This window comes from Caulobacter endophyticus (genome assembly GCF_029543245.1).
GTDB lineage: Bacteria > Pseudomonadota > Alphaproteobacteria > Caulobacterales > Caulobacteraceae > Caulobacter > Caulobacter endophyticus_A.
In genome coordinates, this window is sequence record NZ_JARQWV010000022.1 from 1 (window position 1) to 101890 (window position 101890).

The window sequence follows — 101890 nt, forward strand, 5'->3', positions numbered from 1 at the left end:
CTCCCCCCGGCCCCGCCCCCGCCCCCCCCCCCTCCCGGGGGGGGGGGCCCCCGCGCCCCGGCGGCGCGCCCCCGAGACTGGGCGCCGTGCCGGCCGTCGCCCCCTCCGTCACGCTGCGTATCCGCAGCGCGCCACCTCCCCCGTTTCTCGGGGGAGGAGTTGGCTCTCCGATCACCCAAGGGCCTCTACGGATTTGAAACCCAGGCTGCCCAGGCGTAAACCGGCCGCATGAACGCGCACGTCTCCCCCGAATCCGCCGCGCCGGCCGCCTCCGCCGACGAAACCTGGACCGTCGCCGGCCGCACCTTCCGCTCGCGCCTGATCGTGGGCACGGGCAAGTACAAGGACTATGCGACCAACGCCGCCGCCGCCCGCGCGGCCGGGGCCGAGATCGTCACCGTGGCCGTGCGCCGCGTGAACCTGACCGATCCGAGCCAGCCGCTGCTGGTCGACTACATCAAGCCGACCGAATTCACCTACCTGCCCAACACGGCGGGCTGCTTCACCGGCGAGGACGCCGTGCGCACCCTGCGCCTGGCCCGCGAGGCCGGCGGCTGGGACCTGGTCAAGCTGGAGGTCCTGTCGGACCCCAAGACCCTGTTCCCGGACATGGAAGAGACCCTGCGCTCGCTGAAGCTGCTGGTCGCCGACGGCTTCCAGGTGATGGTCTACTGCTCGGACGATCCGGTCTACGCCAGGAAGCTGGAAGAGGCCGGCGCGGTGGCGGTCATGCCGCTGGGCGCGCCGATCGGCTCGGGCCTGGGCATCCAGAACCGCGTCAACCTGCGGATCATCGTCGAGAACGCCAAGGTCCCGGTGCTGGTCGACGCCGGCGTCGGCACGGCCTCGGACGCGGCCATCGGCATGGAGCTGGGCTGCGACGCCATCCTGATGAACACCGCCATCGCCGAGGCCAAGGACCCGATCCGCATGGCCAAGGCCATGAAGCATGCGGTGATCGCCGGCCGCGAGGCGTACCTGGCCGGGCGGATGCAGAAGCGGCTCTATGCCGATCCGAGCTCGCCGCTGGCGGGGCTGATCTAGCGATCAAATACCCTCTCCCTGTGGGAGAGGTGTCGCCGCAGGCGACGGAGAGGGGAGTGGCTGGGAAATCGGCCGGTTCAACACCAGCTGAAAACGGCCCCTCTCCGTCCGCTTTGCGGACACCTCCCCCAGAGGGGGAGGATCTTCCGTGCTAGGCCTTGAAGTCGACCAGCACGCCCTTCTTTTCCTCGGCCTGCTGGGTGACCTCGTCCTTGATCATCTGCTTGATCTTGGCTTCCAGCTTTTCACGTTCCTTGGGGTCCATCGCAGCGACCTCTTCCTCGGTGACGCCGAGCTTGCCGAGGATGGCCGCCCGCATCTTCTCGGCGGGCGACTTGGCGGCGTAGTCGTAGAGTTCCTGACGGGCCGAGCCGTCGCTGACGCCCGAGAATGCCGGGGCGAAGGTCGAGGTGGCCCCGTCGACGCGGCTGGCCGCGTTCGCCGACATGGTCGCCCAGGGATTGGAACCGGAGATAAGCATGTGAACTCCCGCCGCTGATCTGGCGGGAGGTGCAAAGCAAACGCCGTGCAAGCAGGGCTGGCACGGCGGTTTCCAAAGATATCAACATGTTGCGACTTCGTGTCGCGGGGCGGCCCGGCGGAGCGCGGCAAAGCTTGCCGCGCCGTTTCAACCGCCGGGCGATCCTTGCCGCCCGGTCGGCCGGGGCGTCAGCCCTTCTTCTTGGCCGCGATGCGGGCTTCCTCGATGGCCAGTTTCAGGGCCTGCATGTCGGCGCCGGGGATCATCTTGTCGCCGACGACGAAGGCTGGGGTGCCTTCGATGTGCAGCGCCTGGGCCAGGCCCTGGACGTCCTGCAGCTGCTGGGTGACGGCGGCGCTGGCGCCGTCGGCGCGGGCCTTCTCGACGTCGACGCCCGCGGCCTTGGCTATGCGGGCGATGGCGGCTTCGTCGAGGCTCTTCTCGGCCATCATGCCCTTGTAGACGGGTAGGGTCTTGCCCTGGGCCTGGGCGCCGATGGCCATGCGTGCGGCCAGTTCGGACTCGCGGCCGAAGATCACGAACTCCTTGAAGACGAAGCGGATGTCGGGGTTCTTCTCGATGATCTCGACCACCTGCGGCGCGGCGATCTTGCAGTAGCCGCACTTGTAGTCGAAGAACTCGGTGACGGTGATCGTGCCGTTGGGGTTGGCCACGAAGTCGCGCGGATCGCGCTCGATGGCCTGGCGATGCTTGGCGATCGCGCCCTGCGACTTGGAGGCGGCCTGGGCCAGCTGCTTTTCCTGCAGCTTGGCGCTGACCTCGATCAGAATCTCGGGGTTCTCCAGCAGATAGGCGCGGACCTTCTTGCCGAATTCCTCGTCGCTCTTGGGCTGGCTGCAGGCGGCCATGCCGGTCGTCAGGACGAGGGCGGCGGCGGCCAGGGCGAGGGGACGGCGAAGGGGCATTCGGATCTCGGTCTCAGGGGGAATCGGCGATCAGGGATTGGACGCCGTCAGGCCTTCCTTGGCCAGGGCCTTGAGGTCCTGGTCGCTGGGGCGGGAGGCCAGGACGATATCGGTGGCGCGGCGCCAGTCGGGCGTGTCCTTCTTCAGCAGCTCGCGGGCGCGCATGGCGAACACGCGGGCTTCCTGAACGGCGCCCAGGTTGAAGTACTGCTCAGCCGTGGCCAGACGGGCCTCGCCGTCCTTGCCCTGCTTGTCGTAGGCCTGGGCCAGGAGGCGCCAGGCGACGGCGTTGTCGCCCTCGTTGACCAGGGCGCGCTTCAGCTCGCCGATGCCTTCCTCGATCTTCTTGGGGTCGTCGAGGCCGATCAGGGTCTGGCCGAGGTTGATGCGCAGCAGGGCCGCGTCGGGCTTGAGCGCCACCGAGCGGCGCTGGGGCTCCTCGGCTTGAGCCACGCGGTTGAACTCGAACAGGATCTGGCCCTTGAGCTCCCAGAGATAGGGATTCTTGTCGTTCTCGGCGATCAGGTCATCGAGGATCTTCAGGGCCCGGTCGGGCTCCTTCATCTGGTAGTAGGCGATAGAGCGCGCATAGCGGGCCGGGAAGCTGCGGTCGGTCTCGCGGTACTTGATCAGGGCCGTCTGGGGATTGATGAACCCCTCCAGCTTGGCCTTCATGATCTCGTGCTCGGCCAGTTCGTCGGGGCTGTCGACGGCGTCGTAGTGCGGCAGGCGCTCGACCTTGGCCCGCAGGGCCTCGATGCGGTCGGACGACAGCGGGTGGCTGCGGAAATACGCAAAGCGCCGCGACTGGTCGAAGACCTCCTGGTAGCGGAAGTTGTCGAAGAACTCGACGAGGCCGCGGCCCGACTGGCCGGTGGCCTCCAGGAAGTTGGCGCCGGCCTGGTCGGCGCGGGACTCCTGCTCGCGGCTGTAGCCCAGCGCGCCCAGAGTGCCAAAGTAGCTGGCGTTGCCCATCAGCACCGCGCCGGCGTCGGGCGCGCCGGCGAGCGCCGCCAGGACGCCCAGGCCCATCGTCAGGATCATCGGCTTGAGGCCGGCCTTCATCATCTCGTCGGAGCGCAGCGGGTGGGCGCCTGCGAGGTGGCCGGTTTCGTGGGCGATGACGCCCTTGAGCTGGTTGGGGGTCTCGGTCTGCAGGATCAGGCCGGTGTTGAGGCCCATCATCAGGCCTTGGGTCGCGAAGGCGTTCAGTTCCTTGTCGCCGACCAGCAGGATGCGGACCGTCTTGGGGTCCAGGCCAGCCGCCGCGTAGATCGGGTCGGAATCGCGGTGCAGGATCTCTTCGATCTCGGTGTCGCGGATCAGCGACAGGCCTTGCGCCTGGGCCGCGATCGGGGCCGCCACGGAGGCCAGCAGCGCCAGGGCGGAAAGGCCGGCGCCGAACGTCTTGCCGACGGTCCTCTTGCGGGACGTCATCGATGGTCTCCTGGTCGCGCCCCCACGCCGTACGGCAGTCTAGCGCGCTTGAATCCGCACTGGCGAGGCTTGTCTTCGGAGGGATATAGGCGCGAACCGCGGCGACGCCATGGCGCCGCCGCGGTCCTTGCCGGCTGGATCAGCCGCGACGCCACCAGCCGCGCTTGGGCGTGGGGGGCGGGGCGCCGATCTCGTTCGGGTCGGGCTCGGCCGGAACCGGCGCGGGCTCGGCTTCGGCGACCGTCTCGACGACGGCCTCGACCACCGGCTCGGGAGCCGGTTCCGGAGCGATCTCGACGTCGGCCGCAACGATCGGCGCGGTCTCGGCGACCACCTCGGCCAGGGCCTGGGCCGGTTCGGCGGCGGCTTCGATGGCTTCGGCCGTCTCGGCCTGGGCGGCCTCGACCTCGGTCTCGGCGGCGGCCTTGCGGCCACGGCTGCGCGAGCGGCGCGGCTTCTTGGCCGGGGCGGCCTCTTCCTGCGTCGGCAGCTCGACCCAGACGTCGGCGGGCGGGCCTTCGATCACCGGCGGCTCGAGCACCAGCGGGGCGACGTCTTCGACCACGACCGGCGCGATCGGGGTCTCGGCGGCCGGCTGGCGGTCACGACCGCCGCGACGGCGCTCGCGACGCTCCGAGCGCTCGGGACGCTCGCCGCGTTCCGGACGCTCGGCGGCCTCGGGGCGTTCCTGGCGTTCGGGACGCTCGGCGCGGTCCTGGCGCTCGCCGCGGTCGCGACGGCCTTCGCCGCCACGGGCATCGAGGGCTTCCGGATCGTGCCAGACATAGGGGTTGTCGCCGAACGGAACGCGCGGACGGTTCCAGACATAGACGTCGGCGGCGCGATCGCCGTCCTCGCGACCCCCGCGGCGACCGCCGCGGCGGCCACGGCGGCGACGGCGGCGGCGCGAGTCCTCGTCGTCGCCGTCGCCTTCAGCGTCGAACTCGGCGCCTTCAGCGTCATCGGCGGCTTCGTCGGAGACTTCCTCGTCGCGACGGCCGCGACGGCGGCGCTTGTTGCGGCGACCGCCGCGATCGTCGTCCGAGCGGGCCTTGCGGGGCGCCTCGTCCTCGTCTTCGTCCTCGTCGCCGTCTTCGGCGATGATTTCTTCTTCCTCGTCTTCGTCCTCGTCGTCGAAGACGTCGTCGAACACCGGATCGGGCTCGTAGGCGATGGCCGGCGGCGCAATGCGCTCGCCAAGCTCGGTGCGCTCGATCTCGTGCTCGGCCTGGCGCAGGCCGTCGTCGACCAGCACCGTGACGAACACGCCGTGGTTCAGCTGCAGGCGCTGCAGGTAGCCGCGCTTTTCGTTGAGGATGTAGATGCCGACGGCGCGGCTGACCTTGAGCGTGACGGCGCCGCTGCCCTTGAGGGCTTCGGCCTCGACGCCGCGCAGGGCGGCCAGGGCGCTGGACTCGACCGAGCGGACGCGGCCGGTGCCTTCGCAGTGCTCGCAGACGTGGGTGGTGCCTTCCAGGACGCCGGTGCGGCGGCGCTGGCGGCTGATCTCCATCAGGCCGAAGCCCGAGATCTTGCCCATCTGGATGCGGGCGCGGTCGTCCTTGAGGGCGTCCTTGAGGACCTTCTCGACCGTGCGGTTGTTCTTGGCTTCATCCATGTCGATGAAGTCGATGACGATCAGGCCGGCCAGGTCGCGCAGGCGCAGTTGGCGAGCGGCTTCCTCAGCCGCCTCGATGTTGGTCTTGAGGGCCGTGGCCTCGATGTTGCGCTCGCGCGTGGCCTTGCCTGAGTTGACGTCGATGGCGACGAGGGCCTCGGTCTGGTTGATCACCAGATAGCCGCCCGAACGCAGCGGAACGACCGGCGAGTAGATCTGCGCCAGGTGGTCCTCGATGCGGTTCTTGACGAACAGCGGCGTGGCTTCGCGGTACGGGAAGACCTTCTTGGCCTGGCTGGGCATCAGCATGCGCATGAAGTCGCGCGCTTCGCGGTAGCCGGCCTCGCCCTCGACCCAGATGCCGTCGAGGTCCTTGTCGTACATGTCGCGGATGGCGCGTTTGACGAGGTCTTCTTCCTCGTAGATCAGCGCCGGGGCGACCGAGTGCAGCGTGTTGTCGCGGATGTTCTCCCACAGACGCAGCAGGTATTCGTAGTCGCGCTTGACCTCGGCCTTGGTGCGCTTGGCGCCGGCCGTGCGGACGATCAGGCCCATGCCCTGCGGCACGTCCAGGCTTTGCACCACGCTCTTGAGGCGCTTGCGGTCGGTCACGGCCGTGATCTTGCGGCTGATGCCGCCGCCGCGGGCGGTGTTGGGCATCAGGACGCCGTAGCGGCCGGCCAGCGACAGATAGGTGGTGAGGGCCGCGCCCTTGTTGCCGCGCTCTTCCTTGACGACCTGAACCAGCATGATCTGCCGGCGGCGGATCACTTCCTGGATCTTGTACTTGCGCATCAGGCGGCGCTTGCGGCGCGCCAGTTCCTCTTCGACGTCGTCTTCGTCGTCGTCGATGGCGTGATCGTTGGCGTCGTCCTCGTCCTCGCCGCCGGTGGCGCGGCGCGAAACGGGGGTGTCGTCCTCGTCGTCATGCGAATCATCGCGCATCAGCGCTTCGCGGTCGGCGACCGGGATCTGGTAGTAGTCCGGATGGATCTCGTTGAAGGCGAGGAAACCGTGGCGGTTGCCGCCGTACTCGATGAACGCAGCCTGGAGGCTGGGTTCAACGCGGGTCACCTTGGCGAGATAGATATTTCCACGAAGTTGTTTGCGGGTCTGGCTCTCGAAATCGAATTCTTCAACCCGCGAACCGTCCACGACCACCACACGCGTCTCTTCGGCGTGGGCGGCGTCGATCAACATCTTCTTCGACATACAGGGAATCTCCACGGCGCGCGGCGGGCGCGAGGCCCGGGCGCCGATATGAAAGGAGGGCGCGCGCGTCGCAGACCGCGACTTCGCCGGAGCGAAGTTCGAAGGGCGGTTGCCAGAGGCGATCGGGTGCGGCGCAGCCCATGGGGTTTCGTTTGTTTCCTTTGACGCGCCGGGTGGCGCGGATCGGATGACGCGTCGTCGCCGGGAACGGCCAGGGCCCGACGCGGGCCCTTTTGGGCTTTGGCCGTCGAGACATCCGCCCCGCGCCGACCATCGCCCGCAAACTCCAAAGTCCGGCGGTCCGGCATGAGGGGCGCTATGGACGCGCCCGACATTTGGGAACCGCTCACGCAAAGCGCCATGTCTGACGACGTCGCTCCGCGCACGGCGCCACTTTAGCAACATCGGAAGACAAATGAAAAGCGCCGTGGAGCAACCGATGAAATTGATGAAGTCGACGGTTTCCTTAACGGTTTCTCTACCGGCCCCGGGCGATATCCGTCATTGGTTTTTCAGGTAACGCCATTGGCTGGGCGGTAATGCGTAAAGTCGTCATCGGAGCAGCGAGAACGGGTTGGGCGAAGGCGGCCTTGATCGTCGGCGCGCTGGCGCTCGCCGGTGTGGCCGTCGCGACCGTTCAAGGCCCCGCGCCGGCCGCAGGCGTGCAGAAGGTCCGCTTCGGCGGCGACCGCGCCGAGACCCGAGTCGTCATCGACCTGGATCGCGCGGCGGTGGGCAAGCTGATCGGCGACGGCGCCGCGGCCAGCCGAGTCGTGGTGGGCCTGCCCAATGTGACGGTTTCGGGCGATCTTCAGGGCGCGGGCCATGGCCTGGTCGACCGCTGGGTGATCGACGAAGCCGCCGGCGGCGCACGTCTGTCGCTGGACCTTTCCTCCAAGGCCGTGGTCAAGCGCCGCTTCCTGCTGCCGCCGGCCGACGGCGCCACCGCCTTCCGCTATGTGATCGACCTGGCCGCCGCCGATCCGGCCTCGGCCGGCGCGTCGGTGATGCGCCCGACCACCGTCTCGACCCCGGCCAAGCCCGCGACGCTGAAGCTGAAGAAGACGATCGTCATCGACGCCGGCCACGGCGGCAAGGACCCCGGCTCGGCCGGCGCCAACACCAACGAGAAGGACGTCACCCTGGCCGCGGCCAAGGCGCTGAAGGCCAAGCTGGAGAAGTCCGGCCGCTTCATCGTCGTGCTGACCCGGGACACCGACACCTTCATCCCGCTGGAATCGCGCGTGCAGATCGCCCGCCGGTCGGACGCGGACCTGTTCATCTCGCTGCACGCCGACTCGGGGCCCGATGTCGGCACCCGCGGCGCCAGCGTCTACACCCTGTCGGAAAAGGGCGCCGAGCGCGCCGCCCGGGTGCTGGAGAAGGACGACTGGCTGATGAAGGCCAGCCTGCCTGGCCGCGACCGCGCCGTGGGCCAGATCCTGCTGGACCTGTCGCAGCGCGCCACCAAGAACCGTTCGGCCGCCTTCGCCGAAACCCTGCTGGAAAAGGTCGGCGACGAGACCGTGCTGCTGCGCCGCAGCCACCGCGACGCCGGCTTCATCGTGCTTCTGGCGCCGGACGTGCCGGCGGTGCTCCTCGAAATGGGCTTCATGACCAATGCCGAGGACGAGAAGCTGCTGAAGAGCCCGGCGGGCCGCGAGCGGCTGATGAACGCCGTGGCCAGCTCGATCGAAACCTACTTCGCGGCCCAGACCCGGATCAGCGCTCGCTGACCCTTGGATGGGGCAGGGGCGTTGGCGCCTCGCCCGATGCGGGTTACAGCCATCCTCTGGATGATTTGAACGTGCGCGCGTTGCGCCGTTCGACGGAGGCCGTGTGGACTTGAAGCCCGCCGAAAGATGGATCGCCATAGCCGGCGTCGCGGTGCTGTCGACGATCGCGGTGGCGGGTTTCGCCATCGCCATCTATGCCGCGTGGCTGTTCCACGACATGCCCGACGCCGGCGAGCTGCAGGACTATCGTCCGCCGACGGCGACGCGCGTCTATGCCTGGGACGGCACCCTGATCGGCGAGTACTCCAAGGAACGCCGGATCTTCGTGCCCTACGACCAGATCCCGCCGCAGCTGGCCCAGGCCTTCATGGCCGCCGAGGACCGCAACTTCTTCAAGCACGGCGGCGTCGACGTGGGCGGCTTTTCGCGCGCCATGCTCAAGAACGTCGGCAACGCCATGCGCGGCCGCCGCCTGGAAGGCGGCTCGACCATCACCCAGCAGGTGGCCAAGAACGTCCTGCTGACCAGCGACGCCACCGTCGGCCGCAAGTTCAAGGAAGCGATCCTGGCGCGGCGCCTGGAGCAGTCGCTCGACAAGCAGCAGATCCTCGAGCTGTACCTCAACGAAATCTGGCTGGGCTACCGCTCGTTCGGCGTCGGCTCGGCGGCCTACAACTATTTCGGCAAGTCGCTGCCCGAGCTGAGCCTGTCGGAAGCCGCCTATCTGGCGGCCCTGCCCAAGGGGCCGGACAACTACCATCCGATCCGCAACAAGGGCAAAGCCATCGCCCGCCGCAACTGGATCCTCGACCAGATGGCCGACCTGGGCTGGGTCAGCCGCGCCGAGGCCGAGAAGGCCAAGGCCGAGGACCTGGTGGTGCAGCCCGCGCCCAAGCGCGCGGCCTATGCCGACGCCGACTATTTCGTCGAGGAGGTGCGCCAGCGCGGCACCGCCACCCTGGGCGACCGGATCAGCGAGGGCGGCTACTACATGCGCACCACGCTGGATCCGACGTTGCAGACGGCGGCGCGGGCCTCGCTGATGGACGGCCTGGAGAAGTACGACCGCCGCCACGGCTGGCGCGGGGCCTGGGGCCATGTCGAGAGCCTGGACGAGGGCTGGGAGAAGGCCGCGGCCGCCAAGCGTCCGCCGTCGGAGCGTCGGGGCTGGCGCGCGGCCGTGGTCACCTCGGCCGGCGGCGGCGTGCGGCTGGTGAAGGACGAAGGCCAGGGCAGCCTGACCGGCGAGGACATGGCCTGGGCCAAGGCCGGCAAGGGCCTGAAGGTCGGCGACCTGGTGTTCGTCGAGCAGGTGGCCGGAACCTCGTCCTATCGCCTCAAGCAGATCCCGGCCGTGAACGGCGCCCTGGTGGCCATCGAGCCCTATACCGGCCGCGTGGTGGCCCTGGTGGGCGGCTATTCGTTCTCGCTGTCGAACTTCAACCGGGCGACCCAGGCGATGCGCCAGCCCGGCTCGTCGTTCAAGCCGTTCGTCTACGCCACCGCGCTGGAGAACGGCTACACGCCGGCCAGCGTGATCCTGGACAGCGCCATCACCTTCAAGGGCGCCAACGGCCAGGACTGGAGCCCGGAGAACTATGAGAAGAAGTTCTACGGCGCCCTGCCGCTGCGCAAGGGCCTGGAGCGGTCGGTCAACGCCATGACCGTGCGCCTGGCCCAGGGCGTGGGCATGAAGAAGATCATCGAGATGTCCAAGAAGACCGGCGTCACGCGCGACATGGCGCCGGTGCTGGCCATGGCGCTCGGGGCCGGCGAGACGACGCCGTTCAAGATCACCGCGGCCTATGCGCCGTTCGCCAACGGCGGCCGCCGCATCGAGCCGCACCTGATCGAGCTGGTGCAGGACCGCGAGGGCAAGGTGATCTTCCGCGCCGACAAGCGCGACTGCCCGCGCTGCTCGGCCGGCTTCAACGGCGACGAGAGCCCGCGCGTCACCGCGCCGGGCGAGCAGGTGATGGACCCGGTGACGGCCTACCAGATCACCTCGATGCTGCAGGGCGTGGTCCAGCGCGGCACGGCCGCTTCGGTCAGCCAGCTGGGCTATCCGCTGGCCGGCAAGACCGGCACGACCAACGAGTACCGCAGCGCCTGGTTCATCGGCTATTCGCCCGACCTGATCGTCGGCGTGTTCGTCGGCTTCGACGACAACCGCTCGCTGGGGGCCGGCGAAACCGGCTCGCAGGACGCCGTGCCGGTGTTCATCGACTTCATGAAGGTGGCGCTGAAGGACAAGCCCAAGACCGACTTCAAGCCGCCCAAGACCGCCAAGTTCGCCATGGTGCGCGGCATCCGCGAGGCCTTCCGCCCGGGTACGGAGCCCAAGGTCGCCGCGCCGACGCCGACCGGCGGGCCGATCTCCTATGGCGACGCCTGGCCCAACGGCGTGCCGACCGGCCAGCCTTCGCCGTCCGAGCCGCAGCCGCGCCAGCAGCCCAAGGCGCCCGACATCAGCGGGCTCTATTAACCCCGGCGCAGTTGCGCCGACTCCGGGCGCGGGCTATCTCCCGCGCCCTTCACTTTGTGTCACGGAGCTACGTGATGAGACCGGATGTCGAGGCCGCCGCGGCCGACATCGAGCAGTCCGTTGGACTGCTCAGGAGGCGTCTTTGACTGGGATGTCGCCCTTAGAAAACTCGATGAACTGAACGCGCGGGTCGAAGACCCGACGCTGTGGGATCGTCCGACCGAAGCCCAGGCCGTGTCGCGCGAGCGCGCCAACCTGGCCGCCAAGGTCGAAGCCGTGCAAAGCATCGAGCGCGACGTCAAGGACGCGCTCGAATACGCCGAGCTGGCCGACATGGAGTCCGACGAGGATTCCCTGAACGACGCCCGCGCCCAGCTGAAGGCCATCAAGGAACGCGCCGCGCGCGCGGAACTGGAGGCCCTGCTGTCGGGCGAGGCCGACGGCAACGACGCCTATGTCGAAATCAACTCCGGCGCCGGCGGCACCGAGTCGTGCGACTGGGCGGGCATCCTGCTGCGGATGTACACCCGCTGGGCCAACGCCCACGGCATGACGACCGAGCTGGTCGAAGAGACCGACGGCGATCAGGCCGGCATCAAGTCGGCCACGCTGCTGGTCAAGGGTCCCAACGCCTATGGCTGGCTGAAGACCGAGGCCGGGGTGCACCGCCTGGTGCGCATCAGCCCGTATGACAGCAGCGCCCGTCGCCACACCTCGTTCGCCTCGGCCTGGGTCTATCCCGTGATCGACGACACGATCGAGATCGAGATCAACCCGGCCGACGTGCGCACCGACACCTATCGCGCCTCGGGCGCCGGCGGTCAGCACATCAACAAGACCGACTCGGCCGTGCGTCTGACGCACGCCCCGACCGGGATCGTGGTGGCCTGCCAGTCGGGCCGCTCGCAGCACCAGAACCGCGACGAAGCGTGGAAGATGCTGCGCGCGCGCCTCTACGAGGCTGAACTGCAAAAGCGGGAAGCCGCCCAGCAGGCGCTGCACGACCAGAAGACCGACATCGGCTGGGGTCACCAGATCCGGTCGTACGTCCTGCAGCCGTACCAGATGGTCAAGGACCTGCGGACCAACGTCGAGACCTCCGACACCGCCGGCGTGCTAGACGGCGACCTGGACGCCTTCATGGGCGCCTCGCTGGCCCAACGGGTCGGCGCGACCCGGGACGCTTCCGAGGGCTGAGGCCTTTCGGCGACGCCTGAAACGACGAACGCCCCGGAGTGATCCGGGGCGTTTTTCGTTGGGGGTGAATGGGTGCTGAGCGGGCTATTTTCCATCATCCCTCCCCCCTTGATGGGGGAGGGGCAGGGGTGGGGGTGATGCGGCGTCAAACGCGTCGCTGTCGCCAAGTCAGCAGGTCACCCCCATCCCCGACCCTTCCCCCATCAAGGGGGAAGGGGGGAGGCCTTAGCCGACCGGCTTGGCCGTAAGCGTCAGGTCCGCGACCGGAGCCGGCGCGATGGCCACCGGCGCGGCCTGCGGCGGGGCCTGGCGCTGGAACTTCAGGCTGCGGCCCTGGAAGAAGGCGCCGGTTTCCATGGCCAGCTGCTCATGGGTGATGTCGCCGTCGACATAGGCCGTGCCGTAGAGGCGCACCTGCTTGGCGGTGATCGCGCCTACGACGCGGCCGCGGATCTCGACGGCCTCGGCGTAGACGCCGCCCTCGACGTGACCGGTCTCGCCGACGGTCAGGCGGCCGACGCGGACGTCGCCGCGCACCACGCCGTCGATCTGCAGCTCGCCGTCGCCGCTGACGCCGCCCTCGATGGTGATGTCCGAGGAGATCAGCGAGGCCACGCGCGGCGGCGCCTTGCGGACCTGGTCGGCGGGCGCCGCGGCCGGAAGGGGCAGGGGCTCGATCTGGACCGGGGTCTTGGACCCCTTAGCCGGCTTGCTGAACATACTCGCCTGCCTTGAGGAAGCGGTTGGGGTTCTGAGCGCGACCATTGACCCAGACCTCGTAGTGGAGGTGCGGTCCGGTGGAGCGACCGGTGGAGCCCATGGCGCCGACGCGCTGGCCGATCACCACGCGCTGGCCGACGCGCACGGCGATGCCTTGCAGGTGGGCGTAGCGGGTCTTGAAGCCGCCGCCGTGGTCGATCTCGACGGTGTTGCCGTAGCCCGAGCGCACGCCGGTGAACGAGATGACGCCCGGGGCGGTGGCCATGATCGGCGTGTAGAAGGCGCCGGGGAAGTCGAGGCCCGAATGGAAGGCCGGGCGGTGCGTGAACGGGTCGAAGCGCACGCCGTAGCTGCTCGACAGGGCCGGATTGGCGGTCGGGCGGTTGAAGGGCAGGCGCTGGGCCGCGGCGCCGAGGCTGCGCATGTCCGACATGTCGCTGGCGGCGCGGTGGATGCGGGCGGCGAATTCCTCGTCGACGTCCAGCACGGCGGCCAGGGCGCGCGGGTCCTTGGCCTCGATCAGCGGGCCGCCCAGCGAGGCGCCGCGGCCGGTGAAGCTGCCGGCGTCGAGGCCGGCCATGCGCATGGCCAGGCGCAGGCGCTCGGCCCGGCTCTTGGCGAAGCCCTCGGCGGCGTCGATCAGGCGCTCCTGGTCCATGCGGGTGGCCTGGATGCGCTCGACGGGCGAGGCGTCGCCGATGGCGGGCTTGTTGACGGCCAGGGCCTGGGCGGCGCCGGGCGCGCCCTTGAAGTCGCTGACCAGCATGGCCAGGGCCGCGTGACGCTTCTCGACCGACAGGGCCAGCTCGTCGAGCGAGCCGCTGGTGGCCGACAGCTGGGCCACAGCGCTGTTCAGGCGCGCCTGGCGGTCGGCGTTGAGGCGCTCGTAATAGGCCTTCTGCTTGAGCACGACCTGGTCGGTCTGGCTGACCGCCAGGGCGTTGACCAGCATGGCGGCCGTGCAGACGCCCATCCAGAGGGCCGCCGCGCCGACGCCGGCCGCGCAGGCCAGCTGCTTGTTGGTGGAAAGCACGTAGCCGCGCATCTCGCCGCCGGAGCGGACGTACAGATGGCGTTCGGGAAACAGACCTTCGAGGGTCTTACGTAGGCGGTGAAAATGCGCGATCGCCATACCCAGGAAACCCCCCAGTTTTCAAGGTCTGGGGGATATGCAACGAGAAAGCGGAAATGCGCAAGACTCTTCGCACCTGCGAAGGCGCGGATGGCCAAGTTTCGACCATGAACCCTCGTCGATTAACCCGACATGAACGGGCTGGCTACACGCGACACGGGAGAAGTGGCCGAAAAGCGCGGCTTTGCGGCGCCGGCGCCACAGTGGGGCTTGGCTAGCGATTTTCCAGCGTGTGCCAGAGCCGCAGCACGAAGATTGTGCTCTCCGTGAGTTCGTAGCGGAGTTCATAGCCGCCGACGAAGAGCCGACGCACCTCGCGGGGCGTGAACTCCTCCAGGCGTTCGCCAAGCCTTGGGGCATTGAGCAGTCGTCTGGGCGCCGCGACCAGTTCGCGGGTCGTCCGCGCCGCCGCGCGTGGGTTCACTTCGGCCAGAAAGGCATGAAGACGCGTGAGATCGGACGCGGCCTTGCCCGTCCAGACCAGGCGCATCAGCGCGAGGAGGTTTCGCTGTCGAGGCTGTCGGCCCAGGCCTCCATGTCGGCCTGCTCGACCAGGCGGCCGGCGTCGACATCGGCCAGGCCTTCGAGCGTCAGGGTGCGCAAGCGCTCCTCGCGGTCAGCCCAGGCGGCAAGCGCCTCGCCAACGACCGCGTCCTGCGAGCGGTCCTGGCGAACGGCCAGCCGACCGATCTGATCGGCCAGCGGCGCGGGAACTTCGACGGTCAACACCTTGGTGCGCATGGGCGCCTCCGAGCCGAGGCGATGATGGTAATCCAGCAGGGCGCGATTGCTAGCCCTTCAGGCCCTGCGCGGCTTTCAGCACCGCCTTCACGTGGCCCGGCACCTTCACCTTGCGCCAGATCTCGCGGACGACGCCCTCTCGGTCGATCAGGAAGGTCGAGCGGTCGATGCCCATGTACTTGCGGCCGTACATGCTCTTTTCGACCCACGAGCCGTAGGCCTCGACGGTTTCGCCCAGGGTGTCGGAGCCGAGCTCGACGGTCAGGTCGTGCTTCTTGCGGAATTTGCCGTGGCTGGCGGCGCTGTCTTTCGAGACGCCGATCACCACCGCGCCGGCCTTGGCGAACTCCTCGACCTCGGCCGAGAACTGCAGGGCCTGCGAGGTGCAGCCGGTCGTGTCGTCCTTCGGGTAGAAGTAGAGCACGACGTTCTTGCCCTTCAGGCCGGCCAGGCTGACGCGGCCGGTGTCGGTGGGCAGGTCGAAGTCGGGGGCCTTGTCGCCGGGGTTCAGCATCGAACTTTCTCCAACATCACGGGCCCAGCGTCACGGGCGTAGAGCGCATCATCCCGAAACAGCCGCGACCGCCTCGGGATGACGATACTTAGTAGCTTCGCCGTCCGGTTAAACCGGTTTGACGAGCACGATCTTCTTCTTGCCTTGGCTGAGCTTGACCACGCCGTCGATCAGGTCGGCGTTGGTCACCAGGCGGTCGCCGTCCTTTTCCTGGGCGTCATTCAGGCGCAGGCCGCCGCCCTGGGCAAGGCGACGGGCCTCGCCGCGCGAGGCGGTCAGGCCGATGTCGGTGGCCAGCACGGCCAGGGCCACGCCTTCGGCCAGGACCGAGGCGGCCACCTCGACCGTCGGCAGGTCGGCCGACAGCGCGCCCTGTTCGAAGGCCTTCTCGGCGGCGTCGCGGGCGGCCTTGGCGGCGTCCTCGCCGTGGGCCATGCGGGTGGCTTCGTCGGCCAGCATCTTCTTGGCATCGTTGATCTGGGCGCCCGGCAGGGCTTCCAGCTCGGCGATCTTGTCGAGCGGCAGGTCGGTGAACAACTTCAGGAAGCGGCCCACGTCGGCGTCCTCGGTGTTGCGCCAGAACTGCCAGTAGTCGTACGGGCTAAGCTGCTCGGCGTTGAGCCAGACAGCGCCCGACATGGTCTTGCCCATCTTGGCGCCCGAGGCCGTGGCCAGGAGCGGCGTCGTCAGGCCGAAGGCGGCCTTCTGGTCGACGCGGCGGGTCAGCTCGACGCCGTTGAGGATGTTGCCCCACTGGTCCGAGCCGCCCATCTGCAGCACGCAGCCGTACTTGCGGTTCAGCTCCAGGAAGTCGGTGGCCTGCATCAGCATGTAGTTGAATTCGAGGAAGGTCATCGGCTGCTCGCGCTCGAGCCGCAGCTTGACCGAGTCGAAGGCCAGCATCCGGTTGACCGTGAAGTGCACGCCGTAGTCGCGCAGGAACTGCACGTAGCCGAACTTGCTCAGCCACTCGTCGTTGTCGACCATGATGGCGTGGGTGGGCCCGTCGCCGAAGGTCAGGAACCTGGCGAAGACCTGCTTGATGCCGGCGATGTTGGCCTGGATGTCGGCGTCGGAGAGCAGCTTGCGGCTTTCGTCCTTGCCGGTGGGATCGCCGACCTTGGTCGTGCCGCCGCCCATCAGGACGATCGGCTTGTGGCCGGCCTGCTGGAGGCGGCGCAGCATCATGATCTGGATCAGAGAGCCCACATGCAGGCTGGGCGCGGTGGCGTCGAAGCCGATGTAGGCGGTGACCACGCCGCTGGCGGCGGCCGCGTCCAGCTCGTCCGGATGGGTGATCTGGTGGATGTAGCCGCGCGCCTGCAGGGTCTTGAGGAATTCGGACTTGAAGCTCTGCGGCGCGGACATGGCTCGACTCTCTGTATCGCTGGTCCGCGCGTCTAGCACGGGCGGGGCGGTCTGTGGCGAGGGTTTCATCGATAGTCTCCTTGAAGGCTGAGCGCCGGAGACGTCGTCTTGAAGGGAGAGGGACGCATCGCCGGCCAGGTGGCGGTGCGTCGACATGACCGGTCGTTCGCCCGCTAGATCAGCGGGCGGTAATAGGCTCGGGTTTGGAGGGCCTTGGCGGTCATGGGGCCTAGCTACCCGACACGGGGCGTGGCAGTCAACGCAACCATGCGCATTCTCGGATTCATGACCGGCACCTCGCTCGACGCGGTCGACATGGCGGTGCTCGACACCGACGGCGAGGCGATCCAGGGCTTTGGCCCATCGGGCGAACGCAAGCTGCGCGAGGATACCCGCACGCTGCTGCTGGAAACCACCCGTCAGGCCTTGGCCTGGAAGCGCGGTGAGCCCGAGCCCGCGATCTTCGACAAGGCTCGACGGGCGGTGGCCGAGGAGCACTTCCACGCCGCCGAGAGCTTCTTGGCCGAGCACGGCCTGTCGTGGAGCGAGTTCGACCTCTTGGGCGTGCACGGCCAGACGGTGCTGCACGAGCGCCCCAATGCTGAGCGCGTGGGCCGGACGGTGCAGTTGCTCGACGCCGAGCGCCTGGCGGCCCTGAGCGGCCGGCCGGTAGCCTACGACTTCCGCACCGCCGATGTGGCGGCCGGCGGGGAGGGCGCGCCGCTGGCGCCGATCTATCACGAGGCCCGGGCCCGCGCCTCAGGCCTGGCCGCGCCGGTGGCGGCGCTGAACATCGGCGGGGTGGCCAACATCACCCTGATCGGCGCCGACGGAACCCTGCTGGCCTTCGACACCGGCCCCGGCAACGGGATGATCGACCTGATGCTTCAGGAGCGCGGGCTTGGCCGCTTCGACGAGGGCGGCAGGCTTGCGGCGGCGGGGCAGGTGGACGAGGCGGCGCTGAGCAGCCTGCTGGCCAGCGCCTATTTCGCCGCCCCCGCGCCCAAGTCGCTGGACCGCTATGACTTCTCTCTGGAGGCGGTGGCGCACCTGTCGGCGCAGGACGCGGCCGCGACCCTGGTGGCCTTCACCGCGGCGGCCGTGCTCAAGGCCTTCGACAAGAACGACGCCCCGCCCAGCGCCCTGATCGTCTGCGGCGGCGGGCGGCATAACCCTCAGATCATGGCGGCGTTGGCGCAGAGGGTTCCGGCGCCGGTGAAGGCGGCCGAGGACTATGGCTGGCGGGGGGATGCGATCGAGGCCGAGGCGTTCGCGTACCTGGCGGCTCGCACGGCGCGGGGGCTGCCGATCAGTTTCCCGGGCACGACGGGGGTGAAGGCGCCGATGACGGGTGGGCGGATCGTGAGGCCCTAAGATCCTCCCCCTGAAGGGGGAGGTGGCCCGAAGGGCCGGAGGGGGAAGTCCTTTCTGAACTTGGTGAAGCCGCTTGTGGGAGCAGTCACATCCCCCTCCGTCGGCTTCGCCGACACCTCCCCCTTCAGGGGGAGGATCTTTAGTGCAGCTTCAGCCGCCCCGCGACGCGCTGCTGGAGAAGCCGCGCCAGGGCCAGGGTCACGGTCTTGCCGACGCCGAGGATGGCCTTGTGGTGGGCCAGGTGCAGCGAGACGTAGAACCACTTGGCCACCAGGCCCTCGATGAAGAAGTTGGGGCCGCCGAGGCCCCCCATCAGGGCGCCGACGCCCTTGTTTTCGCCCAGCGACACCAGCGAGCCGAAGTCCTTGTAGACATAGGGTTCTTCCACCCGCGCCTGGCGCAGGCGGGCCAGCAGCACCTTGGCCAGATAGCTGGCCTGCTGGTGGGCGGCCTGGGCGCGGGCGGGTACGAGCTTGCCGTCCTTCCACGGGCAGGCGGCGCAGTCGCCCAGGGCCCAGATGCCGGGCGCGGAGGTCTCCAGGTGGTCGTCGACCACGAACTGGTTGAGGCGGTTGGTCTCAAGGCCAAGCTCGACATTGCTGTCGGCGGCCTTCACGCCGGCGGCCCAGACGATCAGGTCGGCGGGGACGTCGCCGACGCTGGTCTCCAGCCGGTCGGGATGGACGGCGATGACCTTGGCGCCGGTGCGCACGCGCACGCCCTTGCGTTCCAGAGCCACGGTCGCCTGGGCCGAGGTCTTTTCGGGCAAACCGCCGAGGATGCGCGGGGCGGCCTCGACGATGGTGATGTCGAGGCGGAAGCGCTGTTCGACGCCCAGGCTTTCCAGAAGCTCGCGATGGGCCTCCAGCAGTTCGGCCGACAGCTCCACGCCCGTGGCGCCGCCGCCGACGATGGCCACCCCCATGGTGCGCTCGGGCGCGAACGAGGCCTTCATGAAGGCGGCCAGCAGGCGGGTGTGGAAGGCCTCGGCGTCCTCAGTGCGTTCCAGCAGGTGGGCGGTCTCGGCCCCCGGCGTGCCGAACAGGTTGGAGCCGCTGCCGATGGCGATCACGCCCCAGGTGAAGGTGATCGAGCGTTCGGGCACCAGCACCGCGCCGTCCTTGGTGGTGATGGCCTTCAGCGTCAGGCGCTTGGCGGCGGGATCCAGGCCCGACAGCTCGCCCAGGTGGAAGCTGAAGTGGTTGGCGCGACCGAGGATCGGGTAGGAGAGGCCTTCCTGGTGAACGTCGAGCGTGCCGGCGGCCACCTCGTGCAGGCTGGGCTTCCAGATGTGGAAGCCTGAGCGGTCGATCAGCAGGATCCGCTCCTTGCCCTGGCGGCGTCCGAGCTTGCGGCCCAGTTGCGCGGCCAGCTCCAGGCCGCCGGCGCCGCCGCCGACGATCACGATGTCATAGTGCATGAACCGGCGATCTCCGCTGATAGCGATAGCTGCGGTCTTAGAACTTTGCGGCGGGACTGTCTCGCAGTTGCGAAGGGGGTGATGGGGATGGGCGGGTTTTCCTGGCCCTCAGTTCCACTTCCCCGAGCTTCCCCGCGAAGGCGGGGATCCAAGCCGAGCCGACGAATAAGGCGCGGCGGCGGCGGTGCCCTGAAAGTCAGCTTGGGTCCCCGCCTTCGCGGGGAAGAGCGGTGGAAAGTGCGGCAAAACAAAAAGCCCGCCCTCGTCGCCGAGAGCGGGCTCTTCGAAGCCGGGAAGGCGCCGACCCCTACGGGATCGGGTTGGCTTCCAGGCGCTTGTCGATGTAGCCGCCGACCGTCTGCTCGACGAAGGGCAGGTGCTCGGCCCAGAAGTGGGTGGCCTTGTCGATGACTTCGTAGTCGATGACGATGCCCTTCTGGGTGCGCAGCTTGGAAACGACGCGCTCGACCTCGACGGGCGGCACGACGGTGTCGGCGCCGCCGGTCAGGATCAGGCCCGAGGCCGGGCAGGGGGCCAGGAAGCTGAAGTCGTACATGTTGGTCGGCGGCGAGACCGAGATGAAGCCGTCCGTCTCGGGGCGGCGCATCAGGAGCTGCATGCCGATATAGGCGCCGAAGCTGTAGCCGGCGACCCAGGTCTGGGCGGCGGCGGGGTTGTTGGCCTGCAGCCAGTCGAGCGCGGTGGCCGCGTCGGCCAGCTCGCCGATGCCGCTGTCGAACTCGCCCTGGCTGCGGCCGACGCCGCGGAAGTTGAAGCGCAGGGTCGCGAAACCGCGCTTCATGAACAGGTGGTACAGCTGCACCGACACCGGGTGATTCATGTGGCCGCCGGCCTTGGGGTGCGGGTGCAGGATCAGCGCGATCGGCGCGTTGTCGGTCTTGCCCGGCGAATAGCGGCCTTCGATACGGCCCGCGGCGCCAGTCAAAATAACGTCAGGCATTCAGATCCCCGTCACGAGTTGGGGCGTCGGGGGCCGCTCCATTCGCCACGAAGGGCGCATGGAATACTTGACCGCCGCGCTTGGTCTTCCTAAATCCGCATCGCGCGAAGCGCCCTTGCCGGGCGCGGCGCGAAGTCGCGGCTTGTAGCATACGCAAATGCGGTTGCGCGGGGAATCTGCAAGGGAGAGCGCCGGATGCGCCTGAGCACGAAGGGACGTTACGCCGTGATGGCCATGACCGACCTCGCCCGCAAGCAGGACGAGGCGGAAGGGCGCGCGGTGGCGCTGGCCGAGATCGCCGCCCGCCAGCAGATCTCGCTTTCCTATCTCGAACAGCTTTTCGCCCGCCTGCGCCGAAAAGGCCTGGTGGTGAGCGCCCGCGGACCCGGCGGTGGCTATCGCCTGGCGGCCGAGGCCCGCGCCACCCGCATTTCCGACATCGTCATGGCCGTCGACGAGCCCCTGCGCGCCACGCGCTGCGGCGTCGGCAAGAGTGGCCACAAGGGCTGCATGGCCGGCGGCGCCAAGTGCCTGACCCACGACCTCTGGGAGGAAATGGGCCGGCAGATCCATTCGTACCTGGCCTCGGTGACCATCGCCGACGTGCTGGAAGGGCGTCTGCGGCCGGAGGCGAAGGTCGCGGCGTGACCAGCAAGCCCGCCATCTATCTGGACTACAACGCCACCGCCCCGATCCGCCCCGAGGCGCGTGAGGCGGTGCTGCGCGCCTTTGAGCTGGCCGGCAATCCAAGCTCGGTGCACGCCTTCGGCCGCGCGGCCCGCGACGTGGTCGAGACCGCCCGCAAGCAGGTGGGTGAGCTGGTCGGCGTGGTCGCCGGCTCGGTCACCTTCGTCAGCGGCGGCACCGAAGCCAACGCCCTGGCCATCGAGAGCGCGGTCGCCTCGGGCGTCAAGCGCCTGGTGGTCAGCGCCATCGAGCACGACGCCGTGGTCGAGACGGCCGCCGCCAGCGGCGTTTCGGTCGCGGTGCTGCCGGTCGACGCTCACGGCGTGGCTGACCTTTCCAAGCTTTCCGAACTGCTGGCGGGCGCGGGGCGCACGCTCGTTTGCCTGATGCTGGCCAACAACGAGACGGGCGTCATCCAGCCGGTTGCGGAAGCTTCGGCGATCGTCCGCGCGGCTGACGGCCTGTTGCATGTCGACGCCGTGCAGGCGGCCGGCAAGATCGCCATCGATTTCTCAGACCTGGGCGCCGACACCCTGGCGCTGTCGGCCCACAAGATCGGCGGCCCTCAGGGTGTCGGCGCCCTGGTCGTCGGCACGCGAGCCAATGTGGTGCGTCGCCAGCATGGCGGCGGCCAGGAGCGTGGCCGCCGTGCGGGCACCGAGAACGTCGCGGGTATTTCCGGGTTCGGCGCCGCCGCATCGGCGGCCCTGCGGGACTTGCCCCAGGCGGCCGATCAGGGCATTTGGCGCGACCTCCTGGCCCAGCGGGTCAAGGAGGCTGGCGGCGTGGTGCTCGGGGAGGGCGCGGAACGCCTGCCTCAGACCCTGTGTCTCGCCGCCGAAGGCTTCGCCTCGCAGGTCCAGGTCATGAACCTGGATCTCGCCGGGGTGATGGTCAGCGCCGGCAGCGCCTGCTCGTCGGGCAAGGTCAAGGCCAGTCGCGTGGTCGAGGCCATGGGCCGCACCGATCTCGCCCCCTTCGCGCTGCGCGTCAGCGGCGGCTGGGCGAGCACGGAAGCGGATTGGATTGTGTGCGGCGACGCCTGGCTCGCCGCCTGGAAGCGTATCGGCGCACGGCGCCGGGAGGTGGCTTGATGGCCGCGGTCAAGGAAACGATCGACACCGTCGCAGCGCTCGAGAAATACGAGCACGGCTTTACGACTGATATCGACCAGGAGTTCGCCCCCAAGGGCCTCTCCGAGGACATCGTGCGCTTCATCTCGGCCAAGAAGGACGAGCCGGAATGGATGCTGGAATGGCGTCTTGAGGCCTATCGCCGCTGGCTCGAGCTGGAAGAGCCGGACTGGGCCAAGGTCAGCTATCCCAAGATCGACTACCAGGACACCTACTACTACGCCGCGCCGAAGACCAAGGAAGGGCCCAAGAGCCTGGACGAGGTCGATCCCGAGCTGCTGGCCGTCTACGAGAAGCTGGGCATCCCGCTGAAGGAGCAGGCCGTGCTGGCCGGCGTCGAGGGCGCGCCGCGCTACGCCGTGGACGCGGTGTTCGATAGCGTGTCGGTCGTGACGACCTTCAAGAAGGAGCTGGCCCAGGCCGGCGTCATCTTCTGCTCGATGAGCGAGGCGATCCGCGAGCACCCGGAACTGGTCAAGCAGTACCTGGGCAGCGTGGTGCCGACCTCGGACAACTATTTCGCCTGCCTCAACAGCGCGGTGTTCTCGGACGGCTCGTTCGTCTACGTGCCGCCGGGCGTGCGCTGCCCGATGGAGCTGTCGACCTATTTCCGGATCAACGCCAAGGATTCCGGCCAGTTCGAGCGCACCCTGATCATCGCCGACAAGGGCGCCTACGTCTCGTATCTGGAGGGCTGCACGGCCCCGATGCGCGACGAGAACCAGCTGCACGCGGCCGTGGTCGAGCTCGTCCTGCTGGACGACGCCGAGATCAAGTACTCCACCGTCCAGAACTGGTATCCAGGCGACCCGGAAACGGGGAAGGGCGGCATCTACAACTTCGTCACCAAGCGCGCCGACTGCCGCGGTGATCGCAGCAAGGTGTCGTGGACCCAGGTCGAGACCGGCTCGGCCATCACTTGGAAGTATCCGTCCTGCGTGCTGCGCGGGGAGGGCTCGTCGGGCGAGTTCTACTCGATCGCCGTGACCAACGGTCATCAGCAGGCCGACACCGGCACCAAGATGATTCACCTGGGCGCCAACACCAAGTCGCGGATCGTCGCCAAGGGCATCAGCGCCGGCAAGTCGACCAGCACCTATCGCGGCCTGGTCTCGGCCCACCCCAAGGCCAAGGGCGCGCGCAACTTCACCCAGTGCGACAGCTTGCTTATCGGCAAGACCTGCGCGGCCCACACCGTGCCCTATATCGAGGCCCGCAACGGCCAGTCGGTGTTCGAGCACGAGGCCACCACCACCCGTCTGTCGGACGACCAGCTGTTCTACTGCCAGCAGCGCGGGCTTTCGCAGGAAGAGGCCGTGGCCCTGCTGGTCAACGGCTTCGTCCGCGACGTGCTGCAACAACTGCCCATGGAGTTCGCCGTCGAGGCCCAGAAGCTCGTGGCGATTTCTCTCGAAGGATCCGTCGGTTAAATGCTTTCGATCAACAACCTCCACGCCCGCGTCGAAGACAAGCCGATCCTGAAGGGCGTCACGCTCGAGGTGCCGGCCGGCGAGGTGCACGCCATCATGGGTCCGAACGGCGCCGGCAAGTCGACGCTTTCGTACGTGCTGAGCGGTCGCGGCGGCTATGAAGTGACCGAAGGTTCGGCCAGCCTGAACGGCGAGGACCTCTTGGAGCTGGAGCCCAACGAACGGGCCGCCAAGGGCGTGTTCCTGTCGTTCCAGTATCCGCTGGAGATCCCGGGCGTGCCCGCCCTGACCTTCATCCGCACCGCCGTCAACGCCCAGCGCCGCGCCCGCGGCGAGGACGAGATCGCCGCACCGGCCTTCCTGAAGCTGGCCAAGGAAAAGGCCGCCTCGCTGAAGATCGACTTCGAGATGCTCAAGCGCGGCCTGAACGTCGGCTTCTCGGGCGGCGAGAAGAAGCGGATGGAAATCTTCCAGATGGCGATGCTGTCGCCGAAGTTCCTGATCCTCGACGAGACGGACTCGGGCCTGGACATCGACGCCCTGAAGATCGTCTCCGAAGGCGTCAACGCGCTGCGTTCGCCGGAGCGCGGCATGCTGGTGATCACCCACTACCAGCGCCTGCTCGACTACATCAAACCTGACCGCGTGCACGTGCTGGCCGCCGGCCGCATCGTCGCCTCGGGCGGCCCGGAACTGGCCCTGCAGCTGGAAGCCGAGGGCTACGACAAGTACGTCGGAGCCGCCGCCTGATGAGCCTAGCCACCGCTCTCAAGACCGGCGACGCCACCGTCCTGCCGTCGCGCCGCGACGAGGACTGGCGCTGGACCGACCTGCGCGGCCTGATCCGCGTGCTGCCGGAGCCTGCACCGAAGTTCGACGGCGAGGTTCCGGCCGGTCCGTTCGCGGGCCTGACCGATGGCGAGATCCTGTTCGTCAACGGCCGCCACGTGGCCACCAGCGGGCAGGGCGAGGTCATGGGCCTGCGCTTCGTCGCGGCGACCGACAAGGCCTCGCAAGGCGCGTCCTACGCGCTGGTGGTCGAGCCGGGCGCGAACCTCACCCTGCTGGAGAGCCATGAAGGCCGCGCGGCCGGCTACGTCACCGACGTCGCGCTCGACATCGCGGTGGGCGAGGGCGCGAGCCTGACCCGCATCGTGCTGGTCGAGGACGAGGCCGAGGCCGTCAACGTGGTCACCGCCCGGGTGGAGCTTTCCGCCGGCGCGACCTTCAACCAGACCGTCCTGACCGGCGGCGCCCGTCGCCAGCGGATCGAGACCCAGGTGGCCCATCCGGGCGCCCACGCCCAGGTGCGCCTGGACGGGATCTATCTGCTGAACGCCCAGCGTCACGCCGACCAGACCACCGTGGTCACCCACGACGGCGTCGACGGCGTCACCAGCCAGCTGACCAAGGGCGTGGTCGCCGATCAGGCTCGCGGCGTGTTCCAGGGCCGCATCATCGTCGCCGAAGGCGCCGACCAGACCGACGCGCGCATGGGCCATCATGCCCTGATCCTGTCGGACAAGGCCGAGGTCGACGCCAAGCCGGAACTGCTGATCTTCGCCGACGACGTCTCGTGCGCCCACGGCAACACGATCGGCGCCCTGGACGAGGAAGCGGTGTTCTACGCTCGCCAGCGCGGCATTCCCGAGCTGGAAGCCCGCGCCATGCTGACGGAGGCCTTCGTCGGCGAGGTGGTCGAGCGCATCGAGCACGACGGCGCCCGCCAGATCGCCGCCGCCTGGGTCGCCAGGCAGCTGGGGCGTGAAGAATGAACGCGACCTTCGATCTCGACGCCATCCGCGCCCAGTTCCCGATCCTGTCGCGGACGGTGCACGGCAAGCCGCTGATCTATCTGGACAGCGCCGCCAGCGCCCAGAAGCCCGACGCGGTGCTGGACGCCATGACGGGCCTGGCCCGCACGAGCTACGCCAACGTCCATCGCGGCCTGCATACGCTCGCCAATGAAACGACGGAAGCCTATGAAAAGGCGCGTGAAACCATCGCGCGCTTCATCAATGCCGACGTCAATGAGATCGTCTACACCAAGAGCGCCACCGAGGCGGTGAACCTGGTGGCCGACACCTTCGGGCGATCCTTGAAGGCCGGCGACGAGATCGTCCTCAGCGAGATGGAGCACCACGCCAACATCGTGCCGTGGCACTTCCTGCGCGAGCGCTACGGCGTCGTGCTGAAGTTCATCCCCGTGCTCGATGACGGCCGGCTCGACATGGAGGCCTATGCAGGCCTGCTGTCGGAAAAGACCAAGATGGTCGCCGTCACCCACATGTCGAACGTGCTGGGCACGGTCAACGACGTGGCCACGATCATCCGCCTGGCTCACGACGCTGGCGCGCCGGTGTTGCTCGACGGCTGCCAGGGCGTCGTCCACACCAAGGTCGACGTCAAAGCCCTGGACGTCGATTTCTACGTCTTCAGCGGCCACAAGCTCTATGGCCCCACCGGCATCGGCGTGCTGTACGGCAAGGCCGAGCGGCTTGCCGCGTTGCCCCCTTACCAGGGCGGCGGCGAGATGATCGGTTCGGTCTCGCTGGACAAGATTACCTATGCCGACCCGCCGCACCGCTTCGAGGCCGGCACGCCCGCGATCCTGGAAGCCGTCGGCCTGGGCGCGGCCATCGAGTGGCTGAACACCATCGACCGCGACGCGGCCCTGGCCCACGAGCATGCGCTTTACGAGCGCGTGGCGGCCCGTTTGGAAGGCGTCAACGGCGTTCGGATCCTGGGCACGGCCCCAGGCAAGGGCGCGGTGATGAGCTTCGTCGTCGAGGGCGCCCACGCCCATGACGTGGCCCAGGTGCTGGACCGCTACGGCGTGGCCGTGCGCGCCGGCACCCACTGCGCCGAGCCCCTGATGAAAAGGTTCGGGGTGACGTCGAGCGCCCGCGCTTCCTTCGCCCTATATAATACGCCTGCCGAGGCCGACGCGTTCGTGGACGCGCTGGACAAGGCCCGTAGCTTCTTCAGTTGAGCCGATGACCGACCAAGCCCCCGCCGCGACGGCCCTGTCCCAGGACGAGCTGAACCGCCTGACCGACCAGCTGATCGAGAAGCTGAAGACGGTGTACGACCCGGAAATCCCGGTCGACATCTATGAGCTCGGCTTGATCTACAAGGTCGACGTCAGCGACGACAAGGACGTGGCCATTGACATGACCCTGACCGCGCCGGGCTGCCCGGTGGCCGGCGACATGCCCGGCTGGGTCAAGGACGCCGTCATGGAGATCGAGGGCATCCGGTCGTGCAATGTCGACCTGACCTTCGATCCGCCGTGGGACTCCTCGCGCATGAGCGACGAGGCCAAGCTGCAGCTGAACATGTTCTGAGGCAGGAGCCCGCCATGGAAGCCGCCGTCAGCCCCCGTCCGCGCCGCCCGCGTCCCAAGGTCGTCACCCTGACCGACGCCGCCGCTGCACGGGTGAAGGAGATCATGGATAGGGCCGATCAGCCCTATGCAGGCCTGCGCGTGGGCGTGAAGAACGGCGGCTGCGCGGGCCAGGAATACGTCTTCGAATACGCCAAGGAGAAGGGCCCCATCGACGAGATCGTCGAGGACAAGGGCGTCACGATCCTGATCGAGCCCAAGGCCGTGCTGTTTCTGATCGGCACCGAGATCGACTACGAGATCACCAAGCTGTCGTCGAAGTTCGTGTTCCATAACCCGAACGAGACCGACGCCTGCGGCTGTGGCGAGAGCGTCACGATCCAGCCCGCGCCCGAGGCGCTGGATTGAACTGGAAGCCAGGCGCGGCTCGGCGCGCATAGAGCGCCATTGTCACGATCGACAGTGCGGCGCTGGCAACCAGCATCCATAGCCCGGCTGACTGCGCGCCGACCGGCGCGAGCAGCAGGCCGACGCCCAGGAAGTTCAGGGCGATCTTCGGATGCTCGATCGGCGGGTAGTTGAAGTCCTGCCCCGGCAGCGCCTGCTGCAAACCGGCGACGACAAGGTTGCGGCCGATCAGCACCAGCGGCACGGCGATCCAGGCGCCCGGAAACGCGCCGGCCGCCATCAGGGCGCCGAGGCTGACCAGGGTCAGCATCCGGTCGGCCAGCAGGTCGAACATCGCCCCGAAGGCCGAGGTCAGTCCGAAACGACGGGCGACCCAGCCGTCGAGCACGTCGGTCAGGCCAGCCCCGAGGAACAGCGCCAGGGCGGTCCAGCCGGCGTCGGCGAGTACGGCCCACACGAGAAAGGGCAGGGCCAGCAGGCGCAGGGCGGTCAGCAGGTTGGGCAGCATGTCGGCTCTCCTGCGGGGGTGTTTCGGTTCGGTCCTAACCCTTGAACGCCATGGTCACGCCGAGCGCGACGACGGCGATGTTGACGGCCAGGACCAGGAAGGGGAGCACGCAGCTGAACTTGAACAGCCCCGGGCTTTCGAACAGGCCGCTGACGAGACTTCCGACTGCCGCTCCCGCTGTGCTGAGCGGCAGGGCGGCGGCGAGCCACATCATCGGCGTGGCTCCGCTGCCGTTGAGCATCAGCGCCACGAGAAGGGCGATGGCGAACGCTGGGGCCGTGACCACAGCCCAGATCACGGTGGCGGCGAGCACCCTGTCCCAGGGCGGATCACGGGGCGGGGCTTGCTCGGGAGGCACGGATCAGGCCGCCGCTTCGGCTTCATCGGCCGACGGCTTCCTCGGCGGATCGACCAGAACCGAGGCCTTGACCGGCTGGCCGGTGGCCTGGGCGATTAGTTCGTTCGTGCGGTTCTCGACCGTGTTCTCCAGCAGCTTCATGAACTCGGCCTTCTGCAGGCCCTGGGGCAGGGCGGGCAGGAACTCGACCGTGGCCTGGCCGGGGGTCTTCCTGGCCTCCTGCTGCTTCCAGAAACAGCCGAGGTTGGTCGCCACCGGCACCACCGGCAGGCCGAAGTCCTGGCTCATGTGGTAGACGCCGGTGCGGTAGCGGAAGCGCTCGCCCGGAGCGGCCAGGTGGCCTTCCGGGTAGATCAGGATGCGGCGCCCCTCGGCGGCGACCTGGGCGGCGCTCTTGGACAGGGCCGCGCGGGCCTCGGGGCCGCCGCAGCTGTCGACGACGATGGCGCCGAACTTCTTGAGGATGTTGCCCAGCAGCGGGAACTTCTCGAGGTGATCGCCGGTGACGAAGGAGAGGTTGTCGACATTGGCGAACATCACGAAGCCGTCGCCCCAGCTGTGGTGCTTGGCGGCGATGATGAAGGCGCCCTTAGGCAGGTTTTCCTGGCCCTTCAGCTCGACCTTGATCCCGGCCAGGGTGCGCAGGGCCCACAGCATGCGCTTGGAATAGAGCCGTAGCGCGAAGGTCACCGGCCGGCGGCCGGGCAGCAGCGCCGAGAGGGCGGCCGACAGGCCGTAGAAGATCGACAGAACCCAGTAGTAGGCGTTGAACAGCGCGCTGCGCATTGCTCGGTCCTTTGAGAGGGCTTGTGGCTTGGTGAGGGTCAGCGGGCCTTGAGCACGGCCTGGACGGCCGCGGTCATCAGGCCAGCATGGGCTGAAAGAGCGTCCTCGCCCAGACGGCCGTAGGCCCTGTTCTGCGCGGTCTGGGTGATCACGCCGATGGCCATGGCGGCCACCACGCGCGGATCGCCCGGCGGCAGCTCCATCTTCAGCATGGCGTACTTGATGATGGTCTCGACCAGGGTGACGGGGTCGCGGCCGTCGTCCTGGTAGTAGGGCAGGAAGTGGTGCAGTTGCAGCAGGTGGAACGAGAACAGCGTCCAGTCCTCGTCGGCGGCCGTGCAGTAGGCCTTGACCAGCGCGGCGGCCTTGGCCTCGACGCCGTGGACGGCGCCGGCCTCGGCCTCAATCAGGTCGGACAGGCGCTTGTGGGCGGCCATGAACAGGCCGATGGCCAGCTCGTCCTTGCTCTTCCAGTGGCGGTAGATCGCCCCCTCCGACACCTCGGCGCGGGCGGCGATCAGCTTGGTCGTGGCGCCGTCGACGCCATGGGCGGCGAAAACCTCGAGGGCGGCGCGTTCGATGCGGGGCTTGGCGCTCATGGAACCGACGTTACCGCAATTCGCGACGCTTGCAAGTAAATGCTCACATACTGGTCGCGGCGATTGACGGAAGCGGCGGGCGCGGTCATGGACGGCCATGGTCCAGACGGTTCTGATCTATTCCATGGGCGAGGTGATCGGCGACGGCCTGATCAAGCTGCCCTTCATCGCCGGCCTGCGCGCGGCCTTTCCCCAGGCGCGGATCACCTGGTGCGCGGCCAAGGGGACCACGGTCTATGACGGGCCGCTGAAGCGCGTGGTCGCCGGCTATGTCGACGAGGTGCTCAAGGACGGCGTCACCGGCGCGGCCGCGCTGGACGTGCTGCCCTGGGTCAAGCCGTTCGGCGGCCGGACCTTCGATCTGGTGATCGACACCCAGGAAAACCTGCGCCGCAGCCTGGTGGCCCGGCGGGCTGTCGCCAGGGGCGGCCGCTTCGTTTCGGCGGCCATGCAGGCCCGCAAGCCCGACTGGCCACCGGCCGTGGTCGATCGGCTGGCGCGGCTGCTGAGCCTGGCCAGCGACGGGCAGGGCGCCTTGCGGCCCCTGGCCCTGAACGAGACCGAAGCCGTCTCCGCCGCCCGGGCGCTGCTGCCGGACGGTCCGGCCTATGTGGGCCTGGCCCCCGGCGCCGGCGGCCAGGAAAAGCGCTGGCCGCTGGAAAGCTATCTCGACCTGGCCCGCGCCCAGCAGGCGGCGGGGCGCACGCCGGTGTTCTTCTTCGGCCCCGACGAGGCGGCCGACGCGGCGATCGCCCGGGCGCAGGTTCCCGGCGCGCTGTTCCCGGAGGCTGACCGAACCGACGGCTTCACCGGCGTGAAGGGGCCGATCCTGGCCATCGCCCTGGCCGGACGACTGGCCGCGGCCGTGGCCAATGACGCCGGTCCGGGCCACATGCTGGCGGCCGGCGGCGCGCCGTTGCTGTCGCTGCAGCTGAACCGTCGCAAGGCCGTGAAGTTCAAACCCGCCGCCCAGCGCCTTGAGATGCTGTGCGCCGAAGACTACGGAGAGGGCATGGCCGCCCTGCCGCCCGATGCGGTCAAGGCCGCCCTCGACACCCTGATCGCCGGAGTTTCCTGATGTCCATCCTCGCCCCCATCTCCGCCGGCGAGCTCGTCGACAAGATCACTATTCTGCGGGTGAAGGCCGAGCGCATCGGCGACGCGGCCAAGGAGGCCAATGTCCGCAAGGAGCTGGCCCTGCTGGAAGGCATCGCCGCCGGCGCCCTGACGCCCAGCGCCGAGCTCGACGCCCTGACGGTGGAACTGACCGCCATCAACGCCGCCCTGTGGGACATCGAGGACGGCAAGCGGGCCTGTGAACGCAACCAGACCTTCGGTCCCGAGTTCGTCGAGCTGGCCCGCCGCGTCTACAAGGACAACGACAAGCGCGCGGCCGTGAAGCGCCAGATCAACGCGCTCACGGGGTCGGACATCGTTGAGGAGAAGAGTTACAAGCCGTACTGATTATGAAGTTAAATCAGTAGCTTAATCTGAAAATATGAAGGGGTGGCCGCTGGAGCGGTCGCCCCTTCTTCGTGGCCTGTCCGTCAGCGGGGCGAGGGCAGGAACGACGGAACGCGCGCCTGGAGCAACGCCACCAGGGCCTCGTCCATGAAGTCGTACTCGTCGGGAATACCAAGGCATACCACCTTGGCGCGAAGATGCTTGCGGTACTTCTTCGACAGCTTGGCCCGATGCGTCTTCTCCATGACGAAGATCACGTCGGCCCAGGCGACGTTCTCCGGCGTCACGGGATTTTCGGCGTCGTTGTTGAGGCCGGCCGAGTCGACCTCGATTCCCGGCCAGCGTGAAAACACCTGCTCGGCGGTGGGGCTGCGAAGCTTGTTCTGGCTGCAGACGAAAAGCACGTTCATCGCGGCAGTCCAGCTTGGTGTCAGCGGCCTTTGAATGCCGCCGGGCGCTTCTGGAGGAAGGCGCTGACCCCCTCGATGAAGTCCTCGGTCTTGCCGCTGGCGCGCTGGGCGTGGCGCTCGGCGTGCAACTGGCCGACCCAATCGGCGTCGAGGCTGTTCCAGACCAGGCGGCGGATCTCGCCCAGCGAAGCGGGGCCGTCGGCCAGGGCGCGGGCCAGTTCGAGGGCCTTGGGCATCAGGTCGGCGTCGGGAACGCAGCGGTTGATCAGGCCCCAGTCCAGGGCCGTTGCGGCGGAGATTTTGTCGCCCAGCAGCATCATCTCCATGGCCCGCGCCTTGCCCACCAGGCGCGGCAGCAGATAGGTCGAACCGCCGTCGGGCACGAGGCCGATCCGGCGGAAGGCCTGGAGGAAGTAGGCGCTCTGCGCCGCCACCACGATGTCGCCCAGCAGGGCCAGGGAGCAGCCGATGCCGGCGGCCGGGCCGTTGACGGCGGTGACGATCGGTAGCGGGAAATCGCGCAGCAGGGTGACCAGCGGATTGTAGACGCTCTCCAGCGCCGCGCCCGCGTCCGGCTTGCCGTCGGCGTCCATCGGGCGACCGGCCGTGGCGCCGGCCGAGAGGTTGGCGCCCGAGCAGAAGCCGCGACCCTCGCCCGTCAGGATCACCGCCCGGGCCTCGACCTTGCCGGCCGCGATGGCCCCGAAGGCCTGGGCCAGTTCGCGGGCGACCTCCGGACTGGCGGCGTTCAGCGAGGCGGGGTCGGACAGGGTGACGACGGCCACGCCGTCCTGGGTTTCCAGCCGGATCTTCTCGTAGGCCATCTTATCCTCCGGGCGTCTTTGCGCGCCTGGAGAGCAGCTAGGCGCGACTGTCCCTGCGGAACGCAAGAGCCGCCGGCGCCAGAAGCGCCGACGGCTCTCTCAAACCCGGTTCTCTGGAGAAGAACGGGTATCCCTTCAGGCCGCGTTGGCCGATTCCGACTGGGTGTCCGCGGCGGTGACGCGGTTGCGGCCGCTGCGCTTGGAGGCGTAGAGGGCCGCATCGGCGCGCTCCATGACCGAATGGCCGGTCTCGCCCTTGCGGCGTTCGGCGAAGCCCGACGACAGGGTGATCGCGCCCAGGTCTTCGTTGGTGGAGCGGCGCTTGAGCATGCGCGAGGAGACCTCGACACGGATCTCTTCCAGCGTTGCGCCGACGACGGCGGCGGCTTCGCCCGGGAAGATCATCGCGAATTCCTCGCCGCCGTAGCGCGCGGCGAAGCGGGGCAGGGCGGCCACGCGGCCGATGACGCTGGCGACGTAGCGGATGACCTGGTCGCCGGTCTGGTGGCCCCAGGTGTCGTTGAAGCCCTTGAAGTGGTCGATGTCGAGCACGGCCAGGCAGATGGCCGAGCCGGCCTCGTCGGCCTCGGCGCAGGCGCGCTCCAGCTCTTCGTCGAAGGCCTTGCGGTTGGCCAGGTTGGTCAGGCCGTCGGTGGTGGCGTCGCGGCGCACCTGCTCCAGGTGTTCGCGCAGGCGGTCGACCTCGGCGGTCGACTCTGCCAGGCGGCTTTCCAGCGCCTTGTTCTCCTTGGCCACGCGACGGGTAGCGTCGGCCAGGCCGGCGACCACGGCCTTGATGCCTTCGACGCCGGTCGGGGCGTCGAGATCCTTGGACACGCCCGCCAGGGTCTTGCCGAAGGCGGCGTTGGTCTTCTGGGCGTTCTGGATGGCCTTGGAGACCGACTCCAGCTCCTTGGAGAGCAGGTCGCCGGCGTCGCGGATCTGTTCGTTGAGGCGCGCCTTGGGCAGGTAGGCCGCGGCGAGCTCCTCGCTCAGCATCTCGGTGATGGGCTCGCCCATCGAGATCAGGCGGGTGATCTCGCGCGCCAGGGCGCCGTCGGGATCGGCCACGTAGTGGGTCCAGAGTTCGAAGTTCAGCGCGGTCGGCCAGATCTGATGACGCTCCATCAGGTCCAGGGCCCGACGGGCGATCTTGTAGGCTTCCGGGCCGCGCAGAGTGGTCTCGACGTCCGACATCATTCATTCCCCCGCCGATCCGGGCTTCTCCCAGACCGATCGCTTGAGCGGCGAGCATAGGCACGAGAGTTCAAACGAGCGGTTAAGGCTGCGCGGGGGTCCTTGCGCCCGGCACAACTCCAAAGCATTCTGAACGCTGATAAGATGAGCCGAGAGGCCGTTTTCGGGAGAAACGCCGCATGAACGCCCCCGCCAATCTCGGCCAGGAGGCCGCCAAGGCCGGCCTCGAGATCATTCTTCAGCGGCAGAAGGCCGCTCATCTGCGCGACGGCGCGCCGCCGGTGGAGCGCCGGATCGACTGGCTGAACCGCTGCATTGCGTTGCTGGTCGACCATCAGGCCGAAATCGCCAAGGCCGTCGGCGACGACTTCGGCGTGCGGTCGAAGGACGCCACGGCCCTGACCGACGTGGCCGGCTCGATCGGTCCGCTCAAGCACGCCCGCGACCACGTGCACAAATGGATGAAGACCGAGAAGCGCCGCACGACGCCGGCGCTGCTGGGCCTGTTCGGCGCCAAGGCCGAGGTGCGCTGGCAGCCCAAGGGCGTGGTCGGGGTGATCAGCCCGTGGAACTTCCCGGTCAACCTGACCTTCGCGCCGCTGGCCGGCGTGCTGTCGGCCGGCAATCGGGCCATGATCAAGCCCTCGGAGTACACGCCCGCGACCTCGGACCTGCTGAAGGCGATGTTCGCCAAGTCGTTCGACGAAGACGAGATCGCCGTGATCACCGGCGGGCCCGAGATCGGCCAGGCCTTCGCGGGCCTGGCCTTCGACCATCTGCTGTTTACCGGCGCGACCTCGGTGGCCAAGCATGTGATGAGGGCGGCGGCCGAGAACCTGGTGCCGGTGACGCTGGAGCTGGGCGGCAAGAGCCCGGTGATCCTGTCGCGCGGGGCAGACCTTGAAACCGCCGCGGCGCGGGTGATGGCCGGCAAGACGCTGAACGCCGGCCAGATCTGCCTGGCGCCCGACTACGTGCTGGCCCCGGCCGAGGACGTCGATCGCTTCGTCGAGGCGGCCCGCGCGGCCGTGGCCAGGAGCTTTCCGACGCTGAAGGACAACCCCGACTACACCGCCCTGGTGGCCCAGCGGCACTATGATCGGGTCAAGGACTATGTCGACGACGCCAAGGCCAAGGGCGGCAAGGTGGTCGAGCTGAACCCGGCCGGCGAGGATTTCTCCCAGCAGCAGCACCGCAAGATCCCGCCGACCCTGATCCTCAAGCCGACCGACGACATGGCGGTGATGCAGGACGAGATCTTCGGCCCGCTGCTGCCGGTGAAGGCCTATGACCGGATCGAGGACGCCATCGACTACGTCAATCGTCGCGACCGGCCGCTGGCCCTCTACTGGTTCGGAACCGACGAGGCCGAGCGCGAGCGGGTGCTGGCCGCCACGACCAGCGGCGGCGCGACCGTCAACGACGTGATCTTCCACGTGGCGCAGGAGGACCTGCCGTTCGGCGGCGTCGGCCCGGCGGGCATGGGCGCCTATCACGGCCACGACGGCTTCCGCGAGTTCAGCCACCGCAAGGCGGTGTTCCACCAGCTGAAGAAGGACATCGGCCCGATGCTGGCCCTGCGTCCGCCTTACGGCGAGGGGATCCGCAAGTACCTGGCCGGGCAGATCAAGCGGTAAGCCAAAACCCTCTCCCCGAAGGGGGAGGTGTCGGCGAAGCCGGCGGAGGGGGAGGCGACTACTGCCGTCGACAACTTCAACGTGGCCGGAAGAGACTTCCCCCTCCGGCCCTTCGGGCCACCTCCCCCTTCCGGGGGAGGGTCAGGTCAACGCCCCTCGGTCCAAAGATCCAGCGGCTGGTGCTGCTCGTGGCGGATGACGGCGAAATAGCCGGCCACGCCCAGCACGACCCCCGCGATCAGTCCGCCGAGAAAGCCCGCCGGCGTGGCGAACCACAGGGTCAGCACGGTCAGGGCGACGGCGACGCCGACGATCGACCAGCGCACGAAGACGCTGAAGGCGTGGTAGGTGCGTTCGTGCACCAGCAGTTCGGGATCGGATTGCTGCGGTGTGAAGTCGGCCATGGCGGTTCCTCCGAAGGCTTCGGGAAAAACGCGCGGAGCCGCCTTTAGCGACGCGATTGTCGGCAAAGAAAAAGCCGGCGGCTCCGTGGAGCACGCCGGCCAATCTACGCCGTTTTCAGGCGCTCGTCAGTCCTGGTCGATCAGTCCTCGACCTTGGCCAGCTTCGGCGGAGCGCGAAGCAGGAAGGCGGGGATGTCGTTGCCGAAGCCGACCACGCGGCGATCGTCGTCGTCCTCGCGGCCGCGAACCGGCTGGACGCCACGGACCGGCATCGGCGGACGCTCGCGCGAGGGGCGGGCGACCGGAGCGACTTCCTCGACCGGACCGGCCTCGGCGGTCTGGGCGGCGGCGCGGTCGCGCGAACGCTCACGGCGCGGCTTGCGTTCGCGTTCCGGACGCTCGGTGCGTTCGGCGGCGGGGGCTTCGGCCGGAGCCTCGGCGGCGACGGTTTCGACGACTTCGGCTTCCGGAGCGGCGTCGGCGCGCTCGCGACGGCCACGACCGCCCCGCTCGCTGCGTTCACCACGCTCGCGGCCCGGACGCTCGCCGCGGCCGCGGCGGCGGTCGCCTTCGCGCGGCACGGTGACGGCGTTGCTGTAGTCGACGTCGAGAACCTCTTCCTCGGGCGTCTGGCCGATCAGCTTGATGACCTTGTCGAAGCCCTTGTCGTCGGCCGGGGTGACCAGCATGTAGGCCTCGCCCGTGCGGCCGGCGCGGCCAGTGCGGCCGATGCGGTGCACGTAGTCGTCGGCGTGGTGCGGGACGTCGTAGTTGAAGACGTGGCTGACGGCCGGGATGTCGAGGCCGCGAGCGGCGACGTCCGAGGCCACCAGGATCTTCAGCGCGCCCGAGCGGAAGTCGGCCAGGGTCTTCATGCGCTGGCTCTGGTCGAGGTCGCCGTGGATGGCGGCGGCGTCGAAGCCGTGCACCTTCAGCGACTTGGCGACGATGTCGACTTCGGTCTTGCGGTTGCAGAAGACGATGCCGGTTTCCGGCGCGGCCTTCTCGATGACGGTGCGCAGGGCCAGGCGCTTGGCCTTGGGGTCAGAGCTCGGAACCTTGATCAGGCGCTGGGTGATGTTGGCGTTGGTGGTGGCCGGCTTGGCCACCTCGATGCGGACCGGATCGCGCAGGAACTGCTTGGTCAGGCGCGTGATTTCCGGCGGCATGGTCGCCGAGAAGAACAGGGTCTGCTTCTTGGGCGGCGTCAGCTTGAAGATGCGCTCGATGTCGGGGATGAATCCCATGTCGAGCATGCGGTCGGCTTCGTCGACCACCAGGAACTGCACGCCAGTCATCAAGAGCTTGCCGCGCTCGAAGTGGTCGAGCAGGCGGCCCGGGGTGGCGATCAGCACGTCGACGCCGCGGTCGAGCTTCTTTTCCTGGTCGCCGAACGAGACGCCGCCGATCAGCAGCGCCCACGAGAGCTTGGTGCCCTTGGCGTACTTCTCGAAGCTGGAGGCGACCTGGTCGGCCAGCTCGCGGGTCGGCGCGATGACCAGGGCGCGCGGCATGCGGGCCTTGGCTCGGCCGGAGGCGAGCTTGTCGATCAGGGGCAGGGTGAAGGCGGCGGTCTTGCCGGTGCCGGTCTGGGCGATGCCCAGGACGTCCTGGCCGGCGAGGGCGACGGGAATCGCCTGGGCCTGGATCGGGGTGGCGGTCGTGTAGCCGGTGTCGGCGACCGCCTGAAGGGTCGTGGGCGAAAGCCCGAGGTCGGAAAATTCGGTCATGTCACGCTGGTCTGGACTCGGAGCCGCCCGTGCTTGGGCGAGCGGGCGGCGCGGATTCGCCAGACCTGCTCCGAAGGTGCGGATAAATAGGCGCAATCGCCGCAAAGTCAATCTTCGCGGGGCCTACAGGTCTTCCAGATGGGGCGTGGGGCGCCGGGGTCAAGGGCGAGCGCCGTCCCGATCCTTCCCCCGAAGGACCATACCAGGACACCGGAGCCATCGGCATCGTCCTGGCGGGGCGGCGCTCGCCTCGGCGCCGCCAAAGGGGAGGAAGACAGCGCTGAGTAATTACTACTGAATTGGTATGGATTTGTGCGCCCCAGTTTTTCTGAAGCCGTCGTGAGCGACACCGGCCTAGGGATGCGGATGTGGATCGGCATCTCGTCTTTGACCGGTCGCAGCTTTCCTGCTCGGCCTGGCGGCGCTGTCGAGATCTTCGCATCGCCGAGGCAAGGCGGGCTCCCGCCACTCGGCTTCGGCCGGAGCGGCGCGCGGCGAAGGGGCGGGTTCGAACTTCAGCAGTAGGAAACGGGCCATGCCGACCTCCGGAAGCATGAAGGGAAGGGGATCTTAGTTACGCTCGGCGACGGATTTCAGATTGGACAGACCCGTCTCGAAATCACGGCCGATCATCTTGTCCATGTTGAAGACCAGGCCCATCAGCCGCGAGACGTAAGGGGCAGGACCCGACATCGCCCAGGTGACCCGCGTGGCGTCGCCGGCGGGTTCGGCGGTGAAGGCTGCCGTGTTGCTGGCCTTGAAGGGCTTTTCGAAGTCCAGGGCTATGGCGACTTCGCGATCTGTGGCGGAGAGGATCCGCATCCGGCCGGTTCCGGCCTTTTTGCCCGCCCAGGCGTAGGTGGCGCCGACACCGCGTTCGGCTCCGCCGTAGGTGCGCGAAAGATCAGCGTCGAGGGCCTCGTAGGGCGACCAGGCGCGCCAGGCCTTGAAGTCGGCCACATTGGCCAGAACGGTCTCGGGCGGGGCGTTGACGAGCACCGAGCGCTCGACCCGGAAGGACGGCGGACGCAGGGCCGCAGCGACCAGCAGGCCGCCCAGGGCCAGGACGACGACGGCGGCGATGATCTTCAGCATCGGAAAGCTCTCCCTGAGCGTGGCCCGTTCCGGGCCGTTCGCCACAAGGACGCGCGGAGCGTCAGCCTTCCGACACCGCGCTTCGATTTTTCTCGCCCTCGGACTGCAGCCGGTCGAGGTGCTGGCGGATGTGGGCGGCTTCGGCCGCGCCGCCGGCCAGGGCGATGGCTTGCTGGAACGCCTCGCGCGCGTCGTGATCGCGGCCGAGCTGAAGGTTCAGTGCGCCCTTCAGGCCGTGAAAGTGGAAGTAGCCGGCCAGGCGCTCCTCCAGCGGCGCGATCATGTCCAGCGCGGCCTGCGGGCCGGCGACCTTGGAGACCGCCACCGCCCGATTGAGGCTGACGACCGGGGAGGGGGTCAGCCGCTCCAGCGCGGCATAGAGGTGGTCGATCTGAGCCCAGTCGGTGTCCTGCGGCTGCTCGGCCCGGGCGTGCAGGGCGGCGATCGCGGCCTGGACCTGGTAGGGGCCGGGCCGGCGGTGGCGCATGGCCTTGTCGATCAGGGCCAGGCCTTCGGCGATCATCGCCTTGTCCCACAGGCCGCGATCCTGGTCTTCGAGCAGCACGATCAGGCCGTCGGCGTCGAGCCGCGCCGGTGTTCGGGCGTGCTGCAACAGCATCAGCGCGGTCAGGCCCATCACTTCGGGCTCGGCGGGAAACAGCCGCAGCAGCAGGCGCGACAGCCGAAGGGCCTCGTGGCACAGCGGCCGCCGCGCATCAGCCTCGACGCCGCCGGCCGAATAGCCCTCGTTGAACACCAGATAGACCATGGCCATCACCGTCAGCAGCCGTTCGGCGCGTTCGGTCGGGCTGGGCGCCTCGAAGGGCGTGTCGCCCTTGGCGACGCGAGCCTTGGCGCGGGTGATCCGCTGCTCCATGGCGCTTTCGCCGACCAGGAAGGCGCGGGCGATCTGGCGCACCGACAGGCCCGAGACGATGCGCAGGGCCAGGGCGATCTGCTGGGTGGCCGGCAGGTCCGGATGGCAGCAGACGAACAGCAGCCGCAGGATGTCGTCGCGATAGTCGGCGCCGTCCAGGCGCTCGGCCAGCGCGGTCTCGGCGTCGTCCAGGCCCGCCGCCAGATCGGTCAGCACCTCGTCGGACGGCAGGGCGGTCTGGCGGCTGCGCTTGCGGCCGGCGTCGACCCCGCTGTTGCGGCCCACCAGGATCAGCCAGGCGGTGGGATCGCGCGGCGGACCCTTTTCGGGCCAGGACTTCAAGGCCCGCAGGCAGGCGTCCTGATAGGCTTCCTCGGCGGTGTCCAGATCGCGGAAATAGCGCAGCAGCGCCGCCATGGCCTGGGGGCGCGCCGAAACCAGCGCCGCCTCGATCCAGTCAGGATCGGTCATGCGCCCGCTCCGTGAACGGCGTTCGATTTCCAGATCTCGGCCACGGGGCGGATTTCGTAGCAGCCGCCGGGGTTTACGCGCGCCAACTCACGCGCGGCGGCGACGGCGTCGTCGAGATCGGTGCAATCGATCACATAGAAGCCGAGCAATTGCTCCTTGGTCTCGGCGAACGGTCCGTCGACCAGCAGCGGCGGCTCGCGGTCCTTGCGCAGGGTCACGGCCGTGGTGGTCGGCAGAAGCCGAGCCGACAGGCTCAGGCGGCCTTGATCGGCCAGGTCGTCGCGCACCGCGCCCAATCGCGCCATCACGGCCTCGTCATGCGCCGGGCTCCATGCGCCGACGACGTCCTCGATGTGATAGCAGAGAATGGCGTAGATCATCGCGAAGCTCCGTCGGCGACGTCGCCGTGAGCCAAGGACGTCGTCACAGGACGCACGCCGACACCGCCGGCGAAGAAAATCGACCGTGTGGCGCACGAAGACCGATACGAACGGCCGGATGCAGCCTTGAACGCCGAGAGCACGCTGAAGATTATTTCTGATAATATTCCTTAGGCGATGTATATTGAAGCGCTTGGGCGGGTCACCGCTTGTCCCGCCGTTTGGGAATATATTCCTGCCCCGTCTGTCGCCGAGCGGTCTGCGAACCTGGGCGCGCGGGCGTCCGCTCATGAAGGCAGCGGCGCCGCGGGATCGACGAGGCGCGCCTCGGACAGTTCTCGCCAGAAATCCGGCGGGATCGTCTCCTGCAAGGCCGCGCGATCCTCAGCGAGCCGGCTTGGGCGGCTGGCGCCTGGGATGACGGCCGCGACCGCCGGATGGGCCAGCGCGAACTGCAGCCCCGCGGCCTTGATGCTGATCCCATGGCGGTCTGCGATCGCCTTGATCCGGGCGACCTTGTCGAGGATTTCCGGCGTGGCGGGCGCGTATTCGAAATTCGGGCCGCCGACCAGAGCGCCGGAGCTGTACGGGCCCCCTACCACGATCCCGAGGCCGCGCTCGGCGACCGCCGGCATCACGCGCTGCAACGCTGCGCCGTGGTCCAGCAGCGTATAGCGACCGGCGAGCAGGAAGCCGTCGGGGCGCGGCTCGTCGAGCGCCAGCAGCAACTCGATCGGCTCGACCCGGTTGACGCCCAGGCCCCAGGCCTTGATCACGCCCTCGTCGCGCAGCCGATCCAGCGCCCTGAAGGCGCCCTTTCGCGCGGTCTCGAAGACGCCGAGCCACTCGTCGCCGTAGAAGTCCTGGGCCACATCGTGGACGAAGGCGATGTCGATGCGGTCGGTCCCGAGGCGCTGGAGGCTGTCCTCGATCGACCGCAGCGTGGCGTCGGCCGAATAGTCGTTCACGATCCGGTTGGGCCGGCCGTACTTGAAGACCTCGCCCTTCTCGCCCAGGTCGCGGGCGCTGACGTCCTCGACCTCGTCGAGGATCACCCGGCCGACCTTGGTGCTGATCACGTAATCGGCGCGAGGCTTGCCTGCGAGCGCCTGCCCCATGCGGATCTCGGCCAGACCCGCGCCGTAGAAAGGCGCGTTGTCGTAGTAGCGGATGCCGTCGTTCCAGGCCGCCTCCACCGTCGCCAGCGCCTCGCTTTCGGGAATGTCGCGAAACATGTTGCCGAGCGGCGCGGCGCCGAAGCCCAGCTTGCCGGGCAGGATCTCCTTGAGCGCCATCTTCTCTCTCTCCACCTTGGCGGCCGGCCGGCTCGCCGCTTCACAGATCATCGCACGACCGGCGGCGCGCCGCCCCAGCAATGGCCGGGCGGCTCCGCCCTCCCCCGCGTCCTCAGCGGCCGCGTCCGAGGATCTCCATGCGGGTCACCTGCACGCCGCCGTCGGCCAGCTCGGGAAGCCTGGCGAACCAGGCCTGGACGTGCGGCGTGGCGTTGTGGGCCTCGAAATCGGCCTTTGTGGCGAAGATCTCGTAGAAGACGAAGTGGCCCGGCTTCTCGCGGTCTTCCTGCAGGAAGTAGACGAGGTTGTTGGGCTCGGCGCGGACCTTGGCGATCAGGGGCAGCGTCGCCTCGCGCAGCGCCTGCTCCTTGCCGGGCTTGGCCTGGACGCGGGCGACGACGGCATAGGCCTCGCCAGGGATCTGGGCGTAGTGCACGCCCGTGGATTGCGGGGCCGCGGGCGGCGCGGCCGCCGCCGAAGCGGTGCTCGCGCCGGCCGAAAGCAGCATGACGAGCACCAGACGATTGGCCGAGAGCAGGCGCATGACTTGTCTCCTGTTTGAGTGGCTGAAGAGCCGCGTGTCAGTCGGCTCCGGCGATCCAGGAACCGTGGAAGCCGGGGGGAACGATGTGCGGCAGGTGGATGCTGGCCACCGGCGCGGCTTCGAATTTCCGGGCGTCGAGGATGACGAGATCCGTCGAGCGGGCGCCCGCATCGATGACGAAGCCGATCAGCCAGCCTTCGTCCTCTCCGGCCTGGGTGTGAGCCGGAACAAAGACGAACTCGCAAGGGTGGCGGCCCGGCCCGAAGTCGTGCGTCAGCCGTCCGCCCTCCACCAGGTCGTGCTTGAAGAGGCGCGTGCCCAGGAACGGATCGGCCAGGCCCATGGTGTAGGCGTAGCGGTAGGCCTGCCCCAGCCGCCGCTCGTCCTGGCGCGGAAACTCCTGGGGCGTTGGATCGATGACGACCCGCTCCACCGTGCCCGCGCCGGGATCGAGGATCCAGCGCTCGAAGGCGCAGCGCTCGGAATCCGGCCCCGAGGTGCGCCGCCAGAACATCTTGTCGTGGACGATGACGTCGAGCACCACCGTGCCGTCGGCGGCGTCGTAGGCGTTGGCCGCGTGGAAGATGAAGCAGGGGTCGGCCGGCAGCCATGTGATGTCCCCGGCCCCGCCCTCGCGTGGCAGGAGCCCGACCCGGGCCGTATGAGCCTGGTTCCAGCGGTAGGGGAAATGATGGCCGGTGACCGCCGCGGTCAGGGAAAAGGTCACGGGCAGGTCGAGGATGATCGCAAAGCGCCTGGTGAAGGCGAAGTCGTGGATCATCGGACCGTGGCGGACGGGGATCCTGACCTCGCGGCGGATCCGGCCGCCAGGGCCCAGCACCACGTAGCGCAGCGAGCGCCACTTGCTGGCGTCATAGCAGACGCCGAGCATTTCACCGGTCAGCGGGTCGACGTGGGGATGGGCCGTGAAACCGCCCTTCAGGGTCTGGTCGAAGTCGGTGTAGCGCAGGGTTTCCAGAGTATCGCCGATCTCTACGGGCGTGCTGCCCGCTTCGACCACACCAAGCACCTTGCCGGCGTGCCTGACGACATTGGTGTTGACGGTGTCGAACAGGTGGCGCGGCCCGGGCGTGCGCGGCTCGTCCAGCGCCTTGGCGACAGCGTCAGAGCGGATCCAGCGATTGCGGTACCAGAGCGCCCGGCCGCCCTCCAGGCGAAGGCCGTGGATCATGCCGTCGCCGGCGAACCAGTGATGCTTGTCCGGGTTGGGGGCTATCGGGTTGGGCCCCATGCGCAGGTAGCGGCCCGTCAGGGCGGCGGGGATCGCACCCGTCACGGGCAGGTCCCGTAGCGTCAGTTCCTCGGTCATGGGCGTGTGGACGCCCGAGAGATAGGGGTTGTCCGTGGTCTTGTAGGAGACTTCGGTGGACAGCATGGCCGCCTCCCCTGGCGTGATCGGGTCGGGACCGTCCGTCAGCGCGTGGGAGCCACCGCTGCGCGGCGCGCGGCCAGGGCGTCGTCGAAGGTCTTCTTCACCGGGCCAAGGGCCTGGACGAACTCGAGCTGCTCGCCTTCGGGGCCCCGGCAGTAGATCAGCCGCCAGCCGGCGGACTTGCCCTCGGTGATCCCGTTGGAGTTGGCCTCCAGCGGCGCGGCCTTGCGGTCGGCTTCCGAGGCGACGGTCAGCACCCGGTTGGCCCGGACCTGGGTCATGCCCCGGCGCGCGGCCTCGGCCTCCAGGTCGCGAATGAAGACGTTGAAGTCGGCGTCGTCGCGGATGTGGAAGCAGATGTGCATCATCCGCGGAAAGGCCGGGCTCATGTGGTCGAGCGGCTCGGCGAAGGCGTTGGGGCCGCCCATCGGCTGGTCGGCGTCGCGGTACTGCAGGAGCTCGATCACGACGTTGTCGAACTGGACGAAGCGCACGTCGAGGCGCTGGGTCCCGCCGCGCAGGTCCGGCACGCCCCTGGCGCGCGGGTTCACGTGCCGCTCGCGCGACTCTATTTCCTCGGCGGTCAGCAGGGTGTTGTGGATCCGCTCGCCCTGGAAGTCGCCGTCGCGCATGATCTCCGCGCCGCCCAGCACCTCGGTGTAGAAGGCGAAGGCGCGATCCATGTTCTGGACGGTCAGCCCGAAGTGCTGGACGCCCTGGAGCCGGGCGCCGAGCGAGCCCTCCATGATCCGGCCGGCGCGGACGCGGGTCGCCTCCTGGGCGGTGGCCGGGGCCGCGGCCGCGCCGAGGGCGACCGCGCCGGCGGCCGCGCGCAGCACGTCCCGGCGTTCCAGACCGGCGGAGGTCGGCTCTTTTTGCTCGCTCATCGTCGGTCTCCTCATCCGTGGGTTTCGATCTCTGGAGGGGCGCGCCCTGTGAGGATCATCGGTCGGAGGCCGGCGATTTGCGAGTTAAGCGCGGTTAAGCGCGGCCTCCGAAAAGCGGGACGGCGCGGCTTAACCACGCTTAACTTCGACACGGGGCGGCGGGGCCCTAGTCAAGCGCGCGAGCGCTGGAGCTTCGCCGGAATCGGGGGCAATCATCACGATCATGATCGACGAGACGGACCACGACGCGGAATCTTCGGCGGCTGGCTGGCGCGCCGTCGCCCTCCTGTGCGCCGCCCTGCTGCTGTCGCTGACTGACCGGCTGATCATCAACCTGGTCGTCGATCCCATCCGGAGCGACCTTCGGCTGACGGATTTCGACGTCAGCCTGCTCCAGGGCGCGGGTTTCGCGGTGATCTTCGCCCTCGCCGGCCTGCCGGCCGGGCGCCTGGCCGACCGCGTCAACCGGCGCAACCTGATCGCCGGCGGCCTGGCGCTATGGTCGGCCGCAACGATCGCCTGCGGCCTGGCCGGCGACTTCTGGAGCTTCCTGTCGGCGCGGGTGGCCGTGGGCCTGGGTGAAGCGGCGCTGGTCCCGGCGGCGGCGTCCTTTATCATCGACTGCTTCTCGCCACGACGCCGGGGACTGGCGCTGGGGGTCTTCTCGCTGGGCGCGACCTTCGGCGCAGGGGGCGCGCTGTTCATCGGCGGGGTGTTGCTGGGCTGGATCCAGGCCGGATGGTTCGCCTGGGCGCCCGGGATCGCTGCGCTGGCGCCCTGGCGCCAACTGCTGGTCCTGGCGGGGGCTCCGGGCTTCGTCCTGCTTCCCCTGCTCTTCCTGATCCGCGAGCCCGTTCGTCGCCACAGCGCAGGCCTGATCGCCGTCTCCGCCGTGCTGGGCCGCCTGATCGCCGACAACGCGATGGTGCTGCGCGTATGTCTGGTGAAGGGCGCCTTGGGGGTGGGCGACTACGCCCTGATCGCCTGGCTGCCCGCCCTGCTCCAGCGCGGTCACGGCATGACCTCGCTGGAGGCGGGCGGCCTGGTGGGCCTGTCGCTGACGGCCAGCGGGGTCGTGGCGTCGCTCGCCGGCGGGGCGCTGTCGGACCGGTTTGCCCGACGATGGGGAGCGCCCTCGCGCACCGCCCTGCTGCTGGCCTGCTATCTGCTGGCGCTGGTCGGCGCGATCTCGACGCTCGCGGCCCAGACCGGCGGGCAGATCGCCCTGGCCTTCGCGGTCTGGGCGCTGGGTTCGATCAGCGGCTATGTGATCGGCCATGTGGTCATGCAGGAAAGCGTGCCCAACGAGATGCGCGCCACCACCGTGGCGTTGTCGCTGGCCGTCACCGCCCTGGTCGGCATCGGCCTTGGCCCCACGCTGGTCCCGCTGGTCGCAGAGCGGGTGTTCAGCGGCGAGGCCGCGCTGCAGTCGGCGATGGGCGTGATCAGCCTGGGCGCGGCCCTGGTGGCGCTGCTGGTGATCTGGCCGCCGGCAGTGGAACGCCTCGTCGCGCTCAGGACCAGCGGCCCTGCCCGATCGGACTGACCCGTTCAGGCCTGGGGGCGCGTGTCGACCAGGGCGCGGGCCCGGCGCAGGTCGCCGGTGCCGAAGCCCTCGCTGAAACGGTCCAGCACGTTGGCCAGCATCGCTTCGGCTTCATGATCGCCGCCGCGCTCGCGCCAGAACTCCACCAGGCTGGTCGCCGACCGAAGCTCCCAAGAGAGCGCGCCGTCCTGCCGGGCCAGCTCGATCGAACGCAGATAGCAGTCGACCGCCTGGCGGGCCTGCTCGGTATTGCCCCGCCGCAGGACGTTGCCCTTGATGCGCAGAATCTCGGGAATGCCGACGACTTGGCCGGTAGCCTCGGACAGGGCGATGGCCTCATCGATGCCGGCAAGACCGCGACGCAGGTCGACCTGGCGGGCCAGGGCCTCGCCGTAGTTGGTCAGGTAGTTGGGATAGCGCATGCGGAACCCGCTCTCGCGCACCATAGCCAGCGTCCGCTGATAGGCTTCCAGGTCTATGGGCCGGTGGAGATAGAGATCCAGCCGCGCCGCGACGCAGGCGGCCATGGCCCGCCAGATCTCCAGGCCGTGCCGTTCGGCGTGCCGGATGCCTCGATCCAGTACGCTTTGGGCGGCCGCATAGTCGCGCACATAGAGCATGACGGGCAGCGATCCGTGGACCAGGGCGTAGCAGAGCGAGACCGCGTAGTTGGAGGCCTCCGCCTCGGCCAGCTGCACCCGCGCGGCTTCGACCGCCTGGTCGGGATAGCCTTGCAGCCACAGAACCGTCGCCAGCGCCCCGCGCGCCGTCAGGCGCTGGTCGAACTCGAAGCGCGCCGCGCCGGGATGCGGGTCGGCGCCGCACGAGCGGTAGACGATCTTCTCCAGCCTCTGCTGAGAGGCCGCCAGGGCGCCTAGCCAAGACAGCGCCGAGCCCGCCGTCGCATCCGAGTCAGACGGCGCGGCGGCGCTCCCCGCGCCTTCCAGCGCCGAGATCTTCTCGGCGACCTCCAGCGCCGAGCGCGAGTCGCCGGTCCAGAGTTCGTACTCCGCCAGGCCTCGCAGGCACTCCAGTTGCAGGTCCGTGTCGGCCGGCCCCTCGGCGAGCGCAAGCGCCCGGCTGAGCGCCTCCTTTACCGCCAGCAGCGGCCCCTGCGTATGCAGCAGCGTGGCGCCGCGCGTCAGGTTCAGCATCAGGTCGTCGCGCGCCGTGCGGACGGAGGCGAACCGGCCCTCCAGCGCCCGTTCGACCGCCACGCGGGATTCCTCCAGCAGCGAAAGCCGGCCCCAGAACGGTATCGCCGCGATGGTCAGGCTGATCAGCAGCCCGGCGTCGTCCGCGCTCCGGGAAGCCCAGCCGATGGCGTCGCGCACGTCGTCTATCCTGACGCCGTAGCGCTGGAGCCAGATCGTGCGCGGAAGCTTGTCGGCGTCGCGCCTGGCCTGGTCGGCCAGGGCCAGGAAGTAGCGCGCGTGGCGCAGGCCGACCGGGCCGGCTTCCCCGGAAGCCGCGAGCTTTTCCAGGGCGTAGGCCCGCGTCGTGTCGAGCAGCCGGTACTCGACGTCGTGGTCGCGCGGCTCGGCGGCGACCAGCGACTTCTCGACGAGGGCGGCCAGGTCCTCGACCACGACTGCCGGGCCGATCGCCTCGTCGGCGGCGATGGCGCAGGCGGAGGCCAGGGTGAAGGCGCCGGCCAGAACAGACAGCCGCCGCAACACCGCCTGCTCGCTGGCCGACAGCAGGTCGTGGCTCCAGTCGATCGCGGCCATCAGGGTGCGATGCCGCTCCGGACCAGCGCGCTGGCCGATCTGGAGGTGGAAGCGATCGCGGACCTGATGCAGCACGCCGGCGACGCCGAACAGGTCGATCCGCGTGGCGGCCAGCTCGATCGCCAGCGGCAGGCCGTCCAGTCGCCGGCAGATCTCGCCGACGAGGCCCGCGTCGCCGTCGGCCAGTTCGAAGGATTCCAGCCGATCCGTCGCCCGCTCGGCGAACAGGCGGACGGCGGCGAAGCCGAGCGCCGTCTCGGCGGTGAGCGGGGTCGAGGCCGGCGGCGTGTCGAGCCCCGGAAGGCGACGCAGCCGCTCTCCGGTCAGGCGCAGCGGCTCGCGGCTGGTCGCCAGGATCCGCACGCCCGGGGCGTCGGCCAGGATCCGTTCGGCGCAGGCGGCGACGGCGTCGATGATGTGCTCGCACTCGCAGCTGTCGAGCAGCAGCAGCATCTGCCGCTCGCGCAGGTACTCGCACAGCGCCGCCAGCATGTTGGCCGAATGGGCGCTCAGTCCGATCGCGGTGGCGATGACGCTGGGGACCAGGGCCGGGTCCTTGATCGGCGACAGGTCGACCAGCCACACCCCGTCGCGGTTGGTCCCGATCAGTCGCTCGGCCACCGCCAGCGCGACCGAGGTCTTGCCTATGCCGCCGGGGCCCACCACGGACACCAGCCGCGCCTCGCCCAGCTCGTCGCCGATAGCCTCGACGGCGTCGGTGCGGCCCAGCAGGCGCGTGGCGCTGGCCGGCAAGTTGTGTCTGCGGCGGCTGTCGGCGAGGCGTTCAACCGGGGCGTCCGGCCTGCCCACGATCCGGACCGGCGCTACGAAGGTGTAGCCCCGTCCGATCACGGTCGAGATGTAACGGGTTCCATCCTCCTGTCGCAGGATGCGGCGCAGGGAGACCATGTGGACCTTGAGGTTGCTCTCCTCGACGAAGGTGTCGGGCCAGACCTGCGCGAACAGGTCGCGCTTGGTCACTACGGCGCCGGCGCGCTCGACCAGGGCCGTCAGCAGGCCCAGCGCCCGGTTGCCGATCCGCACCGGGGTCTCGTTCTCCAGGAGGAGCTGTCGTTCGGGCAACAGCAGGAACGGGCCGAAGGCGAAGGATCGCGTCATCAGTTCGGCGTGGTCGTCCGCCACAGTCGCCTCCACGCCGCCAGCTCGCCCCGGGCGACCGATGTTACCGGACATCTACCGCAAACCGCTTCAGAAGCGATATCGAATCCCGGCGCCGTAGGTCCGGGGCTCGTTGATCACCAGAAAGGCCGAGGTGGGCGCGACCCGGGCGGCGAAGGAGAGGAAACGCTCGTCGGTCAGGTTGCGGCCGTAGATGAACGCCTCCGGACCGCTTGCGAGCCGAAAGGCCGCCTCCCCGCCCAGCTGGCCCCAGGGATCGGCGCGCAGCGCCCGCTCGTTGGCCGCGCCGACATGGAAAACGCCGCCGGCGACCTCGTAGGTCAGGCTGGCGAGGAACCGGCCGGCGCCCAAGCCGCGCACGTAGTCCAGGCCCAGGCCGCCCGACCAGCGGGGCGCCAGGTTCAGCCGGTTGCCCGAGCGGTCGGCCCGTCCTGGCGCGCAGAGCCGGTCGTCGCCCTGCGGATCGCCGGCGCTGATCGCCTGGCAGAAGGCGCGGTAGCGGGCGCTCAGATAGGCGCCCTGCGCGCGGATCGAGAAGCCATGCGGCAGTCTGGCGACGATGCTCGCCTCCAGCCCCGCCAGCCGCGCCGAGGCGGCGTTGTCCACACGGGTCAGTCCCAGGCCGATCGTGCTGCGGATCTGGATGTCGCCGTAGTCGTAGAGGAAGGCGGCTGCTTCGAGGGCGAGGCGGTGGTCGGCAAGCTGAGCCTTGACGCCCGCCTCGTAGGCCCAGAGGGTCTCGGGCCGGAAGGTGTTGGCGACCGTCGTCGCCGCGCCCGGCGCGAAGTTGAAGCCCGGCGGCTGATAGCCGCGTCCGGCCTTGGCGTAGACCAGCAGGTCGGGGCGGGCGCGGTATGACAGGCCGAGGCTGGGGATCAGCACGCTGTCCTCGACCTTGCCCGCCAGCAGCCGCCCCGGCGCGGGCGCCTGACGATAGTCGATGGTGAAATCCCGGCGTTCGCGGTCGTATCTCAGTCCGGTCACCAGGGTCAGGCGTTCGGCCAGATCGACCTCGAACTGGCCGAAGACCGCCCAGGCCGTCAGCTCGCTGTGGTCCTGCAGGTGGGTGAAGCTGGGCGGCGTGGTCGGCGCGCCGGTGGAAAGACCGTAGCGGGCCTGCTCGGTGAACAGGCTGGCGCCTGCCGTGGCGCGCAGGCGGCGGCCGGTGAACACGCCCCGGACTTCCTGGCTGAACGTGGCGCTGTGATTGGTCGCCGCCGTCAGCAGCGACGGTGCGGCTGACGCATCGGCGTCATAGGTCACGGTCGAGTCCAGGTCGCGCCAGCTGGTGACCGAGACCAGCTCCAGCGTTTCCAGCGGCCGATGGGTCAGGGTCAGGGACAGGCCGTCGTTGCCGGTCCGGCGAAGCGTGCGGGCCTGGCTGGCTGCGTCGCTGGCGAACACGGCCGGGTCGCCGAGGCCGATGAAAGCCCCGGACGGGGCATAGGCGTTCTTGAAGACGGGGGTGGCGCGATCCCGCGTCAGATCGCCCGACAGCACCGCCTCGAACCGGCGATCCGCCGAGCGGTAGCGCAGCCGGCCGCGAAGGGTGCGGGCGTCGCGGGCGTTCAGGCGATCGCCGGTGACCGTGTTGCGGATCGCGCCGTCGTGACGGAGGTAGCTGCCCGACAGTCCGGCGGACAGCCGTTCGGACAGGGGGCCGCCGATCGATCCCCTGGCTGAGATCGCCTCGAGGTTTCCGATGCGGATCTCGCCGCCGCCTTGCACCGCCTCGCCGGGCGAGCGCGTGATGATGTTGACCGCGCCGGCCGTCGCGTTGCGACCGTAGAGGGCGCCCTGGGGCCCGCGCAGCACCTCGATCCGCTCGACGTCGTCCAGGCCGAAGAAGGCCGCGTCGGGCCGCGACAGGTAGACGCCGTCGAGATAGATCGCCACCGGCTGTCCGGAGCCGATCGGAAGCACCTGGCCGGCGACGCCGCGGATAGACACCAGGTTGCTGGCGTTGCCGCCGGTGAAGCCGGCGATCGACAGGCTGGGCGTCGCGCCGGCGAGGTCCGAAAGGTCCCTGGCGCCCCGGCGCGCCAACTGGTCCTGGCCAACGACGGACAGGGCGATGGGAACGTCCTGATGGCGCTCGCGGCGCCGCTGGGCGGTGACGATCACGTCTTCGGCCAAGGCGGCCGACGGATCGGTGCGGGGCGCGCCCTCCCCCACCGCCAGCGGCGCTAGGATCGCCTGTAGCAGTGACAGCCCGCTCGAGATCGCCACCTTCCGCCCTCCCCGGCCAGACAGCGCTGCCTGCCGCATCGCGCGACAGATTCCAGCGGCCGTAAGCTAACCGGGAAACCCGTGATTTCCGAGCGGCCTCGTCGGCGGCGGGGTCAGGCCAAGCGCGTTCGCCCGCGCAGGCCTCATTGCTCGCGGAAGCTCCTGAACAGCCGCTGTTGCATCGGCTCCAGCAGGTACTGCAACGCCGTGCGCTTGCGCAGGGGCGCGACGACCTCGACCGGCAGCCCGGCCTTCAGGGCCGGCGGCTCGCGTCCCGGCTGCTTGAGCGCGGCCAGTTCCTCCGGCGGCACGGCGACCTCGGCGCGGAAATAGCGCGCGCCGGTCTTGTCGTCGGTGAAGCCGTCGGCCGACAGCTTGGTGACCGTGCCCTGCAGTAGGGGCAGCTGGCGGTCGTGGAAGGCCGTCAGCTTGACGTCGGCGCTCTGGCCCACGTGGACGTCGTCGGCGTCGTTCGGCGACACCCGGGCCTCGATGACCAGCGGCGCGCGCTGGGGCACGATCTCCATCAGCACGTCGCCGGGCGCGGCGACGCCGCCGACCGTGAACACCTTCAGGCCCACGACCTGGCCGGAGGCCGGCGCCCGGACCATGCCGCGCGAAAGCTGGTCGCGCGCGGCGGCCAGCCGGGGCTTCAGGTCGTTGAGCTCGATCTCCGACTGGCGCAGGTCGGCGATAACCTCGTCCATGTGCTCGCGGTCGCCTTGCAGGGCCTGCATGCGGGTCTCGCCGATGCCTTCGCGGGCGCTGGCGGCCTGGGCGCGATAGGCGCCGTCGGTCCCCACCAGGTCGGCCGCGGCCCGTTCGAGCGCCCTCACCCGCGTCAGCGGCGCATAGCCCTGGGCGGCCAGCTTGCGCATGCCCTCCAGTTCCTCGCCGATCAGCCGCTGCTGCTCGCGATTGGCGGCGAGCTGACGGTTATAGCCGTTGATCTGCTCGGCCAGCTGGCTGGCGCGCTCGCCCAGCACGCCGCGCCGCGAGGCCAGGGCTGCACGCTGAGCGGCCAGCTGACGGCGCTCCAGCCCCATGGCCTCGTCGGCCAGGATCTGGTCCTCGGCCGGCAGACCGGCGAAGGCTACAGGCGTGACCGGCGCGGCCAGGCCGTCGCGCTCGGCGATCAGCCGCGCCCGGCGCGCCTCGACCGCGAACACTCGCGCGGCCAGCGCCCGCTCCTGCGCCCGGATCTCCTGAACGTTCAGCTCGAGCAGAACCTGGCCTTGCTGGACCTTGTCGCCTTCCTGCACCCGCAGGGCCGAGATCACTCCGCCCTCGCGGTGCTGGACGGCCTGCCGGCTGCCGGAGACCACGACCACGCCCTGCGCATAGGCCCCGGCATCGAGCGGCGCGAACGCCGCCCACCCCAGGAAGCCGACGAAGAACAGGCCGGCGACGGCGAGGCCGGCGCGGAGCTCCCAGCGGGTTCCGTCGTTGGGGCCCTCGGTCTTGTAGGCCTCGACCGTGACCAGGGCCCCTGGCTTGTGAATGGCGAGCGAACCGGTCATGGCGTCACCCCGAAACCCGAAGATCGGAAGAGGCGTTGGCCGGGCGCGGCAGCCCGGCCACCCTCGCCTCCAGCGCCTGCAGCACCTCGCGGCGCGGACCGTAGAGATCCATGGCGCCGTCGCGCAGCACCAGGAGCTTGTCGGCCACGCCCAGGATGTTGAGGCGATGGGCGATGACCACCAGGGCCGCTCCCCTCGCCTTCTGGGCCGCGATCGCGTGCTCCAGCGCCGTCTCGCCCTCGAAGTCGAGATTGGAGTTGGGCTCGTCGAACACGAACACCTGGGGTGAGCCGTACAGCGCCCGGGCCAGGGCCAGGCGCTGGGCCTGGCCGGCTGACACCCCTGCCCCGCCCGGTCCGAGCGGCGTGTCGTAGGCCTGCGGCAGGCGCAGGATCATCTCGTGAGCCCCGGCCGCGGTGGCCGCGGCCACGGCCCGCTCGTCGATCTCGCGCGGGTCGCTCTCGGTGATGCTGGCGAAGCGGGCGATGTTTTCCTTCACAGTGCCGGCGAACAGGCCGCAGTTCTGCGGCAGGTAGCCGATGTGGGTCGCCAGGCGCTCGGACTGCCAGTCGGCGAGGTCCGCGCCGTCGATGCGCACGCAGCCGAGGTCAGGCGTCAGCGCCCCGACCAGCACCCGCGCCAGGGTGGTCTTACCCGCACCGCTGGGGCCGACGACGCCGATGATCTCGCCCGGATTGAGGTCGAAGGAGATGCCGCGCAGGATCAAGCCCGAACCGTCGGGCGTGCGGACGCCGGCCTGTTCGGCGCGCAGCCGCCCCTTGGGCTCGGGCAGCCGGGTGCGGACCGGCGCGGCCGGGGCGCGTTCGAAAAGGTCGGCCAGGGTGCGCAGGCCGTCGCGCGCCTGGATCACGTTCTTCCAGGACCCGACGATCTGTTCGACAGGCGCCAGGCTGCGGCTGAGCAGGATGGAGGCGGCGATGACGCCGCCGGCCGAAATCTCGTGGCGCACGGCCAGCCACGCGCCGGTTCCCAAGGCCAGCGACTGGAGCGTCAACCGCAGGAAGCGGATCAGGCCGGTGTAGAGCCCGCCGGTGAACTGGGCGTCGGCCTGCAGGCCGACGGCGGCGCGGCGGTCTAGCAGCTGGCGCACGATCAGCGGCTCGCGCATGCCCAGAGCCTTGACCAGGCCGCCCTGGCTGGCGATCGCCTCCTGGGTGGCGTAGGCCTGGGCGGAGGCTTCGTTGAGGGCCTCCAGCTTGGCGCGGGTGGCCTGCTCGTTGAGGATGGCCAGGATCAAAAGCGCTCCCGCGCCGATCACCGAGATCACGCCCAGCAAGGGGTGCAGCACAAAGCAGAGCGCCAGGTAGATCGGGGTCCAGGGCGCATCGAGCATCGCCGTGGCGGCCGAGCCCGAGACCACGTTGCGGAAGGCGTCGAACTCGCGCATGGCCTGGCGCAGGCGCGGCCCGGCGTCGGGGCCGAGCCCGCCGGTCAGCCGGGTCAGGACCTCGGGCGCCAGCAGGCGGTCGAGGCGCAGGCCCAGGCGCACCAGGATACGCTGGCGCAGGCTGTCGAGCACGGCCAGGGTGGCCAGGGCGCAGACAACCGCGATCGTCAGAAAAGCAAGCGACAGGAGCCCGCTGGTCGGCAGGACCCTGTCGTAGATCTGCAGCATGTAGAGGGTCGGCGCGAGATAGAGGATGTTGACCAGGGCGCTGAACCCGGCGGCGATCAGCAGATGCCGCCGACAGGTTCCGAACGCCTCGGCCAGCGGCTCGGGCAGGACACGCCGTCCCGAGCCTCCCGCCCTGTCCGCGCCGCCCCGGCCGCTCATGCGAGGACATCCTCGTGGTAGCGGGTCAGCATGCTCACGAACAGCTGATCATCCCCGTCGCCGGCGAAGGTGAAGCCGTTGATCGTGCCGTTGTTGTTGTAGTCGTCGAGCGCGGTGTGCAGCGCCGCTCCCGAGCCTTGCCACGCCGCGCTGTTCTGCTTGACCGCAGGCCCGTTGAAGTCGGCGATCCCGTCGTGGTTGGCGTCGGCGTACTGCTGCAGCCAGTCGATCGCCTGGTTCATCTTGGCGGCGGGACTGTTCGGGTCGAGCGGGTCGCCCGAGGGGTTGCCCGCCTCGAAGTTCAGCCAGGCGGCGATGACGTCGCGACCCAGGACATAGCGGGCGTCCTGCGACGGCTTCATCGAGGCGTCGATGACCTTGAGCGCCAGGGCCAGCGACATCTGCAGGGTGTCCTCGCCGACGTCCTTGACGCCGTTGCCGTTGTCGTCGCCCAGCAGGATGTAGCGCTCCTCCTTGTTGCTGTTGCCCGGGTCGGGGCCGTCGACGATGCCGTTGTTGTAGGCCAGCAGTTCGCCGTCGGGGAAATCAGGACCGGACTTGGTCTCGTTGCCCACCGTGCCGTCCCAGAAGGTCAGGCCGTTGGGCGACAGCCAGAAGCCGGGGGTGCGCACGCCCACGCTGTCGATCAGGCCGAAGTAGTAGGCCAGGTCGTTGTCGGTGGCCGTGCCGCCGGAGTAGCTGCCCGAGGCGGTGGCGTCGTTGACGTGCTGGCCGGCGGTCCAGGGCGCGGTGATCTGGAACTCGGTGCTGGCGCCGACCGCCAGGGTTCCGAGCGCCCGGGCCGTGCCGGCCGCCGCGCCGTTCAGGTCGAACACCGAGTCCGTGACCGTGGCGTTGGTCAGGGTCACGTTGCCGGTGTTGGCGACCACGAACTTGAACATGACGTTAGCGCCGGAGGTGGCGATCGGCCCCATGGGGTCGTCCGCGTCGCTCCAGGTCGCGCCGCCGTCGATCGAGACGTACTTTTCGATGTCGATGCTGGCGCGCTGCTGCACGGGCACGTTGGCGTCGTCGGTGTCGGGCCCGGTCTGGTTGGAGTCGGCCGTGGCCACATTCTCCAGCTTGCCGTCGCCGCCGCCGTTGGAGTCGAGTTCGGCCTGGGTGACCGTGTGCTTGGCCGTGTAGCCCCAGGTTTCACCGACCTCCAGAAGGCCGTCATTGTCGCCAACCACGTCAGCGCCGCGCATGATCGATCCGGCGTCGGCATAGGGGTCGGTGACGGTCACGCCGTCCAGGGTCGTGTTGCCGGTGTTGGCCACGGTGATGACGTAGCTGATCTGCTCGCCGGCCGCGTCGGCGGTTCCTCCGGGGACCGTCGCATCCTTGGTGATGTTGAGGCTGGGCCGGCGGTCGACAGGCACGCTGGCGTCGTCGGTGTCGGGTCCGGTCTGGTTGGAGTCGGCCGTGGCCGTGTTTTCCAGCTGTCCATCACCGCCGCCGTTGGAGTCGATCTCGGCTTGCGTGACCGTGTGCTTGGCGGTGTAGCTCCAGACTTCGCCCACTTCGAGCAGGGCGTCATTGTCGCCCACCGTGTCGGCGCCGCGGACCAGGGTTCCGGCGTCGGCATAGGGGTCGGTGACGGTGACGCCGTCTAGGGTGGTGTTGCCGGTGTTGGTGACGCTGATCGTGTAGCTGATCTGCTCACCGGCGACGTCGGCCGTGCCTCCAGGCACCGTCGCATCCTTGACGATGTTCAGGCTGGGTCGCCGATCGACAGGCACGCTGGCGTCGTCGGTGTCTGGCCCGGTCTGGTTGGAGTCGGCCGTGGCCGTGTTCTCCAGCTGACCATCGCCGCCGCCGTTGGAATCGATCTCAGCCTGGGTGACGGTGTGCTTGGCGGTGTAGCCCCAGGTTTCGCCGACCTCCAGCAGGGCGTCATTGTCGCCCACGACATCCGCGCCGCGCATGATCGAGCCAGCGTCGGCATAGGGGTCGGTGACGGTGACGCCGTCCAGCGTGGTGTTGCCGGTGTTGGCGACGGTGATGACGTAGCTGATCTGCTCGCCGGCCGTGTCGGCGGTTCCTCCGGGGACGGTGGCGTCCTTGGTGATGTTCAGGCTGGGTCGCGGGGCGACCGGGACGCTGGCGTCGTCGGTGTCGGGACCGGTCTGGTTGGAGTCGGCCGTGGCCGTGTTCTCCAGTTGGCCATCGCCGCCACCGTTGGAGTCGAGCTCGGCCTGGGTGACCGTGTGCTTGGCGGTGTAGCCCCAGGTTTCACCGACCTCCAGCAGGCCGTCGTTATCGCCGACCACGTCGGCGCCGCGGATGATCGAGCCCGCATCGGCATAGGGGTCCGTCACCGTTACGCCGTCCAGGGTGGTGTTACCGGTGTTGGCGACGGTGATGACGTAGCTGATCTGCTCGCCGGCCACGTCGGCCGTGCCGCCAGGGACGGTGGCGTCCTTGGTGATGTTGAGGCTCGGGCGTCGATCGACGGGCACGCTGGCGTCGTCGGTATCGGGACCGGTCTGGTTGGAGTCGGCCGTGGCCGTATTCTCCAGGGCGCCGTCGCCGCCGCCGTTGGAGTCGATCTCTCCTTGCGTGACCGTGTGCTTGGCGGTGTAGCCCCAGGTTTCACCGACCTCCAGAAGGCCGTCGTTATCGCCGACCACGTCGGCGCCGCGGACGATCGAGCCGGCGTCGGCATAGGGGTCGGTGACGGTGACGCCGTCCAGGGTGGTGTTGCCGGTGTTGGCGACCGTGATGACGTAGCTGATCTGCTCGCCGGCCGCGTCAGCCGTGCCGCCGGGAACGGTGGCGTCCTTGGTGATGTTCAGGCTGGGCCGCCGATCGACGGGAACATTGGCGTCGTCGGTATCGGGGCCGGTCTGGTTGGAGTCGGCCGTGGCCGTGTTCTCCAGCATGCCGTCGCCGCCGCCGTTGGAGTCGATCTCTCCCTGCGTGACCGTGTGCTTGGCCGTGTAGCTCCAGACCTCGCCCACTTCGAGCAGGGCGTCGTTGTCGCCCACCGTGTCGGCGCCCCGGACGATGGATCCGGCGTCGGCATAGGGGTCGGTGACGGTGACGCCGTCCAGCATCACGTTGCCGGTGTTGGCGACGCTGATCGTGTAGCTGATCTGTTCGCCGGCCGCGTCGGCCGTACCGCCGGGGACGGAGGCGTCCTTGGTGATGTTGAGCGCCGGGTTACGGGTCAGGGTCACGGTCTCGGGATCGCTGTCCGAAACCGAAATGCCGCTGGCCGAGGAGCCCGTGGCGGTGCCGGTGTTGGTGTAGCCGCCGGCTTCGATCTCGGCCTGGGTGAACACGTGCAGCAGGCTGCCGGTCGCCGAGGCGCCGACCGCGAGGTCGTCGGCCTGGCCGTCGCCGTCCTGGTCGGTGAGGCCCGCCAGGGTGATCGGGATGTCGTCGGCGGTGTTTCCGGGCGTGCCGTTGTCATCCATCAGGGTGACGTTCAGCAGCTTGATCGTGCCGGTGTTGGTGACCGTGAAGTTGAACACCTGGGTGTCGCCGGCGTCGTCGCCGTTGCCGTCACCGTCGGTGCGCGTACCGGCCGTCTTGACCACGTCCACCTGCGGGGGGATCGGCTGGTTGCCGATCTGCACGTTGTAGGTGGTGGCCTCGGCCAGGGTTACGGTCTCGAAGACGCCCGTGGTCTGGGTCCAGCCTTCCTGCAGCACCTCGTCGACCTGCACCGTGCCTAGCGACAGCGGCAGGCCGCCGATCTGGAACGTGCCGTCGGCCTTGGTCACCGTCGAGCGTTCGCCGGCGTCGAGCACGCCGTTCTTGTTCTCGTCGACGAAGATAGTCCAGCCGCCGAGGCCGGCTTCGCCCGCGTCCTGCACCCCGTCGCCGTCGGCGTCGAGGAACTTGACGCCGCTGATGATGGCGGCCTTCTCGGTGTTGAATTCCTCGAAGCCGTCGTCGGCGTTGTAGGTCGTGCCTGCCCGTCCGAACTCGGCGTACATCGTGATGTAGGCCGTGCTCAGGTCGGCGCCGCCGAACAGCGAGACCGGCACGTAGAAGATGTAGTCGTCATTGCCGCTGCCCGACGAGTGGGCGTCCATCAGCAGCGTCTTGTCGCCGCCGGCGTCGAGATCAAAGATCTTGGTGAAGTCTGCGTCCAGCTCTTGCGTGCCGGCGACATAGTCCGCGCCCGTGGCCGGGGCCGACGAGTAGTAGATCTTCATCGCGTTCAGCGCGGTGTACGGGTTCTCGTTGGTCTCGTTGAGGTCGAGCCGGAACTCCAGGTACTGCACGCCGTCGATGATCCTGATGGGGATCTGGTTGAAGGTCAGGCTGCTGGTCTTGCTCTGGTCGGTGTTGAGCACGCCGTTGGCGTCGGTGTTGAAGCCGTTCTCGTTGCCGTCGTTGTCGCGGATGGCCAGGAACGGATCGTAGGTGCCGGTGCCTGAACCGATCGCGTCGCCGCGCGTGATGATCACGCCGTTCACGGTCGTCGAACTGCCTGGTGTGGTGATGTCTATGTCGGCCATGACTTGCTCCCGAGCGCTCCGCGCGCGTGCCCGCTGGGCTCGTCCGCGCGATCCAAACGAAGGCCTCGATCACAACGTCGACAGGGGAGACGGATGCCGGGTCCGAGGTCGGCGCCGGAGGCGCGCGCGAACCGCAAAGCTCGTGGTCGTTTCCGGGAGGCGGCTTTCCGCTCTCCCCTCGCCGACTAGAGACCTTCTGGAACGTGCAACGCCTACGCGAAGCGAAACAGCGGCTAGCGATCGGCCTAGTTCAGCTCCGCGTCAATAACTCGACCTTAGCAATGACAACTCGTCATGCAGAATGCATTATGGTGAATGCTTCAGTATCTGCCTCAATTCCACATCACGAAGTTAGTCATTCGTATGTACTAGACTTTCGCGAAGGTTGGGCGAGCGGTGAACTCGCCTTTCCTAGAAACGTCCGCGCAAGGTCAGGCGAGCGACCCTGCCCATGACGTCCTGGTCGTCGCGGCCATAGCCCGGGGCGGCCCTTCCGTCGCCCAGCCTGGCGCGAGGCCGGGCGTCGAGCAGGTTCTCGATTTCGAAGCCCAGCCTTAGGCCGGACAGGCGTGGCGCGCCCGTGCCCGCCTCACTCGGCTTCGTCGCCGCGCGGGGCGGCGTCGGGATCATGTAGCCCAGTTTGAGGTCGAGCCGGGTGAAGTCGGAGACGATCAGGTCCCCGGGACCGTCCAGGCCGGCGTCGCGGCGGGTGCGATAGCCTTCCCTCCACCGCGCGCTGGCGTTCAGCGTCCATTTGTCGCGGCGCGCGTCGACCGTGGCCGACAGTTCGTTCAGCGGGGATCCGCCGCCGTCGCCCGCCAGATGGTCCATCACCGGATAACCCGTGCGGATGGTGGTCGTGCTTTTCAGCTGCAGGGTGTGGTTCAGCGAGACCCGCAAGGTGGGCGCGCCTGGCGGCGCAGGCGTCGCCGCGCCGCCGAACGGCACGTTGAAGCTGATGTTCGACCCCAGGGAGTCCGACCGGGACGACAGCAGGTTGATCGATCTCTGGTCGATGCCGATCAGCCGGCCGTCGGCGTCGCGCTGGAAGCGCTCGGGAAAGGCGGCTTCGACGGCCGGGGTCAGGGTCGGCAGGCTGCTGATCCCGTCGCGGGTGTCGGACGTGCGGTAGCTGATGTTGGCCGTCAGGCGCCAGGGCGTGACCGGACCGGCCGAGACCCCTAGCGAGAAGCGCTCGTTGGTCTGGCCCTTCAGGTCGGGGTTGCCGCCGTAGAGCGGCAGGATCTCGACCGATTGCCCGGTGGCGAAGTCGAACACCACGGTCGGCGTTCCGTAGAACGGGGCGTCGAACAGCTGCTGGTTGGACGGCGCGTCGTAGGATCGCGCCCAAGAGCCGTTGAACCTAAGAATCTTGCTGGGGGACCAAGACAGGGCCCCGTTCAGCCCGCCGCCTCCGCCCGATCCGGTCTGCCGGCGCAGGCTGCCGCTGAGGTTCAGGGACGCGGTTCCCAGATTGATCGGTGGCGGCGCCTCGCCCGCCTGTGGCGCGCGCAGCAGCGGTATGGAAAGCCCGCCGCGAACATCGGCCGCGTCGGCCGACCGCTCGGTCCTGGTTCCGTCGACGGTGCTGGTCGAACTGCTGTGGGAGACGCGTCCGCCGAGGTCCATCGTCAGCGGGCCGGCCGGCAGCACGAACAGCGGCCGGTCGGCCGACAGGTTCAGCCCGATCGAGCGGTTCTGGGTCTTGCGATCGGTCAGCCCCTCCTGCGAGCCGCTGGACACCATGCCGTCGAGGTTGCCGCGCACGGACCAGCCCTTGATCTGGCCGTTCGCCCCCGCGCTGGCGTTCAGCGCCCGTTGCCGGCCGCGAATGGCGGCCAGCGCCTCTCCCCGGCGCGAGGCCGAGCGGTCGCGCTGGGCCCGCGCCTGGGCGCTGAACGCGCCTTGCCAGTCGCCCAGCTCGCGATTGACCGACATGTTGGCGGTCACCGCCGTGTTCTCGGGCCGCAGGGTGACGCCTTGGGAGCCTGGGTTGTCGCGCAGGTAGTCGGGGCGCTCGTCGGCGCGCAGCGAGGTGTCGCGGGTGATGCGCCCGCCGATCTGGCTGGTGTTCTGGTTGGCGATCGCCGAACTGCGGATGTCGGCCATAAGCGAGGATCGCCCGCCGGCCGTGGGGCCGCTCAACGCCAGCTGGCCTTCCCGGCTCTGGAAGTTGCGTTTCAGCACGATATTGACCACCCGGCGGCCGGGATCGGCGCCGTAGAGGCCGGCGGCCTGCTCGGGCAGCAGCTCGACGCGTGTCATGGCGTCGGGTGGGAAGGTCATGTAGTCGCCGGCGTTCTGCACCCGGCGGCCGTTGATGATCACCACGGGCGGGTCGACCAGGCCGTAGGCCGAGCTGATCCGGTCGAGGGCTTCGCGGATGTCGTAGGCGCCGAGGGCTTCGATCTCGTCGGGGGAAAGCTCGGTCTCCGGCGGGGTCTTGGCCGCGCCGCGGCGGGCCATGACCTCGACGCCCGACAGCCGCACGGCCGCCTCGTCGCCCTCCTCCGTATCGGTCGCCGCCGCGGTCGCCGCCTGGGGCGCGGCCGGAACCTCGGTCCCGGGAAAAGCGGACAGGAGAAGCAGCCAGTACATCGAGGCCATCCAGCCGTATCACAGCCGCCAGTTGCAAGCCTTCTATGTACTTTTTTGTAAATAAAAGCGCGGCCGTAATGTGGCGTCAGGTGATCCGGCGCTTCTCCAGCTTCCGGGCCAGGGTGCGCCGGTGCATGCCCAGGCGCCGGGCGGTCTCGGAAATGTTGAAGTCGGTCTCGACCAGGGTCTGGTGGATCCGCTCCCATTCCAGGTTCTTGATCGAGGTCGCGCGCTCGCCGATGGCCGCGCCGGCGTCGCCCTCGCGCTTGTCGAAGGCGGCCTCGATGTCGTCGGTGTTCGAGGGCTTGGCCAGGTAGTGGCAGGCGCCCAGCTTGATGGCCTCGACCGCGGTGGCGATGCTGGCGAAGCCGGTCAGCACGACGATCAGCATCTCGGGATCACGCCCGATCAGCGCCTGCACGCAAGCCAGGCCCGACTCCCCGGCCAGCTTCAGGTCGACCACGGCGTAGCGCGGGGTGAAGGTCATGAGCGCCACCAGCGCCTCGTCCAGGCCGTGCACGTGCACCACCTGGTAGCCCCGGCGCTCGAAAGACTTCTTGAGGGTGGCGGCGAACTTCTCGTCGTCCTCTACGATGATCAGCTTGCGTTCAGCGGGCATGACGCCTCCCGATCTGCAGCGAGGCCAGGGGCAGGCTCAGGACCACGCGCGCGCCGCCCTCGGGACGGTTGGCCGCGGCGACCTCCCCGCCCAGCTTGCGCAGCACGTTGACCACCAGGAAGAGGCCCAGGCCGCCCCCTGCCCTGCCCTTGGTGGAGTTGTAGGGCGTGCCGAGGTTCTCCAGGGTTTCGGCGGTGAATCCCGGCCCCTGGTCCTCGACCGCGACGACGATCCAGCCGTCGGCGACGTGCGCGCTCATCCGCACCGCGTGGGGCGAGGCGTCGCGCGCATTGTCGAGCACGTTGTGGATCACCTGCTTGAGCGTCGATTCCGCGACGATGGGCACCACGCCCGACAGGTCCGGCGCATAGGTCAGCACCTCGCCGTCGCGGGTGGCCCGCCACTCGTCGACCACCTCGTCGAGGAAGGCGCGCAGGGTGCTGGCGCGCACCTCGCCGCTGCGGGCCTCGCCGGCCGACAGCAGGACGCCGGTGACGATGTCCTTGCAGCGCTTGACCTCGCCGCGCATGTCCTCGAGCTCCTGGGCCAGATCCGGGTGCTTGGCGAACACCTTCATCCGCCGCCAGTCGCCCAGGATGACGTCCAGCGTCGCCAGCGGCGTGCCCAGTTCGTGCGCGGCGCCGGAGGCCAGCAGTCCCATGCGGACGATGTGGGTCTCCTCCGCCGCCCGCTGGCGCAGTTCGGCCAGATGGGCGTCGTGCCGGCGCAGGTTGCTGTTGATGCGCGAGACGAAGGTCACCAGCAACACGGCGTCCAGCACCACGCCCATCATCATGCCCATGATGAACAGGCCGAAGAAGGCCTGATCGCTTAAGCCCGTGGCGATCACCGGGCGGTTGGCGGCCACCAGCAGCAAGAAGCAGAAGCTGGTCAGGAACACGATCGCCCAGGTCGCCCAGACCTCGAGCAGCACCACCCCCAGGATCACGTGCAGCAGGTAGAGCGTCGTGAACGGATTGGTCGCCCCGCCGCTGAAATAGAGCTGGGCCGTCAGGGCCAGGGAGTCGAGCGCCAGGGCCAGGAAGAGGTCGTAGGGGCCGATCGGCTTGGCGCTCTTCAGGCGCAGCAGGCTGAAGAGGTTCAGCACCACCAGCGCCGCCAGCACCAGCATCATCGCCGCCAGCGGCAGGTGGAAGCCCAGGCTGAAATGCACCGCCAGGATGGTGACCACCTGGCCGACCACGGCGATCCAGCGCAGGTGGATCAGCTGCAGCATGTTCTGGCGGGCGATGGCGTCGGCGGGGCCCGCCGCGTTGTCCGCGGCCCGCGCTCCCGAAAGCCAGCCCGACATGCCGGCGATCAGGATGCGGGCGGTCGGCGTCATGGGGTCTCTTTAACCCGGTTCCGGCGCGCGTCGAGCAGAACATAGACGGCCGCCCCGCCGGTCAGCAGCGCCAGGCCGAACCAGGTCAGCGCATAGACGAGGTGGCTGTTGGGGAACTTGACGACCGTCAGCCCGCCGATCGGCCAGCCGCCGGGATTGGGCGTGGCGTCGGCGTCGACGAAGTACGGGGCAAGGTTCGAAAGCCCACTCGCCTGCCCGATCGCCGCGACGTCGCGGGAGTACCAGCGGTTCTCGGCCGGGGCGTTGGTGCGCAGGAAGCCGCCGTGCGGCTCGGTCAGGCGCAGCAGGCCGACGACGGTGACCGGCCCCTCGACCTGGGCGGCCAGGCGCGCGCCGGGCGCGCGGCGCTCGGCCGAGACGAAGCCGCGATTGACCAGGACGTCGAAGCCCTGGTCGGTATGGAGGGGGGTCATGACCCAGAAGCCGGGGCCTTCGGTCGTCACGGCCTGGACCAGGGTCTCGCGGTCGTTGGCGAAGCGCCCGGTCAGGCGCAGGCAGCGATAGCCGTCGCTGGCCTGGGAGAGGCTCGCCCAGCGGTCGGGGCCGGGCGGCGAGGAAGGCTCTGAGTGAATGCGCTGCTCGACCTGAGAGATCAGGTCGAGCTTCCAGGCCCTGCGCTGGACCTGCCAGCCGCCGAGCGCCAGGAAGAACGCCGTGAAGGCCAGGCAGAGCCCGACCAGGGCGATCGTCCGGGCGGCTCGGCCGCCGGACTTCGTCACGGAACTTCCCGCATGTCGTGCGGCATCGGCGCCATCATGTGGCTGTCGAGGTTGTGCATCACCCACAGCGACCCCGAGAGCGTGATCACCACCACGACCAGGGTGAACACCAGGGCCAGCATGGTCCAGCCGCCTTCCGAACGCGAGTTCATGTGAAGGAAGTAGATCATGTGGACGATGACCTGGATCACGGCCAGGCCCATGACCGCCAGGGCGGTCATCTGGTTGTTGGGCAGCACGTCGCCCATGACCAGCCAGAACGGGATGGCGGTGAGGATCACCGCCAGCACGAAGCCGATCACGTAGTCCTTCAGCGTGCCGTGGGCGCCGCCATCTTCATGGCCGTGCCCGTGGTCGTCATGCGCGTGGTGCGCGTCGTGGCTGGCCGCGCTCATTTCAGGACTCCGAGCAGATAGACGAACGAGAAGACGCCGATCCAGATGACGTCGAGGAAGTGCCAGAACATCGACAGGCACATCAGGCGACGCTTCATCTCGCCGCCGAGGCCGCGCTTGGCGACCTGGACCATGAGCGTAACGAGCCAGATGCAGCCGAAGGTCACGTGCAGGCCGTGGGTGCCGACGAGCACGAAGAACGACGACAGGAACGCGCTGCGCTGCGGGCCGGCGCCCTCATGGATGAGGTGGTTGAACTCGTAGAGTTCCAGCGACAGGAACCCCAGGCCCAGCAGGCCGGTGACGGCAAGCCAGGCGAGGGTGGGCTTCACCTTCTTGGCCTGGGCCGAGATCATGGCGAAGCCGTAGGTGATCGACGAGAACAGCAGCAGCGCGGTGTTGACCGCCACGATGGGCAGATCGAACAGATCCGCCCCCGAGGGGCCGGCCGCATAGTTGCGGCCGAGCACGGCGTAACAGGCGAAGAGGACCGCGAAGATCAGACAGTCGCTCATCAGGTAGATCCAGAACCCCAGCAGGGTTCCGTTCTCCGGATGGTGGTCCTCGGTGAGGTAGAAGCGGTCCTTGTCCGCTTCGGTCAGGGCTTGGGCGTGGGCCATGGGTTACGCGAGGCTCCGCAGGGCTTCGGTGCGGGCGTCCTCGACACGGACGACCTCCTCGGCCGGAATGTAGTAGTCACGCTTGAAGTTGAAGGTGTGGATGATCGCCGAGGCCACGAGAGCCACGAACGAGATCACCGCCAGCCACCAGATCTGCCAGATCATCGCGAAGCCGACGACCACCGAGATCCCGGCCAGGACGACGCCCGCGCCAGTGTTCTTCGGCATGTGGATCGGGATGAACCCGGTCGTCGGGCGCACATAGCCGCGCTGCTTCATGTCGTGCCAGGCGTCGATCTCGTGGATCACAGGCGTGAACGCGAAGTTGTAGGCCGGCGGCGGCGACGAGGTCGACCATTCCAGCGTACGGCCGCCCCAGGGGTCGCCCGTCTTGTCGGCGTACTGCTCGCGCTTCATGAAGCCGACGACCATCTGCATCACGAACGAGATGATGCCGAACAGGATCAGCACGGCGCCGAAGGCCGAGATCACGAACCAGATCTGCAGGCTGTGGTCTTCGAAGTGGCTGACGCGGCGCGTCACGCCCATCAGGCCCAGCACGTAGAGCGGCATGAAGGCGAAGAAGAAGCCGATCTGCCAGAACCAGAACGACAGCTTGCCCCAGAACGGGTCCAGCTTGAAGCCGAAGGCTTTCGGGAACCAGTACACGATGCCGGCGAACATGCCGAACACCACGCCGCCGATGATGACGTTGTGGAAGTGGGCGATCAGGAACAGCGAGTTGTGCAGGACGAAGTCGGCGGGCGGGACGGCCAGCAGGACGCCGGTCATGCCGCCGATGACGAAGGTGACCATGAAGCCGACGGTCCACAGCATCGGCACTTCGAAGCGGATGCGGCCGCGGTACATCGTGAACAGCCAGTTGAAGATCTTCGCCCCGGTCGGGATCGAGATGATCATCGTCGTGATCCCGAAGAACGAGTTCACGCTGGCGCCCGAGCCCATGGTGAAGAAGTGGTGCAGCCACACGATGTACGACAGGATCGTGATGACGACCGTGGCGTAGACCATCGAGCTGTAGCCGAACAGGCGCTTGCTGCAGAAGGTCGAGACGACTTCCGAGAACACGCCGAAGGCGGGCAGCACCAGGATGTAGACCTCGGGGTGACCCCAGATCCAGATGAGGTTCACGTACATCATCGGGTTGCCGCCGAAGTCGTTCGTGAAGAAGTTGGTGCCGAGGTAGCGGTCAGACGACAGCAAGGCCAGGACGGCGGTCAGGATCGGGAAGCTGGCGACGATCAGGACGTTGCTGCACAGCGAGGTCCAGGTGAACACCGGCATCTTCATCAGGCTCATGCCCGGAGCGCGCATCTTCACGATCGTGACGATCAGGTTGATGCCCGACAGGGTGGTGCCCACGCCCGCGATCTGCAGTGACCAGATATAGTAGTCGACCCCTACGTCCGGACTGTACGCCAACCCAGACAGCGGCGGATAGGCCAGCCAGCCGGTGCGGGCGAACTCGCCGACGAACAGCGACAGCATCACCGTGATCGCGCCGCCGACCGTCATCCAGAAGCTGAAGTTGTTCAGGAACGGGAAGGCCACGTCGCGAGCGCCGATCTGCAGCGGCACGACGAGGTTCATCAGGCCGGTGATCAGCGGCATCGCCACGAAGAAGATCATGATCACGCCGTGGGCGGTGAAGACCTGGTCGTAGTGGTGCGGCGGCAGGTAGCCGGCCGCGTCGCCGAAGGCGATGGCCTGCTGGGCGCGCATCATCAGGGCGTCGGCGAAGCCGCGCAGCAGCATGATGATGGCCAGGATGATGTACATCACCCCGATCTTCTTGTGGTCGACGCTGGTCAGCCACTCACGCCACAGGTAGCCCCAGACCTTGAAATAGGTCAGGGCGGCCAGGACGGTGATCCCACCCAGGGCGACGACCGCGAAGGTGCCGATCAGGATGGGCTCGTGAAGGGGGATGGCGTCCCATGTGAGACGGCCGAAGATCGATTTTACTAGGTCCGGGGACATGAATGATCTCTAGGCTTGATCAGCGCGCTTCGGCGGGCGCGGACTTGGGGGCGCAGAGCGCGGCGATGAACGAGCGGATACCGCCCTCGCCTCGCCGGGTGCGCTTGTCGTATTCGAGCGTGGTGACGTTGTAGACGCCTTCCATGCCCAGGCCGCCCGACTTGTCGATGGCCATCATGTCGTGCTGGCACATCTTGCCCGGCTCGACGCAGCGGTTGACCGCCTTGTCGAACAGGCCGGCCTCGACCGAGGCGAAGCGCTGGGGCGGAACCTTTTCGCTGGGCTTCTCGAGCACCAGGTAGCGGGTCCCGTCGAGACGGTCGTTGCTCTTGCGGACGTCGGCGGCCCACTTGTCGAAGTCCGCACGGTTCATGCCGTGGAACTTGAAGCGCATGTGCGAGAAGCCCTCGCCGCTGTAGTTGGCCGAGAAGCCGTCATAGACGCCCGGCTTGTTGATCACGGCGTGCAGCTTCGTGCGCATGCCCGGCATGGCGTAGATCTGGCCGGCCAGGGCGGGCACGTAGAACGAGTTCATCACCGACGAGGCGGTCAGGTCGAAGTCGATCGGGGTGTCGACCGGGGCTGCCAGTTCATTGACCGTGGCGATGCCCAGTTCCGGGTAGATGAACATCCACTTCCAGTCGAGGGCCACGACCTGCACCTTCAGCGGCTTGACGCCTTCGGCGGTGCGGCCCGGCGCGATCCGGTCCAGCGGGCGGTACGGGTCCAGCAGGTGGGTGCTGGTCCAGGTCACCGCGCCCAGGATCATGATGATGACCAGCGGCGCGGCCCAGATGACGATCTCGAGCTTGGTCGAGTGGTGCCAATCGGGGTCGTACTTGGCCGCCTTGTTCGACTGCCGGTACTTCCAGGCGAAGAACAGGGTGAGGATGATCACCGGCACGATGATGATCAGCATCAGCACGGTGGACAGGATGATCAGGTCGCGCTGCTGCGCGGCGATGTCGCCGGACGGGTTCATCACCACCCAGTCGCAGCCGCTCAGCAGGAGCAGCACGGGCAGCAGGGCGAGCTTCTTCAAGGAACTCGGTGTCATGAGGGACCTGGACTACGGACGTTGGCGGCGCCGTTAAGCCAGTCCGCCAGTGCGTGACATTGGACCATTTGTCCTAGGGGCAGCCTTATCACACGAAGCCGTGTTCTCCGAGCGGAGCCGAAGAGGCCTCAAGACGTTTGCCAGAAAGGGCAAGTTGGTCTCATGCTCGGACTCAGACCGTCGAAAAGGCGGCTGAAAAAGAGTTTGGGACGAAAACAACAGGAACAAGGCGCGTAGCTGCATGAACCAGGATTTCGCAATTCCGACGTCATCGGGCCTAGAGCGCGACGCACGGCGATTGCATGCCGATCACAAGGGTGTTCGCCCCGGCGAGATCGCCATCGGCGTGATCATCGGCCGGACCTCGGAATTCTTCGACTTTTTCGTCTACGCCATCGCTTCGGTGCTGGTGTTCCCGCAGCTCTTCTTCCCCTTCGTCGACCGGTTGACGGGGGTGCTCTGCTCCTTCGCCATCTTCTCGCTGGCCTTCGTGGCCCGGCCGATCGGCTCGGCGATCTTCGGGGCGATCGACCGCAACTATGGTCGCGGCGTGAAGCTGACCATCGCCCTCTTCCTGCTGGGCGGCTCGACCGCGGCCATCAGCTTCCTGCCCGGCTACGCCGTGGCCGGCCCGCTGGCCATCTGGGCCCTGGCGGCCTTCCGCATCGGCCAGGGCCTGGCGCTGGCGGGCGCTTGGGACGGCATGGCCTCGCTGCTGGCGCTGAACGCCCCTGAAAAGAAGCGCGGCTGGTACGCCATGATCCCGCAGCTGGGCGCGCCGTTCGGCTTCATGCTGGCCAGCGGCCTGTTCGCCTATTTCGTCGCCAGCCTGGGCTCGGCCGACTTCCTCGACTGGGGCTGGCGCTATCCGTTCTTCGCGGCCTTCGCGATCAACGTCGTGGCCCTGTTCGCCCGCCTGCGCATCGTCGCCACCGAGGAGTTCGGCAAGCTGTTCGAGAAGGGCCAGCTCAGCCCCGTTCCGATCACCAGCCTGCTGAAGGCCCAGGGCGGCAATGTGCTGATCGGCGCCTTCGCGCCTCTGGCCACCTTCGCCATGTTCCACCTAGTCACCGTCTTCCCGCTGTCGTGGGTGTCACTGCATGACGACGGCGGCGAGGCGCTGAACTTCCTGCGCATCGAGCTGGCCGGCGCCCTGGTCGGCGTGGTGGGCATCATGGCCTCGGGCTGGATCGCCGACCGCATCAGCCGCCAGAACCAGCTGGCCCTTTCGGCGGTGCTGATCGCCGTGTTCAGCCTGGCGGCCCCCTGGCTGCTCGACGCCGGCAGCCTGGGCCAGACGGTCTATGTCGTCGCCGGCTTCGCGATCCTGGGCCTTTCGTTCGGCCAGGCTTCGGGCGCGGTCAGCTCGGGCTTCCTGCGCAAGTACCGCTACACCGGCTCGGCCGTGGTGTCGGATCTGTCGTGGCTGGTCGGCGCGGGCTTTGCGCCGCTCGCCGCCCTGGCCCTGGCCAGCTTCTGGGGTCTGCCGGCCATCGGCCTCTATCTCGCCTCAGGCGCCGTGGCGACCCTGATCGCGCTCAGCCTCGATCGCCGTCGCCGCATCCACGCCAAGGCCAAGACCGGTGCCTGACCATGGATCCGGATCCGCGTCGCCTCAGGCGACGCGGGTCCAGACCTGGGTCTTGCAGAGGAAGTTGCCAAGCACGCAGCCCTTGGCTCGCAGCTTGCCGGCGTCCAGCACCAGCACCCGGCCCGAGAAGGTCATGTTGATGTCCGGCGCGAACACCTTGCCGCGCCACTCGCCCTTGTCGCCCGGCGTGAAGTCGCGCAGCAGTTGGCGTCCGAGCAGTTCGCCGCCCGAACCCTTGCGCGCGTCGGTCCTGGCCTCGTCATTGGCCCAGACCACATAGCCGCAGACCTCCGGTCCGCAGGGCTTGATCTCCACGTGAACACTGCCCTTGGGATTGCGCCAGACGCCGTAGATGCCGTCGGTGGACGGCGCCTGGGCTCCTGCCTGGCCGGCGATGATCGCCGCCGTCACCCCGAGGCAGGCGCCGAAAATCCCCCGCCCTGCCCTGCTGGATGGCCACATGTCCGGCTCCCTTCGGCGACGCACGCCGCCCTCCCGGCGAACCTCGTTCCGGGCCGTTCCGACGTCAAGGGGGACGGTCGGGCCCGCCGAGCGCCGCGCAACACGACCTTTCGTCCAAAAAGAAACGCCGGGAACCCGAAGGCTCCCGGCGAGACGAGGGGAAAGGATTGGTATCCTGTCTCCGCCGTCGGCCTTACGGCGTGACGGTCAGGTCCGGATAGCTGTCCAGGCGACCCGTGATGTAGCAGGTGCCCGGCGAGCCCGGGATGGTGGCGTTCACGAAGGTGGCGCCGCTCGGGCTGGGCGGGGCGTTCTGCCAGTCGACGAACACGGTGCCGGCGCAGTTGCCGAGGATCGAGTTGGCCCCGATGCCGTCGATGCGCAGCTCGGTGCCGCTGGCGCCGCCGCCGGTGGGGGTCACGGTCCACGGGAAGCTGCTGGGAACCACCAGCCAGCCGCACTGCCAGTCGCCCGGCGCGAACGCACCGCCGGTGATCGTGGCGAAGCCGCCCGACGGATCGACGGAGCCGCTGAGCGTCACGTCGCAGACGACGGTGGTCGACTGGCTCAGTTGCAGGGGACCCACCAGCGAGAAGCTGGCGCCGGCCGGCGAGATGCTGGCGGCTTGCGCGGCGCCGGCAAGGCCGGCAGCGGCCAGGACGGCGGCGGCGAGAACAGAAGCGCTCTTCAACATGACGTCTCCTCCTACGTTTTTATGCAACCCCTCATTGGAGGTCGAGCTATATGCAACTATCAAACGTGTAAGGAGTCAAACCGAAAAATACATAAAATTCAATGACTTGTAATGCATCGACAGCAATGCGCGACGCATCCCGGAGGGAGCGCCGAAAAGGTCGCCGCCCCGGTTTCCCGAGGCGGCGAGTCACCGAGGTCGCGCGCTAGAAGCGCTTGGAAACGCTGACCGCGACCAGGCGCGGATCGAGCGTGAAGACGTTGGTGGTCAGACCCGTGTCGTCGCTGTTGGTGAAGGCGTCGGTGATCGGGGTCTTGTCGAACAGGTTCTTGACGTAGACCTGGATGACGAGGCCGTCGGCCGGACGTTCCAGGGTCGCCGAGATATTGACGTTGTCCCACGACTTCAGGCGGTCGTAGGTGGTGTTGTAGACCCGGGCGAAGCTTTCGCCCTGGTAGTAGTAGTCGCCGCGCAGGGTCAGGGCCCAGTCGTCGCGATGGAAGGTGTACTGGGCGCCGATGTTGGCGGTCCAATTGGGGGCGTTGGGCAGTTCGTTGCCGCTCAGGTCGGCCTCGAAGCCGCGGCCGCCATTGGGCGCTTCCGTCAGCGGGTCATAGGTGAAGCCGAACAAGCGCGGGTCCCAGAGCGCCACGCTCGAGGGAAACTGCGGATTGAACGAGCCCGTACGCAGCGAGCCGCCGCACAGACCCTGCAGGCCGAGCGTCATCTGCTCCGGCGTCTTCCCGCTCGACAGGATCCTCTGCACGAGCCTGGTCGGTGCGATACAGTTGGAGGGCACCTGCAGCCAGGGCCGCAGGACGGTCCACTCCGGGTTGCTCTGGGTGCGATCCATCACGTCGATGGACTTCTCGCCCTTGCCGATCTTGGTGTTCAGGTAGCCGAGATTGGCGTCGATGCGGAAATCGCGGGTGGGCTTGAACACCGCCTCGAACTCCAGGCCCCAGGTGCGGGAGTCGAAGTTCTCGTTGAGCGAGATCCGGTCGACGATCTGCGAGACCTGATAGTCCTTGTAATCATAGTAGAAGGCGGTGGCGTTCAGGCGCAGCTTGCCGCCGGCCAGGGTGTTCTTGGCCCCGATCTCGAAGGCGTTGACATATTCCGGCTCGAAGGTCTCGGCCAGCGGCTGGTACTGGATGACCGCCGGGTTGATGTCGACGCGCGGCGGGTTGGCGCCGCCGCCCTTGTAGCCGCGCGAGAACGAGCCGTAGACCATGGTCTCGTCGGTGAAGCTGACGGTCGGCTTCCAGTCGACCACCAGGCGGCCGGTCAGGGCGTCCCAGCGCTGGTCGATGTCCGGCAGCGCCGGATAGCCACGGCTGACATAGCCGCCCGAGGACGGCCCCGGATTGCCGCGGTCCGCGCCCAGCAGCAGCTGGCTCGGATAGGGCGTGCTGACCTTGCGGTCGTCGGTGTAGCGCAGGCCGGCGGTCACCCGCCAGGTGGGAGACAGGTCGTAATAGGCCTCGCCGAACACGCCCCACGAACGGGTGTGGATCTGGTTCTTGCTGCGGAAGTAGTTGTGGCCGTCGCCCGCCAGCTGGTTCAGCGGCGTGGGGTCGACATAGATGCATTCCTTGTTGGTCTGCGGCGTGCAGACCTGGGTCGGGCGAAGGACGTTGATCGGCTGCCCGGTGGCGAAGTTGTAGTAATACTCAGCCAGGAACGTGAACAGGTTGTTGAAGACGAAATAGTCGTCGTTCGACTTGAAGTCGATGTAGTTGCCGCCGAGGCTGAAGTTGAACCGGCCTTCATAGCTTGATTGCAGGCGCAGTTCCTGGGTCCATTGCCGGTTGTCGGAGCGCGACAGGTCGGCGGAGAGCATGCGGTTGGAGCGCCCCAGCTGAGGATCGGTATAGTAGCCGCCCGGCGTAGGGGTGTTCTTGTTCACGAACGGCTGGTTCAGCTGATTGAACAGGCCGTCCGAGTTGCTGAAGATCGGGTTCGAGACGAAGCGATTGTAGTCCTGAGACGAGTAGTAGTCGTCCTTGGCGTAGGCCGTCTGCGAGATGAGCTTCAGGTTGTCGCTCAGATCGAATTCCATGTTGAACTGGAAGACGTCGTTCTTCACCCGGAAGATGGGATCGTAGCTGGTGGCGATCTCGCGCAGGTCGCGCGACTGGGTCAGGCCCGCATAGGGATCGGTGCCCAGCGGCACGGCGCTCACGCTTTGACCCAGGGCATTGCGGCCATAGCTGATCGAGGCGAGGAAGACGTGAGCGAACGCCCCGCCGTTGGGCACGCCATAGGCGGCGTCGTCATAGAGCGATCCGGGCAGGCAGCCCTGGCTCAGGCGGTTGCGGACGATCGGCGAGGTGACGTTGACATTGCCGATCTGGGTGGGCCCCGGATCGTTGGTGCACAGCTGCTTGCCCGTGCGCGAGCGCTGGTCGTCCTCCTCGAAGTGCTCCCAGATGAAATTGGTGCGGAAGCGGCTGGTCGGCTCCCAGGCCGCCGACAGGCGGGTCGACCACAGATCGCGGTTGTTGACCTTGGTGTCGTTGAAGCTGTTGTAGTCGAAGCCGTCGCGCTGGGTGGCCGAGCCGGCCAGGCGCAAGGCGAAGGTCTCGCCGACCGGCACGTTGATCATCGCCTGCATGCGGCGGCTGTCGTAGTTGCCGACCTCGCCCTTGATGAAGCCCTCGAAATTCCGGCCCGGCAGGTTCGGGATCATGTTGACGACGCCGCCGGTGGCGTTGCGGCCGTAGAGCGTGCCCTGCGGGCCGCGCAGCACTTCCACCCGCTGCACGTCCAGGTACTCCTGCTCGAACAGGCGGTTGCGGATCAGCGGCGTGGAGTTGAAGCTGACGGCCACGGCGGGGTCGCTGCTGGCCGAGATCGCCTTGGTCCCGACCCCGCGGATCGAGAAGTTGTACATGCTGAAGTTGGCCTTCGAGAACGACACGTTGGGCACGGCCCGCATCAGTTCCGAACCGCCTTCGATCTTCAGCTCGTTCAGGCTTTCCGACGACAGGGCCGACACCGCGATCGGCACGTCCTGGATCGATTCCGAGCGCTTCTGCGCCGTGACGATGATGTCCTCGACCTGGGTCACTTCCTGCGCGAAAGCCTGGCCCGCCCCGGCGGCGAGCGCGAAAATCGACGCGGTGACAGCCAGACGCGCGCGAGCGCGGGCCGATGAAGCCATGCCCTATCCTCCCCTACCTCGGCCCAGCTCTCCGTCCAGGCCGATGAACGTTTCCCCCGCCCCAAATCAATCTCCGACGGCATTGGCGGCTCAGCCGACGGTTGGGTTGTACGATCTACCTATTCACTCGCATGTCAATACATTACTTACACCGATGTTCAGTTCCCTGACGTAAGCTCCGTACGGCTACCTAGGGTCCTCCGTGACGCCGAATTAATATTTACATCGCTGTAAAAACGGCCAATGTCCGCGCAACACGGGAGGGCAAGGAATGGACGCTGACGTCATCGTCGTCGGGGGCGGGCTGGCCGGGCTGGTGGCCGCCAACGAACTGGTCCAGGCGGGCAAGCGCGTGGCCCTGGTCGACCAGGAGAACGCCGCCAATCTGGGCGGGCAGGCCTTCTGGTCGTTCGGCGGCCTGTTCCTGGTGAACTCGCCCGAACAGCGGCGCCTGGGCATCCGCGACAGTCTCGACCTGGCCTGGCGCGACTGGCTGGGCAGCGCCGACTGGGATCGGCTGGACGGCCCGCTGCCGGAAGACGAATGGGCGATCCGTTGGGGCCGCGCCTATGTGGAGTTCGCCGCCGGCGGCAAGCGTGACTGGCTGCGCCGGCACGGGATCTCGCTGACCCCCATGGTGGGTTGGGCCGAGCGCGGCGCCGGACAGGCGCTGGGACACGGCAATTCGGTTCCGCGCTTCCACGTCGCCTGGGGTACGGGCACAGGCGTATCCGAGCCCTTCGCCGACCGAGCCCGCCAGGCCGCCGCCCGGGGGCTGCTGACCTTCCATCACCGTCATCGCGTCGACGCCCTGTTGGTGGAAGGCGGACGGGTGACCGGCGTCTCCGGTGGCGTTCTGGCCGCCGACGAGGCGCCGCGCGGGGCGCCCTCCAGCCGCAAAGTCGTCGGCGATTTCACCCTGAAGGCCGGCGCTGTCGTGCTGGCCACCGGCGGCATCGGCGGCAACCACGACCTGGTCCGCCGCTACTGGCCCGAGCGGCTGGGCAGGCCGCCGGCCAGCATGATCACCGGCGTGCCAGAATATGTGGACGGCCGGATGCTCGACATCGCCGCGGACGCGGGGGCGCGCCTCGTGAACCGCGACCGCATGTGGCACTATGTCGAGGGCGTCCAGAACTGGGCCCCCATCTGGCCCAGGCACGCGATCCGCATCCTGCCGGGTCCCTCGTCGATGTGGTTCGACGCCCTGGGGCGGCGCCTGCCCTTCCCCGCCCTGCCCGGCTACGACACCATCGCCACCCTGCGCCACCTGCGCACGACGCCTGACCTGGCCGAGCACGACCACTCCTGGTTCATCGTCAGCCAGAAGATCCTGGAGAAGGAATTCGCCCTCTCCGGTTCCGAGCAGAACGGCGACATCACCAACCGCCGCCGCCTGTCGCTGCTGAAGTCGCGCCTGGGCAAGGGGGCGCCGCCGGAGGTCGACGCTTTCAAGCGCAACGGGGCCGACTTCGTGGTCTCGAGCAACCTCGAAGAGTTGGTCGGCAAGATGAACGCCTTGACCGCCGCGCCCCTGCTCGACCCGGCCCTGATCCGCCGCCAGATCGAGGATCGCGACGCCCAGATGTCCAACCCCTTCGCCAAGGATTTGCAGGTGATGGGCATCCACAACAGCCGGCGTTCCCTCGGCGACCGGCTGGCGCGCACGGCTAGCCCGCACCGGATCCTCGACCCGGCCGCCGGCCCGCTTATCGGGGTCAAGCTGCACATCCTGACGCGCAAGTCGCTGGGCGGCCTTCAGACCGACCTTGCGGGCCGGGTGCTGACGCCGGACGGTCTGGTGCTGGAGGGGCTCTATGCGGCCGGCGAGGCCTCGGGCTTCGGCGGCGGCGGCCTGCACGGCTACAACGCCCTGGAGGGCACCTTCCTGGGCGGCTGCATCTTCTCGGGGCTGGCCGCCGGCCGCGCCCTGGCCGGGGCGGTCTGAGCATGGGCGCCGACGCCCTCGCCTCGCCGCTGACCACCGTGGCCCTTCCCGCCGCCCTGGGCCTCATCATGTTCGGCCTGGGCCTGAGCCTCACGCCGGCCGACTTCGCCCGCGTCGGCCGGCGGCCGCGCGCCGCCATGGTCGCCCTGGCTTGCCAGCTGCTGGTGCTGCCGGTGATGGGTTTTGGCCTCGCCCTGCTGTTTCGCCTGCCGCCAGAGACGGCGGTCGGCCTGATGCTGCTGGCGGCCTCGCCGGGCGGCACGGCGGCCAATCTCTACAGCCACCTCTTTCGCGGCGACGTGGCGCTGAACATCAGCCTGACTGCGATCAACTCGGTCCTGGCCGTCGTCACCCTGCCGATCGTCGTCAACCTGTCGGTGGCCTGGTTCCAGCCCGGCGAGCTTTCGGTCGGCCTGCGCTTTTCCAAGACCGTCGAGGTCTTCATGGTGGTGCTGGGGCCGGTGGCCCTGGGCATGCTGGTGCGCCGGCTGCGCCCGGGCTTTGCCGACGCCATGGACCGGCCGGTACGGATCGTGTCGGTGGCGTTCCTCACCCTGCTGATCGGCGCGGCCGTGGCGGGGAACCTGGCGACGCTGAAGGACGAGGTGGTGGGGCTGGCCGGAGTCACGGTCGTCTTCTGCCTGCTCAGCCTGATGGTGGGCTTCGTGGTTCCGCGCCTGCTGCGCGTGGCCCGCGATCAGGCCATCGCCAGCGCCTTCGAGGTGGGGCTGCACAACGCCGCCCTGGCCATCGTTGTCGCCCAGTCTGTGCTGCAACGCCCCGAGATGAGCCTGCCCGCCGCGGTCTACGGCGTGCTGATGTTCCCGCTGGCGGCGGTGTTCGGGATCGTGCTGACGCGGACGGCGGGTGTGGTGCGTGATCCTCGTCCTTCGACGAGCTCAGGATGAGGATCAGGACCACAAGATGGGGTCGTCATCCCGGCCGCAGCGTAGCGGAGAGCCGGGACCCAGGGGCCCACGTAACGTGTTGGCCGTCGCCTGCGGCTGCTGCTTCGGCCGTACAAGCGGCGCCTGGGTCCCGGGTCTGCGGGCCGCTTCGCGCCCCTCCGCCCGGGATGACGATTATGGGGCGAAACTTCTACTTCAACTCCCGCCGCAGCACCTTGCCCACCGGCGTCTTCGGCAGCGGCTCGGACCGGAACACCACGATGCGCGGCACCTTGTAGGCGGTCAGGCGCTCGCGGCAGTGGGCGACCAGCGCCTCGGCCGTAAGCTCGGTGGAGCGCGGCACGACGACGATCTTGATGCGCTCGCCCTGAACCGGATCCGGCACGCCGACGGCGGCGACCTCCTCCACCAGCGGGTGGGCGGCGACCACGTCCTCGATCTCGCTGGGATAGACGTTGAAGCCCGAGACCAGGATCATCTCCTTCAGGCGGTCCAGCAGCTTCACGCGGCCGTCGGCCTGCATGACGCCGATGTCGCCGGTGGCCAGCCAGCCGTCGGCCGAGAGCACCTTGGCCGTCTCGTCGGGATGGTTCCAGTAGCCCTTCATGACCTGCGGCCCGCGCACGCACAGCTCGCCCGGCTCGTCGATCCCGCACCACGAGCCGTCGTCGCGGCGCATGCGGACTTCGGTCGACGGGACGGGCAGGCCGACCGTGCCGTCGAAGCCCATGGTTTCGGGATTGTCGATATCGACATAGCCGATGCAGACCACGGGTGAGCATTCGGTCAGGCCATAGCCCTCGATCACCGGCGCGCCGGTGACGTCCTGCCATTCCTCGGCGACGCTGCGCTGTGTGGCCATGCCGCCGGCGATGGTCAGGCGCAGGTCCGAGAAGTCCCTGTTCCGGAACGCTTCGTTGTTCAGCAGGCTGGTGAAGAGCGTGTTCAGGCCCGTCAGGCCCGTGAAGCGCTCGTTGCGCAGCACCCACTCCACCCGCTTGGCGTCGCGCGGATTGGCGATCAGGATGTTGCGGCCGCCCACGCCGACGAACATCAGCAGGTTCGCGGTCAGCGAGAACACGTGATAGAGCGGCAGCATCGTGACGTTGCCGACGGCCTGGTCCTGCGGGATCTGGGTCATGATCCAGGCTCGGCCCTGCAAGACGTTGGCGATGATGTTGCGGTGGGTCAGCATGGCCCCCTTGGCCACCCCCGTCGTGCCACCGGTATATTGCAGGAAGGCCAGGTCTCCGGGCCGGATCTCCACCAGCGCCAGCTTCAGCCGCCGCGCCTTGCGCATCACGGCCGGCCAGCGCAGCGCGCCGGGCAGCCGCCACCTCGGGACGAGCTTCTCGACGTGACGCATCATGGCGTTGACCGCCACGCCCTTGGCCGGGGCCATCATGTCGCCCATCGCCGTGACCACGACCTGGCGGATCGCCGTGCCCTCGACGGCCTGCTCCAGCGTGTGGGCGAACATCTCCATGGCCACGATCGCCACCGCGCCGCTGTCCTCCAGCTGATGGTGCAGCTCGCGCGGCGTGTAGAGCGGGTTGACGTTGACCACCACGGCGCCGGCCATCAGCGTGCCGAACAGCGCCACCGGATACTGCAGGCAGTTGGGCATCATCAACGCCACGCGCTCGCCCTGCCGCACGCCGACCGATTGCAGCCAGGCCGCGAAGGCTTTCGCCTCGGCGAGCGCCCGGCCGTAGCTGACGCCCGTGCCCAGACTGACGAAGCCCGTGCGATCGGCGTAGCGGCTTGCGTCGGCCTCGAACAGCTCGCCGACCGAGCGCCACAGGGCCAGCTCGTCGTCGATCGTAGCCGGCACGTCGGCGCGGTAGCTGCGGGTCCAGAAACGCTCGGCCCACAGGCGGTCGGCGTCGGCGGCGTGGGTCTGGGCGTCCGTCATTTCTCGAGCACCGCCACCACGCCCTGGCCGCCCGCGGCGCAGATCGAGATCAGCCCCCGGCCGCCGCCCTTGCGGTCCAGCATGGTCGCCAGGTGGGCCAGGATCCGCCCGCCGGTGGCCGCGAACGGGTGGCCAGCGGCGAGCGAGCTGCCGTGGACGTTCAGCTTCTCCCGGTCGATGGCGCCGGGCGCGCGATCCAGGCCCAGCCGCTTGCGGGCGTAGTCGTCGTCCTCCCAGGCCTTCAGCGTGCACAGCACCTGGGCGGCGAAGGCCTCGTGGATCTCGTAGTAGTCGAAGTCCTGCAAGGACAGGCCCAGCTTGCCCAGCATGCGCGGCACGGCGTAGGCCGGGGCCATCAGCAGACCCTCGTCGCCCTTGACGAAGTCGACCGCCGCCGTCTCGCCGGCCCGCAAGTAAGCCAGCACCGGCAGGCCTCGCGCCTTGGCCCACTCCTCGCTGGCCAGCAGCACCGTCGAGGCGCCGTCGGTCAGGGGCGTGGAGTTGGCTGCCGTCAGGGTGCCGTGCTCGCGGTCGAACACCGGCTTCATCGTGGCGATCTTAGCCGGGTCGATGTCGGGCCGCAGGTTGTTGTCGCGCTTGAGGCCTCGGAACGGGACCACCAGGCTGTCGAACAGGCCGTCGGCATAGGCCTTGGCCATCCGCTGATGGCTACGCACGGCCAGGGCGTCCTGCTCGGCGCGCGGGATGTTCCAATGCTTGGCCATCACCTCGCAGCTTTCGCCCATGGACAGGCCCGTGCGCGGCTCGGCGTTGCGCGGCGGCTCGGGCCTGAACGGGGCGGTCAGCCCCGCGCCGAGCAGCGCCTTGATCTTGCCGCCGTTGGTCTTTTCGCGATTGGCCGCCAGCAGCGCCTTGCGGAAGCCCTCGTTCAGCGCGATCGGTGCGTCCGAGGTGGTGTCGACGCCGCCCGCGACGCCGACGTCGATCTGGCCCAGGGCGATCTTGTTGGCCACCAGGATCGCCGCCTCCAGCCCGGTGCCGCAGGCCTGGACGACGTCATAGGTCGGGGTGTCGTGGCCGATCGTGGTCGAGAGCAGCGCCTCGCGGGTCAGGGCGATGTCGCGCGAGTGCTTGAGCACGGCGCCCGCCGCCACCTCGCCCAGCCGCAGGCCGTGCAGGTTGAAGCGGTCGGCCAGGCCCTGCAGGGCGGCCGTCAGCATCTCCTGGTTGGAGGCGTCGGCGTAGGCGGTGTTGGAGCGCGCGAACGGTATGCGGCTGCCGCCGAGGATGGCGACGCGCCGGGGCGCTGGCAGGGTCAGCATGAAGGGTCCTGTGACTTGAGGCTCAGGCGGCCGCGCAGGTGGGTGCGCGCGCCCTGGGCGTCCTTGATTTCGAAAGCACGCTCGGCCCCGTCGGGACCGGCGAGCAGCTGGATCTCGCCGGGCAGGAACACCGGCGCGCGGAAGGCGACCTCGATCTCGCCGGCTTGCACCGGCCGGCCGGCAGTCAGCGCCGCCACGGCCCGGGCCTTGACCCACATGCCATGGGCGATGGCGCGCCTGAAGCCGAACAGTTTCGCCCCGAGCGCCGAGGTGTGGATCGGGTTGGCGTCGCCCGACACCTTGGCGTAGCGCCGTCCCAGGTCGGCCGGCAGCGTCCAGCGCTCGACCGGCGCGTCGGCCGGGCCGCCGTCGAGGATCGGGGCGACATCGCCCCGCCCCGGCCCGCCCAGGCGCAGGTAGACGCTGGTTCCCTCCCAGACCGCCTGGCCGTCGCGGCGGGCCGTGGTCTCCAGCGAGAAGGCCTGGCCCTTGTCGTGGGCGAGCAGGCGCCCCGTCCGCACGGCGATCGCCAGCCGGTCGCCGGCTTTCAGCGGCGCATGCTGCACGATGCGGTTGGACAGGTGCACCAGCCCCATCACCGGATAAGGAAAGTCAGCCGCCAGCATCAGCCGCATCTGCAACGGAAAGGCCAGGATGTGGGGAAAGGTCAGCGGGACCCCGGCGCCCGGCGCAAAGCCGCACACCTGGGCGTAGGCGTCGATGGCCTCGCACCGCAGCCACACCCCGCCCGCCTCCAGCGTTACATCCGGAAACGTCCCGCCTCGGCGCAGCAGGCCCCGCAGGACCCCGCCCGCCAGGGCCAGGGCCGAGACCGGCTCGGCCATGTCGGTCATGGTCAGGCCCCGAGCAGGCTCTGGCCGCAGACGCGGACCACCTGGCCGTTGACGCCGCCGCTGGCCGGGTGGGCCAGCCAGGCGATGGTCTCGGCCACGTCGACCGGGCTGCCGCCCTGCCCCATGCTGTTCATCCGTCGGCCCGCCTCGCGGATGGCGAAGGGGATGGCGGCGGTCATGCGGGTCTCGATGAAGCCCGGCGCAACGGCGTTGATCGTCACGCCATCGCCCAGGCCGTCGCGGGCTAGACGCCGAACGGCGCCGATCCAGCCGGCCTTGGACAGGGCGTAGTTGGTCTGGCCCATGTTGCCGGCCACGCCGCTCAGCGACGACACCGCCACGATCCGGCCGTTGCGGCGGATCGCGCCGGCCTCGACCAGCGTGCGGGTCAGGGCCAGCGGCGCACCCAGGTTCACGGCCATGACGCTGTCCCACTCGCGGACGTCCATCCGGGCCAGGGTGCGATCGCGGGTAATGCCGGCGTTGTGCACCACCACGTCGAAGCCGCCCGCCGCCCGCGCCGCCGTCACCAGGGCGTCGCCGGCCTCGGGCGCGGTGATGTCGAGGCCCAGCGGGCGAACGCCCAGCTCTCCGGCCAGCCCTTCGAGATCCTCGCGCGCGGCAGGCACGTCCAGCGCCGTCACCCGGGCGCCCTCGGCCGCGAACAGCCGCACGATCGCCTCGCCGATCCCGCGCGAGGCGCCGGTGACCAGCACGTGCCGGCCGGCGTGGCCCAGCCTGGCATCGCCCGTCACGCCGGGCTGAGCCACCCGCACCACCTGGCCCGACACATAGGCCGAGCGCGGCGAGAGCAGGAAGTCGAGCGTGCTGGCCGCGGCGTCCTCGTCGCCGGGGGCGACATAGAGCAGTTGCACCCCGATCCCGCGCCGAGCCTCCTTGGCCAGGGAGCGGACGAACCCCTCCAGCCCGCGCTGGATGGCCTCGGCCTCGGCGCTGCCCGCCTGTTCCGGCGGCGTGCCGATCACCACGATCCGGCCGTGCTCGGCCACCGAGCGCACCGTCTTGTGGAAGAAGCCGTACAGCGCCTTGGCCGAGGCCACGTCCACGCAGTCCGACGCGTCGAACACCAGCGCGCCGTAGCGCTCCTCGGCCGACCAGCGGCGGTGCAGCGGCGCGCCCGAGACGGCGGCGACACGCTCCAGCACCGGGCCCATCCGGCCGCCGCCGGCCGACTCCAGCAGAAGCGGGTGCAGGGCGACGGCGCCCGCCTCGGCGCGCCGTTGCAGCGGCGCGGGCTTGGGCAGCCCCAGGGCCCCGACCATCCAGCCGCCCAAGCCGCTGTTGGCGAACTCCAGGTAACGGTCGGTCATTGGGCCACCTTCTCGCGCTTGGCGGCGCGCTTGCCGCCCCGACGCGCCAGGCCCTCGGCCAAGCCGAAGTCCTGCGGGAAGTCGTCGACCTGGATGGCCATGTCGGCCAGCACCGCGAAGCGGGCGAAGACCTGCCGCTCAGCGTCGGAGATCAGGCCTTTGGTCTCCACCTCGGCCGCCCAGGCGTCGAGCAGGGTGAGATTCTGCGGCGCGCGGGCGATGCGGCCGGCGGCGATCTCGGGCTTCAGGCGACGCTCGATGGCCTCGACATGCGGATGCAGCTCGAAGGCCTCGGCCGTGGCGGCGATCGGGTCGACCTCGATGCGCGGGGTCCACGAACCGGCCAGCAGGCGATCGCGCGCCGGGCCGTGGGTCTGGATGATCCCCGCGACCTGCGCCGAGACCTTGTCGTTGGGACCGGCGCGGGTCAGGCCGGCGCCGACGACGCCCAGGACGAAGGCGACGACGCGGCTCGGGTGGTTGGCCAGTAGCGCCCGCCAGGCCTCGCTCGTCCGGGCCAGGGCGTCCTGCGCGGCCCAGTGGACCAGCGGCAGGTCCTGGGCCGGACGGCCCTCGTCCTCGAAACGCTTGAGCGCGCTCGACAGGATCAGCAGTTGCGAGAGCATGTCGCCCAGGCGGCCCGTCAGGGCGCCCTTGCGTTTCAGCGCGCCGCCGACGGTGGCCATCGACAGGTCAGACGCCAGGGCCAGCAGGGTCGAGAAGCGGGTGGCGGCGCGGTAGTAGCGGCCAAGCTGGGGCGCGGCCCCGGCCGGCTTGCCGATCAGCAGGTCGCCGGTCAGGGCGAAGCCCGCCGAACGAGCCAGGTTGCGGAACAGGAAGCCGACATAGCCGAACAGGGCCGCGTCGAAGTCCTTCAGGTTCTGGGCCTGGGCCGTCCGCATCAGCGTCAGCACATAGGGGTGGCAGCGGATCGCGCCCTGGCCGTAGATGATCAGGGTGCGGGTCATGATGTTGGCGCCCTCGACCGTGATGGCGATCGGGATCTGCTGATAGGCGCGGGCCAGGAAGTTGCCCGGACCCATGCAGACGCCCTTGCCGCCGACCACGTCCATGGCGTCGTGGACGACGATCCGGGCGCGCTCGGTCACGTGGTACTTGGCGATGGCCGACACCACCGACGGCTTCTCGCCCTGGTCGAGGGCGGCCGCCGCCAGGCGGCGCAAGGCGTCGGAGGCGTAGAGGTGGCCGGCCATCCGGGCCAGCGGCTCCTGTACGCCCTCGAAGGCGCCGATCGGCATGTTGAACTGCCGGCGGATGGCGACATAGGCGCCCACCATGCCGACGGCCAGCTTGGACATGCCCACGTTGGAGGACGGCAGCGAGATCGCCCGCCCGGCCGCCAGGCACTCCATCAGCATCCGCCAGCCGTTGCCCACCTGGGCCTGTCCGCCGATGACCATCTCCATCGGCACGAAGACGTCGTCGCCGGTGATCGGGCCGTTCTGGAAGACGGCGTTCAGCGGCCAGTGGCGACGGCCGATGTTCACGCCCGGATGGTCGCGCGGCAGCAGCACGCAGGTGATGCCGGGCTCGGCGCCCTGGCCCAGCAGGCCATCGGGGTCGACGGCGCGGAACGCCAGGCCGATCACCGTCGCGATCGGCGCCAGGGTGATGTAGCGCTTGCGCCAGCTGACCCGGAAGCCCAGCGTCTCGCGGCCGTTCCAGAGCTGGCGGCAGACCACGCCGGTGTCGGTGATCGAGGCCGCGTCGGAGCCGGCATAGGGGTTGGTCAAGGCGAAGCACGGAATCTCGTCGCCTCGCGCCAGGCGCGGCAGATAGTGATCCTTCTGGGCTTCGGTGCCGTAGTGCAGCAGCAGCTCTGCAGGACCCAGCGAGTTGGGCACCATCACCGAGACGGCGGCGGCCGAGCAGCGGGTCGACAGCTTCTGCACCACCTGGCTGTGGGCGTAGGCCGAGAAGCCGAGGCCCCCGTAGCGCTTGGGGATGATCATGCCTAGGAAGCCCTTGTCGCGGGCGTATTCCCAGGCGGCCGGGGGCAGGTCCTGCCACACCGACGTGCTCTCCCAGTCGTTGGACAGGTCGCACAGATGCTCGGCCTCGATGTCGAGGAAGCGCTGCTCCTCGGTCGACAGCTTCGGCGCGGGCGTGGCCAGCAGGCGCTTCCAGTCGGGCTTGCCGGCGAACAGTTCGGCGTCCCACCAGACATTGCCCGCTTCAACCGCGGCCTGCTCGGTGGGGCTCATGCGCGGCATGATCCCGGCGAAGGCCTTCATGGCCGGGGCCGACAGCATCGCCGCGCGCAGCGGGCGGAAGGTCGTCAGCACGGCGATCGGCGCGGCGACGGCGGCCAGCACCAGGGTGGCGGTCGAGCCGATCACGCCGGCCGCGAAGCCTGCGGCTATCCATATGGCGGTCGCCGCGGCCCAGAGCACGGCCCTGGCCTGCACGAAGGTCAGAACGAAGGCGATGAGCGCAAGCGCGCCAATCCAGATCAGCATGGTCGCAATCCCCCGACCGGCGGGGCGGCCCCCGTCGGCTGTGCAAAAGTCGGTCACTCGGAACGCAGGGGCGGCCAGCGGACCACCCGGTTACTCACTTTGAGGGGTGCCTCAGCGCACGCGCTTCCAGGTCTGGGTGCGGCACAGCAGCGGGGCGATGCAGCCCTTCACCGCCAGGGTGTCGTCATCCAGCAGGGTGAGCGTGCCGGTCGAAGCGCCCTGCCCCGTCTCCGGGTCGTAGAGCGGTCCGCCGGACCAGGTCTTCGGGCCGCCGGTGAAGTTGGCCAGCACCGTCAGGTCCTTCAGCTTGCGCGTGCGCAGCTCGGCGTTGCGGTTGCGCACGTCGCGCTGATCGGGATCGGCGCGCAGCGGCTTGGCGTCCTTCAGCCGGCCGCAGAAGGTCTCTCCGCAGCGCTCGATGGCGACGACGCCGTTCTCGGCCGAGGTGCGCCAGCGTCCGGCGAGACCGGGCTCCTGCGCCAGGGCCGGCGCGGCGAGCATCGAGCCGGCGACGGAGAGGGTGGCGAGCAGGCGGGTCATCCCTGTCCTCCCAGATAGGCGTTGCGCACCTCGGGCGGCACACGTTCGTACAGCGTCGGACGCGGGATCCGCAGCCGGGCGCGCGCGGACTCCAGCGGCTCGGCCATCAGCGCCTCATAATCCTCGCCTGGCAGCCACGAAGCCTTGCGGCCATTGCGCCAGGCCTGCAGCACGGCCCGGCCGCACGGATGGCCCGTGCGGGCCCGCATGAACTGCACGGCGGCTCCGGCGGCGATCAGGCCAAAGCCCGTGCTGCGGGTCTGGGGCAGCGAGAACGCCACCACGCAGGCCTCGCCGAGCGCGTCGGTCTGGTAGCCGGTCAGCACGTGCCAGATGTCGTGCACGTCGCGGATGCGGCGGGCGTACCAGGCGCGGGGATGGGCCGCCTCGATCTCGGTGTCGGCGACCTTGGCGCTCTCTTCCGCCAGGCCGTAGGCCGAGAGGTTGCGGCTGTCGATGAAGGTTCGGTAGGCCGCGCCGACCGTGCCCTCGGCGAAGCCGGCGAGCCATTTGCGGTCCTGCAGCCGGTCGGAAAGCTCGACCTGCTGGTAGGCCTGGATGCCGCCCTGAGGCGTGTCCATCAGGCGCTGGTAACCCCACTCGATCGAACGGCCCGCCAGGGCGTTCATGATCTCGAACACCTGCCGCGTGTCCTCCTTGTCAGCCACCAGCCGGCGGAAAGCCCGGGCGGCGCGGACGGGTTGGATGCGGCGAGGCGTCGCATGGGAAGGCGCGCGATTCTGGCCGTGAACTGGGCGCAGCGCGGGCGCGGTAGGCGCAGCTTGCACTTGCGGTTCCCCTTGTTGGAGCCTAATGAAAAAGCCTTATCTACATGAATGTCATTTACATCGATGTCAATTGAGAAAAGCGCAACCCGCCGTCGACGCCGCGTGCCCGAAGAAGCGCGCCGCGAAGCGATCGCCTCCGCGCGCGCCCTGCTGCTGAAGGGCGGACCCGATGCCGTGACATTGTCGGCGGTCGCCGCCGAGATCGGCGTGACCCACGCCAACCTGATCCACCACTTCGGTTCTGCCGCCGGCCTGCAATCGGCGCTGATGGGCTCGATGGTCTCCGATCTGACCCAGGCCCTGGACGAGGCCATCGCCCGGCTGAAGACCGACGAAGGCGCGCCGCTCGAACTGGTCAACGCCGTCTTCGACGCGTTTGACACCGGTGGCGCGGGGCGCCTGGCCGCCTGGATCACCCTGTCCGGCGACCTCTCCCACCTCGAGCCCGTCCGCGCGGCCGTCCAGAACCTCGTCGAGGCCATCGCCGACAAGATGGGCGCCCTGGACGCCCAGGCTCGCGAGGGAGTCGGGGCCGCGGTGCTGTTCATCGCGCTCAGCGCCTTCGGCGAGGCCCTGATCGGCCCGCCGCTGCGCGACATGCTGAGCCTTCCGGACGGCGCCGGCCGTCGCGTGGTGGCCAGCCTGCTGCCGCGCTTCCTGATCCCCAAGGCCCCGCAAGGCGCCGCTTCGGCTACGTAAGACGGTCCGCCCTCTTGCGAACGGTTCGCGCAGCGGCGACATTAGACGGAATTTCTGGAAGCAAGGGGCGTCGGTGACCTCTGCCTTGGGCGCATGGACGGCACGATGGATGACGGCTCTGGCCGCCATGCTCGTCGCCGTGTTCGTCGTCCAGGGGCCGATAACCGGCCTCGACCGCGCCCTGCACGGTCCGCCCAGCGCCCTGGCCGCCCTCGATGAGGATCACGACCACGTCTATCAGGGCCGCCTGACCTCGATCGACGTCCATTTCGACGCCTCGATCCTCGCCGCCGACGGTCTGGGCGAGGATCCGGTCGCGCCGCATCACCATCATCACCACCACGACACCCCTTCGGTGTTCGGCGCGCTCGACGACCTGCCGCGTCCGGCCGCCCGCCATGTCGACGACGGCCTCTGGGCGCTGGCCCAGCAACGGCTGACCGGCATCGGCGGTCCGCAGCAGGAACGTCCGCCCAAGGAAACCCTCGCACACGTCGCCTGAAGCCGCGCGGCCGCCGCGCCGCGCTCTTTCGACTTCTGTTTCGAGGACCTTTCATGCAGTCCGCTATCCAAGGCCGCCGCGCGCGGTCCTGGCTGCTCGCCACGGCGCTCGCCCTGGCGACGCCCATGGCCGTGCAGGCCAGCCCCCTGACCCTGGCCGAGGCGCTGGAACGTACGGCCGCCGCCGATCCGGCCCGCCCCGCCCTCGCCGCCCGGCTTTCCGCCGCTGAAGCCGGCGTGCGCCAGGCCGGCGTCCGGCCCAATCCCGTCGTCGGCGTCGACGTCGAGGATCTCGCCGGTTCGGGCCCCTACTCCCTGATCGATCGAGCCCAGACCACGCTCTATTACGAGCAGACCCGCGAGCGCGGCGGCAAGCGCGCCGCCCGCGTGGCCCTGGCCCGGGGCGACATCGCCCTCTTCCGCCTGCGCGACGACGTCCGCGTGCTCGACCTGCTGCACGAGGCCGACCTGGCCTGGGTCGAGGCCGTGTTCGGAGAGGCCGAGGCCGCCCTGGCCGCCGACCGGCTGGCCCTGGCCGAGCGCGCCCGGGGCGAGGTCTCGCGCCGGGTGAAGGCCGCCCGCGATCCGCTGTTCGCCGGCGCTCGCGCCGACGCCCAGGTCGCCGAGGCCCGCCTCGCCCTGACCCAGGCCCGCACCCGCGCCTCCGACGCCCGCCGCGCCCTGGCCGCCTACTGGGGCGGCGGCGAGATAGAGATCGACGCCGCGGCGCTGGAGGACCTGTCGGTCGCCGGCCGCGTCGCCGGCCCCGCCTCGCCCGTGGACCTGGCCCTGCTCGACGCCCAGCGCGACCTGGCCGGCGCCCGCGTCCGCGTCGAGGAAAGCAAGGCCGTGCAGGATCCGACCTGGCGGGCGGGCCTGCGCTATCTCAACGATGACGGGGCCGTGGCCGCCGTGGTTGGCGGCTCGATCCCGCTCGGCCGCCACGACACCAACCGCGGCGCGATCGACCAGGCCAGGGCCGAGCGTCAGGCCGCCGACCTCGACCTGGCCGGTGCGCGCAGCGTGCTGGAACGCCGGATCGCCGCCACCCAGGCCGCCCTCGCCCAGAAGGCCGCCGAGGCTGGTCGCATCCAGGACGAGATCGTGCCGGCCAACGCCCGCACGGTCGACCTCGTCCGCGACGGCTTCAACCGGGGCGGCTTCTCCTATCTCGACGTGCTGGAGGCCCAGAAGGCCCTGATCGAGGCCAGGAGCCGCCGCCTTACCGTGCTGAAGGCCTTCCAGGTCGACCGCGCCCAGCTCGACCGCCTGACCGGCGCCCATGCGCGCCTGATCCCCGCTTCCCAAGCCACCGCTTCGGAGTCTGCCCGATGACCCGCCGCTTCATGCGCGTTTCCGCGCCCCTGGCCCTGGCGATCGCTGGCGCCCTGACCCTGTCGGCCTGCGGCGACGCCCCCGCCAAGCCCGATACCCACGCCGCCGAGGAGGCCGAGAAGCGCGGCCCCCACGGCGGCCGGATGCTTCAGGACGGCGACCTCTCCATCGAGATCACCATCTTCGAGGACGGGGTCGAGCCCGAGTTCCGTGTCTACGCCTACCGCAAGGACAAGCCGCTGGCGCCCAGCGCGGTCCAGCTCACGATCACCCTCACCCGGCTGGACGGCGAGGTGAACCGCTTTTCCTTCAAGCCCGAGGGCGACTATCTGCGCGGCCAGGGCGTGGTGACCGAGCCGCACTCGTTCGACGTGGCGGTCACGGCCGCCGTCGCCGGCAAGACCAGCAACTGGCGCTACACGTCCTACGAGGGCCGCACCACCATCTCCGCCGAAGCCGCCAAGGCCGGCGGCGTGCGCACCGAGGTCGCCGGTCCCGCGCCGATCGCGCAGCTGATCGATATGGCCGGCCGGGTCGAGATCACGCCGGAGGGCAAGGGCGAGGTCCGCGCCTGGTATCCGGGCCGGATCATGAGCCTGAACGGACAGCTGGGCCAAACCGTCCGCAAGGGCCAGGTCCTGGCGCGCGTGGAGTCCAGCGAGAGCCTGCAGACCTATTCGATCCCCGCCCCGATCGGCGGGGTGATCGTCGAGAAGAACCTCAATGTCGGCGACGTGGCCATGGAGCGGCCGATCTTCGTGATCGCCGACCCGACCAAGCTGCACGCCGAGTTCTTCGTCTATCCGCGCGACGCCGAGAAGGTGCGTGTCGGCCAGCCGGTCGAGGTGCGCAGCCTGTCGGGCGACACGCGCCTGATCGCGGAGGTCGAGGCGGTGCTGCCGACGGCCGACCTGGTCAGCCAGACCCTGCTGGCCCACGTCCACCTGCCAGGCGGCGCCGACAGCGCGTTCCGGCCAGGCATGGGCGTCGAGGGTTCGTTCCAGGTCGGCGCACAGACCGCGCCGCTGGCCGTGCGCACCAAGGCCATCCAGCGCTTCCGCGATTTCCAGGTCGTCTTCGTCAAGGTGAAGGACACCTACGAGGTGCGGATGCTGCAGATCGGCCGCCAGACCCCCGAATGGACCGAGGTGCTCTCGGGCCTCAAGCCCGGCGCCGAATATGTCGTCGACGGCGCCTTCCTGATCCGTGCGGACATCGAGAAGTCCGGCGCGAGCCACGATCACTGAGGGAGGCGAAGATCATGCTCGAACATATCGTCGCCGCCGCGATCCGGCTGCGCTGGGTCGTGCTGGCGCTCGTCGCCGTCGCGATCGCCGTCGGGGTCTGGAGCTTCCAGCGCCTGCCCATCGACGCCACCCCCGACATCACCAACGTCCAGGTCCAGATCAACACCGAGGCCCCCGGCTTCTCGCCGCTGGAAGCCGAGCAGAGGGTCACCTTCCCGGTCGAGACGGCCATCGCCGGCCTGCCGGGCCTGCAATACACCCGCTCGATCTCGCGCTACGGCCTTTCCCAGGTCACCGTCGTCTTCAAGGACGGGACCGACATCTATTTCGCCCGCCAGCTGGTGGGCGAGCGCCTGCAAAGCGCTCGCGGCCAGCTGCCGCCGGGCCTGACGCCGGAACTGGGGCCCATCTCCACGGGCCTGGGCGAGATCTTCATGTACACCGTGGAGGCCAGGCCCGGCGCGCGGCGTCCCGACGGCAAGGCCTGGGGACCCGAAGACCTGCGCACCTTGCAGGACTGGGTGATCCGGCCCCAGCTGCGCAACACGCCGGGGGTGACCGAGGTCAACACCATCGGCGGCTTCGAGCGGCAGTACCACGTCACGCCCCTGCCCGAGCGGCTGTCGGCCTATGGCCTGACCATGGGCGACGTCGTGGCGGCGCTGGAGCGCAACAACGCCAATGTCGGGGCCGGCTACCTGGAACGCTACGGCGAGCAGGTGCTGGTGCGCGTGCCGGGCCAGGCCGTCGGGATCGCCGACCTGTCGGCGGTCATCGTCGCCAGCCGCAACGGCGCGCCCATACGCGTGGCCGACGTCGCTGACGTGGGGCTGGGCCAGGAACTGCGCACCGGCGCGGCCACCGAGAACGGCCAGGAGGTGGTGCTGGGCACCGTCTTCATGCTGGTCGGCGAGAACAGCCGCACCGTGGCCCGCGCCGCCGCCGCCCGCCTGGAGGAGGCCGCCAGGGCCCTGCCGCCCGGCGTCACGGCCAAGCCGATCTACGACCGCACCGACCTCGTCGACCGCGCCATCGCCACCGTCGAGAAGAACCTTCTCGAGGGCGCCCTGCTGGTCATCGTCGTGCTGTTCCTGCTGCTGGGCAACATCCGCGCGGCCCTGATCACGGCGGCGGTCATTCCGCTGTCGATGCTGCTGACCATCACCGGCATGGTGCAGGCCGGCGTCTCGGGCAATCTGATGAGCCTGGGGGCGCTGGACTTCGGCCTGATCGTCGACGGGGCGGTGATCATCGTCGAGAACTGCCTGCGACGCCTGGGCGAGGCCCAGCACCGGCAGGGCCGCCTGCTGACCCGTGACGAGCGCTTTTCCCTCGTCGCCTCGGCCGCTGGCGAGGTGATCCGGCCATCCCTGTTCGGGATCCTGATCATCACCCTGGTCTATGTGCCGATCTTCGCGCTGACCGGGGTGGAGGGGAAGATGTTCCATCCAATGGCCATCACCGTGGTCATCGCCCTGACGGCGGCCCTGGTGCTGTCCCTGACCTTCGTTCCCGCCGCCGTGGCCATGTTCGTCACCGGCAAGGTCGAGGAGAAGGAAAGCCGCATCATGGCCGGCGCCCGCCGCCTGTACGAGCCGGCCCTGGAGACGGCTCTGCGCCTGCGGGTTCCGTTCGTGGCCGGGGCTGCGCTGCTGGTCGTGCTGGCCGCCCTGGCCGCCTCGCGCATGGGCTCGGAGTTCGCCCCCAGCCTCGACGAGGGCGACATCGCCATGCACGCCATGCGCATTCCGGGCACGAGCCTTACCCAGGCCGTGGCGATGCAGGCGGCGCTGGAGAAGCGGATCGCCCGCTTCCCCGAGGTCGAGCGGGTCGTCGCCAAGATCGGCACCGCCGAGGTCGCCACCGACCCGATGCCGCCCTCGGTGGCCGACACCTTCATCCTGCTGAAGGACCGCAAGGACTGGCCCGATCCGAGAAAGCCCCGCGCCAAACTGGTGGCCGAGCTCGAAGCGGCCGTCGCCGAGGTTCCCGGCAGCAACTACGAGTTCACCCAGCCGATCCAGATGCGGTTCAACGAACTGCTGTCGGGCGTGCGGGCCGACGTTGCCATCAAGGTCCACGGCGATGATCTCGAGCAGCTGCTGGCGGTCGGCGAGAAGATCGGCGCGGTCGTCGAGGGCGTCTCCGGCGCCCAGGATGTCGGGGTCGAGCAGGTCACCGGCCTGCCCGTCCTGCAGATCACCCCCGACCGCGCCGCCCTCGCCCGGCTCGGCCTGAACGTCGACGACGTGCAGTCGGTGGTCGCCACCGCCATCGGCGGCACGGTCACCGGTCAGGTGTTCGAAGGCGACCGGCGGTTCGACGTGGTCGTGCGCCTGCCCGAAAGCGAACGCGGCAAGGTCGACGACGTCGGCCGGCTGCGCATCCCGCTGCCGGGTTCAATAGACCAGCCGCGCGGCTTCGTGCCCTTGCAGGACGTCGCGCGGATCGAGACCATGATCGGCCCCAACCAGATCAGCCGCGAGGACGGCAAGCGCCGCGTCGTGGTCACCGCCAATGTGCGCGGCCGCGACCTGGGCTCGTTCGTCGACGAGGTGCGCCAGAAGGTCGGGGCGCAGGTCGAGCTGCCCACCGGCTACTGGATCACCTATGGCGGCACGTTCGAGCAGCTGATCTCGGCCGCCAAGCGGCTGCAACTGGTGGTTCCTGCCGCCTTGCTGCTGATCTTCGGCCTGCTCTACGCGCTGTTCCGCTCGGCCAAGGACGCCGCCATCGTCTTCTCCGGCGTGCCCCTGGCCCTGACCGGCGGCGTCATGGCCCTTATGCTGCGCGGCCTGCCGATGTCGATCTCGGCCGGGGTGGGCTTCATCGCCCTCTCGGGCGTGGCGGTGCTGAACGGCGTGGTGATGCTGAGCTTCATCCGTTCGCTGCGGCAGGACGGGATGGCGCTGGACCAGGCGATCCGCGAGGGCGCTCTGGCGCGCCTTAGGCCCGTGCTGATGACGGCCCTGGTGGCCAGCCTCGGCTTCGTGCCCATGGCCTTCAACGTGGGCGCGGGGGCCGAGGTGCAGCGGCCTCTGGCCACCGTGGTCATCGGCGGAATCGTCTCGTCCACCCTGCTGACCCTTCTGGTGCTGCCGGCCCTCTACCGGCTGGCCCACCAGGTCAGACTGCGGCCTTAAGCCGCTGTTCAGGCGCGATTAATCTCGAAAAGCCGATCGTGGGATTCGTACCCGCCCCTGGATCCCGGTTTCGCCTCGAAGGCGCTAGCCGGGGTCCAGGGCTCCAGCTTTCGGAACCCGCGCCATGCTTCGCCGCAAACCCAAGAAGACGCCCTTTCCCGTGGCGGACGGCGACACCGTCGAGCTCGTCCTCCGCTGCGGCCACCGCGCCCGCGCCTCGGTGCTTGGCTCCAGCGGCGGCCTGGTCGAACTGGCCTACCGCAAGGCCGACGACCGCTGCGGCCACGCCTATGTCGACGCCGCCACCCTGCAACCTGGCGAAAACGTCCGCTGGGCCTTCACCGCCCGCCCGCCGGTCTGACATCCCCTCTCTCTTTGAGAGAGGGAGGGGCCCATGGCGCAAGCCATGGGAGGGTGAGAGGTTACACCCTCTCAGAACGAAGCGGGGACCGGACGGCCTACTCGGGCAACCCGGCCCAACCGTGCCGCATCTATCCCGGGGCCCCGGCGCTCCGGCTGCGACGACGACACAAGCAAGGGGGAGCAGGATTAGGGCTTCGCCGGCCAGCGGTGAAACCTCTCACCCTCCCACCGCTTCGCGGCGGGCCCCTCCCTCTCTCGAAGAGAGAGGGGTTATTTCAGAACCGCCAGCTCAGCGCCGCGCCCCAGGTCAGGGGCTTGCCGGGGAAGCGCACCACGGTGTTGGCGTTGCTGCTGACCGCCGTCCAGTAATACTCGTCGGTCAGGTTGCGGCCCCACAGCGACAGCTCCCAGCCCTGGTCGGGCGAGGAGATCCCGATGCTGCCATTGAGCAGGCCATAGCTGTCGATCACGAACAGCGGATTGCCCTCCAGGTCGGCGCTCGACTTGTCCTGCCAGCGACCGTTCAGCGCCGCCTGCAGCTTCAGGCCATTGGCCAGGTCGTGGTCGAACAGTGCCGTCAGGCCGCCCTGGAACTTCGGGCTGTATAAAAAGGGCCGCCCGTCGAAATCCTGGGGCTGACCGGCGCCGTTGATGCCGGTGTAGCCCTGGACCTCGGTGTGCAGCCAGGTCGCCGAGGCGAGGAAAGTCAGGGACTTGGTGGCGCGCCAGGTGATGTCGCCGTCCAGGCCGCGGGCCATGCCTTCGGGCACGTTGGCCAGTCGCGACAAGGCCGTATAGATCGGGTCGGCGAACGACACGCTGAGCTGCTTGTCGGTGTAGTCGTAGTAGAAGACGCCCAGATTGGCCTGCACCCGGCGCTGGAACATCGCCGCCTTCACGCCCAGCTCGTAGGCCGTCAGCAGTTCCTGCCGCGCCGGGGCGTTCTGGGTCGAGATGTTGGCGGCGTTGATCGGGGTCGCCCCGGCCTTGGCCCCGCGCGAGATCGAGCCATAGACCAGCACGTCTTCCGACGCCTGCCAGTCCAGCGCCACGCGCCAGGCGAAGTTGTCCTCGTCCAGGGTCGAGCGCACGAAGCCGAATTGGGCCGTGGCCGGATCGAAGGTGTTGCACGTGCCCTGCGCGATCGGCGCCACCAGGCCGTAGACGCTGAAGAACAGCGCCCGGTTCACGACGTTGACGTTGGGCAGCATGTTGCCGTTGAAGTCGCGCGAGCAGCCCACATAGTCCTGCTTGTCCTGGCTGTAGCGCAGGCCCACGGTCAGCTTCAGAGTTTCCGTCAACTGCCTGTCGGCATTGGCGAAAAGGCTCCAGGTGTCGGTCTCGATATTGCCGACGTCCTCATAGGTGCGGAACGCCTGGCTCATCTGCAACGCGGTGTAACCGCCGCTGTTGAACGGCGTCGCCAGCAGGGTCGAGCCGTAGAACCGGATCAGGCCGACATTGGCGTTCTGGCCCAGGATCGTGCGGTTCATGTCGAGGATCTCGTCGTGGGCGACATAGCCCCCGACCAGCCAGGACCCCTTCTCCGTTCGTCCCTCCAGGCGCAGTTCCTCTGAGGTCGACTCGATGTCGCCGTGCGCCTTCTGGACCAGGATCTCGTAGGGCGCGCCGCTCCAGTCGAACACCGCGTCGCGCCGCAGCTTGTTGTAGCTGGTCAGCGAGATCAGGCTGACGTCGTCGGAAAGATGCCAGGCGAAGCGCAGCTTGGCCGCGTCGAAGCGGTCGTCTTCCTCGGCCGGATCGCTGATCCCCAGGCCGGTGCCGACGTCCGCCCCGCGCACCGACAGCGGCGCCCAGTCGGCCTGCGTGGCCTTGGTCGGCCTGTTGGCGGCGATGTAGCTCACCAGACCCGCGGCGTTGAACGGGCTGGCCGCCGTCGCCGGCGTGAAGCCGATGGCCTGGGCGGCAACCGTGTCGGACCGGTTGCGCCATCCGGCGTAGGAGAAGTCCAGGTCGACCTTCTCGCTGGGCTGGGCGGCCAGCGACAGGCGCCAGCCCTGGCGATCCACGTCTCCCAGCCGCTCGTCGCGGCTGTTGCTGACCTGCCAGCCCTTGCCGCTGTGCTCGGCGCGGAACGCGACCCGGGCCTGGACCTTCTCGCCCAGTGGTCCGCTGAAATAGCCTTCCAGATTGCGGGTCTTGTAGTTGCCGAGCTCCGCCGTCAGCCCCGCCTCGAAGTCCTCGGTCGGCTTGTTGGTGACGAAGTCCACGAGGCCCGCCGTGGTGTTGCGGCCGTACAGCGTGCCCTGCGGGCCTTTCAGCACCTCGACCCGTTCCAGGTCGAACATCGGGCCGGTGTTCATGAACGGATAGGCGTAGGCGACCTCGTCGACATAGGTGCCGACGGTCGAGGTGGCCGACAGGTTGATGGTGTTGAAGCCGATGCCGCGCAGCGTATAGGTCGGCACGCCCTGATAGCTCTGGCTGACCGTGAAGCTGGGCGCGACGGTGGACAGGTCCTTGGGGTCGGTGACCCGCAGCTGCTGCAGGGTCTGGCCGCTGAAGGCCTGGATCGGCATGCCGATGTCGTTGGCCGCTTCCTCGCGGCGCTGGGCCGTGACGACGACCGTCTCGATGGCCAGGCTGTCCTTTTCATCCTGGACGGGCTTGGCCGCCGGGGCTTGCGCCCAGACGGGCGCCGCCATCGACAGGGCCATGGCCGACACCCCCAGGGCCAGCGCCAGGCGCAGTGATCCTTGCATGCGAAACCTCCCTCCGGCCGCGCCTTCGTTGGACGCTGGCTCTATCGGAGCGTGCGGGTCGCCCGCTCCTCTAACAAGCTATCGGAACTGATAGGGTCGGAGCCGCGCCTCAGAGCCCCAGCACCAGCCTGGCGATGATGTCGCGCTGGATCTCGTTGGATCCGCCGTAGATCGAGGCGGCGCGATTGTTGAGATAGCGGGCCACAGTCGTGCGGCCGTGCTCTGGGCCGATCAGGGCCTCGTTGGAACCCGCCTCGCGCGCGGCGGGCTGGTGCACCGCGGCCCAGTCGCCCAGGTTCGCCACCGCCAGCTCGTCCTGCTTCTGCAAGGCCTCCGAGCCCTGCGCCTTCAGGATTGACGAGGCCGGCCCCGGATTGGCGCCGCTGGCGAAGGCGCTCAGCACCCGTCGCTCGGTGACGTCGATGGCCAGGGCCGCTATCTCGGCTTCGGCCAGCCGCCGCCGCTGGTCGGGATCGTCGGCGACGCCCGCCTCGCGCAGCCTGGAAAGGCCCGCGTCCAGCCCGGCCGCATAGCCCCCGCCCCGCTCGAACTCCAGCAGGTGCTTGGCCACCGTCCAGCCCTGGTTCTCCTCGCCCAGCCGGTCGGCCTTGGGCGTGCGGACCTCGTCGAAGAACACCTGGTTGACCTCGTGCTCGCCGGCCAGGGTCAGGATCGGGTCGACGCGGATGCCCGGCCGGTCCATCTCGACCAGCAGAAAGGTGATGCCGGCCTGCGGCTTGCCCTCGGTGCTCGTGCGCACCAGGCAGAACATGTGCGTCGCCCAATGGGCGTGGGTGGTCCAGATCTTCGAGCCGCTGAGCACATAGTCGTCGCCGTCGGCCACCGCCTTCATCTGTAGCGAGGCAAGGTCCGACCCGGCCCCGGGCTCGGAATAGCCCTGGCACCAGTAGTCCTCGCCCGACAGGATCCTGGGCAGGTAGCGGGCCTTCTGCTCGGGGCTGCCGAACCGCATGATCGCGGGCGCCACCATCCGCAGGCCCATCGGCGCCAGGCCCGGCGCCCCGGCCCGTGCGCATTCGCTGAAGAAGACGTGGCGCTGGATCTCGCTCCAGCCGGGGCCGCCATGCTCGACCGGCCAGGTCGGCGCGGCCCAGCCCCTGGCGTGCAGGATCCTCTGCCAGTCCAGGCTGTGGGCCTTGTCGCAGAACACGCTGGTCATCCGCCGCCCGGCCTCGCGCAGCTGCGGCGTCAGCTCGGCGTCCAGGAAGGCGCGCACCTCGTCCCGAAAGGCCAGGTCATCAGGCGACAGCTCCAGGTCCACGCGCGTACTCCGATCCAACGTCGGGGAAACTTGCGAAAGCCGGGGCCCGGTGCGCAAGCTATCGGAACCGATAGGGAAAGAGCGCCCGCATGACGGCGACGACGGGGGGAGAGGCCGAGCATCTGGCGCGGGTCATGGGCCTGGCCGCGCGTGTGCGCGACCTCGGCGTCGAGATCGGCCTGCCCTACATCGCCGCCAGCGCCGACATCTCTAGCCCCGAGCCGATGCTGGGATCGGACGGGTTGCCGCTGGCCGAGACCACCTTCGAATGGCTGGACGCGGGCCTGCGCTACTGGCGCGACCGCGCCTTCGCCCTGCGGGCTCCGTTCATCCTGGCCGCCCGCTACGCCGCCGAGCCGTTCTTCTATCACGAGGGCCGTTTCTCCAGCTGGCGGCCGCTGCCCAAGCTGGAGGCCATTCCGGTGGCCGAGGCGGCCCAGGACTTCGGCGTCGCCGCCGCGATTATCGCCCCGGCCTATCTGACCGGCGGGGTCATCGGGGCCGTGGTCTGGGCCTCGGCCCGGCCCCTGCCTGACCTGCCGGCCCTCTACGCCGCCCGCGCCGACCAGTTGCACGGGGCGGCCCTGCGCCTGGTGTCGGCCTATCGCGACGGCCTGGCCGACGACGCGCCCCTGGCCCGCTTGACCAAGCGCGAAATCCAGTGCCTGAAATGGGCGGCGGCCGGAAAGACCGACGCCGACATCGGCCAGATCATCGGAATATCCGGCCCCACGGTCCGTTTTCACGTCCAGAACGCCGCCCTGAAGCTGCGCGTGGCCGGACGGGCCCAGGCGATCCACCGGGCCACGGGCCTGGGCTATCTGGGATCCGCCGCTTTCTGAGGCGCCGGCGCCCGAATGGCGCGCAGCAATGCTTTGTCACGAACGCGATGCACAGCCGCAAGGCGGCCTCTCCACCTTAAGACCTGTCAGAAGCGCCCGCCGAACGAGGGATCGGCGCGCCGCTTCGCAGGAGAAGACTATGAGCAAGACCCGCAATCGCCTGCTGGCCCTGACCGTCCTGGGCGGTCTGGCCATCGGCGGCGCGGCCGTCGCCGAAACCGTGAAGCTGCCCGCAAAGCAGGTCGCCCTCGGCGTCGATCACTTCCAGGCCAGGACCCAGGTCATCGACGATCGTCTCGACGTCGAGACGGTGGTCACGACGCAGGCTGGTTTCCAGACCGGCAAGGGCCTGTTCCGCAACCCGTCGAACGACAACTATCTGCGCGCCGTCGTCGACAAGCGCACGGGCGAGACGCGTTACGAAGTCCGCCAGACCCTGATGTACCAGGGCGCGATGCGTGAGTACGACACGGTGGCCTACGAGACCTCGGCCTGGCCGGTCCAGACCCAGGCGATCAAGATCCGCGACAACGCCGGCCGCTGCTTCCTGTTCGAGGCGCCGGAGCTGTGCACGGAAGAGGTCGCCTTCTCGATCAGCGAGGGCGAGCTGCGCAAGGTCGCCGCCAAGCCGCAGGCCTGGGGCTTCAAGTTCAAGTCCCCCAAGGGCTTCGAGCACCGCACGGCCATCACCCAGGCCGAGATCGTCGGCCTGCTGAACAGCGTCGACGCCTATCGCGCAACCCTTCCCGCGGTCCAGGCGCAAGCCGAGACCGCTACCGGCGGCTGAGCCGTCGCGTCCCCGTATCCGGAGTAGTTTTCCATCATGAAGTTCGCTGCTGTTATCGCCGTGGCCGCCGGTCTCGTCGCTTTCCCCGCCATGGCCGGTCCGGCCGGCCACGGCCTGACCTTCACCGAAGAAGTCGCCAAGAAGAACCTTCAGAAGCGCACGGTGAAGATCGCCGCCGCCTCGTCCTGCGCCGCCCCGGCCGCCGTCGAACTCGCCAAGCGTGACGACGTCGCCACGGCCAAGGCCAAGGAAGGCGTGGTCCGCGTCGTGTTCCACTCGGTCGACGCCGCCGCGGCCCAGGAAGGCGCCGTCCGCGCCGCCGTTTCCGACATCTGCCGCGCCGCCTAAAGGCGCCGGCATCCAAGACGGTCGTTTCGGCGGCCGGCCCTCGCGCGAGTCCTCTTCCCCCGAAGTGCGCGCGAGGGCATCCCTTTTTCAGAGAACGATGCAATCCAGCCTTGCAGCGGGTTGAACTCGGTGGAAAACCGCCGCTTTCTACCTTGCTCGCGGCCACATCGTTCCTAGATAGCCCAGTTGTATGGATAGCCCAGGTAACGGACTGAACGCTTTGCAGCGGGAGCTGGCCACGGCCCCCGTGGCCCCGACCGTGCTCATCGTCGAGGACGATCCGGCCCTGCGGACCCTGCTGATGCGCCTGCTGCGCGAAGAGGGCTTCCAGCCGCTCAGCGCCGCCCATGGCGGCGAGATGGCGCGCGTCCTTGAGTCCAACACCGTCGACATCATCCTGCTCGACGTGATGATGCCCGGCAGCAACGGCTTCCAGCTGTGCCGCAGCCTGCGCAAGGAAAGCGACGTGCCGATCGTCATGCTCAGCGCGCGTGACGACGAGAGCGACCGCCTGATCGGCCTGGAGCTCGGCGCCGACGACTATATCGGCAAGCCCTTCAGCAAGAAGGAGCTGATCGCCCGCATCCGCGCCATCCTGCGCCGTACGCAAGGCGGGGCTCAGGCCAGCCAGCCGCGCGGCGCCCAGCAGATGGTGTTCGCCGGCTGGCAGCTCGATCCGGGCCGCCGCGAGCTCTTGTCGCCCGACGGCGCCTTCGTTGATCTGTCGGGCGCCGAGTTCGACCTGCTGCTGGCCTTCCTGTCGTCGCCCCAGCGGGTGATCGGCCGCGAGCGCCTGCTGGAAATGTCGCGCGCCCGCATCTCGGACGCGTCGGACCGCAGCATCGACGTGCTGGTCAGCCGTCTTCGCCGCAAGCTGGCCGTCAGCGGCCAGGCCGAGTCCCTGCTGCGCACCGTGCGCGGCATCGGCTACATCTTCACCGCGCAGGTGGAGCGCCGATGAAGCCTTTGCGGCTGTGGCCGCAGCGTCTGGTCGGCCAGGTCACCCTGGTCCTGATGCTGGCCGTGGCTCTGGAATTCATCGGCAGCTCGATCCTGTTCGAGAACAGCCGCATCTACCCCAACCGCGACAACCAGGTTCAGCGCGCCGCCGAACAGCTGGTCACCGCCGAAGCCATCATCGAGACCCGCCCCGAGCACGAGCGCGCCGCTCGCGCCGCGGGCCTGTCCAGCCGCTCCAGCCAGCTGGAATGGACGCCCCTGCCCCATCTGGTCGACCGCGAGCGTTCGGCCGAGCGCAAGCTCAAGGACCAGTTCCGGGCGGCCGAGCCCAGCCTGGCCCGGCGCGATCTGCGGATGAACGCCGAGATCGACCGCACCCTGCCGCGCGACACCCACCTGAAGGTGGCGCTGAAGATGCGCGACGGCACCTGGCTGACCATGAAGACCAAGATCCGGGCCGCCCCCTGGGCGGTGCTGCTCAGCAGCGTCGGCTCGGCCTTCATCCTGGGTCTCGGCGTTATCACCGCCGCGGCCCTGGTGCTGCGCAATCTCAGCCGCCCGCTGCGGGCCCTGGCCGAGGCCGCCGACAAGGTCGGCCAGGGCGCGCGGGTCCGCGTGGCCGAGACCGGAGCCGGCGACCTCAAGCTGGTGGCCCAGGCCTTCAACGCCATGCAGGACCGCATCGCCGGCCTGCTTCAGGCCCGCACCGAGGCGCTGGCGGCGGTCGGCCACGACCTGCGCACGCCGCTGGCCCGGCTTCGCCTGCGCGCCGGCTTCGTCACCGACGACCACGCCCGCGAGGCGCTCGAGGCCGATGTCGACGAGATGACGACCATGCTCGACTCCCTGCTGGCCTATCTGGGCGGCCAGGAAGACCCCGAGCCGCCGCGCCGCACCGACATCGCCGCCATCGCCATGACCCTGGTCGACGACGCCACCGACTCCGACCGCGTCGCCACCTATGACGGGCCCGAGCACCTGCCCGTGCGGGCGCGCCCGCTGTCGCTCAAGCGCGCGATCAGCAACATCGTCGAGAACGCCCTGCACTACGGAGACGAGGCGGTGCTCACTCTGGAGCGTCAGGGCCGCACGGTGATCCTGGCCGTCGAGGACAACGGCCCCGGCATTCCCGAAAGCGAACTGGCCCACGTGCTCGAGCCCTTCCACCGCCTCGACAGCGCCCGCGCCCGCAACACCGGCGGCCTGGGCCTGGGGCTCACCATCGTCCAGCAGATCCTCAAGCGCGAGGACGGCGAATTGGTCCTGCGCAACCTCCCGCAAGGCGGCCTGCGAGCCGAGATCCGCCTGCCGGCGCTGTAAAGGACCCCTCTCCCATAGGGAGAGGGAGGGGCCCAGGCGAAGCCTGGGAGGGTGAGGGGTTACGCCTTCAGCCGGCGTGCCGGCACGCCGTCTCCGGTCCCTAACCCCTCATCCGACCTGCTCCGCAGGCCACCTTCTCCCTTCAGGGAGAAGGGAGAAGAGAGGCGGACGGGGATAGACGCCCGTCCATCCACGGCGAGTTCACTAAAGAACCGAACGAACTCAACCCCTTGCAACTTTCTCAGCCAAACTTATCAGACGCGTTGAAACCCGCCGCATAATCAAACCCGTCCCCGCCATGGGGAGGGCTCTTGGTACCGGCCCAAGCGTGGCGAGGACCG

84 protein-coding genes are annotated in these 101890 nt (G+C 69.0%); 31 read left to right on the plus strand and 53 right to left on the minus strand.

From position 1 onward, the window contains the following. The first annotated feature begins 228 nt into the window (after nt 1-228). A complete protein-coding gene (locus P7A99_RS19295; protein WP_277795382.1) occupies nt 229-1044 on the plus strand; it encodes a thiazole synthase in 816 nt (271 codons plus the stop codon). Between the two features lie 151 nt (nt 1045-1195). On the opposite strand, the gene P7A99_RS19300 is transcribed toward P7A99_RS19295, so the two are convergent. From P7A99_RS19300 to P7A99_RS19315, 4 genes are all read right to left on the minus strand, one after another. Continuing rightward, entirely contained in the window at nt 1196-1525 is a 330-nt protein-coding gene (locus P7A99_RS19300; RefSeq protein WP_277795383.1) for a hypothetical protein, read from the minus strand. 188 nt (nt 1526-1713) lie between these two features. Further along, the gene (locus P7A99_RS19305; protein WP_277795384.1) at nt 1714-2451 is read right to left on the minus strand and encodes a DsbA family protein; all 738 of its coding nucleotides are present in this window, start codon (nt 2449-2451) and stop codon (nt 1714-1716) included. Between the two features lie 30 nt (nt 2452-2481). Then, nucleotides 2482-3888, minus strand: coding sequence for a M48 family metalloprotease (locus P7A99_RS19310; RefSeq protein WP_277795385.1), 1407 nt, complete (start codon nt 3886-3888; stop codon nt 2482-2484). Between the two features lie 139 nt (nt 3889-4027). After that, entirely contained in the window at nt 4028-6718 is a 2691-nt protein-coding gene (locus P7A99_RS19315; RefSeq protein WP_277795386.1) for an Rne/Rng family ribonuclease, read from the minus strand. A 539-nt stretch (nt 6719-7257) separates the two neighbouring features. On the opposite strand from P7A99_RS19315, the gene P7A99_RS19320 reads away from it, so the two are divergent. The 3 genes from P7A99_RS19320 to prfB all read left to right on the plus strand — a co-directional run bounded on the left by P7A99_RS19320 (nt 7258) and on the right by prfB (nt 12136). Further along, nucleotides 7258-8454: an N-acetylmuramoyl-L-alanine amidase family protein gene (locus P7A99_RS19320; RefSeq protein WP_277795387.1), complete on the plus strand. Its 1197-nt coding sequence runs from the start codon at nt 7258-7260 to the stop codon at nt 8452-8454. 103 nt (nt 8455-8557) lie between these two features. Beyond that, nucleotides 8558-10939, plus strand: coding sequence for a penicillin-binding protein 1A (locus P7A99_RS19325; protein ID WP_277795388.1), 2382 nt, complete (start codon nt 8558-8560; stop codon nt 10937-10939). Nucleotides 10940-11013: 74 nt separating this feature from the next. Next, nucleotides 11014-12136 (plus strand): peptide chain release factor 2 gene (gene prfB / locus P7A99_RS19330; protein ID WP_277795389.1). Its coding sequence is split into 2 segments (ribosomal slippage): nt 11014-11082 and nt 11084-12136, totalling 1122 coding nucleotides; the frame shifts between segments, so codons are not numbered across the junction. Between the two features lie 225 nt (nt 12137-12361). Here prfB and P7A99_RS19335 read toward each other — a convergent pair. The 6 genes from P7A99_RS19335 to tyrS form a co-directional block, all read right to left on the minus strand. Further along, nucleotides 12362-12856 carry a bactofilin family protein gene (locus P7A99_RS19335; RefSeq protein ID WP_277795390.1) on the minus strand — a complete coding sequence of 165 codons (495 nt, stop codon included), beginning with the start codon at nt 12854-12856 and terminating at the stop codon, nt 12362-12364. Then, on the minus strand, nt 12837-13988 hold the full coding sequence (locus P7A99_RS19340) for a peptidoglycan DD-metalloendopeptidase family protein (RefSeq protein ID WP_277795391.1): 1152 nt from the start codon (nt 13986-13988) through the stop codon (nt 12837-12839). Before P7A99_RS19340 ends, P7A99_RS19335 begins: the two co-directional genes overlap by 20 nt. Before the next feature lie 214 nt (nt 13989-14202). Beyond that, a complete protein-coding gene (locus tag P7A99_RS19345) occupies nt 14203-14478 on the minus strand; it encodes a type II toxin-antitoxin system RelE/ParE family toxin (RefSeq protein ID WP_277795392.1) in 276 nt (91 codons plus the stop codon). Next, on the minus strand, nt 14478-14729 hold the full coding sequence (locus P7A99_RS19350; protein WP_277795393.1) for a CopG family ribbon-helix-helix protein: 252 nt from the start codon (nt 14727-14729) through the stop codon (nt 14478-14480). Before P7A99_RS19350 ends, P7A99_RS19345 begins: the two co-directional genes overlap by 1 nt. 49 nt (nt 14730-14778) lie before the next feature. After that, a complete protein-coding gene (locus tag P7A99_RS19355; protein WP_277795394.1) occupies nt 14779-15243 on the minus strand; it encodes a peroxiredoxin in 465 nt (154 codons plus the stop codon). A 108-nt stretch (nt 15244-15351) separates the two neighbouring features. Beyond that, nucleotides 15352-16680 (minus strand): tyrosine--tRNA ligase, encoded by a 1329-nt coding sequence (gene tyrS / locus P7A99_RS19360; protein ID WP_277795395.1) that lies wholly within the window; start codon nt 16678-16680, stop codon nt 15352-15354. 198 nt (nt 16681-16878) lie between these two features. Here tyrS and P7A99_RS19365 point away from each other — a divergent pair, with 198 nt between their 5' ends. Next, nucleotides 16879-17985: an anhydro-N-acetylmuramic acid kinase gene (locus P7A99_RS19365; protein WP_277795396.1), complete on the plus strand. Its 1107-nt coding sequence runs from the start codon at nt 16879-16881 to the stop codon at nt 17983-17985. Nucleotides 17986-18124: 139 nt separating this feature from the next. On the opposite strand, the gene P7A99_RS19370 is transcribed toward P7A99_RS19365, so the two are convergent. After that, complete coding sequence (locus P7A99_RS19370) at nt 18125-19405, minus strand: NAD(P)/FAD-dependent oxidoreductase (protein WP_277795397.1); 1281 nt, start codon at nt 19403-19405, stop codon at nt 18125-18127. 307 nt (nt 19406-19712) lie between these two features. Beyond that, complete coding sequence (locus tag P7A99_RS19375; protein WP_101717897.1) at nt 19713-20366, minus strand: alpha/beta hydrolase; 654 nt, start codon at nt 20364-20366, stop codon at nt 19713-19715. A 195-nt stretch (nt 20367-20561) separates the two neighbouring features. Here P7A99_RS19375 and P7A99_RS19380 point away from each other — a divergent pair, with 195 nt between their 5' ends. Genes P7A99_RS19380 through P7A99_RS19415 form a run of 8 tightly spaced genes read left to right on the plus strand, consistent with a single transcriptional unit; the run spans nt 20562 to nt 27370 of the window. Continuing rightward, entirely contained in the window at nt 20562-21014 is a 453-nt protein-coding gene (locus P7A99_RS19380; RefSeq protein ID WP_277795398.1) for an Rrf2 family transcriptional regulator, read from the plus strand. Further along, nucleotides 21011-22147 carry a cysteine desulfurase family protein gene (locus tag P7A99_RS19385; protein ID WP_277795399.1) on the plus strand — a complete coding sequence of 379 codons (1137 nt, stop codon included), beginning with the start codon at nt 21011-21013 and terminating at the stop codon, nt 22145-22147. Before P7A99_RS19380 ends, P7A99_RS19385 begins: the two co-directional genes overlap by 4 nt. Beyond that, nucleotides 22147-23616: a Fe-S cluster assembly protein SufB gene (gene sufB, locus P7A99_RS19390; RefSeq protein WP_116563600.1), complete on the plus strand. Its 1470-nt coding sequence runs from the start codon at nt 22147-22149 to the stop codon at nt 23614-23616. Before P7A99_RS19385 ends, sufB begins: the two co-directional genes overlap by 1 nt. Beyond that, entirely contained in the window at nt 23617-24366 is a 750-nt protein-coding gene (gene sufC / locus P7A99_RS19395) for a Fe-S cluster assembly ATPase SufC (RefSeq protein ID WP_101711973.1), read from the plus strand. Beyond that, the gene (gene sufD, locus P7A99_RS19400) at nt 24366-25391 is read left to right on the plus strand and encodes a Fe-S cluster assembly protein SufD (protein WP_277795400.1); all 1026 of its coding nucleotides are present in this window, start codon (nt 24366-24368) and stop codon (nt 25389-25391) included. Before sufC ends, sufD begins: the two co-directional genes overlap by 1 nt. Continuing rightward, nucleotides 25388-26608 carry an aminotransferase class V-fold PLP-dependent enzyme gene (locus P7A99_RS19405; RefSeq protein ID WP_277795401.1) on the plus strand — a complete coding sequence of 407 codons (1221 nt, stop codon included), beginning with the start codon at nt 25388-25390 and terminating at the stop codon, nt 26606-26608. Before sufD ends, P7A99_RS19405 begins: the two co-directional genes overlap by 4 nt. 4 nt (nt 26609-26612) lie before the next feature. Continuing rightward, complete coding sequence (locus P7A99_RS19410) at nt 26613-26963, plus strand: SUF system Fe-S cluster assembly protein (RefSeq protein WP_116491340.1); 351 nt, start codon at nt 26613-26615, stop codon at nt 26961-26963. 14 nt (nt 26964-26977) lie between these two features. Then, the gene (locus P7A99_RS19415) at nt 26978-27370 is read left to right on the plus strand and encodes a HesB/IscA family protein (RefSeq protein ID WP_277795402.1); all 393 of its coding nucleotides are present in this window, start codon (nt 26978-26980) and stop codon (nt 27368-27370) included. Here P7A99_RS19415 and P7A99_RS19420 read toward each other — a convergent pair. From P7A99_RS19420 to P7A99_RS19435, 4 genes are read right to left on the minus strand one after another with little or no spacing between them, the layout of a single operon-like run. After that, nucleotides 27336-27878, minus strand: a complete 543-nt coding sequence (locus tag P7A99_RS19420; protein WP_277795403.1) for a CDP-alcohol phosphatidyltransferase family protein — start codon at nt 27876-27878, stop codon at nt 27336-27338. The two genes, P7A99_RS19415 and P7A99_RS19420, sit on opposite strands and share 35 nt — an antisense overlap. A gap of 34 nt (nt 27879-27912) precedes the next feature. Continuing rightward, nucleotides 27913-28191 (minus strand): hypothetical protein, encoded by a 279-nt coding sequence (locus tag P7A99_RS19425; RefSeq protein WP_277795404.1) that lies wholly within the window; start codon nt 28189-28191, stop codon nt 27913-27915. A gap of 48 nt (nt 28192-28239) precedes the next feature. Further along, a complete protein-coding gene (locus P7A99_RS19430; RefSeq protein ID WP_277795405.1) occupies nt 28240-29022 on the minus strand; it encodes a lysophospholipid acyltransferase family protein in 783 nt (260 codons plus the stop codon). A 38-nt stretch (nt 29023-29060) separates the two neighbouring features. Continuing rightward, on the minus strand, nt 29061-29621 hold the full coding sequence (locus P7A99_RS19435) for a TetR/AcrR family transcriptional regulator (protein WP_277795406.1): 561 nt from the start codon (nt 29619-29621) through the stop codon (nt 29061-29063). Between the two features lie 97 nt (nt 29622-29718). On the opposite strand from P7A99_RS19435, the gene P7A99_RS19440 reads away from it, so the two are divergent. Together P7A99_RS19440 and P7A99_RS19445 are read left to right on the plus strand one after the other, a co-directional pair. Beyond that, a complete protein-coding gene (locus P7A99_RS19440) occupies nt 29719-30699 on the plus strand; it encodes a glycosyltransferase family 9 protein (RefSeq protein ID WP_277795407.1) in 981 nt (326 codons plus the stop codon). Continuing rightward, the gene (locus P7A99_RS19445; protein ID WP_277795408.1) at nt 30699-31085 is read left to right on the plus strand and encodes a DUF6165 family protein; all 387 of its coding nucleotides are present in this window, start codon (nt 30699-30701) and stop codon (nt 31083-31085) included. The genes P7A99_RS19440 and P7A99_RS19445 overlap by 1 nt, the downstream gene beginning before the upstream one ends. Nucleotides 31086-31168: 83 nt before the next feature. Here the strand turns inward: P7A99_RS19445 and P7A99_RS19450 are convergent, their stop codons facing one another. From P7A99_RS19450 to P7A99_RS19460, 3 genes are all read right to left on the minus strand, one after another. Beyond that, nucleotides 31169-31495: a low molecular weight protein tyrosine phosphatase family protein gene (locus P7A99_RS19450; RefSeq protein WP_277795409.1), complete on the minus strand. Its 327-nt coding sequence runs from the start codon at nt 31493-31495 to the stop codon at nt 31169-31171. 20 nt (nt 31496-31515) lie between these two features. Continuing rightward, on the minus strand, nt 31516-32319 hold the full coding sequence (locus tag P7A99_RS19455) for an enoyl-CoA hydratase/isomerase (protein WP_277795410.1): 804 nt from the start codon (nt 32317-32319) through the stop codon (nt 31516-31518). A gap of 135 nt (nt 32320-32454) precedes the next feature. Then, nucleotides 32455-33516: a GGDEF domain-containing protein gene (locus P7A99_RS19460; RefSeq protein WP_277795460.1), complete on the minus strand. Its 1062-nt coding sequence runs from the start codon at nt 33514-33516 to the stop codon at nt 32455-32457. Between the two features lie 179 nt (nt 33517-33695). Here P7A99_RS19460 and P7A99_RS19465 point away from each other — a divergent pair, with 179 nt between their 5' ends. Next, on the plus strand, nt 33696-35153 hold the full coding sequence (locus P7A99_RS19465; RefSeq protein WP_277795411.1) for a coniferyl aldehyde dehydrogenase: 1458 nt from the start codon (nt 33696-33698) through the stop codon (nt 35151-35153). 146 nt (nt 35154-35299) lie between these two features. Here P7A99_RS19465 and P7A99_RS19470 read toward each other — a convergent pair whose 3' ends face one another. From P7A99_RS19470 to P7A99_RS19510, 9 genes are all read right to left on the minus strand, one after another. After that, nucleotides 35300-35557 carry an aa3-type cytochrome c oxidase subunit IV gene (locus P7A99_RS19470; RefSeq protein ID WP_277795412.1) on the minus strand — a complete coding sequence of 86 codons (258 nt, stop codon included), beginning with the start codon at nt 35555-35557 and terminating at the stop codon, nt 35300-35302. 140 nt (nt 35558-35697) lie between these two features. Continuing rightward, nucleotides 35698-37287 carry a DEAD/DEAH box helicase gene (locus tag P7A99_RS19475; protein WP_277795413.1) on the minus strand — a complete coding sequence of 530 codons (1590 nt, stop codon included), beginning with the start codon at nt 37285-37287 and terminating at the stop codon, nt 35698-35700. Nucleotides 37288-37857: 570 nt separating this feature from the next. Next, nucleotides 37858-38382: an SRPBCC family protein gene (locus P7A99_RS19480; RefSeq protein ID WP_277795414.1), complete on the minus strand. Its 525-nt coding sequence runs from the start codon at nt 38380-38382 to the stop codon at nt 37858-37860. 61 nt (nt 38383-38443) lie between these two features. Further along, on the minus strand, nt 38444-39730 hold the full coding sequence (locus P7A99_RS19485; RefSeq protein ID WP_277795415.1) for an RNA polymerase sigma factor: 1287 nt from the start codon (nt 39728-39730) through the stop codon (nt 38444-38446). Next, entirely contained in the window at nt 39727-40110 is a 384-nt protein-coding gene (locus P7A99_RS19490; protein ID WP_277795416.1) for a YciI family protein, read from the minus strand. The genes P7A99_RS19485 and P7A99_RS19490 overlap by 4 nt, the downstream gene beginning before the upstream one ends. Before the next feature lie 287 nt (nt 40111-40397). Then, nucleotides 40398-41405 carry an aldo/keto reductase gene (locus tag P7A99_RS19495; RefSeq protein WP_277795417.1) on the minus strand — a complete coding sequence of 336 codons (1008 nt, stop codon included), beginning with the start codon at nt 41403-41405 and terminating at the stop codon, nt 40398-40400. Nucleotides 41406-41517: 112 nt separating this feature from the next. After that, on the minus strand, nt 41518-41949 hold the full coding sequence (locus P7A99_RS19500) for a putative quinol monooxygenase (protein WP_277795418.1): 432 nt from the start codon (nt 41947-41949) through the stop codon (nt 41518-41520). 37 nt (nt 41950-41986) lie between these two features. After that, a complete protein-coding gene (locus P7A99_RS19505; RefSeq protein WP_277795419.1) occupies nt 41987-43345 on the minus strand; it encodes a carotenoid oxygenase family protein in 1359 nt (452 codons plus the stop codon). 38 nt (nt 43346-43383) lie between these two features. Then, nucleotides 43384-44229 carry a VOC family protein gene (locus tag P7A99_RS19510; RefSeq protein ID WP_277795420.1) on the minus strand — a complete coding sequence of 282 codons (846 nt, stop codon included), beginning with the start codon at nt 44227-44229 and terminating at the stop codon, nt 43384-43386. A 223-nt stretch (nt 44230-44452) separates the two neighbouring features. Here P7A99_RS19510 and P7A99_RS19515 point away from each other — a divergent pair, with 223 nt between their 5' ends. Then, nucleotides 44453-45775, plus strand: a complete 1323-nt coding sequence (locus P7A99_RS19515) for an MFS transporter (protein ID WP_277795421.1) — start codon at nt 44453-44455, stop codon at nt 45773-45775. A gap of 5 nt (nt 45776-45780) precedes the next feature. On the opposite strand, the gene P7A99_RS19520 is transcribed toward P7A99_RS19515, so the two are convergent. From P7A99_RS19520 to cyoA, 13 genes are all read right to left on the minus strand, one after another. Then, entirely contained in the window at nt 45781-48648 is a 2868-nt protein-coding gene (locus P7A99_RS19520) for an ATP-binding protein (protein WP_277795422.1), read from the minus strand. 66 nt (nt 48649-48714) lie between these two features. Further along, on the minus strand, nt 48715-50874 hold the full coding sequence (locus P7A99_RS19525; protein WP_277795423.1) for a TonB-dependent receptor: 2160 nt from the start codon (nt 50872-50874) through the stop codon (nt 48715-48717). Nucleotides 50875-51017: 143 nt separating this feature from the next. Beyond that, the gene (locus P7A99_RS19530; RefSeq protein ID WP_277795424.1) at nt 51018-52394 is read right to left on the minus strand and encodes an HlyD family type I secretion periplasmic adaptor subunit; all 1377 of its coding nucleotides are present in this window, start codon (nt 52392-52394) and stop codon (nt 51018-51020) included. Nucleotides 52395-52398: 4 nt separating this feature from the next. Continuing rightward, entirely contained in the window at nt 52399-54189 is a 1791-nt protein-coding gene (locus P7A99_RS19535) for a type I secretion system permease/ATPase (protein WP_277795425.1), read from the minus strand. Beyond that, nucleotides 54186-58664, minus strand: coding sequence for a beta strand repeat-containing protein (locus P7A99_RS19540; protein WP_277795426.1), 4479 nt, complete (start codon nt 58662-58664; stop codon nt 54186-54188). The genes P7A99_RS19535 and P7A99_RS19540 overlap by 4 nt, the downstream gene beginning before the upstream one ends. A gap of 411 nt (nt 58665-59075) precedes the next feature. Beyond that, complete coding sequence (locus P7A99_RS19545) at nt 59076-61262, minus strand: TonB-dependent receptor domain-containing protein (protein ID WP_277795427.1); 2187 nt, start codon at nt 61260-61262, stop codon at nt 59076-59078. An 85-nt stretch (nt 61263-61347) separates the two neighbouring features. After that, on the minus strand, nt 61348-61881 hold the full coding sequence (locus P7A99_RS19550) for a response regulator transcription factor (RefSeq protein ID WP_277795428.1): 534 nt from the start codon (nt 61879-61881) through the stop codon (nt 61348-61350). Further along, nucleotides 61871-63226: an ATP-binding protein gene (locus P7A99_RS19555; RefSeq protein ID WP_277795429.1), complete on the minus strand. Its 1356-nt coding sequence runs from the start codon at nt 63224-63226 to the stop codon at nt 61871-61873. Before P7A99_RS19555 ends, P7A99_RS19550 begins: the two co-directional genes overlap by 11 nt. Beyond that, nucleotides 63223-63966, minus strand: coding sequence for an SURF1 family protein (locus P7A99_RS19560; protein ID WP_277795430.1), 744 nt, complete (start codon nt 63964-63966; stop codon nt 63223-63225). The genes P7A99_RS19555 and P7A99_RS19560 overlap by 4 nt, the downstream gene beginning before the upstream one ends. Beyond that, entirely contained in the window at nt 63963-64361 is a 399-nt protein-coding gene (cyoD, locus tag P7A99_RS19565; RefSeq protein WP_277795431.1) for a cytochrome o ubiquinol oxidase subunit IV, read from the minus strand. Before cyoD ends, P7A99_RS19560 begins: the two co-directional genes overlap by 4 nt. Next, nucleotides 64358-64981 carry a cytochrome o ubiquinol oxidase subunit III gene (cyoC, locus tag P7A99_RS19570; RefSeq protein WP_277795432.1) on the minus strand — a complete coding sequence of 208 codons (624 nt, stop codon included), beginning with the start codon at nt 64979-64981 and terminating at the stop codon, nt 64358-64360. The genes cyoD and cyoC overlap by 4 nt, the downstream gene beginning before the upstream one ends. Nucleotides 64982-64984: 3 nt before the next feature. Then, on the minus strand, nt 64985-66982 hold the full coding sequence (cyoB, locus tag P7A99_RS19575; RefSeq protein WP_277795433.1) for a cytochrome o ubiquinol oxidase subunit I: 1998 nt from the start codon (nt 66980-66982) through the stop codon (nt 64985-64987). Between the two features lie 19 nt (nt 66983-67001). Further along, nucleotides 67002-68039 (minus strand): ubiquinol oxidase subunit II, encoded by a 1038-nt coding sequence (gene cyoA / locus P7A99_RS19580; RefSeq protein WP_277795434.1) that lies wholly within the window; start codon nt 68037-68039, stop codon nt 67002-67004. 241 nt (nt 68040-68280) lie between these two features. Here cyoA and P7A99_RS19585 point away from each other — a divergent pair, with 241 nt between their 5' ends. After that, nucleotides 68281-69630 (plus strand): MFS transporter, encoded by a 1350-nt coding sequence (locus tag P7A99_RS19585; RefSeq protein WP_277795435.1) that lies wholly within the window; start codon nt 68281-68283, stop codon nt 69628-69630. Nucleotides 69631-69654: 24 nt separating this feature from the next. Here P7A99_RS19585 and P7A99_RS19590 read toward each other — a convergent pair whose 3' ends face one another. The 3 genes from P7A99_RS19590 to P7A99_RS19600 form a co-directional block, all read right to left on the minus strand. Continuing rightward, a complete protein-coding gene (locus tag P7A99_RS19590) occupies nt 69655-70092 on the minus strand; it encodes a DUF2147 domain-containing protein (RefSeq protein ID WP_277795436.1) in 438 nt (145 codons plus the stop codon). Between the two features lie 193 nt (nt 70093-70285). After that, entirely contained in the window at nt 70286-70786 is a 501-nt protein-coding gene (locus tag P7A99_RS19595; RefSeq protein WP_277795437.1) for a protein activator of alkane oxidation PraB, read from the minus strand. 205 nt (nt 70787-70991) lie between these two features. Then, entirely contained in the window at nt 70992-73952 is a 2961-nt protein-coding gene (locus P7A99_RS19600; RefSeq protein WP_277795438.1) for a TonB-dependent receptor, read from the minus strand. A 271-nt stretch (nt 73953-74223) separates the two neighbouring features. On the opposite strand from P7A99_RS19600, the gene P7A99_RS19605 reads away from it, so the two are divergent. Continuing rightward, nucleotides 74224-75900, plus strand: a complete 1677-nt coding sequence (locus P7A99_RS19605) for an FAD-binding dehydrogenase (RefSeq protein WP_277795439.1) — start codon at nt 74224-74226, stop codon at nt 75898-75900. A 2-nt stretch (nt 75901-75902) separates the two neighbouring features. Next, on the plus strand, nt 75903-76808 hold the full coding sequence (locus P7A99_RS19610; protein WP_277795440.1) for a bile acid:sodium symporter family protein: 906 nt from the start codon (nt 75903-75905) through the stop codon (nt 76806-76808). Nucleotides 76809-76998: 190 nt separating this feature from the next. Here the strand turns inward: P7A99_RS19610 and P7A99_RS19615 are convergent, their stop codons facing one another. The 7 genes from P7A99_RS19615 to P7A99_RS19645 all read right to left on the minus strand — a co-directional run bounded on the left by P7A99_RS19615 (nt 76999) and on the right by P7A99_RS19645 (nt 85879). Next, complete coding sequence (locus P7A99_RS19615; protein ID WP_277795441.1) at nt 76999-78723, minus strand: AMP-binding protein; 1725 nt, start codon at nt 78721-78723, stop codon at nt 76999-77001. After that, on the minus strand, nt 78720-80006 hold the full coding sequence (locus P7A99_RS19620) for an acetyl-CoA C-acetyltransferase (RefSeq protein WP_277795442.1): 1287 nt from the start codon (nt 80004-80006) through the stop codon (nt 78720-78722). Before P7A99_RS19620 ends, P7A99_RS19615 begins: the two co-directional genes overlap by 4 nt. Beyond that, nucleotides 80000-80860, minus strand: coding sequence for a MaoC/PaaZ C-terminal domain-containing protein (locus P7A99_RS19625; RefSeq protein WP_277795443.1), 861 nt, complete (start codon nt 80858-80860; stop codon nt 80000-80002). The genes P7A99_RS19620 and P7A99_RS19625 overlap by 7 nt, the downstream gene beginning before the upstream one ends. Nucleotides 80861-80862: 2 nt before the next feature. After that, nucleotides 80863-82191 (minus strand): 3-oxoacyl-ACP reductase, encoded by a 1329-nt coding sequence (locus P7A99_RS19630; protein WP_277795444.1) that lies wholly within the window; start codon nt 82189-82191, stop codon nt 80863-80865. Further along, nucleotides 82188-84671, minus strand: coding sequence for an acyl-CoA dehydrogenase (locus P7A99_RS19635; protein WP_277795445.1), 2484 nt, complete (start codon nt 84669-84671; stop codon nt 82188-82190). Before P7A99_RS19635 ends, P7A99_RS19630 begins: the two co-directional genes overlap by 4 nt. Nucleotides 84672-84782: 111 nt before the next feature. Then, nucleotides 84783-85211, minus strand: coding sequence for a DUF2147 domain-containing protein (locus P7A99_RS19640; RefSeq protein ID WP_277795446.1), 429 nt, complete (start codon nt 85209-85211; stop codon nt 84783-84785). Next, nucleotides 85208-85879: a Coq4 family protein gene (locus tag P7A99_RS19645; RefSeq protein ID WP_277795447.1), complete on the minus strand. Its 672-nt coding sequence runs from the start codon at nt 85877-85879 to the stop codon at nt 85208-85210. The genes P7A99_RS19640 and P7A99_RS19645 overlap by 4 nt, the downstream gene beginning before the upstream one ends. Before the next feature lie 222 nt (nt 85880-86101). On the opposite strand from P7A99_RS19645, the gene P7A99_RS19650 reads away from it, so the two are divergent. From P7A99_RS19650 to P7A99_RS19675, 6 genes are all read left to right on the plus strand, one after another. Then, nucleotides 86102-86698 carry a TetR/AcrR family transcriptional regulator gene (locus P7A99_RS19650; protein WP_431307692.1) on the plus strand — a complete coding sequence of 199 codons (597 nt, stop codon included), beginning with the start codon at nt 86102-86104 and terminating at the stop codon, nt 86696-86698. A 109-nt stretch (nt 86699-86807) separates the two neighbouring features. Next, nucleotides 86808-87200 carry a hypothetical protein gene (locus P7A99_RS19655; RefSeq protein ID WP_277795449.1) on the plus strand — a complete coding sequence of 131 codons (393 nt, stop codon included), beginning with the start codon at nt 86808-86810 and terminating at the stop codon, nt 87198-87200. Between the two features lie 53 nt (nt 87201-87253). Further along, complete coding sequence (locus tag P7A99_RS19660; RefSeq protein ID WP_277795450.1) at nt 87254-88534, plus strand: TolC family protein; 1281 nt, start codon at nt 87254-87256, stop codon at nt 88532-88534. Continuing rightward, nucleotides 88531-89781, plus strand: a complete 1251-nt coding sequence (locus P7A99_RS19665) for an efflux RND transporter periplasmic adaptor subunit (RefSeq protein ID WP_277795451.1) — start codon at nt 88531-88533, stop codon at nt 89779-89781. The genes P7A99_RS19660 and P7A99_RS19665 overlap by 4 nt, the downstream gene beginning before the upstream one ends. A gap of 14 nt (nt 89782-89795) precedes the next feature. Further along, on the plus strand, nt 89796-92924 hold the full coding sequence (locus tag P7A99_RS19670) for an efflux RND transporter permease subunit (RefSeq protein WP_277795452.1): 3129 nt from the start codon (nt 89796-89798) through the stop codon (nt 92922-92924). A 124-nt stretch (nt 92925-93048) separates the two neighbouring features. Continuing rightward, nucleotides 93049-93285, plus strand: a complete 237-nt coding sequence (locus P7A99_RS19675; protein WP_101717298.1) for a hypothetical protein — start codon at nt 93049-93051, stop codon at nt 93283-93285. Between the two features lie 277 nt (nt 93286-93562). Here P7A99_RS19675 and P7A99_RS19680 read toward each other — a convergent pair whose 3' ends face one another. Continuing rightward, nucleotides 93563-96010, minus strand: coding sequence for a TonB-dependent receptor (locus P7A99_RS19680; protein WP_277795453.1), 2448 nt, complete (start codon nt 96008-96010; stop codon nt 93563-93565). Between the two features lie 109 nt (nt 96011-96119). Further along, nucleotides 96120-97292, minus strand: coding sequence for an acyl-CoA dehydrogenase family protein (locus P7A99_RS19685; RefSeq protein ID WP_277795454.1), 1173 nt, complete (start codon nt 97290-97292; stop codon nt 96120-96122). A gap of 89 nt (nt 97293-97381) precedes the next feature. Between P7A99_RS19685 and P7A99_RS19690 the strand changes: the two genes are divergently transcribed. The 5 genes from P7A99_RS19690 to P7A99_RS19710 all read left to right on the plus strand — a co-directional run bounded on the left by P7A99_RS19690 (nt 97382) and on the right by P7A99_RS19710 (nt 101549). Continuing rightward, nucleotides 97382-98134, plus strand: a complete 753-nt coding sequence (locus P7A99_RS19690; RefSeq protein ID WP_277795455.1) for a helix-turn-helix transcriptional regulator — start codon at nt 97382-97384, stop codon at nt 98132-98134. A gap of 139 nt (nt 98135-98273) precedes the next feature. Continuing rightward, nucleotides 98274-98921, plus strand: a complete 648-nt coding sequence (locus tag P7A99_RS19695) for a hypothetical protein (RefSeq protein WP_277795456.1) — start codon at nt 98274-98276, stop codon at nt 98919-98921. Between the two features lie 36 nt (nt 98922-98957). Further along, complete coding sequence (locus tag P7A99_RS19700; protein ID WP_277795457.1) at nt 98958-99269, plus strand: hypothetical protein; 312 nt, start codon at nt 98958-98960, stop codon at nt 99267-99269. Nucleotides 99270-99459: 190 nt separating this feature from the next. Further along, on the plus strand, nt 99460-100230 hold the full coding sequence (locus P7A99_RS19705; protein ID WP_277795458.1) for a response regulator transcription factor: 771 nt from the start codon (nt 99460-99462) through the stop codon (nt 100228-100230). Beyond that, the gene (locus tag P7A99_RS19710; RefSeq protein WP_277795459.1) at nt 100227-101549 is read left to right on the plus strand and encodes an ATP-binding protein; all 1323 of its coding nucleotides are present in this window, start codon (nt 100227-100229) and stop codon (nt 101547-101549) included. Before P7A99_RS19705 ends, P7A99_RS19710 begins: the two co-directional genes overlap by 4 nt. Nucleotides 101550-101890: the final 341 nt, after the last annotated feature.

Bases quoted from the DNA above. Each gene is read 5' to 3' on its own strand.
- P7A99_RS19355 (WP_277795394.1), bottom strand. From the start codon at position 15,243: ATGCTGAACCCCGGCGACAAGGCCCCCGACTTCGACCTGCCCACCGAC.
- P7A99_RS19510 (WP_277795420.1), bottom strand. From the start codon at position 44,229: ATGAGCGAGCAAAAAGAGCCGACCTCCGCCGGTCTGGAACGCCGGGAC.
- P7A99_RS19365 (WP_277795396.1), top strand. From the start codon at position 16,879: ATGCGCATTCTCGGATTCATGACCGGCACCTCGCTCGACGCGGTCGAC.
- P7A99_RS19585 (WP_277795435.1), top strand. From the start codon at position 68,281: ATGAACCAGGATTTCGCAATTCCGACGTCATCGGGCCTAGAGCGCGAC.
- P7A99_RS19655 (WP_277795449.1), top strand. From the start codon at position 86,808: ATGACGGCTCTGGCCGCCATGCTCGTCGCCGTGTTCGTCGTCCAGGGG.
- P7A99_RS19345 (WP_277795392.1), bottom strand. From the start codon at position 14,478: ATGCGCCTGGTCTGGACGGGCAAGGCCGCGTCCGATCTCACGCGTCTT.
- P7A99_RS19530 (WP_277795424.1), bottom strand. From the start codon at position 52,394: ATGACCGGTTCGCTCGCCATTCACAAGCCAGGGGCCCTGGTCACGGTC.
- P7A99_RS19440 (WP_277795407.1), top strand. From the start codon at position 29,719: ATGGTCCAGACGGTTCTGATCTATTCCATGGGCGAGGTGATCGGCGAC.
- P7A99_RS19700 (WP_277795457.1), top strand. From the start codon at position 98,958: ATGAAGTTCGCTGCTGTTATCGCCGTGGCCGCCGGTCTCGTCGCTTTC.
- P7A99_RS19540 (WP_277795426.1), bottom strand. From the start codon at position 58,664: ATGGCCGACATAGACATCACCACACCAGGCAGTTCGACGACCGTGAAC.
- P7A99_RS19375 (WP_101717897.1), bottom strand. From the start codon at position 20,366: ATGCCTGACGTTATTTTGACTGGCGCCGCGGGCCGTATCGAAGGCCGC.
- P7A99_RS19335 (WP_277795390.1), bottom strand. From the start codon at position 12,856: ATGTTCAGCAAGCCGGCTAAGGGGTCCAAGACCCCGGTCCAGATCGAG.
- P7A99_RS19320 (WP_277795387.1), top strand. From the start codon at position 7,258: ATGCGTAAAGTCGTCATCGGAGCAGCGAGAACGGGTTGGGCGAAGGCG.
- P7A99_RS19695 (WP_277795456.1), top strand. From the start codon at position 98,274: ATGAGCAAGACCCGCAATCGCCTGCTGGCCCTGACCGTCCTGGGCGGT.
- P7A99_RS19545 (WP_277795427.1), bottom strand. From the start codon at position 61,262: ATGTACTGGCTGCTTCTCCTGTCCGCTTTTCCCGGGACCGAGGTTCCG.
- P7A99_RS19635 (WP_277795445.1), bottom strand. From the start codon at position 84,671: ATGCTGATCTGGATTGGCGCGCTTGCGCTCATCGCCTTCGTTCTGACC.
- P7A99_RS19550 (WP_277795428.1), bottom strand. From the start codon at position 61,881: ATGCCCGCTGAACGCAAGCTGATCATCGTAGAGGACGACGAGAAGTTC.
- P7A99_RS19480 (WP_277795414.1), bottom strand. From the start codon at position 38,382: ATGCTGAAGATCATCGCCGCCGTCGTCGTCCTGGCCCTGGGCGGCCTG.
- P7A99_RS19590 (WP_277795436.1), bottom strand. From the start codon at position 70,092: ATGTGGCCATCCAGCAGGGCAGGGCGGGGGATTTTCGGCGCCTGCCTC.
- P7A99_RS19415 (WP_277795402.1), top strand. From the start codon at position 26,978: ATGGAAGCCGCCGTCAGCCCCCGTCCGCGCCGCCCGCGTCCCAAGGTC.
- P7A99_RS19445 (WP_277795408.1), top strand. From the start codon at position 30,699: ATGTCCATCCTCGCCCCCATCTCCGCCGGCGAGCTCGTCGACAAGATC.
- P7A99_RS19340 (WP_277795391.1), bottom strand. From the start codon at position 13,988: ATGGCGATCGCGCATTTTCACCGCCTACGTAAGACCCTCGAAGGTCTG.
- P7A99_RS19670 (WP_277795452.1), top strand. From the start codon at position 89,796: ATGCTCGAACATATCGTCGCCGCCGCGATCCGGCTGCGCTGGGTCGTG.
- P7A99_RS19640 (WP_277795446.1), bottom strand. From the start codon at position 85,211: ATGACCCGCCTGCTCGCCACCCTCTCCGTCGCCGGCTCGATGCTCGCC.
- sufC (WP_101711973.1), top strand. From the start codon at position 23,617: ATGCTTTCGATCAACAACCTCCACGCCCGCGTCGAAGACAAGCCGATC.
- P7A99_RS19380 (WP_277795398.1), top strand. From the start codon at position 20,562: ATGCGCCTGAGCACGAAGGGACGTTACGCCGTGATGGCCATGACCGAC.
- P7A99_RS19600 (WP_277795438.1), bottom strand. From the start codon at position 73,952: ATGGCTTCATCGGCCCGCGCTCGCGCGCGTCTGGCTGTCACCGCGTCG.
- P7A99_RS19690 (WP_277795455.1), top strand. From the start codon at position 97,382: ATGACGGCGACGACGGGGGGAGAGGCCGAGCATCTGGCGCGGGTCATG.
- P7A99_RS19295 (WP_277795382.1), top strand. From the start codon at position 229: ATGAACGCGCACGTCTCCCCCGAATCCGCCGCGCCGGCCGCCTCCGCC.
- P7A99_RS19535 (WP_277795425.1), bottom strand. From the start codon at position 54,189: ATGAGCGGCCGGGGCGGCGCGGACAGGGCGGGAGGCTCGGGACGGCGT.
- cyoA (WP_277795434.1), bottom strand. From the start codon at position 68,039: ATGACACCGAGTTCCTTGAAGAAGCTCGCCCTGCTGCCCGTGCTGCTC.
- P7A99_RS19660 (WP_277795450.1), top strand. From the start codon at position 87,254: ATGCAGTCCGCTATCCAAGGCCGCCGCGCGCGGTCCTGGCTGCTCGCC.
- P7A99_RS19630 (WP_277795444.1), bottom strand. From the start codon at position 82,191: ATGACCGACCGTTACCTGGAGTTCGCCAACAGCGGCTTGGGCGGCTGG.
- cyoD (WP_277795431.1), bottom strand. From the start codon at position 64,361: ATGAGCGCGGCCAGCCACGACGCGCACCACGCGCATGACGACCACGGG.
- P7A99_RS19315 (WP_277795386.1), bottom strand. From the start codon at position 6,718: ATGTCGAAGAAGATGTTGATCGACGCCGCCCACGCCGAAGAGACGCGT.
- P7A99_RS19710 (WP_277795459.1), top strand. From the start codon at position 100,227: ATGAAGCCTTTGCGGCTGTGGCCGCAGCGTCTGGTCGGCCAGGTCACC.
- P7A99_RS19490 (WP_277795416.1), bottom strand. From the start codon at position 40,110: ATGATCTACGCCATTCTCTGCTATCACATCGAGGACGTCGTCGGCGCA.
- P7A99_RS19370 (WP_277795397.1), bottom strand. From the start codon at position 19,405: ATGCACTATGACATCGTGATCGTCGGCGGCGGCGCCGGCGGCCTGGAG.
- P7A99_RS19455 (WP_277795410.1), bottom strand. From the start codon at position 32,319: ATGGCCTACGAGAAGATCCGGCTGGAAACCCAGGACGGCGTGGCCGTC.
- P7A99_RS19470 (WP_277795412.1), bottom strand. From the start codon at position 35,557: ATGGCCGACTTCACACCGCAGCAATCCGATCCCGAACTGCTGGTGCAC.
- sufB (WP_116563600.1), top strand. From the start codon at position 22,147: ATGGCCGCGGTCAAGGAAACGATCGACACCGTCGCAGCGCTCGAGAAA.
- P7A99_RS19430 (WP_277795405.1), bottom strand. From the start codon at position 29,022: ATGCGCAGCGCGCTGTTCAACGCCTACTACTGGGTTCTGTCGATCTTC.
- cyoB (WP_277795433.1), bottom strand. From the start codon at position 66,982: ATGTCCCCGGACCTAGTAAAATCGATCTTCGGCCGTCTCACATGGGAC.
- P7A99_RS19310 (WP_277795385.1), bottom strand. From the start codon at position 3,888: ATGACGTCCCGCAAGAGGACCGTCGGCAAGACGTTCGGCGCCGGCCTT.
- P7A99_RS19500 (WP_277795418.1), bottom strand. From the start codon at position 41,949: ATGCGCCTGCTCTCGGCCAATCGTCTGGTGCTCGTCATGCTGCTTTCG.
- sufD (WP_277795400.1), top strand. From the start codon at position 24,366: ATGAGCCTAGCCACCGCTCTCAAGACCGGCGACGCCACCGTCCTGCCG.
- P7A99_RS19420 (WP_277795403.1), bottom strand. From the start codon at position 27,878: ATGCTGCCCAACCTGCTGACCGCCCTGCGCCTGCTGGCCCTGCCCTTT.
- P7A99_RS19465 (WP_277795411.1), top strand. From the start codon at position 33,696: ATGAACGCCCCCGCCAATCTCGGCCAGGAGGCCGCCAAGGCCGGCCTC.
- P7A99_RS19610 (WP_277795440.1), top strand. From the start codon at position 75,903: ATGGGCGCCGACGCCCTCGCCTCGCCGCTGACCACCGTGGCCCTTCCC.
- P7A99_RS19595 (WP_277795437.1), bottom strand. From the start codon at position 70,786: ATGTTGAAGAGCGCTTCTGTTCTCGCCGCCGCCGTCCTGGCCGCTGCC.
- P7A99_RS19485 (WP_277795415.1), bottom strand. From the start codon at position 39,730: ATGACCGATCCTGACTGGATCGAGGCGGCGCTGGTTTCGGCGCGCCCC.
- P7A99_RS19605 (WP_277795439.1), top strand. From the start codon at position 74,224: ATGGACGCTGACGTCATCGTCGTCGGGGGCGGGCTGGCCGGGCTGGTG.
- cyoC (WP_277795432.1), bottom strand. From the start codon at position 64,981: ATGGCCCACGCCCAAGCCCTGACCGAAGCGGACAAGGACCGCTTCTAC.
- P7A99_RS19625 (WP_277795443.1), bottom strand. From the start codon at position 80,860: ATGACCGACATGGCCGAGCCGGTCTCGGCCCTGGCCCTGGCGGGCGGG.
- P7A99_RS19675 (WP_101717298.1), top strand. From the start codon at position 93,049: ATGCTTCGCCGCAAACCCAAGAAGACGCCCTTTCCCGTGGCGGACGGC.
- P7A99_RS19435 (WP_277795406.1), bottom strand. From the start codon at position 29,621: ATGAGCGCCAAGCCCCGCATCGAACGCGCCGCCCTCGAGGTTTTCGCC.
- P7A99_RS19495 (WP_277795417.1), bottom strand. From the start codon at position 41,405: ATGGCGCTCAAGGAGATCCTGCCCGGCAAGCTGGGCTTCGGCGCCGCG.
- P7A99_RS19680 (WP_277795453.1), bottom strand. From the start codon at position 96,010: ATGCAAGGATCACTGCGCCTGGCGCTGGCCCTGGGGGTGTCGGCCATG.
- P7A99_RS19665 (WP_277795451.1), top strand. From the start codon at position 88,531: ATGACCCGCCGCTTCATGCGCGTTTCCGCGCCCCTGGCCCTGGCGATC.
- P7A99_RS19350 (WP_277795393.1), bottom strand. From the start codon at position 14,729: ATGCGCACCAAGGTGTTGACCGTCGAAGTTCCCGCGCCGCTGGCCGAT.
- tyrS (WP_277795395.1), bottom strand. From the start codon at position 16,680: ATGAAACCCTCGCCACAGACCGCCCCGCCCGTGCTAGACGCGCGGACC.
- P7A99_RS19410 (WP_116491340.1), top strand. From the start codon at position 26,613: ATGACCGACCAAGCCCCCGCCGCGACGGCCCTGTCCCAGGACGAGCTG.
- P7A99_RS19450 (WP_277795409.1), bottom strand. From the start codon at position 31,495: ATGAACGTGCTTTTCGTCTGCAGCCAGAACAAGCTTCGCAGCCCCACC.
- P7A99_RS19555 (WP_277795429.1), bottom strand. From the start codon at position 63,226: ATGACGCCGACCGCCCGCATCCTGATCGCCGGCATGTCGGGCTGGCTT.
- P7A99_RS19615 (WP_277795441.1), bottom strand. From the start codon at position 78,723: ATGACGGACGCCCAGACCCACGCCGCCGACGCCGACCGCCTGTGGGCC.
- P7A99_RS19475 (WP_277795413.1), bottom strand. From the start codon at position 37,287: ATGACCGAATTTTCCGACCTCGGGCTTTCGCCCACGACCCTTCAGGCG.
- P7A99_RS19705 (WP_277795458.1), top strand. From the start codon at position 99,460: ATGGATAGCCCAGGTAACGGACTGAACGCTTTGCAGCGGGAGCTGGCC.
- P7A99_RS19460 (WP_277795460.1), bottom strand. From the start codon at position 33,516: ATGTCGGACGTCGAGACCACTCTGCGCGGCCCGGAAGCCTACAAGATC.
- P7A99_RS19505 (WP_277795419.1), bottom strand. From the start codon at position 43,345: ATGCTGTCCACCGAAGTCTCCTACAAGACCACGGACAACCCCTATCTC.
- P7A99_RS19405 (WP_277795401.1), top strand. From the start codon at position 25,388: ATGAACGCGACCTTCGATCTCGACGCCATCCGCGCCCAGTTCCCGATC.
- P7A99_RS19305 (WP_277795384.1), bottom strand. From the start codon at position 2,451: ATGCCCCTTCGCCGTCCCCTCGCCCTGGCCGCCGCCGCCCTCGTCCTG.
- P7A99_RS19515 (WP_277795421.1), top strand. From the start codon at position 44,453: ATGATCGACGAGACGGACCACGACGCGGAATCTTCGGCGGCTGGCTGG.
- P7A99_RS19300 (WP_277795383.1), bottom strand. From the start codon at position 1,525: ATGCTTATCTCCGGTTCCAATCCCTGGGCGACCATGTCGGCGAACGCG.
- P7A99_RS19620 (WP_277795442.1), bottom strand. From the start codon at position 80,006: ATGCTGACCCTGCCAGCGCCCCGGCGCGTCGCCATCCTCGGCGGCAGC.